Origin of the sequence: Stenotrophomonas sp. ZAC14D2_NAIMI4_7 (assembly GCF_003086675.1) — a bacterium.
Classification (GTDB): Bacteria; Pseudomonadota; Gammaproteobacteria; order Xanthomonadales; family Xanthomonadaceae; genus Stenotrophomonas.
Genome location: NZ_CP025995.1, coordinates 936,642 through 1,050,056 on the forward strand (window position 1 = coordinate 936,642; position 113,415 = coordinate 1,050,056).

General features: G+C 66.0%; 103 protein-coding genes and 10 tRNA genes (2 of these 113 running past the window's edge). 84 read left to right on the plus strand and 29 right to left on the minus strand.

From position 1 onward, the window contains the following. The 5 genes from C1922_RS04180 to C1922_RS04200 form a co-directional block, all read right to left on the minus strand. Nucleotides 1-128, minus strand: partial view of a response regulator transcription factor gene (locus C1922_RS04180; protein ID WP_108748640.1) — the 5' portion only. It extends 514 nt beyond the left edge of the window; the window shows 128 of its 642 coding nt (coding positions 1-128); it begins with the start codon at nt 126-128; its stop codon lies off the left edge, out of view. After that, nucleotides 125-3,352 carry an ATP-binding protein gene (locus tag C1922_RS04185; RefSeq protein WP_108748641.1) on the minus strand — a complete coding sequence of 1,076 codons (3,228 nt, stop codon included), beginning with the start codon at nt 3,350-3,352 and terminating at the stop codon, nt 125-127. The genes C1922_RS04180 and C1922_RS04185 overlap by 4 nt, the downstream gene beginning before the upstream one ends. A gap of 110 nt (nt 3,353-3,462) precedes the next feature. Beyond that, on the minus strand, nt 3,463-4,710 hold the full coding sequence (locus C1922_RS04190; protein ID WP_108748642.1) for an EAL domain-containing response regulator: 1,248 nt from the start codon (nt 4,708-4,710) through the stop codon (nt 3,463-3,465). Further along, on the minus strand, nt 4,707-7,490 hold the full coding sequence (locus C1922_RS04195) for a response regulator (RefSeq protein WP_108748643.1): 2,784 nt from the start codon (nt 7,488-7,490) through the stop codon (nt 4,707-4,709). Before C1922_RS04195 ends, C1922_RS04190 begins: the two co-directional genes overlap by 4 nt. 158 nt (nt 7,491-7,648) lie before the next feature. Continuing rightward, nucleotides 7,649-10,387: a TonB-dependent receptor gene (locus tag C1922_RS04200; protein WP_108748644.1), complete on the minus strand. Its 2,739-nt coding sequence runs from the start codon at nt 10,385-10,387 to the stop codon at nt 7,649-7,651. A 221-nt stretch (nt 10,388-10,608) separates the two neighbouring features. Here C1922_RS04200 and C1922_RS04205 point away from each other — a divergent pair, with 221 nt between their 5' ends. The 47 genes from C1922_RS04205 to C1922_RS04445 all read left to right on the plus strand — a co-directional run bounded on the left by C1922_RS04205 (nt 10,609) and on the right by C1922_RS04445 (nt 47,076). Continuing rightward, nucleotides 10,609-11,577, plus strand: coding sequence for a cyanophycinase (locus C1922_RS04205; protein ID WP_234413504.1), 969 nt, complete (start codon nt 10,609-10,611; stop codon nt 11,575-11,577). A 41-nt stretch (nt 11,578-11,618) separates the two neighbouring features. Then, complete coding sequence (locus C1922_RS04210; RefSeq protein ID WP_108748646.1) at nt 11,619-12,632, plus strand: isoaspartyl peptidase/L-asparaginase; 1,014 nt, start codon at nt 11,619-11,621, stop codon at nt 12,630-12,632. 136 nt (nt 12,633-12,768) lie between these two features. Next, nucleotides 12,769-12,854, plus strand: a tRNA-Tyr gene (locus C1922_RS04215). Nucleotides 12,855-12,878: 24 nt separating this feature from the next. Further along, nucleotides 12,879-12,952: transfer RNA gene (locus tag C1922_RS04220), tRNA-Gly, on the plus strand. Nucleotides 12,953-13,001: 49 nt separating this feature from the next. Beyond that, nucleotides 13,002-13,077, plus strand: a tRNA-Thr gene (locus tag C1922_RS04225). 41 nt (nt 13,078-13,118) lie between these two features. Further along, nucleotides 13,119-14,309: an elongation factor Tu gene (gene tuf / locus C1922_RS04230; RefSeq protein ID WP_108748647.1), complete on the plus strand. Its 1,191-nt coding sequence runs from the start codon at nt 13,119-13,121 to the stop codon at nt 14,307-14,309. 103 nt (nt 14,310-14,412) lie between these two features. Then, nucleotides 14,413-14,488: transfer RNA gene (locus C1922_RS04235), tRNA-Trp, on the plus strand. Between the two features lie 50 nt (nt 14,489-14,538). Continuing rightward, nucleotides 14,539-14,952, plus strand: a complete 414-nt coding sequence (gene secE, locus C1922_RS04240) for a preprotein translocase subunit SecE (RefSeq protein ID WP_108748648.1) — start codon at nt 14,539-14,541, stop codon at nt 14,950-14,952. A gap of 10 nt (nt 14,953-14,962) precedes the next feature. Further along, nucleotides 14,963-15,523: a transcription termination/antitermination protein NusG gene (gene nusG / locus C1922_RS04245; protein WP_108748649.1), complete on the plus strand. Its 561-nt coding sequence runs from the start codon at nt 14,963-14,965 to the stop codon at nt 15,521-15,523. Between the two features lie 295 nt (nt 15,524-15,818). Continuing rightward, nucleotides 15,819-16,247 (plus strand): 50S ribosomal protein L11, encoded by a 429-nt coding sequence (rplK, locus tag C1922_RS04250; RefSeq protein WP_004145248.1) that lies wholly within the window; start codon nt 15,819-15,821, stop codon nt 16,245-16,247. A 4-nt stretch (nt 16,248-16,251) separates the two neighbouring features. Further along, complete coding sequence (rplA, locus tag C1922_RS04255) at nt 16,252-16,950, plus strand: 50S ribosomal protein L1 (RefSeq protein ID WP_108748650.1); 699 nt, start codon at nt 16,252-16,254, stop codon at nt 16,948-16,950. Nucleotides 16,951-17,336: 386 nt separating this feature from the next. After that, on the plus strand, nt 17,337-17,873 hold the full coding sequence (rplJ, locus tag C1922_RS04265; RefSeq protein ID WP_108748651.1) for a 50S ribosomal protein L10: 537 nt from the start codon (nt 17,337-17,339) through the stop codon (nt 17,871-17,873). Nucleotides 17,874-17,936: 63 nt separating this feature from the next. Next, nucleotides 17,937-18,305, plus strand: a complete 369-nt coding sequence (gene rplL / locus C1922_RS04270) for a 50S ribosomal protein L7/L12 (RefSeq protein ID WP_108748652.1) — start codon at nt 17,937-17,939, stop codon at nt 18,303-18,305. Between the two features lie 329 nt (nt 18,306-18,634). Then, on the plus strand, nt 18,635-22,789 hold the full coding sequence (gene rpoB, locus C1922_RS04275; RefSeq protein ID WP_108751480.1) for a DNA-directed RNA polymerase subunit beta: 4,155 nt from the start codon (nt 18,635-18,637) through the stop codon (nt 22,787-22,789). Nucleotides 22,790-22,878: 89 nt separating this feature from the next. Then, nucleotides 22,879-27,099, plus strand: coding sequence for a DNA-directed RNA polymerase subunit beta' (gene rpoC / locus C1922_RS04280; protein ID WP_108748653.1), 4,221 nt, complete (start codon nt 22,879-22,881; stop codon nt 27,097-27,099). A gap of 305 nt (nt 27,100-27,404) precedes the next feature. After that, nucleotides 27,405-27,779 (plus strand): 30S ribosomal protein S12, encoded by a 375-nt coding sequence (gene rpsL, locus C1922_RS04285; protein ID WP_004145320.1) that lies wholly within the window; start codon nt 27,405-27,407, stop codon nt 27,777-27,779. 12 nt (nt 27,780-27,791) lie between these two features. After that, nucleotides 27,792-28,259, plus strand: a complete 468-nt coding sequence (gene rpsG / locus C1922_RS04290; protein ID WP_108748654.1) for a 30S ribosomal protein S7 — start codon at nt 27,792-27,794, stop codon at nt 28,257-28,259. Nucleotides 28,260-28,397: 138 nt separating this feature from the next. Further along, a complete protein-coding gene (gene fusA, locus C1922_RS04295; RefSeq protein ID WP_108748655.1) occupies nt 28,398-30,539 on the plus strand; it encodes an elongation factor G in 2,142 nt (713 codons plus the stop codon). Between the two features lie 51 nt (nt 30,540-30,590). After that, nucleotides 30,591-31,781, plus strand: coding sequence for an elongation factor Tu (gene tuf, locus C1922_RS04300; RefSeq protein ID WP_108748656.1), 1,191 nt, complete (start codon nt 30,591-30,593; stop codon nt 31,779-31,781). Nucleotides 31,782-32,113: 332 nt separating this feature from the next. Then, nucleotides 32,114-32,425: a 30S ribosomal protein S10 gene (gene rpsJ / locus C1922_RS04305; RefSeq protein ID WP_005408208.1), complete on the plus strand. Its 312-nt coding sequence runs from the start codon at nt 32,114-32,116 to the stop codon at nt 32,423-32,425. An 11-nt stretch (nt 32,426-32,436) separates the two neighbouring features. Beyond that, complete coding sequence (gene rplC / locus C1922_RS04310; protein WP_004145336.1) at nt 32,437-33,087, plus strand: 50S ribosomal protein L3; 651 nt, start codon at nt 32,437-32,439, stop codon at nt 33,085-33,087. A 12-nt stretch (nt 33,088-33,099) separates the two neighbouring features. Next, nucleotides 33,100-33,705 (plus strand): 50S ribosomal protein L4, encoded by a 606-nt coding sequence (gene rplD / locus C1922_RS04315; RefSeq protein WP_102944279.1) that lies wholly within the window; start codon nt 33,100-33,102, stop codon nt 33,703-33,705. Then, a complete protein-coding gene (gene rplW / locus C1922_RS04320) occupies nt 33,702-34,001 on the plus strand; it encodes a 50S ribosomal protein L23 (protein WP_049470489.1) in 300 nt (99 codons plus the stop codon). Before rplD ends, rplW begins: the two co-directional genes overlap by 4 nt. A 10-nt stretch (nt 34,002-34,011) precedes the next feature. Then, on the plus strand, nt 34,012-34,839 hold the full coding sequence (gene rplB / locus C1922_RS04325) for a 50S ribosomal protein L2 (RefSeq protein WP_108748657.1): 828 nt from the start codon (nt 34,012-34,014) through the stop codon (nt 34,837-34,839). A gap of 6 nt (nt 34,840-34,845) precedes the next feature. Beyond that, a complete protein-coding gene (gene rpsS, locus C1922_RS04330; RefSeq protein ID WP_005415413.1) occupies nt 34,846-35,115 on the plus strand; it encodes a 30S ribosomal protein S19 in 270 nt (89 codons plus the stop codon). A 12-nt stretch (nt 35,116-35,127) separates the two neighbouring features. Continuing rightward, on the plus strand, nt 35,128-35,463 hold the full coding sequence (gene rplV, locus C1922_RS04335) for a 50S ribosomal protein L22 (protein ID WP_080375339.1): 336 nt from the start codon (nt 35,128-35,130) through the stop codon (nt 35,461-35,463). An 18-nt stretch (nt 35,464-35,481) separates the two neighbouring features. Then, nucleotides 35,482-36,216, plus strand: a complete 735-nt coding sequence (gene rpsC / locus C1922_RS04340; RefSeq protein WP_005415414.1) for a 30S ribosomal protein S3 — start codon at nt 35,482-35,484, stop codon at nt 36,214-36,216. A gap of 5 nt (nt 36,217-36,221) precedes the next feature. After that, the gene (gene rplP / locus C1922_RS04345) at nt 36,222-36,635 is read left to right on the plus strand and encodes a 50S ribosomal protein L16 (RefSeq protein WP_025879305.1); all 414 of its coding nucleotides are present in this window, start codon (nt 36,222-36,224) and stop codon (nt 36,633-36,635) included. Continuing rightward, nucleotides 36,635-36,820: a 50S ribosomal protein L29 gene (gene rpmC, locus C1922_RS04350; protein ID WP_004154487.1), complete on the plus strand. Its 186-nt coding sequence runs from the start codon at nt 36,635-36,637 to the stop codon at nt 36,818-36,820. Before rplP ends, rpmC begins: the two co-directional genes overlap by 1 nt. A gap of 11 nt (nt 36,821-36,831) precedes the next feature. Further along, nucleotides 36,832-37,101 carry a 30S ribosomal protein S17 gene (rpsQ, locus tag C1922_RS04355; RefSeq protein WP_004145355.1) on the plus strand — a complete coding sequence of 90 codons (270 nt, stop codon included), beginning with the start codon at nt 36,832-36,834 and terminating at the stop codon, nt 37,099-37,101. Nucleotides 37,102-37,113: 12 nt separating this feature from the next. Beyond that, the gene (rplN, locus tag C1922_RS04360; protein ID WP_010483978.1) at nt 37,114-37,482 is read left to right on the plus strand and encodes a 50S ribosomal protein L14; all 369 of its coding nucleotides are present in this window, start codon (nt 37,114-37,116) and stop codon (nt 37,480-37,482) included. Nucleotides 37,483-37,498: 16 nt separating this feature from the next. Further along, entirely contained in the window at nt 37,499-37,816 is a 318-nt protein-coding gene (gene rplX / locus C1922_RS04365) for a 50S ribosomal protein L24 (RefSeq protein ID WP_108748658.1), read from the plus strand. 11 nt (nt 37,817-37,827) lie between these two features. Beyond that, a complete protein-coding gene (gene rplE, locus C1922_RS04370) occupies nt 37,828-38,370 on the plus strand; it encodes a 50S ribosomal protein L5 (RefSeq protein WP_004145361.1) in 543 nt (180 codons plus the stop codon). 18 nt (nt 38,371-38,388) lie between these two features. Next, the gene (rpsN, locus tag C1922_RS04375; protein WP_108748659.1) at nt 38,389-38,694 is read left to right on the plus strand and encodes a 30S ribosomal protein S14; all 306 of its coding nucleotides are present in this window, start codon (nt 38,389-38,391) and stop codon (nt 38,692-38,694) included. A 259-nt stretch (nt 38,695-38,953) separates the two neighbouring features. Then, a complete protein-coding gene (gene rpsH, locus C1922_RS04385) occupies nt 38,954-39,352 on the plus strand; it encodes a 30S ribosomal protein S8 (protein ID WP_005408210.1) in 399 nt (132 codons plus the stop codon). Between the two features lie 18 nt (nt 39,353-39,370). Further along, nucleotides 39,371-39,895, plus strand: coding sequence for a 50S ribosomal protein L6 (rplF, locus tag C1922_RS04390; RefSeq protein ID WP_108748661.1), 525 nt, complete (start codon nt 39,371-39,373; stop codon nt 39,893-39,895). Between the two features lie 56 nt (nt 39,896-39,951). Further along, nucleotides 39,952-40,305, plus strand: a complete 354-nt coding sequence (rplR, locus tag C1922_RS04395; RefSeq protein ID WP_108748662.1) for a 50S ribosomal protein L18 — start codon at nt 39,952-39,954, stop codon at nt 40,303-40,305. Between the two features lie 160 nt (nt 40,306-40,465). Continuing rightward, nucleotides 40,466-41,008: a 30S ribosomal protein S5 gene (rpsE, locus tag C1922_RS04400; RefSeq protein WP_053448882.1), complete on the plus strand. Its 543-nt coding sequence runs from the start codon at nt 40,466-40,468 to the stop codon at nt 41,006-41,008. After that, complete coding sequence (gene rpmD, locus C1922_RS04405) at nt 41,001-41,192, plus strand: 50S ribosomal protein L30 (RefSeq protein ID WP_004145412.1); 192 nt, start codon at nt 41,001-41,003, stop codon at nt 41,190-41,192. Before rpsE ends, rpmD begins: the two co-directional genes overlap by 8 nt. Before the next feature lie 6 nt (nt 41,193-41,198). Beyond that, the gene (gene rplO / locus C1922_RS04410; RefSeq protein WP_004154498.1) at nt 41,199-41,642 is read left to right on the plus strand and encodes a 50S ribosomal protein L15; all 444 of its coding nucleotides are present in this window, start codon (nt 41,199-41,201) and stop codon (nt 41,640-41,642) included. Between the two features lie 7 nt (nt 41,643-41,649). Then, complete coding sequence (gene secY, locus C1922_RS04415; RefSeq protein ID WP_108748663.1) at nt 41,650-43,017, plus strand: preprotein translocase subunit SecY; 1,368 nt, start codon at nt 41,650-41,652, stop codon at nt 43,015-43,017. A gap of 347 nt (nt 43,018-43,364) precedes the next feature. Next, nucleotides 43,365-43,721, plus strand: coding sequence for a 30S ribosomal protein S13 (gene rpsM, locus C1922_RS04420; protein ID WP_004145437.1), 357 nt, complete (start codon nt 43,365-43,367; stop codon nt 43,719-43,721). Between the two features lie 11 nt (nt 43,722-43,732). Beyond that, nucleotides 43,733-44,122, plus strand: coding sequence for a 30S ribosomal protein S11 (gene rpsK, locus C1922_RS04425; RefSeq protein WP_042614211.1), 390 nt, complete (start codon nt 43,733-43,735; stop codon nt 44,120-44,122). 15 nt (nt 44,123-44,137) lie between these two features. Further along, nucleotides 44,138-44,767, plus strand: coding sequence for a 30S ribosomal protein S4 (rpsD, locus tag C1922_RS04430; protein ID WP_004145446.1), 630 nt, complete (start codon nt 44,138-44,140; stop codon nt 44,765-44,767). 55 nt (nt 44,768-44,822) lie between these two features. Beyond that, on the plus strand, nt 44,823-45,821 hold the full coding sequence (gene rpoA, locus C1922_RS04435) for a DNA-directed RNA polymerase subunit alpha (protein WP_010483975.1): 999 nt from the start codon (nt 44,823-44,825) through the stop codon (nt 45,819-45,821). A gap of 199 nt (nt 45,822-46,020) precedes the next feature. After that, nucleotides 46,021-46,404 carry a 50S ribosomal protein L17 gene (gene rplQ, locus C1922_RS04440; RefSeq protein WP_108748664.1) on the plus strand — a complete coding sequence of 128 codons (384 nt, stop codon included), beginning with the start codon at nt 46,021-46,023 and terminating at the stop codon, nt 46,402-46,404. A 165-nt stretch (nt 46,405-46,569) separates the two neighbouring features. Then, nucleotides 46,570-47,076, plus strand: coding sequence for a disulfide bond formation protein B (locus tag C1922_RS04445; protein ID WP_108751481.1), 507 nt, complete (start codon nt 46,570-46,572; stop codon nt 47,074-47,076). A 55-nt stretch (nt 47,077-47,131) separates the two neighbouring features. On the opposite strand, the gene C1922_RS04450 is transcribed toward C1922_RS04445, so the two are convergent. After that, on the minus strand, nt 47,132-49,258 hold the full coding sequence (locus C1922_RS04450) for a TonB-dependent receptor (RefSeq protein ID WP_108748665.1): 2,127 nt from the start codon (nt 49,256-49,258) through the stop codon (nt 47,132-47,134). Between the two features lie 232 nt (nt 49,259-49,490). Here C1922_RS04450 and C1922_RS04455 point away from each other — a divergent pair, with 232 nt between their 5' ends. Continuing rightward, nucleotides 49,491-50,882, plus strand: a complete 1,392-nt coding sequence (locus tag C1922_RS04455) for a 3-deoxy-7-phosphoheptulonate synthase class II (RefSeq protein ID WP_108748666.1) — start codon at nt 49,491-49,493, stop codon at nt 50,880-50,882. A gap of 572 nt (nt 50,883-51,454) precedes the next feature. Next, a complete protein-coding gene (locus C1922_RS04465; RefSeq protein ID WP_108748667.1) occupies nt 51,455-52,597 on the plus strand; it encodes a mechanosensitive ion channel family protein in 1,143 nt (380 codons plus the stop codon). A 39-nt stretch (nt 52,598-52,636) separates the two neighbouring features. On the opposite strand, the gene C1922_RS04470 is transcribed toward C1922_RS04465, so the two are convergent. From C1922_RS04470 to typA, 3 genes are read right to left on the minus strand one after another with little or no spacing between them, the layout of a single operon-like run. Beyond that, the gene (locus C1922_RS04470) at nt 52,637-54,259 is read right to left on the minus strand and encodes an amidase (RefSeq protein WP_108748668.1); all 1,623 of its coding nucleotides are present in this window, start codon (nt 54,257-54,259) and stop codon (nt 52,637-52,639) included. A gap of 41 nt (nt 54,260-54,300) precedes the next feature. Next, nucleotides 54,301-54,768 (minus strand): DUF2127 domain-containing protein, encoded by a 468-nt coding sequence (locus C1922_RS04475; protein ID WP_108748669.1) that lies wholly within the window; start codon nt 54,766-54,768, stop codon nt 54,301-54,303. An 11-nt stretch (nt 54,769-54,779) separates the two neighbouring features. Beyond that, the gene (typA, locus tag C1922_RS04480) at nt 54,780-56,627 is read right to left on the minus strand and encodes a translational GTPase TypA (protein ID WP_108748670.1); all 1,848 of its coding nucleotides are present in this window, start codon (nt 56,625-56,627) and stop codon (nt 54,780-54,782) included. 221 nt (nt 56,628-56,848) lie between these two features. Here typA and C1922_RS04485 point away from each other — a divergent pair, with 221 nt between their 5' ends. The 6 genes from C1922_RS04485 (at nt 56,849) to C1922_RS04510 (ending at nt 63,261) form a co-directional block, all read left to right on the plus strand. Beyond that, nucleotides 56,849-57,343, plus strand: coding sequence for a peptidylprolyl isomerase (locus C1922_RS04485; protein ID WP_108748671.1), 495 nt, complete (start codon nt 56,849-56,851; stop codon nt 57,341-57,343). Between the two features lie 118 nt (nt 57,344-57,461). Beyond that, complete coding sequence (locus C1922_RS04490) at nt 57,462-58,448, plus strand: malate dehydrogenase (RefSeq protein WP_108748672.1); 987 nt, start codon at nt 57,462-57,464, stop codon at nt 58,446-58,448. 76 nt (nt 58,449-58,524) lie between these two features. Continuing rightward, nucleotides 58,525-59,139, plus strand: a complete 615-nt coding sequence (locus C1922_RS04495) for an RluA family pseudouridine synthase (protein WP_108748673.1) — start codon at nt 58,525-58,527, stop codon at nt 59,137-59,139. A 474-nt stretch (nt 59,140-59,613) separates the two neighbouring features. Further along, nucleotides 59,614-61,494 (plus strand): propionate--CoA ligase, encoded by a 1,881-nt coding sequence (prpE, locus tag C1922_RS04500; RefSeq protein ID WP_108748674.1) that lies wholly within the window; start codon nt 59,614-59,616, stop codon nt 61,492-61,494. Nucleotides 61,495-61,658: 164 nt separating this feature from the next. Continuing rightward, entirely contained in the window at nt 61,659-62,162 is a 504-nt protein-coding gene (locus tag C1922_RS04505; protein ID WP_108748675.1) for a hypothetical protein, read from the plus strand. Nucleotides 62,163-62,205: 43 nt separating this feature from the next. After that, on the plus strand, nt 62,206-63,261 hold the full coding sequence (locus C1922_RS04510; RefSeq protein ID WP_108748676.1) for a suppressor of fused domain protein: 1,056 nt from the start codon (nt 62,206-62,208) through the stop codon (nt 63,259-63,261). 106 nt (nt 63,262-63,367) lie between these two features. Here C1922_RS04510 and C1922_RS04515 read toward each other — a convergent pair whose 3' ends face one another. From C1922_RS04515 to C1922_RS04535, 5 genes are all read right to left on the minus strand, one after another. After that, nucleotides 63,368-63,979: a glutathione S-transferase N-terminal domain-containing protein gene (locus C1922_RS04515; RefSeq protein WP_108748677.1), complete on the minus strand. Its 612-nt coding sequence runs from the start codon at nt 63,977-63,979 to the stop codon at nt 63,368-63,370. Nucleotides 63,980-64,065: 86 nt separating this feature from the next. Further along, on the minus strand, nt 64,066-64,524 hold the full coding sequence (locus C1922_RS04520; protein ID WP_108748678.1) for a cell wall hydrolase: 459 nt from the start codon (nt 64,522-64,524) through the stop codon (nt 64,066-64,068). A gap of 301 nt (nt 64,525-64,825) precedes the next feature. Continuing rightward, on the minus strand, nt 64,826-66,856 hold the full coding sequence (locus C1922_RS04525) for an NADPH-dependent 2,4-dienoyl-CoA reductase (protein ID WP_108748679.1): 2,031 nt from the start codon (nt 66,854-66,856) through the stop codon (nt 64,826-64,828). 79 nt (nt 66,857-66,935) lie between these two features. After that, nucleotides 66,936-67,577 carry a hypothetical protein gene (locus C1922_RS04530; RefSeq protein WP_108748680.1) on the minus strand — a complete coding sequence of 214 codons (642 nt, stop codon included), beginning with the start codon at nt 67,575-67,577 and terminating at the stop codon, nt 66,936-66,938. Between the two features lie 196 nt (nt 67,578-67,773). After that, nucleotides 67,774-68,790, minus strand: coding sequence for a zinc-binding alcohol dehydrogenase family protein (locus C1922_RS04535; protein ID WP_108751482.1), 1,017 nt, complete (start codon nt 68,788-68,790; stop codon nt 67,774-67,776). Between the two features lie 358 nt (nt 68,791-69,148). Between C1922_RS04535 and C1922_RS04540 the strand changes: the two genes are divergently transcribed. The 4 genes from C1922_RS04540 to C1922_RS04555 all read left to right on the plus strand — a co-directional run bounded on the left by C1922_RS04540 (nt 69,149) and on the right by C1922_RS04555 (nt 72,220). After that, the gene (locus C1922_RS04540; protein ID WP_108748681.1) at nt 69,149-70,240 is read left to right on the plus strand and encodes an OmpA family protein; all 1,092 of its coding nucleotides are present in this window, start codon (nt 69,149-69,151) and stop codon (nt 70,238-70,240) included. 218 nt (nt 70,241-70,458) lie between these two features. After that, a complete protein-coding gene (locus C1922_RS04545; RefSeq protein ID WP_108748682.1) occupies nt 70,459-70,968 on the plus strand; it encodes a hypothetical protein in 510 nt (169 codons plus the stop codon). 20 nt (nt 70,969-70,988) lie between these two features. Continuing rightward, a complete protein-coding gene (locus C1922_RS04550) occupies nt 70,989-71,798 on the plus strand; it encodes a pseudouridine synthase (protein ID WP_199912225.1) in 810 nt (269 codons plus the stop codon). Nucleotides 71,799-71,884: 86 nt separating this feature from the next. Continuing rightward, the gene (locus C1922_RS04555; protein WP_108748683.1) at nt 71,885-72,220 is read left to right on the plus strand and encodes a hypothetical protein; all 336 of its coding nucleotides are present in this window, start codon (nt 71,885-71,887) and stop codon (nt 72,218-72,220) included. 388 nt (nt 72,221-72,608) lie between these two features. Here C1922_RS04555 and kbl read toward each other — a convergent pair whose 3' ends face one another. Then, entirely contained in the window at nt 72,609-73,817 is a 1,209-nt protein-coding gene (kbl, locus tag C1922_RS04560) for a glycine C-acetyltransferase (RefSeq protein ID WP_108748684.1), read from the minus strand. A gap of 198 nt (nt 73,818-74,015) precedes the next feature. Between kbl and C1922_RS04565 the strand changes: the two genes are divergently transcribed. After that, nucleotides 74,016-74,708, plus strand: a complete 693-nt coding sequence (locus C1922_RS04565; RefSeq protein WP_108748685.1) for a TorF family putative porin — start codon at nt 74,016-74,018, stop codon at nt 74,706-74,708. Between the two features lie 133 nt (nt 74,709-74,841). Here C1922_RS04565 and tdh read toward each other — a convergent pair whose 3' ends face one another. After that, nucleotides 74,842-75,864 (minus strand): L-threonine 3-dehydrogenase, encoded by a 1,023-nt coding sequence (gene tdh, locus C1922_RS04570; RefSeq protein ID WP_049404249.1) that lies wholly within the window; start codon nt 75,862-75,864, stop codon nt 74,842-74,844. Between the two features lie 214 nt (nt 75,865-76,078). Between tdh and C1922_RS04575 the strand changes: the two genes are divergently transcribed. The 7 genes from C1922_RS04575 to C1922_RS04605 all read left to right on the plus strand — a co-directional run bounded on the left by C1922_RS04575 (nt 76,079) and on the right by C1922_RS04605 (nt 84,669). Continuing rightward, nucleotides 76,079-78,241 carry a S46 family peptidase gene (locus C1922_RS04575; RefSeq protein ID WP_108748686.1) on the plus strand — a complete coding sequence of 721 codons (2,163 nt, stop codon included), beginning with the start codon at nt 76,079-76,081 and terminating at the stop codon, nt 78,239-78,241. Nucleotides 78,242-78,432: 191 nt separating this feature from the next. After that, a complete protein-coding gene (locus tag C1922_RS04580; RefSeq protein WP_108748687.1) occupies nt 78,433-79,077 on the plus strand; it encodes a histidine phosphatase family protein in 645 nt (214 codons plus the stop codon). Nucleotides 79,078-79,118: 41 nt separating this feature from the next. Beyond that, nucleotides 79,119-80,390: a bifunctional tetrahydrofolate synthase/dihydrofolate synthase gene (folC, locus tag C1922_RS04585; protein WP_108748688.1), complete on the plus strand. Its 1,272-nt coding sequence runs from the start codon at nt 79,119-79,121 to the stop codon at nt 80,388-80,390. Between the two features lie 79 nt (nt 80,391-80,469). Further along, a complete protein-coding gene (locus C1922_RS04590) occupies nt 80,470-81,510 on the plus strand; it encodes an SPOR domain-containing protein (protein ID WP_108748689.1) in 1,041 nt (346 codons plus the stop codon). 46 nt (nt 81,511-81,556) lie between these two features. Then, nucleotides 81,557-82,309 carry a CvpA family protein gene (locus C1922_RS04595; protein ID WP_233614963.1) on the plus strand — a complete coding sequence of 251 codons (753 nt, stop codon included), beginning with the start codon at nt 81,557-81,559 and terminating at the stop codon, nt 82,307-82,309. 58 nt (nt 82,310-82,367) lie between these two features. Further along, the gene (purF, locus tag C1922_RS04600; RefSeq protein WP_108748690.1) at nt 82,368-83,834 is read left to right on the plus strand and encodes an amidophosphoribosyltransferase; all 1,467 of its coding nucleotides are present in this window, start codon (nt 82,368-82,370) and stop codon (nt 83,832-83,834) included. 10 nt (nt 83,835-83,844) lie between these two features. Then, a complete protein-coding gene (locus tag C1922_RS04605; protein WP_108748691.1) occupies nt 83,845-84,669 on the plus strand; it encodes a ferritin-like domain-containing protein in 825 nt (274 codons plus the stop codon). Nucleotides 84,670-84,777: 108 nt separating this feature from the next. Here C1922_RS04605 and C1922_RS04610 read toward each other — a convergent pair whose 3' ends face one another. Further along, nucleotides 84,778-86,244 (minus strand): DUF2235 domain-containing protein, encoded by a 1,467-nt coding sequence (locus C1922_RS04610; protein ID WP_108751484.1) that lies wholly within the window; start codon nt 86,242-86,244, stop codon nt 84,778-84,780. Between the two features lie 225 nt (nt 86,245-86,469). Here C1922_RS04610 and C1922_RS04615 point away from each other — a divergent pair, with 225 nt between their 5' ends. Beyond that, complete coding sequence (locus C1922_RS04615; RefSeq protein ID WP_108748692.1) at nt 86,470-87,723, plus strand: M12 family metallo-peptidase; 1,254 nt, start codon at nt 86,470-86,472, stop codon at nt 87,721-87,723. A gap of 94 nt (nt 87,724-87,817) precedes the next feature. Here C1922_RS04615 and lpxH read toward each other — a convergent pair whose 3' ends face one another. The 9 genes from lpxH to C1922_RS04660 form a co-directional block, all read right to left on the minus strand. Then, entirely contained in the window at nt 87,818-88,564 is a 747-nt protein-coding gene (lpxH, locus tag C1922_RS04620) for a UDP-2,3-diacylglucosamine diphosphatase (RefSeq protein ID WP_108748693.1), read from the minus strand. An 81-nt stretch (nt 88,565-88,645) separates the two neighbouring features. Beyond that, nucleotides 88,646-89,185: a phosphatase PAP2 family protein gene (locus tag C1922_RS04625; protein ID WP_108748694.1), complete on the minus strand. Its 540-nt coding sequence runs from the start codon at nt 89,183-89,185 to the stop codon at nt 88,646-88,648. Then, nucleotides 89,166-90,311: a glycosyltransferase family 1 protein gene (locus tag C1922_RS04630; RefSeq protein ID WP_108748695.1), complete on the minus strand. Its 1,146-nt coding sequence runs from the start codon at nt 90,309-90,311 to the stop codon at nt 89,166-89,168. The genes C1922_RS04625 and C1922_RS04630 overlap by 20 nt, the downstream gene beginning before the upstream one ends. A gap of 159 nt (nt 90,312-90,470) precedes the next feature. Beyond that, the gene (locus tag C1922_RS04635) at nt 90,471-93,389 is read right to left on the minus strand and encodes a TonB-dependent receptor (protein ID WP_108748696.1); all 2,919 of its coding nucleotides are present in this window, start codon (nt 93,387-93,389) and stop codon (nt 90,471-90,473) included. A gap of 343 nt (nt 93,390-93,732) precedes the next feature. Then, nucleotides 93,733-95,259, minus strand: a complete 1,527-nt coding sequence (gene ppx / locus C1922_RS04640) for an exopolyphosphatase (RefSeq protein WP_108748697.1) — start codon at nt 95,257-95,259, stop codon at nt 93,733-93,735. 928 nt (nt 95,260-96,187) lie between these two features. Further along, nucleotides 96,188-98,275, minus strand: coding sequence for a polyphosphate kinase 1 (gene ppk1 / locus C1922_RS04645; protein ID WP_108748698.1), 2,088 nt, complete (start codon nt 98,273-98,275; stop codon nt 96,188-96,190). A gap of 4 nt (nt 98,276-98,279) precedes the next feature. Further along, nucleotides 98,280-99,611, minus strand: a complete 1,332-nt coding sequence (phoR, locus tag C1922_RS04650; protein ID WP_108748699.1) for a phosphate regulon sensor histidine kinase PhoR — start codon at nt 99,609-99,611, stop codon at nt 98,280-98,282. A gap of 104 nt (nt 99,612-99,715) precedes the next feature. Continuing rightward, the gene (gene phoB, locus C1922_RS04655; protein ID WP_108748700.1) at nt 99,716-100,405 is read right to left on the minus strand and encodes a phosphate regulon transcriptional regulator PhoB; all 690 of its coding nucleotides are present in this window, start codon (nt 100,403-100,405) and stop codon (nt 99,716-99,718) included. A 116-nt stretch (nt 100,406-100,521) separates the two neighbouring features. After that, entirely contained in the window at nt 100,522-102,177 is a 1,656-nt protein-coding gene (locus tag C1922_RS04660) for a M48 family metalloprotease (RefSeq protein ID WP_199912226.1), read from the minus strand. Nucleotides 102,178-102,311: 134 nt separating this feature from the next. On the opposite strand from C1922_RS04660, the gene grxC reads away from it, so the two are divergent. The 5 genes from grxC to C1922_RS04685 all read left to right on the plus strand — a co-directional run bounded on the left by grxC (nt 102,312) and on the right by C1922_RS04685 (nt 106,288). Then, nucleotides 102,312-102,602, plus strand: coding sequence for a glutaredoxin 3 (grxC, locus tag C1922_RS04665; protein WP_108748702.1), 291 nt, complete (start codon nt 102,312-102,314; stop codon nt 102,600-102,602). Next, the gene (locus tag C1922_RS04670) at nt 102,599-102,991 is read left to right on the plus strand and encodes a carboxymuconolactone decarboxylase family protein (RefSeq protein WP_108748703.1); all 393 of its coding nucleotides are present in this window, start codon (nt 102,599-102,601) and stop codon (nt 102,989-102,991) included. The genes grxC and C1922_RS04670 overlap by 4 nt, the downstream gene beginning before the upstream one ends. A 393-nt stretch (nt 102,992-103,384) precedes the next feature. After that, nucleotides 103,385-104,389 carry an isocitrate dehydrogenase gene (locus C1922_RS04675; protein ID WP_108748704.1) on the plus strand — a complete coding sequence of 335 codons (1,005 nt, stop codon included), beginning with the start codon at nt 103,385-103,387 and terminating at the stop codon, nt 104,387-104,389. Nucleotides 104,390-104,589: 200 nt separating this feature from the next. Continuing rightward, nucleotides 104,590-105,333 carry a cysteine hydrolase gene (locus C1922_RS04680; RefSeq protein ID WP_108748705.1) on the plus strand — a complete coding sequence of 248 codons (744 nt, stop codon included), beginning with the start codon at nt 104,590-104,592 and terminating at the stop codon, nt 105,331-105,333. A 52-nt stretch (nt 105,334-105,385) separates the two neighbouring features. Beyond that, on the plus strand, nt 105,386-106,288 hold the full coding sequence (locus tag C1922_RS04685) for a LysR family transcriptional regulator (protein ID WP_108748706.1): 903 nt from the start codon (nt 105,386-105,388) through the stop codon (nt 106,286-106,288). 3 nt (nt 106,289-106,291) lie between these two features. On the opposite strand, the gene C1922_RS04690 is transcribed toward C1922_RS04685, so the two are convergent. Both C1922_RS04690 and C1922_RS04695 read right to left on the minus strand, forming a co-directional pair. Beyond that, nucleotides 106,292-106,924, minus strand: a complete 633-nt coding sequence (locus C1922_RS04690) for a flavin reductase family protein (RefSeq protein WP_108748707.1) — start codon at nt 106,922-106,924, stop codon at nt 106,292-106,294. A gap of 73 nt (nt 106,925-106,997) precedes the next feature. Further along, complete coding sequence (locus C1922_RS04695) at nt 106,998-107,756, minus strand: Bax inhibitor-1/YccA family protein (RefSeq protein WP_108752312.1); 759 nt, start codon at nt 107,754-107,756, stop codon at nt 106,998-107,000. 192 nt (nt 107,757-107,948) lie between these two features. Between C1922_RS04695 and C1922_RS04700 the strand changes: the two genes are divergently transcribed. Then, nucleotides 107,949-108,025: transfer RNA gene (locus C1922_RS04700), tRNA-Pro, on the plus strand. 39 nt (nt 108,026-108,064) lie between these two features. Next, nucleotides 108,065-108,141 (plus strand) — tRNA-Arg (locus C1922_RS04705). Here C1922_RS04705 and C1922_RS04710 read toward each other — a convergent pair. Continuing rightward, nucleotides 108,112-108,291, minus strand: coding sequence for a hypothetical protein (locus C1922_RS04710; RefSeq protein WP_108748709.1), 180 nt, complete (start codon nt 108,289-108,291; stop codon nt 108,112-108,114). The genes C1922_RS04705 and C1922_RS04710 overlap by 30 nt on opposite strands. A 25-nt stretch (nt 108,292-108,316) precedes the next feature. Between C1922_RS04710 and C1922_RS04715 the strand changes: the two genes are divergently transcribed. From C1922_RS04715 to clpX, 9 genes are all read left to right on the plus strand, one after another. Further along, nucleotides 108,317-108,393, plus strand: a tRNA-His gene (locus C1922_RS04715). 79 nt (nt 108,394-108,472) lie between these two features. Beyond that, nucleotides 108,473-108,548, plus strand: a tRNA-Lys gene (locus C1922_RS04720). A gap of 149 nt (nt 108,549-108,697) precedes the next feature. Continuing rightward, nucleotides 108,698-108,773, plus strand: a tRNA-Lys gene (locus C1922_RS04725). A gap of 201 nt (nt 108,774-108,974) precedes the next feature. Further along, nucleotides 108,975-109,304, plus strand: a complete 330-nt coding sequence (locus C1922_RS04730; RefSeq protein ID WP_108748710.1) for a hypothetical protein — start codon at nt 108,975-108,977, stop codon at nt 109,302-109,304. Nucleotides 109,305-109,369: 65 nt separating this feature from the next. Beyond that, entirely contained in the window at nt 109,370-110,704 is a 1,335-nt protein-coding gene (locus C1922_RS04735; protein ID WP_108748711.1) for a chloride channel protein, read from the plus strand. 75 nt (nt 110,705-110,779) lie between these two features. Beyond that, nucleotides 110,780-110,864, plus strand: a tRNA-Leu gene (locus C1922_RS04740). A 190-nt stretch (nt 110,865-111,054) separates the two neighbouring features. After that, the gene (gene tig, locus C1922_RS04745) at nt 111,055-112,350 is read left to right on the plus strand and encodes a trigger factor (protein WP_108748712.1); all 1,296 of its coding nucleotides are present in this window, start codon (nt 111,055-111,057) and stop codon (nt 112,348-112,350) included. Between the two features lie 75 nt (nt 112,351-112,425). Further along, complete coding sequence (clpP, locus tag C1922_RS04750) at nt 112,426-113,052, plus strand: ATP-dependent Clp endopeptidase proteolytic subunit ClpP (protein WP_079220811.1); 627 nt, start codon at nt 112,426-112,428, stop codon at nt 113,050-113,052. A 127-nt stretch (nt 113,053-113,179) separates the two neighbouring features. After that, nucleotides 113,180-113,415: the 5' end (the start) of an ATP-dependent Clp protease ATP-binding subunit ClpX gene (gene clpX / locus C1922_RS04755; protein WP_108748713.1), read on the plus strand. Its footprint extends 1,054 nt past the window's final position; 236 of the gene's 1,290 nt are visible here — the first part of the coding sequence; it begins with the start codon at nt 113,180-113,182; its stop codon lies off the right edge, out of view.

The window sequence follows — 113,415 nt, forward strand, 5'->3', positions numbered from 1 at the left end:
AGCTCGACCAGGGTGGCCGGGTCCGCGGCTTCGCCCACAACGTCCAGGTCGAGTTCGCCGGCCAGCACCTCGCGAATGCCGGCAAGCACGATCGGGTGGTCGTCGGCGATGAGGATACGTGTGGTCATGGTGGGGTCGTGTCGCGGGAAGAAGGAGGAGAGGGCGGGGGGGCCAAGGGGCGCAACAGGGCCTGCAGGCGCTGCTGGAAACGCTGCACCGGCTCAGCGAGTGTGGAAAGGCTATCGCCCTCGGCGATGCGCTGTTCCAGCTGCAGGCCGGTGTCGACCAGATCCGGTGCGCCCACGATCACCAGCGCTCCACGGATCCGGTGGAGCATCTGCGCAACGCGCGCAGGCTGCGACTGGCCCATCGCTTCGCGCAGGCTGTCCATGTCGGCCTGCATGGTCTGCACGAACAACGCCTGCATCTTTTCCGGCACCTGCAGCGGTGCATCCGCGGCGACACCTGCATCCACCTGCGGCATCGGCGAGGTGTTACCCGCCGTGGCTGGTGTTCCGTCGGCCAGCGAGGCCAGCAGGCGCTGCAGGGCTTCCAGGCTGATCGGCTTGACCAGCACGCCCTGCATGCCGGCTTCGCGGCAGCGCTCGCGTTCGGCCGGATCGGCATTGGCGGTCGCGCCGTGGATGGGCACGCCCACGCCGCGTTCGCGCAGCGCCCGGGCCAGGCCATAGCCATCCAGGCCGGGCATGTTCAGATCGGTCAGCACCAGCGCGAAGGCGCCCTGCTGCCAATAGCCCAGCGCTTCGTTGCCATCGCTGGCGACCACTGCGTGGCAGCCCAGCTGCTCCAGCTGGTCGCGCAGAATCGCCTGGTTGATCGGATTGTCTTCGGCCACCAGCACCTGCAGGCCGAAGCGGCGGGGTACCGGCAGGCGCCCGCCTGCGTCGGCCGGCAGCGGGCGCCCGGCTGCGCTGGCCAGCGCCAGCACGATCGCATCCAGGCGGTGCAGGCCCACCTGCCAACAGCCCTCCACCCATTGCGGCTGCACGCCGCCATCGCGACAGGCCACCACGTGCATGCCGTCCCAGGCGGGCACCGTGTCATCCAGCACCAGGTCCAGCAGCAGAGGCGTGGTTCCGGGCGCCCACACGGCATCCTCGCGAAACGCGCTGGCCTGTGCGCCGCGTTGCTGCAGGCGTTCGCACACCGACTGCACCAGTTCGCGGATGCCGCCCCGTACCTGCACTGGCAGGCCTGCCGGCAGCTGCGGCGGGGCCGACTGCAGTGGGTCGGCGTGCGTGGCCGGCAGTGGCAGTTCTACGCTGAAACTGCTGCCCAGCCCGCTCTCGCTGACCATGCGCAGCTGGCCGTGCATCAGCGCCACCAAGTGCGCGCAGATGGCCAGGCCCAGGCCGGTGCCACGCATGGCATCGGTGCCGGGGTTGGCCTGGAAGAAGGGCTCGAATAGATGCGCCTGATGCTCGCTGGCGATGCCGATGCCGGTATCGGCCACCTGCCATTGCAGAGTACCGCCGTCGCCGTGCGCGGTCACGCCCAGGCGCACCACCACACGGCCGCTGTCGGTGAATTTCAGCGCATTGCTGATCAGGTTGTTGAGGATCTGGCGGATGCGCGCGGCATCACCGCGGACCGTGGCCGGTACATCGGCGTCGATGCAGGCGTAGAACTGCAGGCCCTTGTTCGCCGCCGCCGCGGCGTAGGAATCGAGTGCGTCTTCGGTCAGCCGCGCCGGATCGAACGCACCCGGTTCCAGGCCCAGCTGACCGGCTTCGGCCTTGCTGACATCGAGGATGTCGCTGATCAACTGCATCAACGTCGACGAGGACCGCTGGATGGTGGCCAGATAGTCCTGCTGGCGCGCGTCCAGCGGGGTCAGCCCCAGAAGTTCAAGAGTACCCAGCACGCCGTACAGCGGCGTGCGGATTTCGTGGCTCATGGTGGCCATGAACTGACTCTTGGCCCGGTTGGCCTGGTCGGCAGCGCGGCGCGCCTGCTGCAGCACCTGCTCGGCTTCGTGCTGGCTGCTGAGGTCGATGAACAGGCACAGTACCGCCGGCTCACCGCGGTAGCGCGCAGGCGCGGCGGTAATCAGCAGATGGCGGTCATCCGGGGTGGTGTAAGCCAGACCGTCGCCCAGCGTGGTGCCACCGGCGGCCAGCATGCCGCGCCGCCACGGGCCCTGCCAGCCGCCCTGGTCGTGGTCGTCGCCCAGCCAACGCCGGGCCAGCTCGTTGTCCAGCAGTACGCGGCCATCGCCACGGTGCAGCAGGCACAGCCCGATCGGCGCATTGTCCAGCACGGCGCGGCTGAAGGCCTCGCTTTCCAGCAGGCGTGCCTGGTTGCTGCGAAGCGGCTCGATCACCGAACGCCGGTAGGTGCGCAGCGCCAGGCTGCCGCCCAAGGCCAGCAGCAGGGCCACCACCATGCTACCCAGCAGCGGCCCGCGCGGATGCTGGAAGACCTGCTGCCAGCCCACGTGGTACACCGCCAGCCAGCCCCGTTCGCTGCGCATGCGGAACACCAGACCATCCAGCCCCGCCTTCCATGAGGTTCCCGCGGTGCTGGCATCGGCGGCATCGCCCAGCAGCAGGCGCTGGTTGCCGTCGAACAACGAGAGGCTGTTGAACACCGGCGTTCCCAGCACCTGCTGGTAGTCATTCACACGCGCCGGATCGAGCAGGCAGGCCAGCGCCGCCAGAGAATCGTCGCTGGGCTCGCCCCACAGCCGAGCATCCTGCGGAGCATGGGCCACGGCCAGTAGCCGGGTTTTGTCGTCGCGCCACGGGACGGGTGTCCAGATGATCCCGCCACTTCGCAACGTCGGGCGCTCGCGCAGCACCTGGTGGATGCTGGCCAACGCGGGCTGCAGGTGATGCGGGCTGCTCTGCCCGGCCTCGCCGGCGGCGCCCTGGATCGGCGCCAGCAGACCACGCTGGCCCTGGCCATCGACCAGCAGGCACTGTGGCGGTGGATAGCGCGACGCCGCCCAGAACGTCCCGTAGAAGCGCAGGAAACGATCCCCCAGCTCGGCGGGCGGTGCCAGGTACTCGGCCTGCTGGCCAACCAAGGCGAAGTCGGCGAACAGCGGACCCGGCATCGGCGGCCCGCCGGTCACCGGTACCGGCTGCCCGCGCGCACCCACATCATGCAGGCGCCACTGGCGCAGGAATCGCTCCTGTTCCTGCAGCGTGCCGTCCAGCCGGCGGAAGTGGTAGCGGATCTTGTTCTGCTCTTCCTGGAACAGCTGCGTGCCGGTGGACAGCAGCAGCCCGGCCTGCAGGGTGGCCAGCACCACCACGCCGATCAGCAGGGCATGGACGCGCAGGGAACGGCGTGCGAGTCGGCGGACGGGAGCGGCCTCGGCCGGCATGGCAGGTCTCGGAACGGAGGGTGGTCTGAGGCGTCAGCCTGTGGCTGTGGCGCGCGCCCGGACAGGATCGTCAATACTGCTTGATGGATTCGTGAAGCCTGCACGCGCTGTCAGTGCACGCAGGCCATCGACAACGCGTGAGCGGACGACGGCGTTTCCTCATCCAGCAGCCGGGTGAACTCGTCCGATGGCAGCGCCTGCGAGATCAGGAAACCCTGCACCTGGTTGCAGCCCAACTGGCGCAGCGCGGCCAGGTCGGCATCGCTTTCCACGCCCTCGGCGACGATGGTAAGTCCCAGCTGATTGGCCAACGAGATGACCGTAGACAGGGTCAGGTGCAAGGCCGGATCACGCGCGCAGCCACTCACCAGTGCACGGTCGATCTTGACCTCGGTGAAGGGCGTACTGACAAGGTTATGCACTGAACTCAGTCCCTGGCCGAAGTCGTCCTGGGCCAGGCCAAAGCCCTTCATGCGCAGGCGGCAGGCGCCGGCATAGAAATCGCTGACGTGGCTGGTGGTGCTGTTTTCCATCAGTTCGAAGCACAGCAGGCCCGGCGTGCCGCCGTGGGCCAGGGTCAGCGCCAGCAGTTCGTCGGGCAGGTCAGGCTGTTCCAGCAGGTGCGGCGGCAGGTTGATCGACACCGGTACGCGGAAGCCCTGTTCGCGCCAGCGAGCCTGCGCGCGGACGCTGGCCTTGAGCATCACCCGCAGCAGCTCCCCTTCCAGCCCGTGCCGGCACAGCGCGGGCAGGAAGCTGCCGGGCGCCAGCGTGCCCAATTGCGGGTGGGTCCAGCGCACCAGCGCCTCGGCGGCAACCACGCGCCCGGACTGCAGCGATTTTTTCGGCTGGAACCAGGCGGTCAGGCTGCCATCGGCCAGCGCGGCACGCATCTGCGGCGCGTCCGGTTCGGGCAGGGCCACAGCGGGGCCCCTGGCGGCGGGCGCGCGGGGTTGTGCCAGTGCCTGGAACAGCGCATCGACGTCGGCGGCCGCCACCGGTTTGGGCAGCAGCCCGACCACGTCCAGACCCAGTGATTCGGCCATCAGCCGTGCCGAAGTCATCATCCGCCGCGATGCCGCACTGACCACCGCAAGCCGCGGCGGTCGCGGCTGCACGGCCAATGCCTGGATGAACTGGATGCCGTCCTGGCCGGGCATCAGCAGGTCGCTCACCACCAAGTCGTAGGGCTGGCAGGCGCACAGCGCGATAGCCGCTTCCACGTCCTCACAGGCGTCGACGTGCACACCGGCGCGGGCACTGAACAGATTGAACAGAAAGCCGCGCTGGAACGGTTGGTCTTCCAGGATCAGGATGCGTTGTGCGGTGGCAGACGGATCGAGGGCGCGCGGAATCATGTGGGATCTCCTTGGCGAATGGCGGCCAGCGCCTTGCGCAGGCCGGCGATGTCGATGGGCTTGCTCAGATAGCCCTGCATGCCACTGGCCAGGCACCGGTCGCGTTCTTCAGCGGTGGCATTGGCAGTGGCACCGATCACCGGCACCGGGTTGCCCTCGGCACGAAGGTGGCGGGCAAGGGTGTGGCCATCCATGCGTGGCATGTTGATGTCGGTCACCACCAGGTCGAAGTCCTGCGCGCGGCACAACTGCAGCGCCTCCAGCCCGTCGTGGGCGAGCTCGACCTCGCAGCCCAGTGCCTGCAGCTGCTCGCCCAGAATTACCCGGTTGATCGGGTTGTCTTCCACCGCCAGCACGCGCAGGCCCAGTGCAACCGGCGCGGCGGCCCGCACGGCTTCGGGCTGCGGCGCACGCTGGCCTTGCTGGCGGGCGACGGCTCGGCCGATCGCACCGATGCCATGCAGGGTGACCAGCAGGCTGCCATCGGCACTTTCGGTGGGCTGCTCGCCACCCTCGATCGCCGCGACCACGCGCGGCCCACGCCAGTCCAGCGGAAATTCGGCCTCCCCCTCCATCAGGATCGCGCCATCGCGGTCCAGCAGCGCCGGGTCGCCGTGCAGCGGCTGCGCACTGGCGCCCCAGCGCCGCAGCCAGCCCACCGCGCTGTCGACCAGTTCACTGTCGCGGCCGCGAACGTAGACCGGGGGTTCGGGCAACAGGACCGGGCCATCATCGGCGCCGGCCACAACGGGCAGCGGCAGGCGCACGGTGAAGCTGCTGCCCAGGCCGCGCTCGCTCACCACCCGCAGTTCGCCGCTCATCAGGCGCACCAGGCGGTCACTGATCGAAAGGCCCAGGCCGGTGCCCTGCGCGCTGGCCGTGCCGCGCACCTGGCGGAAGGGTTCGAACAGGCGTGCCTGCTCGTCGGCCGCAATGCCCACCCCGGTGTCGGTCACCTGCCAGGCCAGCACGCTGGATTCACCATCGCGCTGCACCACGCGCACGCGCAGCACCACACGGCCGTGGTCGGTGAACTTGATCGCGTTGTTCAGCAGGTTGCCCAGCACCTGGCGGATGCGGTCGGCATCACCCAGCACGCGCGTCGGCAGCTGCGGATCGGTACACACCAGCATCTGCAGTCCCTTGCGGGTTGCGGCGGCGGCAAAGCTGCGCAGAACGCATTCGGTCAGTTCGCGTGGGGAAAATGCGCTGGTTTCCAGGCTAAGCTGGCCCGATTCGATCTTCGATACGTCCAGCACATCGCTGATCAGCTGCAGCAGCACCGACGAAGAGCTGGCGATGGTGCGCAGGTACTGCGACTGGCGCGCATCCAGGGCGGTGTGGCCCAGTAGTTCTAGCGTGCCCAGCACGCCGTACAGCGGCGTGCGGATCTCGTGGCTCATGGTCGCCAGGAAAGCGCTCTTGGCCTGGTTGGCCGCATCGGCCGCCTGCCGTGCCGAGGACAGCGCAGCCTGCACTTGGCGATGGCGGGAAATATCATGGAACACGCAGAGCAGGACATCGTCGTCCTGGTAGCGGCAGGCGGCGTGCAGCACTTGCAGCTGGCGCCCGTCATGGGTGGTGAATTCCAGGCCGCGGCCGCGTTCGCCAGCGTGGTCGCGCCAGGGCGCCTGCCAGTCACTGTCTTGGCTGTCTTCGCCCAACCAGTCGCGCAGCAGCTGGTTGGACAGCAGCAGATGGCGGTCGCTGCGGCGCAGGACACAGATCCCCACCGGGGCCAGGTCGATCACGGTGGAACTGAAATCCAGGCTTTCCAGCAGGCGGCGGTGCTGCAGCAGCGCAGGCTGCAGCAACTGGCGGTCGATCCGCAGCCGCAGCAGACGCAAGGCAATCCCGGCCAGCACAAGGAAGCCGGCGCAGACCAGCAGCGGCATAGCCAGGTCGCCCAGCAACAGGCGGGGCGGAAGGTGGTAGACCAGCCGCCAGCCGTCATTGCCCACGCTCTTGACCAGGGCCACGCCGCGCGGCACGCCGCCGCTCCAGATCGCGCCAAAGCTGTCGTCCTGGCGTTGCTGAAGGGTCTTCCAACCTGCGCTGTCCAAGCGCGGTGCCACACTGGACAGGGTGGGGTACCCCTGCCGGTCCAGCAGCGCGTAGCCGCCGATGCCTTGGCCGTCGATCATCGCCGACGCGGCGGCGCTGTCCAGCAGCAGCACCAGCCACTGCGCGGGGTGCGCGCCGGGCTGGATGGGCTGGGCCAGGGCCACGCCTTTGTCGCCAGCGCGAAGCCAGTACACCGGGTCGGTGCGGGCCAGGCTGCCGCTGCGCACCTGCAGGGCGTGCGGTGCAGGCAGCTGCCCTATATCGACATCGACATCGACATCGGCGCGGCCGCCGGCCAGCCAGTGCGTGCCGCGGGCATCGATCAGCAGCAGGTGGGTCTGCAGCAGCTGCAGGGTCTGCTCGGTTCGCTCCGGCAGCAGCAGGCGCTGGCCGGGACGGCCGCCGGGCCCGTTCAGCGGCAGCTGGCGCACGCCTTCGTTGTCGGCCGGCGCTGCCGCCGGGTCGGTGGTCACCACCGCATCGTTCAGGAAGCGCAGCAGGGCCTCGCGCTGGTCGAAGTAGATCTGTGCGCGGTAGGCGGCGGCGTTCATGTCGCGTCGATGGGTGGACACATCCTCGGTCAGCGCACCCACCAGGTAGAAACCGACCGCTGCGGCCAAGCACAGGAACACGCACACGGTCAGCCAGCGCAGCAGCACCGAGGCGGTGGTCGGCAGGGCGACCTGGGGCAGCGAAGGGCGGAGAAAGCGGAACATGCCCTGATGCTAGGCAGGCCCCCAGAGCCCCGGAATCAGCCATGTCCTAAAAGCGGCGGGCGCGCGCTGCCGACGTGGCCGTGCACGGCCACCGTTCAGCTTGAAACGGACAACCCCCGCCGTTGCGGGGGTTGCCGGGGGCCATCGGGGCAGGGCGCTTACAGCGCGCTGCCACCAAACTTGTGGGTGTACTGCAGGTTGATCGTGCGCCCCACCGTGTCGAACCAGGAAACGTCGTAGTAGGGGTACGCCGTGTACGTGGCGTCCTTCGGCGGCATCTTGTTGAACACGTTCACCACCGACAGCGACAGCCGCGCGTGGTCGTCGAAGCGGTACTGCACCGACGCGTTGTAGCGGTAGGTCGCCCTGATGTACGGGCTGTCGCCGCTGTCCCAGTCGAACACCTGGTCATAGCTGTCCGAGGTCGGCAGCTTGCCCAGCCGCGAGCCGTACACCGTGGCCGACCACGCCGCCTTTTCCCAGGTCACGCTCAGGCTGGTCTTGGTGCGCGGAATGTCGAAACCACTGTTCACCGCGAACTGGTCTTCTACCGGGTCGCCCGGGAACTGCTGGAAGTCGTGCTTCTTCACCCAGGTGTGGTTGCCGTTGAAGGAGAACTCGCCGATGCCGGTCTGCACGCGCCAGCGCAGGCCCACGTCCACGCCCTGGGTGCGCTCGCGGGCGATGTTCACCGGGTTCACGTGCACGCCGTACAGGCGGCCGTCGTCGGTGCGGGTCACCCGGGCCAGGGCATCCACGCAGGTGGCCGAGGTGGCGTCCAGCTCGCCCAGGCGGCAGGCCGCCTCGTCGCGCAGGATCGCGTCCACGTTCATGTCCTGCACCTGGTTGCGCATGTCGATGTCGAACCAGTCCGCGCTGATGTCGAAGCCGCCGCCGGGCGACCAGACGAAACCGGCGCTCCACGAGGTGCTGGTTTCCGGGTCCAGGCGGCGGTTGCCTTCGCGGCTGCGCACCAGGTTCTCTTCGTAATCGCTGCAGTCATCGGCGCCGTCGCTCAGGCAGCCGTAGTAGTCGTTGCCGGCGGTCTCGTCGTTGCCGGGGCCGGCATACACGTAGTGCAGGTCCGGTGCACGGAACGCGGTGCCGTAGGAACCGCGCACCAGCAGGGTGTCGATCGGGCGCCATTCCAGGCCACCACTCCAGGTGGCCTTGCCGATCGTGTTGCCCGAATAGCGGTACTGATCGTAACGGCCGGCCACGCTCAGGTTCACGCTGTCCAGCAGCGGCATGCGCAGCTCGGCGGCGGTGGCCCAGCGGTTGCGCGAGCCTTCGCCGTTGGAATCCTTCCAGCTGTAGTAGTAGTACTGCGTGGCCAGCGGATCGGGATTCAGCGCGTACGCCTGCTGGCCCACTTCCACGGTGGCGGCAAAACCGGCATCGCCGCCGGGCAGGCCGAACAGCGCGCCGTTGGTCAGGGTGAAGGCGGCCGTTTCCGTGCGCGACTTCGGCGTATAGGTGGTGCGCGCGGCGATCGAATCGTACTCGGCGCGGGTCAGCGGACGGTACAGGCGGTCCGGATCGGCGTTGTAGATCGGGAAACCGTCGTCATCCTCGCCCAGCTGCGGGCCCAAGAACAGATCGTTGGCCTTGGCCGCCACGATCTGCGGCCAGCTGATCCGCGACTGGTACTGCGAATGGCTCAGGGCCGCTTCGTAATCCCAGTTGCCGGTCAGGTTGCCCTTGAAGCCGGTGGTCACGCTGAAGGTCTTCTGCGTGCTGCGCACCATGGCGTTGCGCAGGCCTCCCATTTCCTCCGGCGAGAACTGGCGCTGCCAGAACTCGATTTCACCGGTGGCGGCATTGTTGAAGTAGCCCGACTCGTCACCATCGGGCGCCATGCGGCCCCAGGAGGTGACATCGCGCATCAGCGCCAGACTGTGGTAGCCCAGCTGCACATCGGCGAACCACTGCTGGCCGTTGTCGAAGTCGTAGCTGAGCGAGGCGTAGCCATTGGCGCCGCGGCGCTTGCTGAGGATGGTGCCGTAGCCGATCGACGCATCGCTGCCGCAGTAGTAGCCGTAGCGCGGGCGGAAGGCATGGTAGGTGCTGCCGTTGTTCTGCCCGGCCAGGGCATCGCAGGTGGCCGCACCCGGGTCCAGGTAGTCATCGTTGTAGTCGGTGCGCAGGTAAGCGCGGCGGGCGATGCGCGAGCCCTCGGTGGGGCCGTCCTGGGTCGAATCCTGCTGTTCGCGCTCGTACGCCCACAGCGGGGTCTGCGATTGCAGCTCCACGCTGTACACCGCGTTGAAGTTGCCGCGGCTGAAGCCACTGGCCAGGCTCATGTCGAACGAATCGCCGCCTCCTTCGGTGGTGGTGCCCATGCGCACGTCCACCGTGGTGCCATCGGCCTGCTTCTTCAGGATGAAGTTGACCACGCCGGCGATCGCGTCCGAGCCGTAGATGGCCGAGGCGCTGCCGGTCAGTACTTCAATGCGCTCGATCATGCCCAGCGGAATGTTGGACACGTCGGTGAAGTTGCTGCGGCCCTGGAACGGCATCGGGAAGTCGGCAATGCGGCGGCCGTTGACCAGCACCAGGGTGTGGTTCGGGCCCAGCCCGCGCAGATCGACCTGCTGTGCGCCGGGCGAGAAGTCGGCACCGCTGGACGACTGCTGGCTCTGCGTCTCACCGCCGTTCTGGGTCATCGCGCGCAGCACGTCCGGCACGCTGGTGAAGCCGGACGACTGGATCTGCTCAGCGCTGATCACGGTGATCGGTGCCGGGCCTTCCACCTGCGCACGCGGAATGCGCGAGCCGGTGACCTGCACCGCGTCCAATTGTTGAACCGAAGCGGTCGCCGGGTCCTGGGCTGCGGCCGAAGCAGCCACCCCCATCAACGCCAGCTGGATCGACCACGCCATCGCCTGTCTACGCATGAAGAATTCCCGGAAGTGATGCCGGCCCGCAGAGGAGGGGCCCTGTCCCCCATTCAGTTTTCCCGGATGGGCGCGCGCATTTAACGCCTTTTTTATGTCCTTGACTACTGTCTTCCTATCTGGCAAAGAGTGAAAACGGTTGCAAGTCGATTCTGTTCAGGGAGATCAGCATGCGACAGGCCTTTTCCGGTCTCTGGCTTCGCCTGGCCCTGTACACGGGGATGGCGCTGGCGTGGGCATTCCCGGCCGCTGCACAGACCCTGCAGGATCCCGGCTTTGCCTATTACGAGACCGGCGACCTCGACGCGCCCCGGCCGGGCCCGCGCGCGCCGGCAATGATGCTGATGGGCGGCGGCGAGTGGGTGCCGGCGGCCTTCCAGTGGTGGCTGCGGCAGGCAGGCAACGGCCGTGTGCTGATCCTGCGCGCGTCCGGCGGTGACGACCTGCAACAACGCCTGCACAACGACATCGGCGGCACCACCGCAGTCCAGACCCTGGTCTTCGACAGTCGCCGCGGTGCCGACGATCCCGCCGTGCTGCGGGTGGTAGCGGCCGCCGACGCGATCTTCATCGCCGGTGGCGACCAGGCCCGCTACATCCGCTTCTGGAAGGGCACTGCGCTCAATCGGGCTCTCGACGCCCACGTCCGCGCCGGCAAGCCGATCGCCGGAACCAGTGCCGGGCTGGCGATCCTGGGCGGCTATGCGTACGGCGCGCTGGATGGCGGCAGCATCGATTCGGCCAGTGCGTTGGCCGACCCGCGCGGCGCGGCAGTCACCCTCGACCATGGCTTCCTGAAGATGCCTTACCTGCAGCGCGTGGTCACCGACACCCATTTCGACAAGCGCGACCGCCTGGGCCGTCTGATCGTCTTTGTCGCCCGGGCCGCGCAGGACAGTGGCGATCCGGACATCGTCGGCATCGGCGTGGACGAAGACACCGCGCTGTGCGTGGAGCCCGATGGCCAGGCGCGCGTCTACAGCGCGGACGGGCAGGGCCGGGTCTGGGTGGTGCGCCCCGGGCGTGGTGCCGACCACCTGGTCGAGGGCGAACCGCTGCGCTTCCATGCCGTGCCGGTCACGGTGGTCGCCTCGGGTGGCCGGCTGCGGCTTGATGATTTCCAGGCCGACGTGGACGATCAGATGCTGGCCGACATCGACGACGGCCTGCTCGAGCTCACCCGCCGCTAGCGCCCGGCGCTACCGGACCCCATTCCTTGGAGACGTACCCGATGAAACTGCGCCTGGCGCTGTCTGCTCTGTTGTCCCTGCCCCTGCTCGCGCAGGCGGCTGCGCCCTCACCGCTGCTGGTCATCCATGGCGGCGCCGGCGTGGAACGCAAGGACCTGTCGCCAGCCGAGGAGAAGGCGGCGCGCGAGGCCTTGAAGGCAGCGCTGCTGAAGGGGCATGCCGAGCTGGCCGCGGGCCGCCCGGCGCTGGCCGCAGTGACCGCCGCGATCACCGTGCTGGAGGACGACCCAACCTTCAATGCCGGCAAGGGCGCGGTGTTCACCCATGACGGGCGCAATGAACTGGATGCGGCGGTGATGGACGGCGCCAGCCAGGCGGCCGGTGCGGTCGCGGGCGTGCAGCGGGTGCGCAATCCAATCCTGCTGGCGCAGACGGTCATGCAGAAATCCCGCCACGTGATGATGGTGGGGCAGGGGGCCGAGGCGTTTGCTGCCGAGCAGGGCATTGCCCTGGTCGATCCCTCCTACTTCCGTACCGACAAGCGCTGGCAGCAGCTGCAGCGGGCACTGAAGGAAGAGGCCAGTGGCCAGGCCCATGCCGATCTGGAAACGGCCAGGCACTTCGGCACGGTCGGTGCGGTGGCCCTGGACGCACACGGCCATCTGGCGGCAGGCACCTCCACCGGCGGCATGACCAACAAGCGCTACGGCCGGGTCGGCGATTCGCCGATCATCGGCGCCGGCACTTGGGCTGATCCACAGTGCGCCGTGTCGGGTACCGGCTGGGGCGAGTACTACATCCGTACCGCGGCGGCGCACGAGATCTGCGCGCGCATCCGCTACCAGGCGCAGTCGCCGGAACAGGCGGGGAGGGCGGTGATCAACGAGATGATTCCGAAGATGGGCGGCGACGGTGGTGCGATCGTGCTCGCCGCAGACGGAAAAATGGCCACGCCGTTCAACACCCAGGGCATGTATCGGGGCTGGATTGGCGCCGACGGTGTGCCACATGTCGCTATTTTCGCCAGCGATCCGCTGCCGCTTCCCGGGCAATAACCTTGTGCATCAAGGGGTTTGCAACAACGTGTGAAAAAAGTGGAAAAAAGCGTTGACAGCCCCCCACCTCATCAGCAGAATAAGCGGCTCACCACCACACACCGCACCGCTTCGGCGGCACGGGATGGGGCGGTAAGGAGGGATACCCAAGCGGCCAACGGGGGCAGACTGTAAATCTGCTGGCTTACGCCTTCGGTGGTTCGAATCCACCTCCCTCCACCAGTTTCACGTTGTGACATTCCCGGCGCGGGAGTAGTTCAATGGTAGAACCTCAGCCTTCCAAGCTGATGGTGCGGGTTCGATTCCCGTCTCCCGCTCCATTGAATGAACTTTGAATATTATCGAGTTCGTGTCATAATGCAAAACTCGGCTCACGTAGCTCAGTCGGTAGAGCACTTCCTTGGTAAGGAAGAGGTCGAAGGTTCGATTCCTTTCGTGAGCACCATCTTAAGCATCACCTCTCAGACGAATTCGAGATAAGCAGCCATGGCCAAGGGTAAGTTCGAGCGCACCAAGCCGCACGTCAATGTCGGCACCATCGGTCACGTCGACCACGGCAAGACCACGCTGACCGCCGCACTGACCAAGATCGGTGCCGAGCGCTTCGGTGGTGAATTCAAGGACTACTCGGCGATCGACGCCGCGCCGGAAGAAAAGGCGCGTGGCATCACGATCTCGACCGCGCACGTCGAATACGAATCCACCACCCGTCACTACGCCCACGTCGATTGCCCGGGCCACGCTGACTACGTCAAGAACATGATCACCGGTGCCGCCCAGATGGACGGCGCGATCCTGGTGTGCTCGGCCGCTGACGGCCCGATGCCGCAGACCCGCGAGCACATCCTGCTGTCGCGTCAGGTCGGCGTGCCGTACATCGTCGTGTTCCTGAACAAGGCCGACATGGTTGACGATGCCGAGCTGCTGGAACTGGTCGAAATGGAAGTCCGCGAGCTGCTGAGCAAGTACGACTTCCCGGGCGACGACACCCCGATCATCTCGGGTTCGGCCCGCCTGGCGCTGGAAGGCGACCAGAGCGACATCGGTGTGCCGGCCGTGATCAAGCTGGTCGATGCTCTCGACAGCTGGATCCCGACCCCGGAACGCGACGTCGACAAGCCGTTCCTGATGCCGGTGGAAGACGTGTTCTCGATCTCGGGTCGCGGCACCGTGGTGACCGGTCGTATCGAGCGCGGCGTGATCAAGGTCGGCGAAGAAATCGAAATCGTCGGTATCCGTCCGGTGCAGAAGACCACCGTGACCGGCGTCGAAATGTTCCGCAAGCTGCTGGACCAGGGTCAGGCAGGTGACAACGCCGGTCTGCTGCTGCGCGGCACCAAGCGTGACGACGTTGAGCGTGGCCAGGTTCTGGCCAAGCCGGGTTCGATCAAGCCGCACACCAAGTTCGACGCCGAAGTCTACGTGCTGTCGAAGGATGAAGGTGGCCGTCACACCCCGTTCTTCAAGGGCTACCGTCCGCAGTTCTACTTCCGTACCACCGACATCACCGGTGCGGTCGAGCTGCCGGAAGGCGTCGAGATGGTGATGCCGGGCGACAACATCAAGATGGTTGTCACCCTGATCAACCCGGTCGCCATGGACGCCGGCCTGCGCTTCGCCATCCGCGAAGGTGGTCGTACCGTCGGTGCGGGCGTGGTTGCCAGCATCCTCGAGTAATCCTGCAAGACCGGCGGTTGCTTAGCACTGCCGGTTGCGCGAGTGGCGGGCCGGGAACCTCGGTCCGCCTTCGCCGTCTAAGGGAAGGCAAGTTTCAATCTGTACGCCAGTAGCTCAATTGGCAGAGCAGCGGTCTCCAAAACCGCAGGTTGGGGGTTCGAGTCCCTCCTGGCGTGCCATCTGCCACCCTATCCAGCGGCCCAGCCGTCGCTAAAGCAGATATAGCCCGATGAATAGCAAGATCGAACACTCCAAGGATACTTCCGCCACCGGTGGGGATATCGTCAAGTACGCCCTGGCCTCGCTGCTGGTGCTGGCTGGTCTGTTCGTCTGGTTCTGGTTCTCCGCTGATTCCGGTCGTGCCACCCAGTTGGGGGCGTGGACGGGTCAGCTGCGTGCGTTGGCGGTGGTGGTCGGTCTGGTTGGCGGTGTCGGCGTGTTCATGCTGACCGGCAAGGGGCGCGACACCCGCGAATTCCTCTCCGAGTCGCGCTTCGAACTGCGCAAAGTGGTCTGGCCGACGCGCCAGGAAGCCGTTCGCATGACCTGGGTCGTGATTGTCGTGGTAGTCATCCTCAGCCTGCTGCTGGGTGGCTTCGACTTCCTGATCCAGAAACTGACTCAGTGGTTCCTGAGCCGCTAAGGAGAAATGCATGAAGCGTTGGTACGTCGTTCACGCCTATTCGGGCTTCGAGAAGTCGGTTGCGCAGGCCCTGCGTGATCGCATCGCCCGTGACGGCATGGAAGAGCGCTTCGGCGACGTCCTGGTCCCGACCGAAGAAGTGGTCGAGATGCGTGCCGGCCAGAAGCGTCGTTCCGAGCGCAAGTTCTTCCCGGGTTACGTGCTGGTCCAGATCGAGACCCACGAAGAAGCCGGTATTCCGCGCATCGACAACGAAAGCTGGCACCTGGTGAAGGAAACCCCGCGCGTGATGGGCTTCATCGGCGGGACCGCCGATCGTCCGCTGCCGATCGCCGATTCCGAAGCCGAGGCCATCCTGAATCGCGTTCAGGAAGGCGTGGAAAAGCCGCGCCCGAAGGTGCTGTTCGAGCCGGGCCAGATGGTCCGCGTCACCGACGGCCCGTTCAACGATTTCAATGGCGTCGTCGAAGAAGTCAACTACGAGAAGAGCCGTCTGCGCGTCTCGGTGCTGATCTTCGGTCGTGCCACCCCGGTCGAGCTCGAGTTCGGGCAGGTCGAAAAGGCCGTCTGACTGGCTGTAGAGTCGAGCCATGCTCGACTCCTGGCCTCGGACGGTGGTGCAGTCGAGCATGGCTCGACGCTACAGAAGGAACCGGGCATTGCCCGGTTTCCTTCGTTTACGTGCTGCTTCAGGCACGTGAAGAAAAAACCTGCTATAGTGCGCGGCTCCCGCTGGGATGCCAGCGGAGCCAGGCCGCCGCAAGGTGGCCTTCGGCATGATTTCAAAACGCGATGCCGGGACGCGTGATTCCCGGTCCGATGGGGAGCCTGTTGTCGAAAGGCGCTAGCACCCGGAGAGCACTCAAATGGCAAAGAAAGTTGTCGGTTACATCAAGCTGCAGGTGAAGGCCGGTCAGGCCAACCCCTCGCCGCCGGTCGGTCCTGCGCTGGGTCAGCGCGGCCTGAACATCATGGAATTCTGCAAGGCGTTCAACGCTGCAACGCAGAAGCTCGAGCCGGGTCTGCCGGTTCCGGTGATCATCACGGCCTACTCGGACCGTACGTTCACCTTCATCACCAAGAGCACCCCGGCCACCACCCTGCTGAAGAAGGCCGCTGGCATCTCGTCGGGCTCCAAGCGCCCGAACACCGAGAAGGTCGGCAAGGTCACCCGTAAGCAGCTGGAAGAGATCGCCAAGGCGAAGGAACCGGATCTGACTGCCGCCGACCTGGACGCCGCCGTGCGTACCATCGCTGGCTCTGCCCGTTCCATGGGCCTCGTGGTGGAGGGTTAATAAGATGGCACAGACCAAGCGTGAGAAGGCCATCAAGGCCGCCGTTGTCCCGGGCAAGTCGTACGCCTTCGAGGACGCGATCAACATCCTGAAGAGCGCCACCAAGGCCAAGTTCGTCGAGTCGATCGACGTTGCCGTGCGCCTGGGCGTCGATGCGAAGAAGTCCGACCAGCAGGTCCGTGGCTCCACCGTGCTGCCGGCTGGTACCGGCAAGTCGGTCCGCGTTGCCGTGTTCGCTCCGGCCGGTGCCAAGGCTGACGAAGCCCTGGCCGCTGGCGCCGAAGCCGTCGGTATGGACGACCTGGCCGAGAAGATGCAGGCCGGCGATCTGAACTACGACGTCGTCATCGCGACCCCGGACGCCATGCGCGTCGTCGGTAAGCTGGGCACCGTGCTGGGCCCGCGCGGCCTGATGCCGAACCCGAAGGTCGGCACTGTTTCCCCGAACCCGGGTGAAGCCGTGAAGAACGCCAAGTCGGGCCAGGTCCGTTACCGCACCGACAAGGCCGGTATCATCCACTGCACCATCGGCAAGGCCGACTTCGCCGAAGACGCGCTGAAGTCGAACCTGACCGCGCTGCTGCTGGACCTGATCAAGGCCAAGCCGGCCACCTCGAAGGGCACCTACCTGCAGAAGGTTTCGGTCAGCTCGACGATGGGCCCGGGCGTCACCGTCGACCAGTCGTCGCTGACCCTGAAGTAATTGTTTCAAGCGGTCACGGTACCCTCGGGCACCGTGACCGTGACATTTGAAGGCGTCGCCGGCAGTCCATCGCTGGCGGTAGCCGTCAAAGACCGCAGGCGCGGTCGTGGCAATACCGGCGACGGGCACGGAAGCTCGATATGGCAGGGAGTCGCCGCCGGAGCAGCAATGACCGCTTAATCGATTCTTCGGAATCAACCTGCGTAGATGGTGCCCTTCTGGAGTTTTTCTGGTTCACGCACGTCTGGGATCTTCCCCGATTGCACTCCAGGTCTGGAACGGCCCACCCCCGGAGCATCATTCCGATGTTCCCGGCGTCCAGGACGGATGCCGCACAGGACCGCACACGGCAGGAGCCGTAAGCGGAGTTCAATTGGAGGAGTGCAATGGCTCTCAATCTGTCCCAGAAGCAAGAAGTAGTCGCCGAGCTGGCAGACGTCGCCGCCAAGGCCCACTCCTTGATCGCAGCTGAATACGCTGGCACCACGGTCGCTCAGATGACCGCGATGCGCAAGCAGGCTCGTGAAACCGGTGTTTTCTTGAAGGTTGTCAAGAACACCCTGGCGTCGCGCGCTGTTGAAGGCACCGAGTTCGCAGTCGCACAGGACCAGATGGTTGGTCCGCTGCTGTACGCGTTCTCGCTCGAGGAGCCCGGCGCAGCCGGTCGCCTGATCAAGGAAGCCGCCAAGGGCAACGACAAGCTGAAGGCTAAGGTCGTCGCCATCGGTGGTGAAGTGTTCCCGGCAAGCCACGTCGACGTGCTGGCATCGCTGCCGACCCGCGACCAGGCCCTGGCCATGCTGGCCCGCGTCCTGACCGAGCCGGTCACGATGTTTGCCCGCGCCATCAAGGCAATCGGCGACAAGCAGGGTGGTGGCGACGTCGCCGCCGACGCTGCTGAACCGGCCGCCGAGACCGCCTGAGTTTCGACTAATCGTGGTTCCTGACGGAACCTCAATCCAGAAAAACATCCAAAGGTAATTATCATGTCCCTTACCAACGAACAGATCGTCGACGCCATCGCCGAGAAGTCCCTGATGGAAGTGATGGAGCTGGTCAAGGCCATCGAAGAAAAGTTCGGCGTCTCCGCCGCTGCTCCGGTTGCCGTGGCTGCTGCCGCTGGCCCGGCTGCCGCTGTTGAAGAGCAGACCGAATTCACCGTCACCCTGAAGTCGGCTGGCGACAAGAAGGTCGAAGTCATCAAGGCCGTCCGCGCCATCACCGGCCTGGGCCTGAAGGAAGCGAAGGACCTGGCCGAAGCCGGTGGCGTCCTGAAGGAAGGCGCTTCGAAGGACGAAGCCGAGAAGATGAAGAAGGACCTGGAAGCTGCTGGCGCGACTGTCGAAGTCAAGTAAGCACTTCCCTTGCATCGTCATCGATTCACGGCGATGCAGCCAAGGCTGGGGGCGTAAGCCCCCGGCCTTTGGTCGTTCCTGCGGTACCGGTAGAGTCGACTGTTAGTCGACTGTTTCAAAAGCAGGAAAAAGCCCAACACGGGCTGCAGTCAAACCCCGGCCGGCCAGCGCAGCGCGCGGCAGCAGGGGCGTGGTAGCAGACGAGTTGGCAGTTGGAAGTAGCGGGAGAAGGCGTGCTGGTGCCGGCAATACCAGCGACTTCCAACTGACAATTTCAAGTTCCCTTCGGGTTGTGGACGCACGACCCGCACAACAAGGTGGAAGACCTCATGACGTCCTATTCGTTCACCGAAAAAAAGCGCATCCGCAAGGATTTCGGCAAGCAGCGCTCGATCCTGGAAGTTCCCTTCCTGCTCGCCATCCAGGTGGATTCCTACCGTGATTTCCTCCAGGAAAACGTCGATCCGGCCAAGCGCGCCGACTACGGCCTGCACGCTGCGCTGAAGTCGGTCTTCCCGATCGCCAGCTACAGCGGCAATGCGGCCCTGGAATACGTCGGCTACAAGCTGGGCGACCCGGTCTTCGACGAGCGTGAGTGCCGCCAGCGTGGCATGAGCTACGGCGCGCCGCTGCGCGTGACCGTGCGCCTGGTCATCTACGACCGTGAGTCGTCGACCAAGGCCATCAAGTACGTGAAGGAGCAGGAGGTCTATCTGGGCGAAATCCCGCTGATGACCGAAAACGGCACCTTCATCGTCAACGGCACCGAGCGCGTCATCGTCTCGCAGCTGCACCGTTCGCCGGGTGTGTTCTTCGACCACGACCGTGGCAAGACCCACAGCTCGGGCAAGCTGCTGTACAGCGCCCGCATCATTCCTTACCGCGGCTCCTGGCTGGACTTCGAGTTCGACCCGAAGGACGCGCTGTTCACCCGTATCGACCGCCGCCGCAAGCTGCCGGTGTCGATCCTGCTGCGCGCGCTTGGCTACAGCAACGAAGAGATGCTGGCCGAGTTCTTCGAGATCAACACCTTCCACATCAACCCGGATGAAGGCGTCCAGCTGGAGCTGGTGCCCGAGCGCCTGCGTGGCGAGACCCTGGGCTTTGACCTCGCCGACGGCGACAAGGTCATCGTGGAAGCCGGCAAGCGCATCACCGCGCGCCACATCAAGCAGCTGGAAGCCTCGGGCATTGCCGCCCTGGCCGTGCCGGACGACTACATCGTCGGCCGCATCCTGTCGCACGACGTGGTCGATGCTTCGACCGGTGAACTGCTGGCCCAGGCCAACGACGAAATCAGCGACGAACAGCTGCAGAACTTCCGCAAGGCCGGCGTCGATGCGGTGGGCACCCTGTGGGTGAACGACCTGGATCGTGGCCCGTACCTGTCCAACACCCTGCGCATCGATCCGACCAAGACCCAGCTGGAAGCCCTGGTCGAAATCTACCGCATGATGCGTCCGGGCGAGCCGCCGACCAAGGATGCCGCGCAGAACCTGTTCCACAACCTGTTCTTCACCTTCGAGCGCTACGACCTGTCCGCGGTCGGCCGCATGAAGTTCAACCGTCGCGTGGGCCGCAAGGAAACCACCGGCGAAGCCGTGCTGTACGACCGCAAGTACTACGGCGAGCGTAACGACGAAGAGTCCAAGCGCCTGGTTGCCGCCCACGGCGACAGCTCCGACATCCTGGACGTGATCAAGGTCCTGACCGAGATCCGCAACGGTCGCGGCGTGGTCGATGACATCGATCACCTGGGCAACCGTCGCGTGCGTTCGGTCGGTGAAATGGCCGAGAACGTGTTCCGCGTGGGCCTGGTCCGCGTCGAGCGCGCGGTCAAGGAACGCCTGTCGATGGCCGAATCCGAAGGCCTGACCCCGCAGGAACTGATCAACGCCAAGCCGGTCGCCGCAGCCATCAAGGAGTTCTTCGGCTCCTCGCAGCTGTCGCAGTTCATGGACCAGAACAACCCGCTGTCGGAAGTGACCCACAAGCGTCGCGTCTCGGCCCTGGGCCCGGGCGGTCTGACCCGTGAGCGCGCCGGCTTCGAAGTGCGCGACGTGCACCCGACCCATTACGGCCGCGTCTGCACCATCGAAACCCCGGAAGGCCCGAACATCGGCCTGATCAACTCGCTGGCCGTGTACGCCCGCACCAACCAGTACGGTTTCCTCGAGACCCCGTACCGCAAGGTCGTGGACGGCAAGGTGTACGACGAAGTCGAATTCCTGTCGGCCATCGAAGAAAACGAGTACGTCATTGCGCAGGCCAACGCGCTGACCGACGCCAACAGCGTGCTGACCGAGCAGTTCGTTCCCTGCCGCTTCCAGGGCGAATCGCTGCTGAAGCCGCCGGCAGAAGTCCACTTCATGGACGTCTCGCCGATGCAGACCGTGTCGATCGCAGCCGCGCTGGTTCCGTTCCTGGAGCACGATGACGCCAACCGTGCACTGATGGGCGCCAACATGCAGCGCCAGGCCGTGCCGACCCTGCGTGCGCAGAAGCCGCTGGTGGGTACCGGCATCGAACGCGCCGTGGCCCGTGACTCGGGTGTGACCGTGAATGCCCGTCGTGGTGGCGAGATCGTGCAGATCGACGCCGCGCGCATCGTGGTGAAGGTGGTTGAAGAAGAAATCGTCGGCGCCACCGATGCCGGCGTGGACATCTACAACCTGGTCAAGTACACCCGTTCGAACCAGAACACCTGCATCAACCAGCGTCCGCTGGTCCAGGTGGGCGACATCATCGCCCGCGGCGACGTGCTGGCCGACGGTCCGTCCACCGACATCGGCGAACTGGCCCTGGGCCAGAACATGCTGATCGCGTTCATGCCGTGGAACGGCTACAACTTCGAAGACTCCATCCTGCTCTCCGAGCGCGTGGTGGAAGAGGATCGTTACACCACGATCCACATCGAAGAGCTGACCTGCGTCGCGCGTGACACCAAGCTGGGGCCGGAAGAAATCTCCGCCGACATCCCGAACGTGTCCGAGCAGGCACTGAACCGCCTGGACGAAAGCGGCGTGGTGTACATCGGTGCCGAAGTCCGCGCCGGCGACATCATGGTCGGCAAGGTCACCCCGAAGGGCGAAAGCCAGCTGACCCCGGAAGAGAAGCTGCTGCGCGCGATCTTCGGCGAGAAGGCTTCGGACGTGAAGGACAGCTCGCTGCGCGTTCCGCCGGGCATGGACGGCACCGTCATCGACGTGCAGGTCTTCACCCGTGATGGCATCGAGAAGGACAAGCGCGCCCGTCAGATCGAAGAATCTGAAATCAAGCGCGTCAAGAAGGACTTCGACGACCAGTTCCGCATCCTGGAAGCGGCCATCTACATGCGTCTGCGTTCGCAGATCGTGGGCAAGGTGGTCAACGGTGGCGCCGGCCTGAAGAAGGGCGACGTGATCTCCGACGCCTTCCTGGACGGTCTGAAGAAGGCCGACTGGTTCGCCCTGCGCATGAAGGACGAGGACGCCTCGGAAGCGATCGAGCGCGCACAGAAGCAGATCCAGGCGCACGAGAAGGAATTCGAGCGTCGCTTCGCCGACAAGCGCGGCAAGATCACCGCCGGCGACGACCTCGCCCCGGGCGTGCTGAAGATGGTCAAGGTGTTCCTGGCCGTGAAGCGCCGCATCCAGCCGGGCGACAAGATGGCAGGCCGCCACGGTAACAAGGGTGTGGTGTCCAACGTGGTGCCGGTCGAGGACATGCCGTACATGGCCTCGGGCGAAACCGTGGACATCGTGCTGAACCCGCTGGGCGTGCCGTCGCGTATGAACATCGGGCAGATCCTGGAAGTGCACCTGGGCTGGGCAGCCAAGGGTCTGGGTCGCAAGATCCAGGCGATGATGGAAGCCCAGGCGGCCGTGGCCGACCTGCGCAAGTTCCTGGACGACATCTACAACCACGATGACACCAACGTGGCCAACCGTGTCGACCTGTCGCAGTTCAGCGACGAGGAACTGCTGCGCCTGGCCCGCAACCTGACCGACGGCGTGCCGATGGCCACCCCGGTGTTCGACGGTGCCACCGAAGCGGAAATCAAGCGCATGCTGGAACTGGCCGACCTGCCGAGCAGTGGCCAGACCCAGCTGTACGACGGCCGCACCGGTGAAGCCTTCGATCGCCACACCACCGTTGGCTACATGCACTACCTGAAGCTGAACCACCTGGTCGACGACAAGATGCACGCCCGTTCGACCGGTCCGTACTCGCTCGTCACCCAGCAGCCGCTGGGCGGCAAGGCGCAGTTCGGTGGCCAGCGCTTCGGTGAAATGGAAGTCTGGGCGCTGGAAGCCTACGGCGCGGCCTACACCCTGCAGGAAATGCTGACGGTGAAGTCCGATGACGTGCAGGGCCGCAACCAGATGTACAAGAACATCGTCGACGGTGAGCACGAGATGGTCGCGGGCATGCCGGAATCCTTCAACGTGCTCGTGAAGGAAATCCGCTCGCTGGCCATCAACATGGAACTGGAAGACAACTGATCCATGCCGGCGCGGCGGTAACCGCCGCCGCGCCGCTGGCAGTGAACTGAAAGCCCATCGACACAGCATTCCTCCTTTCGGAGAACACCATGAAAGACCTGCTCAACCTCTTCAACCAGCAGCGCCAGACGCTGGACTTCGACGCGATCAAGATCGCGCTGGCCTCGCCGGACCTGATCCGTTCGTGGTCCTTCGGCGAAGTGAAGAAGCCGGAAACCATCAACTACCGTACCTTCAAGCCGGAACGTGACGGCCTGTTCTGCGCCGCCATCTTCGGCCCGGTGAAGGACTACGAGTGCCTGTGCGGCAAGTACAAGCGCATGAAGCACCGCGGCGTGGTCTGCGAAAAGTGCGGCACCGAAGTGACCCTGGCCAAGGTGCGCCGCGAGCGCATGGGCCACATCGACCTGGCGTCGCCGGTCGCGCACATCTGGTTCCTGAAGTCGCTGCCGTCGCGCATCGGCCTGATGCTGGACATGACCCTGCGCGACATCGAGCGCGTGCTGTACTTCGAAGCCTACGTGGTGACCGAGCCGGGCCTGACCGCCCTGGAGCGCCGCCAGCTGCTGACCGAAGAACAGTACCTGCAGGCCCGCCAGGAGCACGGTGACGACTTCGACGCCGCCATGGGCGCCGAGGCCGTGTACGAACTGCTGCGCACCATCGACCTGCAGTCGGAAATGACCCGCCTGCGCGAAGAAATCGCCAGCACCGGTTCGGAAACCAAGCTGAAGCGACTGACCAAGCGCATCAAGCTGATCGAAGCCTTCCTGGAATCGGGCAACCGTCCCGAATGGATGGTCATGACCGTGCTGCCGGTGCTGCCGCCGGACCTGCGTCCGCTGGTTCCGCTGGACGGCGGCCGCTTCGCGACCTCCGACCTGAACGACCTGTACCGCCGCGTCATCAACCGTAACAACCGCCTGCGCCGCCTGCTCGAACTGAGCGCGCCGGACATCATCGTGCGCAATGAAAAGCGCATGCTGCAGGAATCGGTCGATGCGCTGCTGGACAACGGCCGTCGCGGCCGTGCCATCACCGGCACCAACAAGCGCCCGCTGAAGTCGCTGGCCGACATGATCAAGGGCAAGCAGGGTCGCTTCCGCCAGAACCTGCTGGGCAAGCGCGTGGACTACTCGGGCCGTTCGGTCATCGTGGTCGGTCCGTACCTGCGCCTGCACCAGTGCGGCCTGCCGAAGAAGATGGCGCTGGAACTGTTCAAGCCGTTCGTCTTCGCCAAGCTGCAGCGTCGTGGCCTGGCCACCACCATCAAGGCCGCCAAGAAGCTGGTCGAGCGCGAAGAAGCCGAAGTCTGGGACATCCTGGAAGAGGTCATCCGCGAACACCCGGTGATGCTGAACCGTGCGCCGACCCTGCACCGTCTGGGCATCCAGGCGTTCGAGCCGGTGCTGATCGAAGGCAAGGCCATCCAGCTGCACCCGCTGGTCTGCACCGCGTTCAACGCCGACTTCGACGGTGACCAGATGGCCGTCCACGTGCCGCTCTCGCTGGAAGCCCAGCTGGAAGCGCGTGCGCTGATGATGTCGACCAACAACATCCTGTCGCCGGCCAACGGCGAGCCGATCATCGTGCCGTCGCAGGACGTCGTGCTGGGTCTGTACTACATGACCCGCTCGCTGGAAAACAAGAAGGGCGAGGGCATGGCCTTCGCCAACATCGCCGAAGTGAAGCGTGCCTACGACAACCGCGTGGTGGAACTGCATGCGCGCGTCAAGGTCCGCATCACCGAAGTGGTGACCGACGAGGAAGGCAACAAGCAGAACAAGACCTCGATCGTGGACACCACGATCGGTCGCGCCCTGCTGGCTGAAATCCTGCCGGAAGGCCTGCCGTTCGCGCTGGCCAACACCGAGCTGACCAAGAAGAACATCAGCCGCCTGATCAACTCCAGCTACCGCCAGCTGGGTCTGAAGGACACGGTCGTGTTCGCCGACAAGCTGATGTACACCGGCTTCGCCTACGCGACCCGCGCCGGCGTCTCCATCGGCATCGACGACATGCTGATCCCCGACGAAAAGAAGGGCATCCTCACCGAGGCCGAAGCCGAAGTGCTGGAAATCCAGGAGCAGTACCAGTCGGGCCTGGTCACCGCCGGCGAGCGCTACAACAAGGTGGTCGACATCTGGTCGCGTACCAATGAACGCATCGCCAAGGCGATGATGGACACCATCGGTACCGAGAAGGTGGTCAACGCCAAGGGCGAAACCATCGACCAGAAGTCGATGAACTCGCTGTACATCATGGCCGACTCCGGTGCGCGAGGCAGCCAGGCGCAGATCCGTCAGCTGGCCGGCATGCGCGGCCTGATGGCCCGCCCGGATGGCTCGATCATCGAGACGCCCATCAAGGCGAACTTCCGCGAAGGCCTGAACGTGCAGGAGTACTTCAACTCCACCCACGGTGCCCGTAAGGGTCTGGCCGATACCGCGCTGAAGACCGCGAACTCGGGTTACCTGACCCGTCGTCTGGTCGACGTCGCGCAGGACGTGGTGATCACCGAGGTGGATTGCGGTACCACCGAAGGCCTGATCATGACCCCGATCGTGGAAGGCGGCGACGTGGTCGAGCCGCTGAAGGACCGCGTGCTGGGTCGCGTGGTTGCCGAGGACGTGTTCCTGCCGGGCAACGACGAAGATCCGATCGTGACCCGCAACACCCTGCTGGACGAAGCCTGGGTGGCCAAGCTGGAAGATGCCGGCGTGCAGACCATCAAGGTCCGCTCGACCATCTCCTGCGAATCGGCCTTCGGCGTCTGCGCCCGCTGCTACGGCCGCGATCTGGCCCGTGGCCACCTGGTCAACATCGGTGAAGCGGTCGGCGTCATCGCGGCCCAGTCCATCGGTGAGCCGGGTACTCAGCTGACCATGCGTACGTTCCACATCGGTGGTGCGGCGTCGCGAGCTGCAGCGGTCGACAACATCACCGTCAAGACCACCGGCTCGGTCAAGTTCAGCAACCTCAAGTCGGTCGAGCATGCCAACGGCTCGCTGGTCGCAGTGTCGCGCTCGGGCGAAATCTCGGTGCTCGATGCCCACGGCCGTGAGCGTGAGCGTTACAAGCTGCCGTACGGTGCCACCATCACGTCCAAGGACGGTGATGCGATCAAGGCTGGCCAGACCGTGGCCAACTGGGATCCGCATAACCACCCGATCGTGTCGGAAGTGGCCGGTTTCATCCGCTTCATCGACTTCGTCGACGGCATCACCGTCATCGAAAAGACCGATGAGCTGACCGGTCTGGCGTCGCGCGAAATCACCGATCCGAAGCGTCGTGGTGCACAGGCCAAGGACCTGCGCCCGATCGTGCGCATCGTCGACGCCAAGGGCAACGACCTGTCCATCCCGGGCACCGATCTGCCGGCGCAGTACCTGCTGCCGCCGCGTTCGATCGTCAACCTGCAGGACGGCGCCCCGGTGGGCGTGGGCGACGTGGTCGCCAAGATCCCGCAGGAAGCGTCCAAGACCCGCGACATCACCGGTGGTCTGCCGCGCGTGGCCGATCTGTTCGAAGCACGCAAGCCGAAGGATCCGGCGGTGCTGGCCGAGCGTTCGGGCATCATCAGCTTCGGCAAGGACACCAAGGGCAAGCAGCGTCTGATCATCAAGGACACCGATGGTTCGGAACACGAAGAGCTGATTCCGAAGTACCGCCAGGTGATCGTGTTCGAAGGTGAGCACGTGACCAAGGGCGAAACCATCGTGGACGGCGAACCGAGCCCGCAGGACATCCTGCGTCTGCTGGGCGTCGAACCGCTGGCCGCCTACCTGGTGAAGGAAATCCAGGACGTGTACCGCCTGCAGGGCGTGAAGATCAACGACAAGCACATCGAAGTCATCACCCGCCAGATGCTGCGCAAGGTCGAAATCACCGACCAGGGCAGCAGCAAGTTCCTGAACGGTGAACAGGTGGAGCGTCAGCGCGTGATCGAGGAGAATGCGCGTCTGGCCACCCGCAGCGAACTGCCGGCTCACTTCGATCCGGTGCTGCTGGGTATCACCAAGGCATCGCTGGCCACCGAATCGTTCATCTCGGCGGCGTCGTTCCAGGAAACCACCCGCGTGCTGACCGAAGCTGCCGTCCGCGGCACCAAGGACAACCTGCGCGGCCTGAAGGAAAACGTCATCGTCGGCCGTCTGATTCCGGCCGGTACCGGCCTGTCCTACCACAGCAGCCGCCGTCGTGGCGCTTCGGGTCTCACCGACTCGGAGATGCAGGCCCTGACCGGTACCCCGGCCGCGGCCGAAGCACCGGCTGCCGAAGTGGAAGCTGAACAGGCTTCGGAAGACTGAAACACCGGTCCGGCCGCAACGCCGGACCACCCGCACCGGTAGAGTCGACTGTCAGTCGGCTGCACCGATCGGGCCTGGGATAGGGCAGGGTGGACCGCTCGCGGTTCACCCCGCCAACCTGAACGGGGTACATGGAGGCCCCCCAGTAACGTTCCGGGATCAGGAACGGGCTTGACAGAACGCGTTTGACTGCGTTCCTGACAGGTTGCTACAATCGTCTGTCTCAGCAGGCCAGAATTTTGGCCTGCTTTAACATTTCCGCATCTCTGGCCGGATTTCCGGCCACCAATCAGAAGAACCTACTGATGGCGACGATCAACCAGCTGGTCCGCAAGCCGCGGCAAGCTACTACGTACAAGAGTGCCTCGCCGGCGCTCGACAAGTGCCCGCAGCGCCGTGGCGTCTGCACGCGCGTCTACACCACCACCCCGAAGAAGCCGAACTCGGCTCTGCGCAAGGTTGCGAAGGTCCGCCTGACCAACCAGGAAGAAGTCATTTCCTACATCGGCGGTGAAGGCCACAACCTGCAGGAGCACTCCGTGGTCCTGATCCGTGGCGGTCGCGTCAAGGATCTGCCGGGTGTGCGTTACCACACCGTTCGTGGCTCGCTCGACGCCGCCGGCGTTGCCAAGCGTCGCCAGGCCCGTTCCAAGTACGGCGCCAAGCGTCCGAAGGCCTAAGGGGAGAGCACTATGTCGCGTAAGGGTAATACTCCGCAGCGTTCCGTCCTGCCGGATCCGAAGCACGGAAGCGAAACCATCGCCCGTTTCATCAACATGGTCATGCAGAGCGGCAAGAAGTCCGTCGCTGAAAAGATCGTGTACGGTGCCATGGACGTCATCTCCGAGAAGAACGCCAACTCGATCGAGCTGGTGCAGAAGGCTCTGGACAACGTCGCCCCGGCGGTCGAAGTGAAGTCGCGTCGCGTCGGCGGCGCTACCTACCAGGTGCCGGTCGAAGTGCGCGCCTCGCGCAAGATGGCCCTGGCCATGCGTTGGCTGATCGACTCCGCGCGCAAGCGTGGTGAGAACACCATGCCGAAGAAGCTGGCTGCTGAACTGATCGACGCCGCGGAAAACCGTGGTGGCGCCATCAAGAAGCGCGAAGAAACCCACCGCATGGCCGAAGCCAACAAGGCATTCGCCCACTACCGCTGGTGAGTTTGACGGCCTTGTAAAACAGGCAGGGCAGCACCATCACGGTGCTGCCTCGCGGCCCCAGAAGGGCTGCGCCAATCCGAAGGCCGCCGCAAGGCGGCGTTCGGCCATCCGAAATCCAAGAAATCTGAGAGGCTCCCCGTGGCCCGTTCCACTCCCATCGAGCGTTACCGTAACTTCGGCATCATGGCCCACATCGATGCCGGCAAGACCACCACGTCCGAGCGCATCCTGTTCTACACCGGCAAGAGCCACAAGATCGGTGAAGTGCATGACGGCGCCGCCACCATGGACTGGATGGAGCAGGAACAGGAACGTGGCATCACGATCCAGTCCGCTGCCACCACCGCGTTCTGGAAGGGCATGGACAAGTCCCTGCCGGAGCACCGCTTCAACATCATCGACACCCCCGGGCACGTCGACTTCACCATCGAAGTGGAGCGCTCGCTGCGCGTGCTCGACGGTGCGGTGTTCGTGCTGTGTGCCGTCGGTGGCGTGCAGCCGCAGTCGGAAACCGTGTGGCGCCAGGCCAACCGCTACAAGGTGCCGCGCATTGCGTTCGTCAACAAGATGGACCGCACCGGCGCCAACTTCTACAAGGTCCGTGACCAGCTGAAGGCCAAGCTCGGCGCCGTCGCCGTGCCGATGCAGCTGCCGATCGGCGCTGAAGAAGGCTTCAAGGGCGTTGTCGACCTGCTGAAGATGAAGGCCATCCACTGGGATGAAGCTTCGCAGGGCATGAAGTTCGAGTACGGCGAGATCCCGGCCGAGCTGCAGGAAAAGGCTGAAGAAGCCCGTACCTTCATGATCGAGACCGCGGCTGAAGCCAGCGAAGAGCTGATGGAAAAGTACCTGGGCGGCGAAGAGCTGGCCGAGTCGGAAATCATCAACGCGCTGCGTACCCGCACCCTGGCCACCGAAATCGTCCCGATGTACTGCGGTTCGGCGTTCAAGAACAAGGGCGTGCAGGCCATGCTGGACGGCGTGATCCAGCTGCTGCCGTCGCCGGTTGACGTGCCGGACGTGACCGGTACCGACGTGGACGACGAAAACGTCGCCATGACCCGCAAGTCCGACGACAAGGCTCCGTTCTCGTCGCTGGCCTTCAAGATCATCACCGACCCGTTCGTCGGCGCGCTGACCTTCTTCCGTGTCTACTCGGGCACCCTGAATGGCGGCGACACCGTGCTGAACTCGGTGAAGGGCAAGAAGGAGCGCATCGGCCGCATCCTGCAGATGCACTCGAACAACCGCGAAGAAATCAAGGAAGTTCTGGCCGGTGACATCGCCGCTGCCGTGGGCCTGAAGGACACCACCACCGGTGACACCCTGTGCTCGATCGACCAGCCGATCATCCTGGAGCGCATGACGTTCCCGGAGCCGGTGATCTCGATGGCCGTCGAACCGAAGACCAAGTCGGACCAGGAAAAGATGGGTCTGGCCCTGGGCCGTCTGGCACAGGAAGATCCGTCGTTCCGCGTCAAGACCGACGAAGAATCCGGCCAGACCATCATCTCGGGCATGGGCGAGCTGCACCTGGACATCATCGTCGACCGCCTGAAGCGCGAGTTCAACGTTGAAGCCAACGTCGGCGCGCCGCAGGTGGCCTACCGCGAAACCATCACCCTGGCTGACGTGAAGTCGGACTACAAGCACGCCAAGCAGTCCGGTGGTAAGGGTCAGTACGGTCACGTCGTGATCGAACTGTCGCCGATCACCGCTGAAGACCGTGCCGACGCCAAGATCGCTCCGCTGATCAAGGACGACTTCCTGTTCATCAACGACATCACCGGTGGTGTGATTCCGAAGGAATTCATCCCGTCGATCGAAAAGGGCCTGCGCGAAACCATCACCAGCGGTCCGCTGGCTGGCTTCCCGGTCGTGGACGTCAAGGTGAAGCTGGTGTTCGGCTCGTACCACGACGTCGACTCTTCGGAAATGGCGTTCAAGCTGGCCTCGTCGATGGCCTTCAAGCAGGGCTTCTCCAAGGCCAAGCCGGTTCTGCTGGAGCCGATCATGAAGGTCGAGATCGTGACCCCGGAAGACTACCAGGGTGACGTGATGGGCGACGTCAGCCGTCGTCGCGGCGTGCTGCAGGGTTCCGACACCACTGGTGACGGCTCCGCTTCGATCATCAACGCGATGATCCCGCTGGGTGAAATGTTCGGCTACGCCACTGCGCTGCGTTCGCAGACCCAGGGCCGCGCCACCTTCACCATGGAATTCGACCATTACGAGCCGGCGCCGAACAACATCGCCGAAGCCGTCATGAAGAAGGGCTGAGCCTCGCTCAGCCTCTCCTGAAAACCACTTTCAAAATCAAGGTAAACAACAATGGCAAAGGGTAAGTTCGAGCGCACCAAGCCGCACGTCAACGTCGGCACCATCGGTCACGTCGACCATGGCAAGACCACGCTGACCGCTGCACTGACCAAGATCGGTGCCGAGCGCTTCGGTGGCGAATTCAAGGATTACTCGGCAATCGACGCCGCTCCGGAAGAGAAGGCTCGTGGTATCACGATCTCGACCGCGCACGTCGAATACGAATCCACCACCCGTCACTACGCCCACGTCGATTGCCCGGGCCACGCTGACTACGTCAAGAACATGATCACCGGTGCCGCCCAGATGGACGGCGCGATCCTGGTGTGCTCGGCCGCTGACGGCCCGATGCCGCAGACCCGCGAGCACATCCTGCTGTCGCGTCAGGTCGGCGTGCCGTACATCGTCGTGTTCCTGAACAAGGCCGACATGGTTGACGATGCCGAGCTGCTGGAACTGGTCGAAATGGAAGTCCGCGAACTGCTGAGCAAGTACGAGTTCCCGGGCGACGACACCCCGATCATCTCGGGTTCGGCTCGTTTGGCGCTGGAAGGCGACCAGAGCGACATCGGCGTGCCGGCGATCATCAAGCTGGTCGAAGCGCTGGACACCTGGATTCCGGAGCCGGAGCGTGCAGTCGACAAGCCGTTCCTGATGCCGGTGGAAGACGTGTTCTCGATCTCGGGCCGCGGTACCGTGGTGACCGGTCGTATCGAGCGTGGCGTGATCAAGGTCGGCGAAGAAATCGAAATCGTCGGTATCCGTCCGGTGCAGAAGACCACCGTGACCGGCGTCGAAATGTTCCGCAAGCTGCTGGACCAGGGCCAGGCAGGCGACAACGCCGGTCTGCTGCTGCGCGGCACCAAGCGTGACGACGTCGAGCGCGGCCAGGTTCTGGCCAAGCCGGGCACCATCAAGCCGCACACCACCTTCGAAGGCGAAGTGTACGTGCTGTCGAAGGACGAAGGCGGCCGTCACACCCCGTTCTTCAACGGCTACCGCCCGCAGTTCTACTTCCGTACCACCGACATCACCGGTAAGGCCAACCTGCCGGAAGGCGTCGAGATGGTGATGCCGGGCGACAACGTGAAGATGGTTGTCGAGCTGATCAACCCGGTGGCAATGGACGAAGGCCTGCGCTTCGCCATCCGCGAAGGCGGCCGTACCGTCGGCGCCGGCGTGGTCTCGAAGATCATCGCGTAATCTGGTAGTATCTGCGCCCCGATGTTGCCTGGGTAGGGCATCGGGGCGTATCAAATGGGAAAGCAGGCACAGGATGTGCCTTGTGTTCCCCGGACCAGGAACGGTCAATGCCATTCAGGCGGCGTCAACAGGCAACTGTTGACAGCTGCCTTGCGTGCCATTATGCTTCCACGTCTGGGCAGACCGGGAAACTGGCCTGCCTACGTTTTTGGGGTCTATGGATTGACCTTGTCGGCCTGCAGGAGTGCGGGCCGTCTGTATTCAGGGATTTCACGGGGCAAAGCAACCCAGAGGCTTTGTCTGTCGCTCTTTTAACGAAGGAACCTACCGCCATGGCGGACCAAAAGATCCGGATCCGGCTGAAAGCGTTCGATCATCGTCTGATCGACCGTTCGGCCAGCGAGATCGTTGAAACGGCCAAGCGGACCGGCGCGCAAGTGCGTGGCCCGATCCCGCTGCCGACCAAGATCGAGCGTTACACCGTCCTCGTTTCCCCGCACGTCGACAAGGACGCGCGTGACCAGTACGAGACCCGCACGCACAAGCGCGTGCTCGATATCGTTGACCCGAATGACAAGACCGTGGACGCGCTGATGAAGCTCGAACTGGCTGCCGGCGTCGACGTTCAGATCAAGCTGACCTGAGGACTACGACCATGACGAAGAAGTATTCGTTGGGCTTCGTGGGCCGCAAGGCTGGCATGAGCCGCGTGTTCACTGAAGATGGCCGCTCCATCCCGGTGACCCTGATCGAAGCAACCCCCAACCGCATCGCGCAGATCAAGACCGTCGAAACCGACGGCTACAGCGCCGTGCAGGTGACCGTCGGCGCGCGTCGCGCTGCCCTGGTCAACAAGCCGGAAGCCGGCCACTTCGCCAAGGCGAAGGTGGAAGCGGGTCGTGGCCTGTGGGAATTCCGCGTTGAAGACGCGCAGCTCGGCGATTTCGCCGTTGGCGGCGAAGTCAAGGCGGACATCTTCGAAGTCGGCCAGATCGTCGACGTCCAGGGTGTCACCAAGGGTAAGGGTTTCCAGGGCACCATCAAGCGCCACAACTTCCGTATGGGCGATGCAACCCACGGTAACTCGCTGTCGCATCGCGCGCCGGGTTCGCTGGGTCAGCGCCAGACCCCGGGTCGCGTTTTCCCGGGCAAGAAGATGTCGGGCCACATGGGCGCGGTGCAGCAGAGCACCCAGAACCTGGAAGTGGTCAAGGTCGACGTCGAGCGCGGTCTGATCGCAGTTCGCGGCGCCGTTCCGGGCGCGGCGGGTGGCGACGTGATCGTCCGTCCGGCGAGCAAGGCATAAGGAGAGATGACGATGGAACTCGTTATCACGGGTAGCAACAACAAGGTCTCGGTCTCCGACGCCGTGTTCGGTCGCGATTTCAGCGAAGATCTGGTCCACCAGGTCGTCGTTGCTTACCGCAACGCCGGTCGCGCCGGCACCAAGGCACAGAAGACTCGCTCCGAAGTGGCTGGTACCACCAAGAAGTCGAAGAAGCAGAAGGGCGGCGGCGCGCGTCATGGCGCACTGACGGCTCCGATCTTCGTCGGCGGCGGTGTCACCTTCGCGGCCAAGCCGCGCAGCTTCGAGCAGAAGGTCAATCGTAAGCAGTACCGTGCCGCCATGTGCGCGATCCTGTCCGAGCTGAACCGTCAGGGCCGTCTGACCATCGTGGAGTCCTTCGACGTCGAAGCGACCAGCACGAAGGGTCTGATCGCCAAGCTGGCCGGCCTGGAAGTGGGCAAGCGCCCGCTGATCGTCACCGAGGAAGCCTCCGAGCACCTGTACCTGTCGGCCCGCAACGTTCCCTACGTGGAAGTGCGTGACGTGCAGGGTCTGGACCCGGTGTCCCTGGTTGGTGCCGACACGGTCGTCATCACCGCTGACGCGGTCAAGAAGGTCGAGGAGTGGCTGGCATGAACAGCAACGAAAAAATCTTCAGCGTGCTGCGTGCCCCGCGTGTCTCCGAAAAGACCGCGCGCCTGCAGGAACTCTCCAACCAGTATGTCTTCGAAATTTCGAACGAAGCCACCAAGGCCGATGTAAAGGCCGCGGTTGAGCAGCTGTTCGACGTCAAGGTCGAAGCCGTCAACGTGGTCAACGTCAAGGGCAAGAACAAGTCCTTCCGTAACCGTGCTGGCCGCCGCGGCGATTGGCGCAAGGCGTACGTTCGCCTGGCCGACGGCCAGTCGATCGATGTAACGGCCAAGGCCTGAGGTACATCCCATGCCATTGATGAAATTCAAGCCCACTTCTCCCGGCCGCCGTTCGGCCGTGCGCGTGGTTACTCCCGACCTGCACAAGGGTGCTCCGCACGCCGCACTGGTCGAGTCGCAGAGCCGCTCGGGTGGTCGTAACCACCACGGCCGCATCACCGTGCGTCACGTCGGTGGTGGCCACAAGCAGCACTACCGCATCATCGACTTCAAGCGCAACAAGCTGGGCATCCCGGCGCGCGTGGAACGCATCGAATACGATCCGAACCGCACCGCCCACATCGCCCTGCTGTGCTACGTCGACGGTGAGCGCCGCTACATCATCGCCCCGAAGGGCCTGAAGGCTGGTGATCAGGTGATCGCTGGTTCGGACGCCCCGATCAAGGCTGGCAACACCCTGCCGCTGCGCAACATCCCGGTCGGTACCACCATCCACTGCATCGAACTGAAGCCTGGCAAGGGCGCTCAGATCGCCCGCGCCGCTGGTGCGGCCGTGCAGCTGGTTGCCCGCGAAGGCATCTACGCCACCCTGCGCCTGCGCTCGGGTGAAATGCGTAAGGTTCCGGTCGAGTGCTGCGCCACCATCGGTGAAGTCGGCAACGACGAGCACAGCCTGGAAAAGCTGGGCAAGGCCGGTGCCAAGCGCTGGCGCGGCGTCCGCCCGACCGTTCGTGGTGCTGCCATGAACCCGGTTGACCACCCGCACGGTGGTGGTGAGGCGAAGGCCGGCCAGGGTAACCCGCACCCGGTCACCCCGTGGGGTGTCCCGACCAAGGGTTACAAGACGCGCCATAACAAGCGCACTCAGCAGTTCATCGTCCGCGATCGTAGGGGCTAATCGACCATGGCACGTTCACTCAAGAAGGGCCCGTTCGTCGATCACCACCTCGTCAAGAAGGTGGAGGCCGCTGCGGGCAGCAAGAAGCCGATCAAGACCTGGTCGCGCCGTTCGATGATCCTGCCTGACATGGTAGGCATCACCATTGCCGTGCATAACGGCAAGAACCACATCCCGGTTCTCGTCAACGAGAACATGGTCGGCCACAAGCTCGGCGAATTTGCCATCACCCGGACCTTCAAGGGTCACGGTGGTGACAAGAAGTCGGGCAAGTAAGGAGAGATGACAATGGAAGCGAAAGCCATCCTGCGCACTGCGCGCATCTCCCCGCAGAAGGCTCGTCTGGTCGCTGACCAGGTGCGCGGTCTGCCGGCCGAGCGTGCGGTCAACCTGCTGAAGTTCTCGGACAAGAAGGCTGCCCACCTGATCAAGAAGGTGGTGGAGTCGGCTATTGCAAACGCCGAGAACAACCAGGGCGCCGACGTCGACGAGCTGAAGGTTCAGACCATCATGGTTGATGAAGGTCCGACCCTGAAGCGTTTCATGGCGCGGGCGAAAGGCCGCGGTACCCGCATCCTCAAGCGCACCAGCCACATCACTGTGGTTGTGGGCGCCGGCAAGTAAGCGGATAAGGAAAAGACCATGGGTCATAAAGTTCATCCGATTGGTATCCGCCTGGGTATTTCCAAGGACTGGAACTCCAAGTGGTACGCCAACAAGGCCGAGTTCGCTGGTTACCTGGCAGCCGACCTGAAAGTGCGCGACATGCTGCGCAAGAAGCTGGCTCAGGCCGGCATCAGCAAGATCCTGATCGAGCGTCCGGCCAAGACCGCTCGCGTGACGATCCACACCGCCCGTCCGGGCGTGGTGATCGGCAAGCGCGGTGAGGACATCGAGAAGCTGCGCAAGGAAGTGAGCGAGATGATGGGCGTCCCGGCGCACATCAACGTCACCGAAGTGCGCAAGCCGGAACTGGACGCGCAGCTCGTTGCCGAGTCGATCGCCCAGCAGCTGGAGCGTCGCATCATGTTCCGCCGCGCAATGAAGCGCTCGGTCGGCAACGCGATGCGCCTGGGTGCCCTGGGCATCAAGGTCAACGTCGGTGGCCGCCTCAACGGTGCAGAAATCGCCCGTTCGGAGTGGTACCGCGAAGGCCGCGTGCCGCTGCACACCCTGCGTGCCGACATCGACTATGGCTTCGCTGAAGCCAAGACGACCTACGGCATCATCGGCATCAAGGTCTGGATCTACAAGGGCGAAGTCTTCGATTTCTCCCAGGTTGGCCAGGAAAAGCAGGACGACACCCCGTCGCGCAACGATCGTCATGATCGCGGCGACCGCGGTGACCGTCAGCGCCCGGCTCGTGAAGCGAGGTAACGACAATGTTGCAACCCAAGCGAACCAAGTACCGCAAGGTACACAAGGGCCGTAACGAAGGCCTGAGCTGGAGCGCCAACGCTGTCAGCTTCGGCGAGTACGGTCTGAAAGCAACCGCCCACGGTCAGCTGACCGCGCGCCAGATCGAAGCGGCCCGCCGCTCGATCAGCCGCTACGTCAAGCGCGGCGGCAAGATGTGGATCCGTGTGTTCCCCGACAAGCCCATCACCAAGAAGCCCATCGAAGTTCGAATGGGTTCGGGTAAGGGTAACGTGGAATACTGGGTGGCCCAGATCCAGCCCGGCCGCATGATCTATGAAATCGAGGGTGTTACCGAAGAAGTGGCACGCGAGGCATTCCGCCTGGCCGCCGCCAAGCTCTCGGTCACCACCACTTTCGTGACCCGGACGGTGCGCTGATGGATATCAAAACTCTCCGTGAAAAGTCGGCTGACGAACTCAAGGCCCACCTGATCGACCTGCGTAAGGAACAGTTCTCTGTCCGTATGCAGCAGGTCACCGGCCAGCTGCCGAAGACCCACGACATCCGCCGGGTCCGTCGCGAGATTGCTCGCGTCAAGACCCTGCTCGGCAGCACGAAGTAAGGATGGCCGCTATGAGCGACAATACTGAAAACAAGGCGCTGCGCACGGTCGAAGGCCGTGTCGTCAGCAACAAGATGGACAAGACGGTTACCGTCCTGGTTGAGCGTCAGGTCAAGCACGCGCTGTACGGCAAGTACATCAAGCGCTCGACGAAGCTGCACGCCCACGATGCCGACAACGCCTGCAAGGAAGGCGATGTCGTCCGCGTGACCGAGATTGCTCCGATGTCCAAGACCAAGAACTGGCGCGTGGTGGAAGTCATCACGCGTGCGGCTGAATAAGGAGTCTGAATCATGATCCAGATGCAGAGCTACCTTGACGTCGCGGACAATTCGGGTGCCAAGCAGGTGATGTGCTTCAAGGTGCTGGGTGGTTCCAAGCGCCGTTACGCCGGTATCGGCGACATCATCAAGGTCACCGTGAAGGATGCGATTCCGCGCGGCAAGGTCAAGAAGGGTGAAGTGTATGACGCCGTCGTGGTGCGTACCCGCAAGGGTGTGCGTCGCGCCGACGGCTCGCTGATCCGCTTCGACGGCAACGCTGCCGTTCTGCTGAACAACAAGCAGGAGCCGATCGGTACCCGTATCTTCGGGCCGGTGACCCGTGAACTTCGTTCGGAGAAGTTCATGAAGATCGTCTCGCTCGCTCCCGAAGTGCTGTGAGCGACAGGAGATAATCATGGCTAACCGTATCAAGAAGGGCGACCAGGTTGTCGTCAATGCCGGCAAGGACAAGGGCGAGCGTGGCGAAGTGCTTCGCGTCGACGGCGACCGCGTGGTCGTTGCCAACGTGAACATCGTCAAGCGCCACACCAAGCCGAATCCGCAGGCAGGCGTTGCCGGCGGCGTGGTCGAGCGTGAAGCGTCGATCCATATCTCCAACGTGAATGTGCTGAACCCGGCTTCGGGCAAGGGCGAACGCGTTGGCTTCAAGGTGCTGGAGGATGGACGCAAACTGCGTGTGTTCCGCTCCAGCGGTGAGGCGCTCGACGCCTGAGGAATGTGAAGATGACTTCCCGTCTCGAAAAGTTTTACAAGGAAGAAGTGGTGCCGGCGCTGATGAAGCAGTTCGGCTACACCAATCCGATGGAAGTGCCGAAGCTGGTCAAGGTCACCCTGAACATGGGTGTCGGCGAAGCGGCCACCAACAAGAAGATCCTGGAAAACGCCGTCGGCGACATGACCAAGATTTCCGGCCAGAAGCCGGTTGTCACCAAGTCGCGTATCTCGGTTGCGTCGTTCAAGATCCGTGATGGTTGGCCGATTGGCTGCAAGACCACGCTGCGTCGCCACAAGATGTACGAGTTCCTGGATCGCCTGATCAACATCTCGCTGCCGCGCGTGCGCGACTTCCGAGGTGTTTCCGGTCGTTCCTTCGACGGTCGCGGCAACTTCAACATGGGTGTGAAGGAACAGATCATCTTCCCGGAAATCGACTTCGACGCTGTCGACGCGATCCGCGGCATGGATATCGCCATCACCACCACTGCGAAGACCGACGCGGAAGCGAAGGCGCTGCTGGCAGCGTTCAAGTTCCCGTTCCGTAACTGATTCGTCGAGGATACCGAAATGGCAAAGACCTCCATGGTCAACCGCGACATCAAGCGGGAAAAGCTGGCCAAGAAGTACGCCGACAAGCGTGCCGCTCTGAAGAAGATCGTCTCCTCGCTGGAGTCGAGCTACGAAGAGAAGATCGAAGCCGCAACCAAGCTGGCCAAGCTGCCGCGCGATTCGTCGCCGAGCCGCCAGCGCAACCGTTGCGAGCTGTCGGGCCGTCCGCGTGGCGTCTACAGCAAGTTCGGCCTGGGCCGCAACAAGCTGCGTGAAGCCACCATGCGCGGCGACGTGCCGGGCCTGCGCAAGGCCAGCTGGTAATCCCAGCCGGTCCTGCGACCAGGAACCCCTCCGGGGGTTCCTGAACAGGTCAGGGCAGGCATTCAGGCTTGCCCAAGCAAAAAAACCCGAAGAGCCCGGCGCAAGTCGGGCTCTTTTGGCGTATACTCCCGCGTCTTGCCCTGCGCGAGCGGGGTTGTAGGGGTAGGCCATTGGCCTGCCGCAAGAAGGGACCTGGCCCGTTTCCAGGAGACAACAGATTTTCGCGAAAGCGGATATCGGTGCACTCAAAGGTACTCATATGAGCATGACTGATCCCATCGCCGACCTGCTGGTCCGCATCAAGAATGCGGCCGCGGTTGGCAAGCAGACGGTGAAAGCCCCGTCGTCCAAGATCAAGGTTGCGATCGCCCAGGTCCTGAAGGACGAGGGTTACATCACCGACCTGCGCGTGACCCAGCTGGAAAACAACAAGTCCGAGCTGGAAATCGTGCTGAAGTATTTCGAAGGCAAGCCGGTCATCGCGACCCTGAAGCGCTTCTCGCGTTCGGGCCTGCGCCAGTACCGCGGCAAGAGCGAACTGCCGAAGGTCATGAACGGCCTGGGTATCTCCATCATTTCCACCTCCAAGGGCATCATGACTGATGCGCAGGCGCGCCAGCTGGGCGTCGGCGGCGAAGTCCTGTGCTTCGTGGCCTAAGGCGAGAGGAGTAAGAATATGTCCCGCGTAGCCAAGAAGCCCGTCGACCTGGGTAAGGTTGAACTGAACGTCCAGTCCGAATCCGTCACCGTCAAGGGCCCGAAGGGCACCCTGTCGCTGCCGAAGCCGGCCGGCATTGCCATCAACGTCGAGAACGGCGTTGCCACCCTGAGCACCGAGAATGCGGATCTGATCCCGCTGACCGGTACCGTCCGCGCCATCCTGTCCAACATGGTCAAGGGTGTTTCCGAAGGCTTCGAGCGCAAGCTGGAGCTGGTCGGCGTGGGTTACCGTGCTGCCATGCAGGGCAAGGACCTGAGCCTGTCGCTCGGTTTCTCGCACCCGGTGGTGTTCGTTGCTCCGGAAGGCATCACCATCACCACCCCGACCCAGACCGAGATCCTGGTGCAGGGCGCCGACAAGCAGGTCGTTGGTGAAGTCGCCGCCAAGATCCGTGCGTTCCGCAAGCCGGAACCGTACAAGGGCAAGGGCGTGAAGTACTCCGACGAAGTCATCATCCGTAAGGAAGCCAAGAAGGCCTAAGCGCGAGTCCCTCACCAGGGAAAAGCCTGACCTTCAGCTTTCAAGGAAAACACATCATGAACAAGAACATCGCCCGCCTGCGTCGCGCCAAGTCGACCCGTGCTCACATCCGCGAGCTGGGTGTGGCCCGTCTGTCGGTGCTGCGCACCGGCCAGCACCTGTACGCACAGGTCTTCACCGCCGACGGCTCCAAGGTGCTGGCTGCTGCCAACACCACCCAGGCCGACATCAAGGACGGCCTGAAGAACGGCAAGAACGCCGACGCCGCTGCCAAGGTTGGCCGCATCGTTGCCGAGCGCGCCAAGGCCGCTGGCATCGAGAAGGTTGCCTTCGATCGTTCGGGTTACCGTTACCACGGCCGCATCAAGGCCCTGGCTGACGCCGCCCGCGAAGCCGGCCTGCAGTTCTAAGAGGTCAGGGCAGGGGACAATCGTCTCCTGCCCGCCTGCTCGCCAGCCTGAGCGAGGCTGGACGGCGCCGCTCTTCTGCAGCGGCCCACCGGAACAACGCGGTACTCCACAACCATAAGCGGCCCCGAGCCGTACATACCCAAACAACCAAGGAATCAAGATGGCAGAAGAACGTCAGCAGCGGGGTCGCGATCGCGACCGCAACCGCGAAGAGAAAGTCGACGACGGCATGATCGAAAAGCTGGTCGCGGTCAACCGCGTCAGCAAGACCGTCAAGGGCGGTCGCCAGTTCACCTTCACCGCCCTGACCGTGGTCGGCGACGGCGAAGGCAAGGTCGGTTTCGGTTATGGCAAGGCGCGCGAAGTGCCGGTTGCCATCCAGAAGTCGATGGAACAGGCTCGCAAGAACCTGGTCAGCGTTGACCTGAACAACGGCACCCTGTGGCACACCATCAAGGATGGCCACGGCGCTGCACGCGTGTTCATGCAGCCGGCTTCGGAAGGTACGGGCGTCATCGCCGGCGGTGCCATGCGCGCTGTGCTGGAAGCGGTGGGCGTGAAGAACGTGCTGGCCAAGGCCACCGGTTCGCGCAACCCGATCAACCTGGTGCGTGCCACCGTGAAGGGCCTGACTGCAGCGCAGTCGCCGGCTCGCATCGCGGCCAAGCGCGGCAAGAAGGTGGAGGAACTCAACCATGGCTAATGAGTCCAACAAGACTGTGAAGGTGCGCCTGGTGCGCGGCCTGCGTGGTGCTCAGTCGCGTCACCGCCTGTCGGTGCGTGCTCTGGGTCTGAACAAGCTCAACGATGTGCGTGAACTGAAGGACAGCCCGCAGGTTCGCGGTCTGATCAACACCGTTCACTACCTCGTCAAGGTTGAGGAGTAATCGATCATGACTCTGCGTCTCAATGAACTGAGCCCGGCACCGGGCGCCCGCACCGAGCGCACCCGCGTCGGTCGCGGTATCGGCTCGGGCCTGGGCAAGACTGCCGGCCGCGGCCACAAGGGTTCGTTCGCCCGTAAGGGTGGCGGCAAGATCAAGGCTGGCTTCGAAGGCGGCCAGACCCCCATGCAGCGTCGTCTGCCGAAGATCGGCTTCCGTTCGCCGATCGCCAAGGACACCGCTGAAGTGCTGCTGTACGCGCTGGACAAGCTGCCGGCCGGTGAGATCGACTTCGCCGCCCTGCGTGCTGCCAAGCTGGTCCCGAGCACTGCCAAGAAGGCCAAGGTCGTCGTCAAGGGCGAAGTGACCAAGGCGTTCACCCTGAAGGGTATTGCTGCCACGGCTGGTGCCAAGGCCGCGATCGAAGCTGCCGGCGGCAGCGTAACGGAGTAAGAAAATCATGGCGCAAGCTGGCATCGGTAACCTCGCGGGCGGAATGGGCAAGTTCACTGAACTTCGCCAACGTTTGCTGTTCGTCGTCGGGGCTTTGATCGTCTATCGCATTGGCTGCTACGTGCCGGTGCCGGGCGTCAATCCCGATGCCATGCTTGCCATGATGCAACAGCAGGGCGGCGGCATCGTGGACATGTTCAACATGTTCTCGGGCGGCGCCCTGCACCGTTTCAGCATCTTCGCGCTGAACGTGATGCCGTACATTTCGGCATCCATCGTGATGCAGCTGGCCGTCCACATCTTCCCCGCGCTGAAGGCGATGCAGAAGGAAGGTGAGTCCGGCCGCCGCAAGATCACCCAGTATTCGCGCATCGGCGCCGTGCTGCTGGCAGTGGTGCAGGGCGGTTCGATCGCCCTGGCCCTGCAGGGCCAGGTCTCGCCGTCGGGCGCTCCGGTCGTCTACGCACCGGGCATGGGCTTCGTGCTCACCGCTGTGATCGCGCTGACCGCCGGCACCATGTTCCTGATGTGGGTCGGTGAGCAGGTGACCGAGCGCGGCATCGGCAACGGTGTGTCGCTGATCATCTTCGCCGGCATCGTGGCCGGCCTGCCGGCCGCGGTCATCCATACCTTCGATGCCTACCGCGACGGCAACATCCAGTTCATCCAGCTGCTGCTGATCGCCATCGTGGTGCTGGCCTTCACCTTCTTCGTGGTGTTCGTCGAACGCGGCCAGCGCCGCATCACGGTGAACTACGCACGTCGCCAGGGCGGCCGCAACGCGTACATGAACCAGACCTCGTTCCTGCCGCTGAAGCTGAACATGGCGGGCGTGATCCCGGCCATCTTCGCTTCCAGCCTGCTGGCCTTCCCGGCCACGCTGACCATGTGGGCGGGCCAGGCCGCCAACCAGAGCACCTTTGGCCAGATCCTGCAGAAGGTCGCCAATGCCCTGGGCCCGGGCGAGCCGCTGCACATGATCGTGTTCGCTGCGCTGATCACCGGCTTTGCGTTCTTCTATACCGCGCTGGTGTTCAACTCGCAGGAAACCGCCGACAACCTGAAGAAGTCGGGTGCGCTGATTCCGGGCATCCGTCCGGGCAAGGCCACCGCTGACTACATCGACGGCGTGCTGACCCGACTGACCGCGGCCGGTTCGGCTTACCTGGTGATCGTCTGCCTGCTGCCGGAACTGATGCGCACGCAGCTGAACGCCTCGTTCTACTTCGGTGGTACTTCGCTGCTGATCGTGGTGGTGGTGGTGATGGACTTCATCGCCCAGGTGCAGGCGCACCTGATGTCGCACCAGTACGAGAGCCTGCTGAAGAAGGCCAACCTGAAGGGTGGCAACCGCGGCGGCTTTGCTCGCGGCTGATCAGCCTGTTATACTTTCGTCTTCCTGACGTGATGGTCCCTCCGCTTCGCGGACTCCGGCCACACAAACGAAGGGCGGCCCCCGCAGCGGTTCCGGGTGGGGGTGTGATGAGGTGGTCCCGCGCAGGAGTAGCGCGGGCGGCCCCGGAGGAAACTCCTGGTCCAACCCCATCCGGCGCCGGAGCCTGGGCACACTCCCCAGGCCGGGTTCATGAAACCAATGGTTTCACGGGCTTCCATGTAAACCGGAACCTTGTTAGTATCGCTAGTTCACTTTTTTGATCCATCCTGCCGGATTGGCGCGCCTACGGTGCGCTGTCGGCCATCACTCAGCTGGAGAACCGCGTCATGGCGCGTATTGCAGGCGTCAACCTGCCAGCCCAGAAGCACGTCTGGGTCGGGTTGCAAAGCATTTACGGCATCGGCCGTACCCGTTCGAAGAAGGTCTGCGAAGTCGCAGGCGTTGCTTCGACCACCAAGATCCGCGATCTGTCGGAGCCGGAAATCGAGCGCCTGCGCGCCGAAGTCGGCAAGTACATCGTGGAAGGCGATCTGCGCCGTGAGATCGGTATCGCGATCAAGCGCCTGATGGACCTGGGCTGCTACCGTGGCCTGCGTCACCGTCGTGGCCTCCCGCTGCGTGGCCAGCGCACCCGTACCAACGCCCGCACCCGCAAGGGTCCGCGCAAGGCGATCAGGAAGTAAGGGACTGACATATGGCTAAGCCCGCTGCTAAGACCAAGAAGAAGATCAAGCGCGTCATCACTGATGGCGTCGCCCACGTCCACGCTTCGTTCAACAACACCATCGTGACCATCACCGACCGCCAGGGCAACGCTCTGTCGTGGGCGACCTCCGGTGGCGCTGGCTTCCGCGGTTCGCGCAAGTCGACCCCGTTCGCAGCCCAGGTGGCTGCTGAAAAGGCCGGTCGTGCTGCGCTGGACTACGGCGTGAAGTCGCTGGAAGTCCGCATCAAGGGCCCGGGTCCGGGCCGTGAGTCGGCCGTGCGTTCGTTGAACAACGTCGGCTACAAGATCACCAACATCATCGACGTGACGCCTATCCCGCACAACGGGTGCCGTCCGCCGAAGAAGCGTCGCGTCTAAAGGGAGCGATAAGAAATGGCTCGTTATATCGGTCCTACCTGTAAGCTCGCCCGTCGCGAAGGCGCCGACCTGTCCCTGAAGAGCCCGGCGCGTGCGCTGGACTCCAAGTGCAAGCTGGAGCAGAAGCCCGGCCAGCACGGCGCCACTGCCCGCAAGGGCAAGCTGTCCGACTACGCCACCCAGCTGCGTGAAAAGCAGAAGGTCAAGCGTATCTACGGCCTGCTGGAGCGTCAGTTCCGCAACTACTACAAGAAGGCCTCGACCAAGAAGGGCAACACCGGCGAGAACCTGCTGCAGCTGCTGGAAACCCGCCTGGACAACGTCGTCTACCGCATGGGCTTCGCCGTGACCCGTCCGGCTGCCCGTCAGCTGGTGTCGCACCGCGGCGTCACCGTGAATGGCAAGTCGGTCAACCTGGCTTCGTACCAGGTCAAGGCTGGCGACGCCATCGCTCTGTCGGAAAAGGCTGCCAAGCAGCTGCGCGTCCAGGAAGCCCTGACCGTCGCCGCCCAGCATGACCTGAGCCCGTCGTGGGTCGAAGTGGATTCCGGTAAGTTCACCGGCATCTTCAAGGCTGTTCCGGATCGTTCGGACCTGCCTGCGGACATCAACGAAGCGCTGATCGTCGAGCTGTATTCGAAGTAATTCACATTGGAGAGCCCCCGGCGACGGCCGGGGGTTCACTAGGAGAACCCGCAACATGACGGTTACCGCCAACCAGGTTCTGCGTCCTCGCGGTCCGCAGATCGAACGCCTTACCGACACCCGTGCAAAGGTCGTTATCGAACCTTTGGAGCGGGGTTACGGGCATACGCTGGGCAACGCCCTGCGTCGCGTGCTGCTGTCGTCCATCCCGGGCTTCGCCATCACGGAAGTCGAAATCGACGGCGTGTTGCATGAGTACACCACGGTCGAAGGTCTGCAGGAGGACGTGCTCGAAGTCCTGCTGAACCTGAAGGACGTGGCCATCCGTATGCACTCCGGCGACAGCGCCACCCTGTCCCTGTCCAAGCAGGGCCCGGGCGTTGTCACCGCTGCCGATATCAAGGTCGACCACAATGTGGAGATCCTGAACGGCGAACATGTGATCTGCCACCTGACCAAGGACACGGCAATCAACATGCGTCTGAAGATCGAGCGTGGTTTCGGCTACCAGCCGGCTGCTGCGCGTCGTCGTCCGGACGAAGAAACCCGTGCCATCGGCCGTCTGGTCCTGGATGCCTCGTTCTCGCCGGTCCGCCGTGTCGCCTACGCCGTGGAAGCGGCGCGTGTCGAACAGCGTACCGACCTGGACAAGCTGGTCATCGACATCGAGACCAACGGCACCATCGATGCCGAGGAAGCCGTGCGCACCGCCGCCGACATCCTCAGCGACCAGCTGTCGGTGTTCGGTGACTTCACCCATCGCGACCGCGGTGCGGCCAAGCCGGCCAACAACGGCGTGGATCCGGTGCTGCTGCGCCCGATCGACGACCTGGAACTGACCGTGCGTTCGGCCAACTGCCTGAAGGCGGAAAGCATCTACTACATCGGCGATCTGATCCAGAAGACCGAAGTGGAGCTGCTGAAGACCCCGAACCTGGGCAAGAAGTCGCTCACTGAAATCAAGGAAGTGCTGGCCCAGCGTGGCCTGTCGCTTGGCATGAAGCTGGAAAACTGGCCGCCGGCCGGTGTCGCCAGCCACGGCATGCTGGGCTGATACAGCTCCCTGTTGTACCTGAAGGCTCCACCGTTCGCGGTGGAGCCTTCAACCGGTTTACGAAACACGCCACGACGAACCGAAGGTTCGCGGGCAGGTCGTCCAGGACGGATGACCAGGACCATCCGCAGTCCGTGCAACAACGCCAGGAAGGCGACATCGATCCACAACGTCTCATCATTAACCAAGGAATTCCACCATGCGTCACCAGAAGTCTGGCCGTAAGTTCAGCCGCACCAGCGCCCATCGCGAAGCGATGTTCAAGAACATGGCTGCCTCGCTGTTCAAGCACGAGCTGATCAAGACCACCCTGCCGAAGGCCAAGGAACTGCGCCGCGTTGCCGAGCCGCTGATCACCCTGGCCAAGGTCGACTCCGTCGCCAACCGCCGTCTGGCCTTTGCCCGTCTGCGTGACAACGAAGCCGTGGGCAACCTGTTCACCATCCTGGGCCCGCGCTACGCGAACCGTCCGGGCGGCTACCTGCGTCTGCTGAAGTGCGGCTTCCGCGCCGGCGACAACGCGCCGATGGCCTACGTCGAGCTGGTTGACCGTCCGGCCGTGGCCGAGGCAGTGGCCGAGTAATCGGACCGCTCCAACGCGACACAGCGAAAGCCCGGCGACTGCCGGGCTTTTGCGTTTCCGGGGGGCGGATCCGACCCACACCGTTCCGACAGGCGTGGCCTGCAGCGGTTCGAACGGCGCAGTGTCTCGGTTACGCTTGGCGCCTGATCCATTCGAGCGTTGCTGATGAATCCTCTGCGTTGGCCCTTCCGCGCCCAGTTCCTGCTGGGCTTCCTGATCTGCGCAGGCCTGCTGGGCTATGCCATCTTCCTGCAGCTGAAGATGGGGCTGGAGCCCTGTCCGCTGTGCATCTTCCAGCGCCTGGCCTTTGCTGCCCTTGGGCTGCTGTTCCTGATCGGGGCGCTGCATGGGCCGTCGAACCGACCGGGCCGGGCGACCTACGGGATTCTCGCCTTCATCGCCGCCGCAGTCGGGTTCGGCATTGCCGCACGCCATGTTTACGTGCAGCTGCTGCCGCCGGAGATGGGCGCGACCTGTGGCCCGCCGCTGAGCTTCCTGAGCGAGACGATGGGGCCGTTGGAAGTCTTCCGCACCGTGCTGACCGGCACCGGCAACTGCGGCAACATCGACTGGACGTTCCTGGGCCTGACCATGCCGATGTGGTCGGGCGTGTGGTTCGCACTGCTGGCGCTGTGGGCACTGGCGGTGTCGCTGCGCAAGGTGGTGCGTTGAGAAACAAGCGGGGTCGGAGCCCTTTGCTGCGCAAAGGGATCCGACCCCTGTCTGCTCAGAAGTCCTGCTGCAGGCTGAGGTAGGCGCCGCGGCGCGGGCCCCACTGCGGGGCAAACACGCCCACGCCACCGCCATCACGCAGCTGGTAGCTGCGATCCAGTGCATTGATCACCGCCAGCTGCACGTGCAGCGGATGGCCGCTGTCGGCGTTGAAGTCATGCCCGGCGCTCAGGTTCACCTGCAGGTAGGACGGCAGCTCGCCGCCATTGGGTACGGTGTCGGTGTCGGAGCGCAGGCCACTGCCGAACACATAGTTCGCACCCACCCGGTTGTGCCCGGCAAAGGCGTAGCTCAGGCCGCCGGACGAGGTCAGACGCTGGTCGTGGTCCAGGTGGATCCAGTGCTGGGCCGCATAGGCCAGCGCGCCCGGATCCAGGTTGTACTGGCCGGTGATGACGTCGGTGCCGATCGCCTTGCTCAGTGCCGCGTTGAAGTAGGCGCTGAAGGGCCCGTTGCTGTAGTCGGCGCTGAATTCCAGGCCACGGATATGGCCACGGCGGTAGTTGAAGGTGGAATAGATGTAGGCGGCGCCGAACTGGCCTTCATCCTGCAGACGGTCCACGCGGCGGTCGTAGACATCCAGGCCCAGGGTGAGGTGATCACTGACCTGCTGCGAAACGCCGATGTCGTAGTAATCGCTGCGCTCGGCCAGCGGCGTGGTGGTGCCGCCGCCGGGCTGTGCGTTGGTGGTGCCGTCGTACAGGGCGATGTCGGTGCTGCCGATCAGTTCGCTGGCCGGCGGGGTGAAGTAGCGCGAATAACCAGCGTGGACGGTGATGCTGTCGCTGGCATTCCAGACCACGCCCAGGCGCGGGCTCAACTGGCCTTCGGTATGGCCGAAGGCGGTGTAGCGGTCGCCGCGCAGACCGTAGTTCACGGTCCAGTCGTTACCGATGCGCCATTCGTCCTGCACGTACAGGGCAGCGGTGCGGGCGGTGAATGCGTTGGCATCGGCAATCTGCAGCGGCGTGGTGCTGGCCTGCTGGCCCTGCGCATCCACCGGGAACACCCAGCTGGCGTTGCTGGCGCGCGCATCCTCGTGATTGCCGTACAGGCCATAGCGCAGGGTGTGGTTCATCCCCAACGGGGTGGAGAAATCGGCCTGCACGGTGCTGGCGCGGTTGCTGCGCTGTACCTGCGAGGCGACGCCGCTGAACACCAGGTCGCCGGCGACGTCGGGATTGAAGCCCACATCGCTGTAGCGCTGGCCGGCCGAGAGCTGGTAGGCGGTGTCGCCCAGGTTGCCCTGCAGCACCAGCATGCCGAAGCGGGTGGTTTCGCGCTGGGTTTCGTCCAGCCGGCTGGAGTCGAACGTGGTGGTGTCCAGATAGCCGAACTGCGGTTCCTGGCCGGGGTTCACCGGAATCTGGAAGCGGTTGTTGGCGAAGCCGGCGAACAGGCTCAGGCGCGTGTTGTCGTTGACCAGGTAGGTCAGGTCGGCGAAGGCCTTGCCCTGGTGAGTGTCGTCATGCTGCGGCCGGCGGGCGTTGGTCGGGCTTTCCAGGCCGACCTCGTTCTGGTCGTAGTTGCCGGTCAGGAACCAGCTCCAGCGCCCCTGGCTGCCCCACCACGAGGCGTTGGGGTTCACCTTGCCGTACGAGCCAGTGGTGATGCCGGCGCTGCCGCCATTGCCCAGCTCAGCGCCACTGCGGGTGGTGATGTCGACCACCGCGGCGGTGCGCTCGCCGAACTGGGCCGGCAAGGCGCCGTCCATCAGGCGGATGCTCTTGATCGTGCGCGCATCCAGGGTCTGGCCGAAGCCGGAGATGGATTCGGGCAGCAGCACGCCGTTGATCCGGTACTGCAGGTTGGCGTGGTCGCCGCGCACGTGTACGCCGCCGTAGGAATCCTGGACCACGCCCGGTGCCTGCAGCAGTACCTGGCTGAGCGGCGCTGCGGCGCCCAGCGGCTGTTTCTGGATGTCCTCGGCGGTGATCTGGTACTGGCTGCTGCCGATGTCCGGCGACAGCGCGTTGCGCGCCTGGTCGAGCTGGGCGCTGACGGTGACCACGTCGAGGTCTTTCACGGCCGGGGACGCGCTGTCGGCGGCCAGGGCGACGGTGGGCAGGCTGGCCAGGGCCAGGACGAGGGTGACGGCCGTTGCGAGCGGGGAGGGCTTCATGGTCGGGATGAGGTCGAAGGGAGGGGGAGGCCGGTCCATGACGGGAAGTGTTACTTCCTAACAACTGAGTGCGGATCATGCGCCTGCCCGGGGCGCTGCGGGCATGCCGGTTGTGGCGGATCGGCATGCGCTTTCTGCGCCGTTCAGCTGGTCGGCCCGGGTCTGGCGCTTTGCGTCAGCCGCGCCCTCTGCGACCATGAACGTCCCCCTCCTGTTCCTTCGGATGTCCGCAATGAGCCTGTCCGCCGTTCCGCCTGCCGCTGACCCTGCCACCGCCGCCGTGGGCGCTGCCTGGTCGCCGGAAAGCTGGCGCGGCAAGACCGCGCTGCAGATGCCGACCTACCCGGACCCGGTGGCGCTGGATGCCGCCCTGCACGAACTCAAGCGCTTGCCGCCGCTGGTGACCTCCTGGGAGATCCTGGCGTTGAAGCAGCAGCTGGCCGACGCGCAGGAGGGCAAGCGTTTCCTGCTGCAGGGGGGCGATTGCGCCGAGAACTTCAGCGACTGCGAATCGGGCACGATTTCCAACCGGCTGAAGGTGCTGCTGCAGATGAGCCTGGTGCTGGTGCATGGCCTGCGCCAGCCGGTGATCCGCGTGGGGCGCTTTGCCGGCCAGTACGCCAAGCCGCGTTCGGCCGACACCGAGACCCGCGACGGCGTAACCCTTCCCAGCTACCGCGGCGATGTGATCAACGCGCCGGCGTTCACTGAAGCGGCGCGGCTGCCGGACCCGAAGCGGATGCTGCAGGCCCACGCGCATTCGGCGATGACGATGAACTTCGTGCGTGCGCTGATCGATGGCGGCTTCGCCGATCTGCACCACCCCGAGTACTGGAACCTGGACTGGGTGCGGCATTCGCCGTTGGCTGCCGAGTACCAGAAGATGGTGGCCTCGATCGGCGACGCCGTGCACTTCATGGAAACCCTGGCTGGGGCCCGCGTACACAACCTCAACCGCATTGATTTCTACACCTCGCACGAAGCGCTGCTGCTGCCCTACGAGCAGGCGCTGACCCGGCAGGTGCCGCGCCAGCAGGGCTGGTTGAACCTGAGCACGCACTACCCGTGGATCGGCATGCGTACGGCGGCGCTGGACGGCGCGCACGTGGAATACCTGCGCGGGGTGCGCAATCCGATCGCGATCAAGGTGGGCCCGTCGGTGCAGCCGGACCAGTTGCTGCGCCTGATCGATGTGCTGAACCCCGAGGACGAACCGGGCCGCCTGAGCTTCATCCACCGCATGGGCGCGGCGCAGATTGCGGAAAAGCTGCCGCCGCTGCTGGATGCGGTGAAGCGCGATGGCCGCCGCGTGCTGTGGGTGTGCGATGCCATGCATGGCAATACCGAAAGCACGGCCAATGGCTTCAAGACGCGTCGTTTCGACAATGTGCGCAGCGAAGTGGAGCTGTCCTTCGATCTGCATGCAGCGGCCGGCACGCGGCTGGGCGGCGTGCACCTGGAGCTGACCGGTGAGGATGTGACCGAATGCACCGGCGGTGCGCGTGAACTGACCGAGCGTGATCTGGAGCGCGCCTACCGCTCGACGGTGGACCCGCGCCTGAACTACGAACAATCGCTGGAGATCGCGATGGCGATCGTGCGCAAGCAGGAACAGGCGCGGTAAGGGTTTTTTCGGCAGGGCTTGCAGCCCCTGCACCTGCTTCGGGGCAACATCAAAAGCGGGCTTTCCGCGAGTGGGCGGGGCGGTGTCGCAGTGCGGGGACGCCGCAAGTACGTCCGTGTAGGCTTGGCCGCCGCATCCATGCGGCGGACACCCCGCACTGCGACACCGCCCCGCCTCTGACAGGTTCACGCGATCTGTCGGACCGGCACGGGGTCGGATCCCGTTGCGCAGCAACGGGCTCTGACCTCGGATTATTTCGATTCCGATTGAGATTCATCCACGCATTGCGTGGATCTACCAGACCGCGGGAATCTGTCGAAGGCGGGGTGGGTCCGGTTGCGGGGGTATCCGCGCCATGGATGGCGCGGCTAAGCCCCCATGGAAGGGTTTACGGCGTCCCCCGCAACCGGACCCACCCCGCCATCCCACGGATACCCAGCTTTTGCCGTTGCCGCTGCCGTTGCTCCAGGCAGGTGCAGGGCCGCAGGCCCTGCATCAAACCCCACCCTCTGACGTGATGCTCATGCCGCCTGCGCGACCCTGTGGGTTCATGCAATGAGCGAGGGTCTGCGGTGGGCTGGCAACATGTGCAGGACTATCTGTGGCCGATCGGTGCGGCGCTGCTGCTCGGCGGCCTGGCCGCGTGGGGCGTGCTGGCCCTGTATCGCCGCCTGCGCGGGCGCGACCGGCGGCGCGCGCGCATCGGTCGGGTGATCGGGCCGCCGTTGGCGATGGCCTTGCCGCTGTTGCTCCTGGTGCCCGCGTTGCAGGCCACGCCGCTGCCCGAGCGCATGCTGGACCAGGTCCTGCGTGGCGTGCATATCGGCCTGACTGCCTGCTTCATCTGGTTGCTGGTACGGGGCGTGGCGGCCGGCGAACGCGCGATCCTGCGCAGCCATCCCATTGATGTGTCCGACAACCTGGAAGCGCGCCGCATCCAGACCCAGACGCGCGTGCTCAGCCGCGTGCTGATGGGCGGCATCATCGTGCTCGGTGCGTCGCTGGTCCTGCTCACTTTCCCGATGGTGCAGAAGATCGGTACTGCGCTGCTGGCATCGGCGGGGCTGATCGGTCTGGTTGCCGGTATCGCGGCCAAACCGGTGTTCGGCAACCTGATTGCCGGCCTGCAGATTGCGGTCACCCAGCCGATCCGGCTGGATGACGTGGTCATCGTGGAAGGTGAGTGGGGCCGCATCGAAGAGATCGGCAGCAGCTACGTGGTGGTGCGTATCTGGGACGAGCGGCGCATGGTGGTGCCGTTGACCTGGTTCATCGAGCACCCGTTCCAGAACTGGACGCGACGCAGCGCCGATCTGCTCGGCACGGCGTTCCTGTGGCTGGACTATCGCGCGCCGATCGCGGCGATCCGTACCGAGCTGGAGCGCATCTGTCGCGGCGAGGCGCTGTGGGATGGCCGTGTCTGCGTGACCCAGGTGACCGAAACCAGCGAACGGGCGATCCAGGTGCGTCTGCTGGTCAGTGCGCGCAATTCTGGCGATGCGTTCGATCTGCGCTGCCTGGTGCGTGAGCGCATGCTGGATTTCCTGGCCCGTGAACATCCGCAGGCGCTGCCGCAGGTGCGGGCGCGGCTGCACCAGGATGATGAGATGGACATGCCACGTGGGCCGCGTGCGCGTACCGCCGATGTGCGTTCGCCCGGTGCCGAGGATGGCGAGGCGGCCATCGTGCCGGTGGAATCGCTGCCGGACCGGTAGCGCCAGGCCATGCCCGGTGAGCGCAGCGGCGTCAGGTGATCAGGGATCGCCGGTGTCGATCAGGGCATCGGTATCGAAATGCGGCGGCCTGCGCGCGCGGGTGCGCTGTTCGTAGGCATAGCCCATTTCGATCAGCTTCGGTTCGCTCCATGCGGTGCCGATGAACAGCAGGCCCGCCGGCAGGCCATCGATCTGCCCCATCGGCACGGTCAGGCTGGGGTAGCCGGCCACGGCGGCCACACTGTAGCTCTCGCCGGGGAAGTCGTCGCCACGGCTGCGCAGCGGCGAGGCGGTGCCGGTGGTGGGCGCGACCAAGGCGTCCAACCGTTGTGCCGCCAGTGCCGCATCAATGCCTTCCGGGCCCGCCAGGCGCCGGGCATCGCTGCGTGCGCGGATGTAGGCGGGGTCGGACAGGCCCGGAGTCGCGTTGGCTTCCTCCAGCAGCGATTGGCCGAAACGGCCCAGTTCCTGCCCGCGGTTGGCCTGGTTGAAGGCGATCAGTTCGGACAGGCTGCGCAGCGGGGCGTGGTAGGTGGCGAAGTAGCGCTCCAGCCCCGCCTTGAACTCGTACAGCAGCACCAGGCGCTCGGCGTCGGCCCAGGCGCCGGCGTTGGGCAGTTGCACCGGCACCACCACGGCGCCGGCGCGGCGCAGTTCGGCCGCCGCGTGCTGCATCAGCGGGGCCATGCCGGGGTACTGCGACAGCGGCGTCTGCAGCAGCCCGATGCGCTTGCCGCGCAGGCCGTCCGGGTCCAGCCGGGCGGTGTAGTCGTAGACCGCACGGCCGGGCATGGTGGCGGTGGCTGGATCGGCCGCATCGCGACCGGCAATGGCGGTCAGCACCGCGGCCGCATCGGCCACGCTGCGGGTCATCGGCCCGGCCGTGTCCTGGCTGAAGCTGATCGGGAGGATGCCCTCGCGGCTGACCAGGCCGACGGTGGGCTTCAGCCCGACCACGCCGTTGATCGCGGCCGGGCAGACGATGCTGCCGTCGGTTTCGGTGCCGATGGCAACGCTGCCCAGGTTGGCGGCCACCGCCACCGCACTGCCGCTGCTGGAGCCGCAGGGAGAATGGCTGAGCCGGTAGGGGTTGCGGGTCTGGCCACCGCGTGCGCTCCAGCCGGATACCGAGTTGGCATCGCGGAAGTTCGCCCACTCGCTCAGGTTGGTCTTGCCCAGCACCACGGCGCCGGCTTCGCGCAGGCGCCGCACCAGGTAGGCATCGCCCGGGCGGAAGCCCTGCAGGGCCAGTGAGCCGGCGCTGGTGGCCATGGGCGCGGCGTTGATGTTGTCCTTCAGCAGCACCGGGATGCCGTGCAGGGGGCCGCGCAGGCGGCCGCTGCGGCGTTCGCGGTCACGCTCGCCGGCTTCCTTCAAGGCATCGGGGTTGAGCTCGATGATCGCGCGCAGGCGCGGCCCGGCGCGGTCCAGCGCGGCGATGCGCTGCAGGTAGGCCCCGGTGAGGGTGACGCTGTCCAGCTCGCCGGACACCATGCGCGCCTGCAGGTCGGTCACGTCGGTTTCGGCGTAGGGGAAGGGGGCGCTGCTGGCCGCAGGTTCGGCGGCATGGGCGCTGGGCGCGGGCGAGCTGCAGCCAGCACTGGACAGTGCCGCCAGGGCGAGGATCAGGCAGGTGGGCAGGGTCGGCAGGGACAGGCGCATGGCTGGGCGTGCGAGGCTCCGGCGGCCAGTCTAGCCGCTGCTCAGCGCTTGCGCTTGCGCAGGTCGCGCGCCAGCACGTAGACGACCACCAGGTTGATGGCCAGTACGCTGCCCGAGGCCCAGCCCGGGTGGCGGATGATGGCGTAGATATCGAAGGGCAGGTAGATCGAGGCGGTCAGGCAGCCCAGCCACGAGGCCCAGGCCCTGGCCTTCCACAGGCCCCAGGCTTCGACCAGGTGCAGCAGGCCGTAGCCGATCATCGCCGCCGCGGCCAGGTGCACCGCGTCGGGACTGATCATGTTCAGCAGCGAGGGCAGGGTGCCGTGATCCGGGTCCAGGCTGAAACGCCGGATCAGGGCATTGACCCCGTCGCGAAGCGGCTGCGGACCGAGCATTTCCAGCCCGGTCGCCGCCAACAACGCCAGCATCGCCTTGCTCGCTTCGAGCAGGGCGATGACATGGAGACCCGGATGCCGATGCGGATCCGGGTTGTAGCCGTTCTGGCTCACGGTCTGCTGGCTCAGCCGCCGCGCGAGGCCTTCTTGCGGTCGCTTTCGGTCAGGAACTTCTTGCGCAGACGGATCTCCTTCGGGGTGATCTCGACCAGCTCGTCGTCTTCGATGAAGTCCAGGGCCTGTTCCAGCGAGTACTTGATCGCCGGGGTCAGCTGGATCGCATCGTCCTTGCCCGAAGCGCGCATGTTGGTCAGCGGCTTGGTCTTGATCGCGTTGACGGTCAGGTCGTTGTCCTTGGAGTGGATACCGACCAGCTGACCTTCATACACGTTGTCGCCTTCAGCAGCGAAGAGCTTGCCGCGTTCCTGCAGCGGGCCCAGCGAGTAGGCGGGGGTGACGCCCGGCGCATTGGCGATCATCACGCCGTTGATGCGCTTGGCGATGGCGCCCTGTTCCTTCGGACCGTAGTGGTCGAACACGTGGAACAGCAGGCCCGAACCCTGGGTGAGCGTCTTGAACTCGTTCTGGAAACCGATCAGGCCACGGGCCGGGATCGAGTATTCCAGGCGCACGCGGCCCTTGCCGTCCGGCTCCATGTTCTTCAGCTGGCCCTTGCGGGTACCCAGCTTTTCCATCACGCCGCCCTGGTGCACTTCTTCGATGTCCACCACCAGCTGCTCGATCGGCTCCATCATCTGGCCGTCGATTTCCTTGATGATCACTTCCGGGCGCGACACGGCCAGCTCGTAGCCTTCGCGACGCATGTTCTCGATCAGCACCGACAGGTGCAGTTCGCCACGGCCGGAGACCAGGAACTTGTCGGCGTCTTCCAGCTGTTCGACCTTCAGGGCCACGTTGTGGACCTTTTCACGGTCCAGGCGGTCCTTGATCTGGCGGCTGGTCAGGAACTTGCCACCGGACAGGTCCTTGTTGCCGGCGAACGGCGAGTTGTTCACCTGGAAGGTCATCGAGATGGTCGGCTCGTCGACGGTCAGGGCCGGCAGCGCTTCCGGGGTGTCCGGGTGGCACAGGGTGTCGGAGATGGTCAGCTCCGGAATACCGGAGATGGCGACGATGTCACCGGCTTCGGCGGTGTCCTGCTCGATGCGCTCCAGGCCCAGGAAGCCCAGCACCTGCGCGACCTTGCCGTTGCGCTTCTTGCCTTCACGGTCGATGACCGCGACCTGCATGTTCTTCTTCAGGGTGCCGCGCTGGATGCGGCCGATGCCGATGACGCCCACGAAGTTGTTGTAGTCCAGCTGGCTGATGCGCATCTGGAAGGCGCCTTCCGGGTCGACTTCCGGCTTCGGCGCGTGCTGCATGATCGCTTCGTACAGCGGGGTCATGTCGCCGTCGCGCACGGTGTCTTCCAGGCCGGCATAGCCGTTCAGGGCCGAGGCGTAGACGATCGGGAAGTCCAGCTGCTCGTTGGTGGCACCCAGCTTGTCGAACAGGTCGAAGACCTGGTCGATCACCCACTCCGGACGCGAGCCGGGGCGGTCAACCTTGTTGACCACCACGATCGGCTTGAAGCCCATCGCGAACGCCTTCTGGGTGACGAAGCGGGTCTGCGGCATCGGGCCGTCCATCGCGTCGACCAGGATCAGCACGGTGTCGACCATCGACAGCACGCGCTCGACCTCGCCGCCGAAGTCGGCGTGCCCCGGGGTATCGACGATGTTGATCCGGTTCTTGATACCGGTCTTCTTGTCTTCCCAGGTGATGGCCGTGTTCTTGGCCAGGATGGTGATGCCGCGTTCCTTTTCCTGGTCGTTGCTGTCCATCACGCGCTCGGCGAGGACGGTGCGCTCGGACAGGGTGCCGGACTGCTTCAGCAGCTGGTCGACCAGGGTGGTCTTGCCATGGTCGACGTGGGCGACGATGGCGATGTTGCGAAGATTTTCGATGGACATGCGAAAGGGGGCCAGTCGGCGCCGGATTTGGAAAAAGAAGTCCAACATTATACGTCTAACTTGACGCTTGGCGAAAACCCATGTTGCAGGACCGCCCGAGCCCCATTCAGCTGGGGCCTGAACGGGGGCCGGGGGCTGCGCCGATGGTCGAAGCCGCCAGCGCCACGGGGCGGGTGTAAACTAGGTGGCTAGACGCGTTCCCCTCTGCATCAAGGATCTTCATGTCCCTCATCGCCACTTTCGACACCACCCAGGGCCCGATCAAGGTCGAGCTGTTCGCCGACAAGGCGCCGCTGACCGTGGCCAACTTCGTGAACCTGGTCAAGCAGGGCTTCTATGACGGCCTGATCTTCCACCGCGTGATCGCCGACTTCATGATCCAGGGCGGCTGCCCGCAGGGTCGCGGCACCGGCGGCCCGGGCTACAAGTTCGAAGACGAAACCAACAACGGCGTGAAGCACGAGGTCGGTTCGCTGTCGATGGCCAATGCCGGCCCGAACACCAACGGCAGCCAGTTCTTCATCACCCACATCAAGACCGATTGGCTGGACGGCCGCCACACCGTGTTCGGCAAGGTGCTGGAAGGCCAGGCCATCGTGGATTCGGTCAAGCAGGGCGACGTGATCCATTCGATCACCCTGGAAGGCGATGTCGACGCCGCGCTGGCCGCCAAGGCTGATCGCGTGGCCGAGTGGAACAAGATCCTCGCCGCCTGATTCCCCTTTGAAACGGCCACCCACGGGTGGCCGTTTCCACGTTCCCCGCCGCCCGCCAGGCCTGCGTGGCCACGCCCGCGGCGTCCTATCCAACGCTTGCAAGCAAGAGGAAACCCCCATGAAAGCACCCGTTCGTGTTGCCGTGACCGGCGCTGCCGGCCAGATCGGCTACGCCCTGCTGTTCCGCATCGCCTCCGGCGAAATGCTGGGCAAGGACCAGCCGGTCATCCTGCAGTTGCTGGAACTGCCGGTGGACAAGGCCCAGGCCGCCCTGAAGGGCGTGATGATGGAACTGGAAGACTGCGCCTTCCCGCTGCTGGCCGGCATGGTCGGCACCGACGACGCCGAAGTGGCGTTCAAGGACGCCGACATCGCCCTGCTGGTCGGCGCGCGTCCGCGCGGCCCGGGCATGGAGCGCAAGGACCTGCTGCTGGAAAACGCCAAGATCTTCACCGCCCAGGGCGCGGCGCTGAACAAGGTCGCCAGCCGTGACGTGAAGGTGCTGGTGGTCGGCAACCCGGCCAACACCAACGCCTACATCGCCATGAAGTCGGCCCCGGACCTGAAGCCGGAAAACTTCACCGCCATGCTGCGCCTGGACCACAACCGCGCGCTGAGCCAGCTGTCGAACAAGCTCGGCAAGCCGGTTGGCGGCATGGAAAAGCTGGTGGTGTGGGGCAACCACAGCCCGACCATGTACCCGGACTACCGTTTCGCCACCGCCGATGGTGCGTCCATCGCCGATGCGATCAACGACCAGGAATGGAACGCCAACACCTTCATCCCGACCGTGGGCAAGCGCGGCGCGGCCATCATCGAAGCCCGTGGTTCGTCCTCGGCCGCTTCGGCTGCCAACGCCGCCATCGACCACGTGCGTGACTGGGTGCTGGGCAGCAACGGCAAGTGGGTCACCATGGGCGTGCCGTCCGACGGTTCCTACGGCATTCCGGAAGGCGTGATCTTCGGCTTCGCCGTGACCACCGAAAACGGCAAGTACACCCTGGTGAAGGATCTGCCGATCGACGACTTCAGCCAGAAGTACATCGACAAGACCCTGGCCGAGCTGGAAGAAGAGCGCTCCGGCGTGGCCCACCTGCTGGGCTGATACGGGCCTCGGCCGGTATGCAGAAAACGGGGAAGCTTCGGCTTCCCCGTTTTCGTTTGAACGACGACGGACACCGATGATCCACCTGCATTACATCGATGACGCGCTGCTGCTGGCCGAGAAGCCGGCCGGCCTGCTGTCCGTGCCGGGCCGCAGCGAGGAAAACCAGGACTGCGTGGTCACACGCCTGCAGGCGGTATGCCCGGATGCACTGACGGTGCACCGGCTGGACCAGGTGACGTCCGGCCTGCTGCTGCATGCGCGCGGCAAGGCGATGCAGGCGGCGTTGTCGATGCAGTTCGAGCAACGGCAGGTGGGCAAGCGTTACGAGGCCGTGCTGCAGGGCCTGCTGGCCGACGATGCCGGTGAAGTGGACCTGCCGTTGATCGTGGATTGGCCGAACCGGCCGAAGCAGATGGTCGACCATGCGCGCGGCAAGCCGGCGCTGACGCGTTGGCAGGTCTTGGCGCGCGATGTGGAGGCGGGCACTACGCGCGTGGCGCTGGAGCCGGTGACCGGCCGCAGCCATCAGTTGCGCCTGCACATGGCCAGTCTTGGCCATCCCATCGTCGGTGACGTGCTGTACGGCGCCGCGCCGGCGCAGCGGGTGCATCTGCATGCGTGCGCGTTGGCGTTCACGCATCCGGTAACCGGTGCTGCGCTGGCGTTCGAGTCCGCGGCGCCGTTCTAGGGGGGAGAGGGCGGCAGGGCTTGCAGCCCTGCACCTGCTTTGGGGCAACAGCAACAGCAGCAGCGCGCATTCCGTGGGATGGCGAGGCGGTGTGGGCTTGCAGGACACGCCGCAAGTACGTCCATGTAGGCTCGTAGGCGCCATCCATGGCGCCTGCGGTCCTGCAAGCCCACACCGCCCCGCCTCTGACAGGTTCACGCGGCTGTTGGTAGGTGTCGACCTTGGTCGACACATCGGTCAGATATCGAATGAATTCATTCGTGTCGACCAAGGTCGACACCTACCAGAGCAGAACGCCATTCCGACAGATCGCAGGAAACTGTCGAAGGCGGGGTGCAGGCCTTTGCTCTTGCTTCGGCAGGTGCAGGGCTGCAAGCCCTGCAGACCACACCCACCCCCTACCAAGGTAGGGCGGCCCGGCCGCCAGCCCGGCACTATGCTCGAACCCATGACTTTGTCTGGGAGGGCTGCGTCATGAACTACGAGGAAACCTACCGCCGCTCGATCGACGAGCCGGAGGCGTTCTGGGGCGAGGAAGCCAAGCGCATCTACTGGCATGTGCCGCCGAAGCAGGTGCTGGACTACAGCAACCCGCCGTTCCGCCGCTGGTATGTCGGCGGCGAAACCAACCTCTGCTACAACGCCGTCGACCGCCACCTCGTCGATCGCGCCGACCAGCTCGCGCTGGTGGCGGTCTCCACCGAAACCAACGTCACCCGCGAAATCACCTATCGCCAGCTGTACCGCGAAGTGAATGACTTCGCCGCGGTGCTGCAGCGCCTAGGTGTCGGCCACGGCGATCGCGTGGTCATCTACATGCCCAACATGGCCGAAGCCGTGTTCGCCATGCTGGCCTGCGCGCGCATCGGCGCCGTGCATTCGGTGGTGTTCGGTGGCTTTGCCGCGCACAACCTGGCACTGCGCATCGACGATGCCAGGCCCAGACTGCTGATCGCCGCCGACGCCGGCATGCGCGGTGGCAAAGTCATTCCGTACAAGGGCATGGTCGATGCTGCCTGTGCCGAGGCGGCCAATCCGCCGCCGCATGTGCTGATCGTCTCGCGCGGGCTGGATGCTGCCGGACCGCGCGTGCCGGGGCGCGATGTGGACTACGCCGAACTGCGCGCGCAGGTGGGCGAAGTGGATGTGCCGGTCACCTGGCTTGAGTCCAGTGAACCCAGTTATCTGCTCTACACCTCTGGCACCACCGGCAAGCCCAAGGGCGTGCAGCGCGATGTAGGCGGCTATGCGGTGGCCATGGCGCAGTCGATGGAAACGGTGTTCGACTGCCGTCCGGGCCAGGTGATGTTCTCCACCTCGGACGTGGGCTGGGCCGTGGGCCATTCCTACAACGTGTATGGCCCGCTGATCGGTGGCTGCACATCACTGCTGTACGAAGGGCTGCCGACCAACCCGGACCCGGGCATCTGGTGGGCGCTGTGCGAGCAGTACGGCGTGCGCACGATGTTCTCCTCGCCCACGGCGATCCGCGTATTGAAGAAACACGATGCCGACTTCATCCACCGCCATGACCTGGATGCCCTGAAATATCTGTTCCTGGCCGGCGAGCCGTTGGATGAGCCTACCGCGCACTGGATCAACGATGCGCTGGGCAAGCCGATCATCGACAACTACTGGCAGACCGAAACCGGTTGGCCGGCGCTGACCCTGCTGCCGGGGCTGGACATGAAGCCGGTGCGCTTCGGCTCGCCGGGCTTCCCCAACCTCGGTTACCGCATGAAGGTGATCGACGAGAACACTGGCGAGGAAGTTGCGGCTGGGCAGAAGGGCGTACTGGTCGTTACCCCGCCGCTGCCGCCGGGCTGCATGAGCACGGTGTGGAACGACGATGCACGCTTCATGCAGAGCTACTTCAGCCATTTCAAGGAACTGCTGTACAGCTCGCTGGACTGGGCGATCCGCGATGACGATGGCTACACCTTCATCCTCGGCCGCACCGACGATGTGATCAACGTGGCCGGCCACCGGCTGGGCACGCGTGAGATCGAGGAAGCCATTTCTGGTCACCCGCGCGTGGCCGAGGCGGCGGTGATCGGGGTGAAGGACGAGCTGAAGGGGCAGGTGCCGCTGGTGTTCGTGACCTTGAAGCAGGGCTTGCAGGGCGATGATCCGGCGCCGGTGGTGGCCGAGATGATGGCCGCCGTTACCGCCTCACTGGGTGCGGTGGCGCGGCCGGCGCACATCCACGTGGTCAATGCGCTGCCCAAGACCCGCTCGGGCAAGTTGCTGCGGCGCTCGCTGCAGGCGCTGGCCGAACAGCGCGATCCGGGCGATCTGTCCACCCTGGACGATCCGGGCGCCTTGGAAGAGATCCGCCGCGCGCTGGGGCGCTGACGGCTTCGGTAGCGCCGGGCCATGCCCGGCGTGCGAAGCGGATGGAAAAGCCGCCAGGCATGGCCTGGCGCTACCAGACCTCCGGCGGAACATGCGCTAAGCTCGGCCTTGGGGAGCGCGCCCCGCAGGGCGCGCAGTCACGGCGCACCAGGCAAGGGGGATGCATGGCATTGCTGCATGGCAAGACGGCCGCTGGCCGCCAGGAAATCGAAGACCGCGGCCGGCGCCTGCCGGCGGCGCTGCGTTCGCTTCTGCTGATGGTCGACGGGCAACGCAACGACACTGAACTGCAGGCACTGTTCGACGGCCTGCGTGCGCCAGTGGATGCGCTGCAGCAGCTCAGTGCGATGGGCCTGATCGAGGTGGTCGGCGGTGCCGCCGACGCGGTGCCCGCGCGCGGAATCAGCAGTGGGCGCGAACAGGATCCAGCGCTTTACCAGCAGCTGTATGACGCAATGAGCGAGGCGGTGCGCCGCCATCTGGGCCTGAAGGGCTACTTCCTGCAGCTGAAGATCGAGCGCTGCAAGGATGCGCTGGCACTGGAGCGGCTGTGCCCGGAACTGCTTGCGGCCGTGGGCAGTGCGCGCAGTCCGGCACTGGCCCAGCGCTGGTGGCAGGAAACCCAGGCGCGCCTGGCCACCACCGTCGCCGGGGTCGTGCCCGGCTGACGCAAGGCGTACAGTGGCCTGTTCTTTCCACTGGAAGCGCCACGTGCAGGACGACATCGACGACACCGATACCCCCGGCTGGGATGCGATCAATGCGGCCCTGGCGCCGCTGTATGCCGGGCAGACGCCGCAGCATTACGGCACGGCACTGCCCTATACGCTGGGCGGCCAGGATCCGCTGGATGGCATCAGCGTGTACTGGGCCGATGCGCCGCAACCGCATTGGCACTACGTCACCTACGGCTTTTCCGAGCTGTATGCCAAGGAAAGCAGCGATGCGCAGGTCAGTGGCTATGGGTTCGAGCTGACCTTCCGCCTGGCCGCCAGTGCCGGTGAAAGCGCCGGCAGCACCCCGCCGGTGTGGCCGATGAACCTGCTGCAGAACCTGGCGCGCTATGTGTTCGGCAGCGGCAACGTGTTCGAGGATGGCCACCATCTGAATGCCAACGGCCCGATCGCGCTGGAGACCGACACCCGCCTGTGCCACCTGGCCTTCGTGGCCGACCCGCAGCTGCCGCCGCGCGACACCGCCAACGGTCACCTGCAGTTCCTGCAGCTGGTCGGCTTGACCGACGAGGAAATGGAGGCGATCAAGCGCTGGTCGACCCGCGGCGTGCTGCAGGTGCTGCAGCCGGCGATGCCGCTGTGGATCAGCGATCTGCACCGCGGCAACCTGCTGGATGATCCGGCGCTGGCCGCGCAGGTGCAGGAAGGCAGCCAGCGCGAAGGGTCGACCACCGGCATGCTGTTCGTCGAGACGCTGCACTGGCGCCAGCAGGACGGCGTGACCACGCTGGTACTCGGCGCGGGCCAGGTGCACAGCGTTGCCGAACTGCTGGGTCTTCGCCTGCGCCACGGCAAGCCGCTGGAACTGGTCAGCGGTGAACGGCAGTGGACGTTCGCCCCGGGCGGGGCAGAGGCCGCCAGCGGGGTCGGCGATGACAGCGCGTACTGGGTGCTGGACGAAGCCGGCCTGCAGGCGGCTGCGGCGCTTCCGGCGCAGCGCGGGGTGTACCCACTGGATGCGGCGCTGCAGGTCGAGGTGGTGCCGACCCAGCTGCGCGACGGCAAGGGCAACGTCATCCGCGAGATCGGCTGAGCGTACCGGTGAAGCCCATGGGGTCGGAGCCGTCTGCTGCGCAGGCGGATCCGACCCCGGGGTCAGATCCGTTCGCGCGGCGGACGGCTCTGACCCCGCACTGGCATCAGGCCAGGCCTTCGGCCTTCAGCACGGCCTGCACGCCGGCGTCGGCGTCCATGCGCGCCTTGTAGGCGGCCAGGTTGTCCAGGCCGGACAGGTCCACCTTGGTGCCGGCTGCCCAGCGCAGGGTGATGTAGAAGTAGGGGTCGGCGAAACTGCGGAAACCGGCCAGCCACGGCTTGTCGGCCAGCTGCTTGTCGGCGGTTTCGAACAGCCCGCGCAGGCGCTTGTGGGCCGCGGCACGGACCGCGTCGTACTGGCCTTCGTCGGCAATGAACTTGCCCGGTGCGAACAGCGGCGAGAACGCCGGGTGCACGTCGGAATTGACGAAGGACAGCCAACGGGCCGCTTCAGCGCGCTGGCGCGGGCTGCCATCGCCGCCCAGGCCGGCCTGCGGGAAGCTGTCGGCGATGTAGCCCATGATGGCCGCGTTCTGCACCAGCACGAAGTCGCCATCGACCAGCGCCGGTACGGCGCCCGCCGGATTGATCTTCAGGAATTCCGGACCCTTCAGGGTGTCCTTGTTCAGCAGCTCGACGTCGAACGGCTGGCCGGTCCACTGCAGGGCGATGTGGTCGGCGGTGGAGCAGGCACCGGGCTTGCTGTACAGCTTCATGGGAACTCCAGGGTAGGGCGTGGTGGAAACACCCACTATCCCAGAGCCCCGGCAGCGGCGGCAACGCTGCCGCCGGCAACAGATCGTTACGACTGGCGAGGCTTGAGGTTCTGCACCTTGTAGAAGGTGTGATCGCCGATGGTGGCCACCTGGTAGGCGTTGCGCCAGTTCGGGCTGGCAATGGCCAGTGCGGCGAAATGGCTGGCGCCGGGCACGATCTCGCGGCGTTCGCCGGCCGGCAGCGCCCAGTTGCGCTCGGCATCGAAGGCCACGTTCATGGCTTCGCTCCAGGCGGCGTCATTGCCCAGCTGGGTGCCGGGCGATACCAGGGTGGGCGCGAACTGCTTGCGCGCGGTGACCACCTGACACATCGAATCGCCCCACAGCCCGCTGTCCAGGCGGCGCAGGGCCACTTCGGCCACGGCCTGCTGGCCGCGCAGGGTCTGGTCGCGGGCTTCCAGATAAACGGTGGTGCTCAAACACAGCGAATCAGCCGCAGGCTGCGGCAACAACTGCGACAGCCAGAGAATCCAGGCCAGTTTCATATGACTCCTTGCTCCGTATGGGCCGCACCTCGCGGTTCCGGCTGCGGGGGGCGGCCGGGGGCTGGGTACGACTTGGCGTGATGGGGAGGCGGCCATCGGGGCCGCCCCGTGGGCGGCCTCCAAAACGTTGATCACGAACCGATCAGGGAGGACCGCACCGGCTCACCGGAAACTGGCTGGTGAGCGGAAAGATGGCGCAAGGTAGGGGGCTGTTACCGAACGCTTCCTGAATCGTCCGGCTTGACATTCAGCTTCGGGGGCGGTGACGGAAATCACATTGGCGCCCCCATTCATCTGCAGATCAGAGCGCGGCGGCGACCCGGCTGCCCTGGTTGATTGCACGTTTTGCATCCAGTTCGGCTGCCACATCGGCACCGCCGATCAGCTGCGCGGTGATGCCCGCAGCTTCCAGTTCGGCCTGCAGCGCACGCTGCGGTTCCTGCCCGGCGCAGATCACCACGTGGTCCACCGGCAGCAGTTGTTCGCTGCCGTCCACGCGGATGCGCAGGCCGGCATCGTCCACGCCCAGATACTCCACGCCACCGAGCATGCGCACGCCCTTGGCCTTCAGCGTGGCGCGGTGGATCCAGCCGGTGGTCTTGCCCAGGCGGGCACCGGGCTTGCCGGGGCTGCGCTGCAGCAGCCACAGCCGCCGCGGCGAGGCTTCCACCGCGGGCGTGGCCAAGGCGCCGCGCGCCTCGAAGCGGGCGTCCACGCCCCACTCGGCCATCCAGCGCTGCGGGTCCAGCGCGGGGGAGGGGCCGTCATGGCTGAGGAATTCGCCCACGTCGAAGCCGATACCGCCGGCGCCGATGATCGCCGCACTGGCACCCACCTGCACCCGGCCCAGCAGCACGTCCAGATAGTTCACCACCTTGGGGTGGTCGGCACCGGGGAAATCGACCCGGCGCGGCACGATGCCGGTGGCCAGCACCACGTGGTCGAAACCGGTCAGGGACGTGGCATCGACGTGGGTGCCCAGGCGTACGTCCACTCCTGTTTCGGCCAGCTTGTTGCGGAAGTAGCGCAGGGTCTCGTGGAATTCTTCCTTGCCGGGAATGCGCTTGGCCACGTTGAACTGGCCGCCGATCTCATCGCCGGCATCGAACAGGGTGACCTGGTGCCCACGCTCGGCGGCGACCGTGGCGCAGGCCAGCCCGGCCGGGCCGGCGCCGACCACGGCGATCTTCTTCGGTGCGGTGGTTGGGCGGTAGACCAGCTCGGTTTCGTGCGCGGCGCGCGGGTTCACCAGGCAACTGGCCAGCTTGTTCTCGAACACGTGGTCCAGGCAGGCCTGGTTGCAGGCGATGCAGGTGTTGATGGCCTCGGGGCGGCCGGCACGGGCCTTGTTCGTCCATTGCGGGTCGGCCAGCAGCGGGCGTGCCAGCGACACCATGTCGGCGCCGCCACTGGCCAGGATGCGCTCGGCAACATCGGGCATGTTGATGCGGTTGGTCGCCACCAGCGGCACCTTCACGTGCGGCTTCAGCTTGGCGGTGACCCCGGCGAACGCCGCGCGCGGCACCGACGTGGCGATGGTGGGAATGCGCGCTTCATGCCAGCCGATGCCGGAATTGATGATCGTCGCGCCGGCGGCCTCGATGGCCTGGGCCTGCTGCACGATCTCTTCCCAGTTGCTGCCGTTGTCCACCAGGTCCACCAGCGACAGGCGGTAGATGATGATGAAATCCGGGCCGCACGCCTCGCGGATGCGGCGTACGATCTCGACCGCGAAGCGCATGCGCTGGCGCGCGTCACCGCCCCAGGCATCGGTGCGTTTGTTGGTGCGTGGGGCGATGAATTCGTTGATGAGGTAGCCCTCCGAACCCATCACCTCCACGCCGTCGTAGCCGGCCTCGCGGGCCAGCTTCGCACTGCGCGCGTAGTCGGCGATATGGCGTTCGACGCCGCTGGCCGACAACGCACGCGGGGTGAACGGATTGATCGGCGCCTTCAGCTTCGACGGCGCCACCGACAGCGGGTGGTAGGCATAGCGACCGGCATGCAGCAGCTGCAGGCAGATCTTCGCGCCGTGCTGGTGGGCGGCGGCGGTGAGCTGGCGGTGCGGGCGTACTTCCCAGGGCCAGGACAGCTTGCCGCCGAACGGCTTCAGCCAGCCGACCACGTTGGGTGCGAAACCGCCGGTGACGATCAGGCCCACGCCGCCCTCGGCGCGCTCGGCGAAGTAGGCGGCCAGGCGCGGGAAATCACGGGCGCGGTCTTCCAGGCCGGTGTGCATCGAGCCCATCAGGACCCGGTTGCGCAGCTGGGTGAAGCCCAGGTCCAGCGGGGCGAACAGGTTCGGATAGGCGGTTTCGTTGGCTGGCGACATGTCGATACGCTTGCGTACGGAAGCGCGAAGCGTGCCGTGAAACGGCGGCCGGGGCAAGGGGCGCCCCGGCCGCGACCGATCACCCCACGCCGCGCTGCGCGCTCGCCGGGCGGGGTGCGGCGCCCGCCGCCGGGGCGCGGCCGATGCCGAACCAGCCCAGGGTGATGCCGCACAACGGCCCGATCAACACGGCGAAGGCCAGCGTGCCCAAGCCGACATCGCCGCCCAGCCACCACCCCAGCAGCAGCACGCTGCCTTCGATCAGGCTGCGCACCTTCCAGATCGGCCAACCGGTACGGGCGTGCAGGCCGGTCATCAGGCCGTCGCGTGGGCCGGGGCCCAGGCGCGCGCCGATGTACAGGCCGGTGGCCAGGGCGACCAGCAGCAGGCCGCCGGTAAACAACGCCACCTGCCAGCCCAGCGCGGTGGCCGGTGGCAGCAGCCACAGGCCAATCTGCGCCGAGGGACCGATCAGCAGCACGTTCAGCACGGTGCCGGCGCCGGGCTTCTGCCGCAGCGGCCACCACAGCAGCAGCACCAGCGCGCCGATGGCGTTGGTGGCCAGGCCGAACGACAGCGGCGTCTGCGCGGCGATGCCCTGCGACAGCACATCCCATGGGGCGACGCCGATGCCGGCGCGGATCATCAGGGCCGCACCGAAGCCGTACAGGAACAGGCCGGTGATCAACTGCAGCAGGCGCAGGGGCAGGGCGGTAGGCATGGAGGACTCGGGAATGGGGGAGGACAACTGTTGCCACCGTAATCCCGATTTCCGCGCTGCAATAGATACAGATGCGGGTCAATCCGCGCGCACAGCCGGCAGCAGAGTAAAGCTTGCTCGACTGACAAGGCCGGTAAAGTCGGGCTTGCTCGACTTCGCGAGACAACAGTCGGGCACGCTCGACTCTACCGGGCCGTCATTCCCAGCCGGCCAGCGCCAGCTTGCCGATCGTGCGCCCGCTGGCCAGGCGCTCATGCGCTGCCTGCAGGTTGGCGGCGTTGATGCTGCCCACCACTTCGCTCAGGGTGCCGCGCAGCTGGCCGGCGTCGATCATGCTGGCCGCACGGTTGAGGATGCGGTGCTGTTCAATCTGGTCGGCGGTCTGGAAACGCGCGCGTGCGAACATGAATTCCCAGTGGATGCCGATGCACTTGGCCTTGTAGGGATCGCCGATGCGCAGCGGCCCGCGCGGCTCGACAATCAGCCCGACGTGGCCTTGCGGCGCCACGATCTGTCCCAGTTCGTCCCAGTAGTGGTCGGTGTCGGCCAGGTTCAGGGCCACCTGCACGCTGTCCACGCCCAGCGCCTGCAACTGCGGCAGCAGGGGCTGGTGGTGGTCGATCACATGGGCCGCGCCCATCCGTCGGCACCAGTCCACGGACGCTTCGCGCGAAGCTGTCGCAACAACCTCGAAACCGGCGTGCTGGGCCAACTGGATCGCCATCGAGCCCACACCGCCGGCGCCGCCGATCACCAGCAGGCGTTGCCCGGCATGGCGGCGCCCGTCCAGCTGCAACGGCATGCGCTGGAACAACAGCTCCCACGCAGTAAGCGTGGTCAACGGCAGGGCGGCAGCTTCGGCGAAATCCAGCGTGGTGGGCTTGCGCGCCACCAGCCGTTCATCCACCCATTGATACTGCGCGTTGCAGCCCGGGCGGGTCACGTCGCCGGCGTAATAGACCTCGTCGCCGGAAGCAAACAGGCTGGCCTCTTCACCGATCGCCTCCACCACCCCGGCCGCATCCCAGCCGAGTACGCGGGGCCGGTCGAGCATGGCCTCGGTGGTGGCCGCGCGCTGTTTGCCATCGACGGGGTTGACCGAGATTGCCTGTACCCGCACCAGCAGATCGCGCCCCCGCGGAGGCAGGGGCGGAGGCAACTGCACATCCTGCAGCGCAGGCAGAGATTCACGACACAGGGCGACGGCTTTCATCATGACTCCGGCTCGGTTCGCGCGTTCATCATAAGGTTCCTCACCTCGATGGGCGCGCGCTGAATCGTCGCGAGTTTCCCTTTTCCGCAGTTGTCACATTGTGTCCTTAATGCCCTTCAAACCCTTGTGCCACGGGGGTATTGCGGATTTTCATGATCCTGTATAGGGTTTCAACGTCGGACCGGTGGCTGGTCGGGTACGACGCTTCACATGTTACGGGACTGTTAACATGACCTTCACCCGCCTGAGCATAATGTTCGCGGCGGTGGCGTGCTGAATCGGCTGTCTGAACATCGACGCAGTAGTGCTGGCCCATGCCTCTACCGGTTTCATACCCCCGAAATAGGAGCTGTACTCAATGAACAAGAAGATCCTTACTGCCGCGCTGCTGGGCGGTCTGGCTTTCGCCCAGGCTGCGTCGGCGCAGGAGTTCGATGACCGCTGGTACCTGACCGGTTCGGCTGGCTTCAACTTCCAGGACAGCGACCGTCTGACCAATGACGCCCCGTTCGTCACCCTGGGTCTGGGCAAGTTCATCAGCCCGAACTGGTCGCTGGACGGTGAGCTGAACTACCAGAACCCGAACTTCGACGCCAACCAGGATCTGAACTGGTCGCAGTACGGCGTGTCGTTCGACCTGCGTCGCCACTTCATCCAGGAAGGCCGCGGCTGGAACCCGTACATCGTCGGTGGCCTGGGCTACCAGAAGTCCGAGGAAGAGTACGCTGCCCTGGACAACAACGGTCCGCGTGAGCGCAAGGACGGCAACCTGTCGGCCAAGCTGGGCGTCGGCCTGCAGACCACCTTCGAAAAGCGCGTTGCTGTCCGCGCCGAAGTGGCCTACCGCGCTGATTTCGACGACCAGAGCGTTGCCGCTCGTGACGAAAGCTGGTTCGGCGACGTGCTGGCTTCGGTCGGCGTCGTGATTCCGCTGGGCCCGGCCCCGGTGGCAGCTGCCCCGGCTCCGGCTCCGGTTGCCCCGAGCTGCGCCGACCTGGACGACGACGGTGACGGCGTCAACAACTGCGACGACAAGTGCCCGAACTCGCAGCCGGGTCAGACCATCGGTCCGGACGGTTGCCCGGTGCCGGTCTCGATCGACCTGAAGGGCGTGAACTTCGACTTCGACAAGTCGAACCTGCGTCCGGACGCTGTGGCCATCCTGTCGGAAGCTTCGGAAATCCTGAAGCGTTACCCGGATCTGCGCGTTGAAGTGGCCGGTCACACCGACTCGAAGGGTACCGACGCTTACAACCAGAAGCTGTCCGAGCGTCGCGCCACCGCGGTGTACAACTACCTGACCCAGAACGGTGTGGACGCTTCGCGTCTGCAGGGCCCGATCGGCTACGGCGAGAGCCGTCCGATTGCCCCGAACACCAACCCGGATGGTTCGGACAACCCGGAAGGTCGCGCCAAGAACCGTCGTACCGAGCTGAACGTCCAGAACTAAGTTCTGACGCTCTGCCAGTAAGACACAGCAGGACCCGGCTTCGGCCGGGTCTTGTTGTTTGTGGAGCCAGGGAATGCGCGGGTACCGCGCAAAAGACAACCGTCCATCGGTTTTTTTCCAGAAAACCAACAGGTTGCCGTATTCATTGAAGGTTCCGCTTGAAAGCTGTGCCGGCATTGCTAAACTCGCCGCGTCACTTCCTTTCGTGGATGCCCCTCATGTTGCGCTCTGCATCGGCCGCCGTTCTGGCGCTGGCCCTGGTTCCCGCTGCCCACGCCGCGGTTGATTGCTCGGTCAACACCAGCGCGTCGCCGCTGCCTCTGCCGGCCACCGCCATCGCGCCGGTGGCTGACGAGCTGTACATCCGCGGCAGCCAGCTGGGCATGTCCGCCGGCGTGCTGGGCAGCAGCTACGATCCGTCGCAGTCGCTGGACCAAGTGCTGCAGCGCCTGCGCATCGATGGCTGCCAGAACATCGCCAAGGCCATTCCGAGTGCGCCGGCGGTGAAGCCGAACGACCCGGCCGCGTACAAGCCGCAGACCGAGTTCGACAACACGCCGTGGCGCTTTGACATGAGCCAGAACGGCAAGCGCATGACCGCCGAAGAGTTCGACGCCTGGATGAAGGCGCGCGGCGTGCGCGTGGTGAAGGCACGCCCGGCACCGGCCGCGGCGCCGGCGCCCGCCACCGAAGCACCGGCTGAAACCAAGCCGGGCGAGAAGAAGTAAGCCGCGCGGGGAGCAGAGGCTTGCGCACGCGCCGCCCGCCTGCCACCCCCGCCGCCCGCGCCCACGCACCGCGTGGGCGTGCGAATGCCACTGCGGCATCGGCCGGTGTGCGCCATGGCCTGGCCCGCGTGTTGTCAAAGGCGGGCATCTGCTCGCGTACCGAAGCCGCGCGCTGGATTGCCGAAGGCCGCGTGCGCGTGTCCGGGCGCATCGTGCGTGACCCCGAATTCCCGATTGCCAGCCCGGCACCGCCGATCGAGGTGGATGGCCAGCCGTTGGCGCCGCCGCAGCGCCTGTACCTGATGCTGAACAAGCCGCGCGGGGTGGTGACCACCGCCCAGGACGAGCGTGGGCGCGACACGGTGTACCGCTGTTTCGACGGCGCCGGCCTGCCCTGGGTCGCCCCGGTGGGGCGCCTGGACAAGGCCAGTGAAGGGCTGCTGCTGTTCAGCAACGACCCGCAATGGGCCGCGCGCCTGACCGATCCGCAGACCGGGCCGGACAAGACCTATCACGTGCAGACCGATCGCCTGCCCGACGACGCCACCCTGGCGGCGCTGCAGGCCGGTATTGAAGACGAGGGCGAGTTCCTGGTGGCCCGCGCCGTGCGCGTCCTGCGCAGCGGCGACAAGACCGCGTGGCTGGAGGTGGTGCTCGAGGAGGGCCGCAACCGCCATATCCGTCGCCTGTTGGCGGCCTTCGACCTGCAGGTGCTGCGCCTGGTCCGGGTCGCGATCGGCGGGCTGGTGCTTGGCGATCTCGGCAAGGGGCAATGGCGGGAGCTGCAGGTCAGCGACCAGCAGCAGCTTGTGGCTGCTGCACCGGGCTGAAGTCCGGCCCACGGCTGGCCGCGGCCAGCCACCGTTCCAGGCGTAGGGGGCGCCTGGTTTTCGATTTACTTGAACGGAGTGTGCCCATGTACCCGACCCTCAACCGAACCCTGCGCTGCGCCGGCCTGCTGTTGCCGCTGGCCGTGCTGACCGCCTGCAGCGGCCACAAGAAGGTGGCCAAGGCCGAAACCCCGGCCGAGGCGCCGGTGGTGGAGGTAAAGACCCCGGAACTGGATGGCCGCGGCAGCTACCGCTTCATGATGAGCAACGGCGACCAGAAGATGACCGCCGACCAGTTCGACGCCTGGATGAAGGCCAACGGCATCCGCGTGGCCAAGGGCAACGCGCAGGACGCCGCCGCCAGGCCGGTGGTGGTGGCCAGCAAGGACGAACCGAAGGGCAAGCAGAAAAAGAAGAAGTAAGCCGGTAGGTGCCGGCCTTGGTCGGCACGCCATCAGTCCCGGTAGGTGCCGACCTTGGTCGGCACGCTCTGTCCGGTGGGGTCAGCACGCCATCAGCCCGGTAGGTGCCGACCTTGGTCGGCACGCTCTGTCCGGTGGGGTCAGAGCCCTTTCCTGCGGAGAGGGATCCGACCCCGCGCGGGGTCAGCACGCCATCAGGCCCGGTAGGTGCCGACCTTGGTCGGCACGCTCTGTCCGGTGGGGTCAGAGCCCTTTCCTGCGGAAAGGGATCCGACCCCGCGCGGGGTCGGCACGCCATCAGGCCCGGTAGGTGCCGACCTTGGTCGGCACGCTCTGTCCGGTGGGGGCAGAGCCCTTTCCTGCGGAAAGGGATCCGACCCGGACCTGATCAGCCCTTGATCACGCCCAGTTCCACGCCGATGCGGGTGAACGCATCGATCGCGCGGTCCAGGTGCTCGCGGGTGTGGGCGGCACTGATCTGGGTGCGGATGCGCGCCTGGCCCTTGGGCACCACCGGGAAGAAGAAGCCGATCGCGTAGATGCCTTCTTCCAGCAGGCGCTCGGCGAACTTCTGCGCCAGCGGTGCGTCGTACAGCATCACCGGGCTGATCGGGTGCACGCCCGGCTTCACGTCGAAACCGGCGGCAACCATCTTTTCGCGGAAGTAGGCGGTGTTCTGCACCAGCGTGCTGCGCAGGTCATCGGCGGCGGCCAGCATCTCGAACGCCTTGATGCCGGCGGCCACCACGTGCGGCGGCAGCGAGTTGGAGAACAGGTACGGGCGCGAACGCTGGCGCAGCAGTTCGATCACTTCGGCGCTGGCGCAGGTGAAGCCGCCGAGCGCGCCGCCCATGGCCTTGCCCAGGGTGCCGGTGATGATGTCGATCTTTTCCAGCACGCCCTTCACTTCGGCCGAGCCGCGGCCGCTGGCACCGAGGAAGCCGGTGGCATGGCATTCGTCGATGTGCACCAGCGCGTTGTACTTCTTCGCCAGCGCGGTGATCTCGTCCAGCGGGGCGATGAAGCCGTCCATTGAGAACACGCCGTCGGTGGTGATCAGCTTGGTCTTGCAGCCGGCCGCATCGGCGGCTTGCAGCTGCGCTTCCAGGTCGGCCATGTCGCAGTTGGCGTAGCGGAAGCGCTTGGCCTTGCACAGGCGCACGCCGTCGATGATCGAGGCGTGGTTCAGTGCGTCGGAAATGATCGCGTCGTTCTCGCCGAGCAGCGGCTCGAACAGGCCGCCGTTGGCGTCGAAGCAGGCCGCGTAGAGGATCGTGTCCTGCTTGCCGAAGAAATCGGCAATCTGCTTTTCCAGCTGCTTGTGCAGGTCCTGGGTGCCGCAGATGAAGCGCACCGAGGCCATGCCGAAGCCATGGCTGTCCAGCGCGTCCTTGGCCGCCTGGATCAGGTCCGGGTGGTCGGCCAGGCCCAGGTAGTTGTTGGCGCAGAAGTTCAGCACGGTGCGGCCATCGTCGAGGGTGATCTCGGCCGACTGCGGGCTGGTGATGATCCGCTCGGACTTGAACAGGCCCTGGGCGCGGATGGCGTCCAGTTCGTCGGCGTAATGGCGGGTCAGGGCGGAGGAGGCGTCGGTCATGGCGTGGGCACGGCTCAGCACGGGAAACCACCGATTCTACCGGGCAAGCTGGGCCGTCGACCGGGCAGGGCGCGCCACCGCCATGCCCGGCACATGTTGCATCGCAATAGCAAACGGGTTAAAAATTCGTGAACCGGCCGTGTCTGGCCCGGTTGCCGCTTCCGCCTTCCACGCCACCGCCCCCCACCGGAGACGCCCATGAAGCACGCCCGTGCCTGCCTGTCCCTTGCCGCCGCCCTTGCCCTGGCCCCGTTTGCCGCCAGTGCCCAGGAGGCCGAGTCGCCTTACAGCTGGAATGTCACCGCTGTTTCCGATTACCTGTTCCGTGGCGTCTCGCAGACCGACGAAGATCCGACCCTGCAGGCCGGCTTCACCTACACCAGCCCGGTCGGCCTGTATGCCGGCGTGTGGGGTTCGGGCGTGGATTTCGGCCCGGGCGACCCGAGCGTTGAAGTGGATTACCAGATCGGCTACGGCATTGACGCGACCGAGCGCGTGAACTTCGATGTGCTGCTGAACCGCTACACCTACCCCGGTGCCAGCGAGCTGAACTACAACGAGCTGATTACCACCACCACGCTGGATGACACCTACAAGCTGACGGTGGCCTACAGCAACGATGTGTGGAACAGCAGCACCGATGGCTGGTACTACGCGCTCGGTGGCGAGTGGGGCCTGCCGCAGGACTTCACGCTGAGCGCCAACGTCGGCCGCAGCACCTTCGAAAAGGGCATCGCCAAGGATTACACCGACTGGAACGTCGGCGTCAGCCGCCAGTTCGGCATGTTCAACGTGGGCCTGGGCTACTACGGCACCGACAGCGACGGCCGCTACAACTCGGGCAAGCTGGCGCACAGCCGCGTGATGCTGAGCGTGGCGATCGGCAACTGACGCCGCTGGCGTTGCGGCAGGTGCCAGGCTTGCCTGGCACGCTCTACGAAAAAGGCGCCCGATGGGCGCCTTTTTCAGTTCCGGAGCGTGCCGAGCAAGCTCGGCACCTACCATTCGCGCGCGGAACCGAGGATCAATTCCAGCTGAGGACGACCTTGCCGGCCTTGCCTTCTTCCATCAGGTCGAAGCCCTTCTGGAAATCGTCGATCGGCAGCTGGTGGGTCATCACCTTGCCCAGCGGGAAGCCGGACAGCACCAGCTGGGTCATCTTGTACCAGGTCTCGTACATCTTGCGGCCGTAGATGCCCTGCACGGTCAGGCCCTTGAAGATGATCTTGTCCCAGTCGCAGCCGGCGCCCTTGGGCATGATGCCCAGCATGGCGATCTTGCCGCCGTGGTACATGCAGTCGAGCATGTCGTTGAACGCGCGCGGGTTGCCGCTCATTTCCAGGCCCACGTCGAAGCCCTCCATGTGCAGTTCCTTCATTACGTCCTTCAGCGACTGGTTGGCGACGTTCACCACGCGGGTGGCACCCATGTCGGCGGCCAGCTTCAGGCGGAAGTCGTTGACGTCGGTCACCACCACGTTGCGCGCGCCGATGTGCTTGCAGATGCCGGCGGCGATGATGCCGATCGGGCCGGCACCGGTGATCAGCACGTCTTCGCCGATTACATCGAACTCCAGCGCGCAGTGCGCGGCGTTGCCGTAGGGGTCGAAGAACGCGGCCAGCTCGGACGGAATCTGGTCGGGGATCGGCCACAGGTTGCTGGCCGGCATCACCATGTATTCGGCGAAGGCGCCGTTGACGTTCACGCCGATGCCGACGGTGTTCGGGCACAGGTGCGGGCGGCCGCCGCGGCAGTTGCGGCAGTGGCCGCAGACGATGTGGCCTTCGGCCGACACGCGCTGGCCGATCTCGTAGCCGGTGACGGCCGAGCCGAGCGCGGCGATGCGGCCGACGAACTCATGGCCGATGGTCAGGCCCGGCTTGATGGTGCGCTGGCTCCACTCGTCCCACAGGTAGATATGCAGGTCGGTACCGCAGATGGCGGTCTTTTCCAGCTTGATCAGCACCTCGTTCGGGCCCGGGGTCGGAACCGGAACCTCTTCCAGCCAGATGCCCTTGGCGGCTTCGCGCTTGACCAGGGCCTTCATCGTTTGCTGCGCCATCGGGTGGAACTCGTCAGGGGGAAAACGCGGATTATAGAGCGCTGGGCGCAATTCCCATGTTGCGCTGCGGGTGCGAAGCACCCCCCGGCAGCGCCAGGCCATGCCCCGCGGACCGGCCCGCGCAGCCCATGACTTCCGGGCATCGGGCGGGGCAGGGGGCTGGGCTACACTCGGCGGTTCCATCATCAGGGGCTGCTCGATGCGCTCGAACCTGCTTGCTTTCTCCATCGTTGCCAGCCTTGGGCTGGTCCAGGTCGCCCATGCCGCCGAAGGCATGTGGGTGCCGCAGCAGCTGCCGGAAATCGCCGGCCCGCTGCAGAAGGCCGGCCTGAAGCTGTCCCCTGAACAGCTGGCCGACCTGACCGGCGACCCGATGGGCGCGGTGGTCGCGCTCGGCGGCTGCACCGCCAGCTTCGTGTCCCCGCAGGGCCTGGTGGTCACCAACCACCACTGTGCCTACGGTGCCATCCAGCTCAATTCGACCGCGCAGAAGAACCTGATCAAGGACGGCTTCAATGCGCCCAAGCTCAGCGATGAACTGAGCGCCGGCCCGAACGCGCGCGTGTTCGTGCTTGACCAGATCACCGACGTCACCGCCCAGGCCAAGGCCGCCATCGCCGCCGCCGGCAAGGACCCGCTTGCCCGCAGCCGCGCGCTGGATGCCTTCGACAAGGCCCAGGTGGCCGCCTGTGAAGCCGACGCAGGCTTCCGCTGCCGCCTGTACTCGTTCAGCGGCGGCAATACCTACCGCCTGTTCCGCAACATGGAAATCAAGGACGTGCGCCTGGTCTACGCGCCCCCGGGCAGCGTCGGCAAGTTCGGTGGCGACATCGATAACTGGATGTGGCCGCGCCATACCGGCGATTTCTCGTTCTACCGCGCCTATGTGGGCAAGGACGGCAAGCCGGCGGCGTTCTCGGCCGACAACGTGCCCTACCAGCCCAAGCACTTCCTGAAGTTCGCCGACCAGCCGCTGGGCGCCGACGACTTCGTGATGGTGGCCGGCTACCCGGGCCGCACCAACCGCTACGCCTTGGCCGGTGAGTTCAACGAGACCGCCAGCTTCACCTACCCGACCATCGCCCGCCACTACAACGCGGTCCTGAAGATGATCGACGAGGCCGGCAAGGCCGACCCGGACGTGAAGGTGAAGTACGCCGCCACCGCGGCCAGCATGAACAACGTGGCCAAGAACTACCAGGGCCAGCTGGAAGGGTTCAAGCGCATCGACGCCGCCGGCCAGAAGCAGGCCGAAGAAGCGGCCGTGCTGGCCTGGCTGAAGAAGCAGGGTGCCGCCGGCAAGCCGGCCCTGGCCGCGCACGCGCAGCTGGTCCAGCACCTGGCCACCAGCAAGGCCACCCGTGAACGTGATCTGTTCGTGGGTCAGTTCAACAACACCTCGGCGGTGGGCGCAGCCATCACCCTGTACCGCCTGTCGATCGAACGCAGCAAGCCGGACGCCGAGCGCGAAGCCGGCTTCCAGCAGCGTGACCTGACCACCATCGAAGGTGGCCTGAAGCAGATGGACCGCCGCTACGTGGCGAAGATGGACCAGCAGCTGCAGACCTACTGGCTGGACCAGTACGTGGCGCTGCCGGCCGCGCAGCGCGACAACGAAGTGCTGAACAAGTGGCTGGGTGGCAGCAACGAAGCCGCCGTGAAGTCGCTGGTCGGCAAGCTGTCGGGCACCGAGCTGGGCAGCCTGGACGCGCGCCTGAAGTGGTTCAACGCCGACCGCGCCGCCTTTGAAGCCAGCACCGATCCGGCCATCCAGTACGCCGTGGCGGTGATGCCGGCGCTGCTGAAGCAGGAAGAGCAGAAGAAGATCCGCGAAGGCGAATCGCTGACTGCCCGTCCGCTGTACCTGCAGGCCGTGGCCGACTACAAGAAGAGCCAGGGCGAGTTTGTCTACCCCGATGCCAACCTGTCGCTGCGCATCACCTTCGGCAACGTGATGGGCTACGGCAAGGACGGCGTGCAGTACACCCCGTTCACCACCTTGGAAGGCGTGGCCGCCAAGGAAACCGGCGAAGATCCGTTCGATTCGCCCAAGGCGCTGCTGCAGGCGGTCAAGGCCAAGCGTTACGGTGGCCTGGAAGACAAGCGCATCGGTTCGGTGCCGGTGAACTTCCTGTCCAACCTGGACATCACCGGTGGCAACTCCGGCTCGCCGGTGCTGGATGCGCACGGCAAGCTGGTTGGCCTGGCCTTCGACGGCAACTGGGAATCGGTCAGCTCCAACTGGGTGTTCGACCCGGTGATGACCCGCATGATTGCCGTGGACAGCCGCTACATGCAGTGGATCATGCAGGAAGTGGCGCCGGCGCCGCAGCTGCTGAAGGAACTGAACCTGGCCAAGTAAGGTTCACGGTCGCAGCGCCGGGCCGCGCCCGGCGGAATCCGCCTGCAATGCCCGAAACCCCGCGACCGGTGTCGCGGGGTTTTTTCATGCCCGGTCCGGCCCGGTGCGCCGAACAGGTATCATCCCTGTTCCGCGTACTTCACAGGATGTGAACGAAACGGAACCCTCCTCCCCCAGGACCCCTTGTTCGCATGCGCATCCTGCTTGCCCGTCACGGCGAAACGCCGTGGAACGCCGAAGGCCGCTACCAGGGCCAGATCGACATCCCGCTTTCGCCCATCGGCGAAGCCCAGGCCCAGGCTCTGGGCGCCCGTCTCGCTTCGGTGGACATCACCCGTGCGGTGGCCTCGCCGCTGTCGCGCGCCCAGCTGACCGCCCAGCTCGCCCTGGGTGCCGATCGCGCCGGCATGCTGCAGGCCGAGCCCGATCTGCAGGAAATCGCCCACGGTGAGTGGGAAGGCCTGCTGGCCAGCGAGATCAACGAAAAAGACCCGTCGCGCCTGAAGGCCTGGCGCGAGGAACCCGATACCGTGCTGATGCCGGGCGGCGAGTCGCTGCGCCTGGTGCTGGAGCGCAGCTGGCGTGGCCTGGCCCGTGCCGCTGAAGGCCTCGGCGAGCACGACACGCTGCTGGTGGTCGCCCACGACGCGGTCAACCGGGTGATCCTGTGCAAGGTGCTGGGCCTGCCGATTTCCCGCCTGTGGACCTTCCGCCAGGCACCAACCACCCTGAACCTGCTCGAAGGCGCCGACCTGGACAGCCTGGAAGTGGTGCGCCTGAACGATTGCGCCCACCACACGCCGTTCTTCGGCGAAGCCAAGCACCGCGCGCTGTAAACCCTTCCAACGAACCACCTGCTGCTGCTGGAACCCTTGCCGTGACGAACACCCCGACCACCCTGGCCGATTGGCTGGACTACATTGAACGCCAGCACCCGGCGAGCATCGACATGGGCCTGGAGCGCGTGCGCAGCGTGGCCGCGGCGATGGGGCTGGGCGCACCGGCCGGGCGCACCATCGTGGTCGGTGGCACCAACGGCAAGGGTTCCACCGTCGCCTTCATCGAAGCCATCGCCCGCGCCGCCGGCTGGAAGGTCGGCGCCTACACCTCGCCGCACCTGCTGCGTTACAACGAGCGCGTGCGCATCGATGGCCAGGACGTCGACGATGCCGCGCTGGTGGCGGCGTTCAACGCGGTGGAAGCGGCACGCGGGCGGACCACGTTGACCTATTTCGAGTACGGCACGCTGGCCGCGCTGCACCTGTTCGCGGCGGCCGGGCTGGATCTGGCCGTGCTGGAAGTGGGGCTGGGCGGTCGCCTGGACGCGGTGAACATCGTCGATGCCGATGTGTCGGTGATCACCACTGTGGATATCGACCACGCCGAATGGCTGGGCGAGGACCGCGAAGCCATCGGCGCCGAGAAGGCCGGCATCATCCGTGGCTGGAAGCCGGTGATCCTGGGCGAGACCGATCCGCCGTCCAGCGTGCTGGCCCGTGCCTATCTGCTGGGTGCCAACGCCATCCGCGGTGGCAGCGACTACTTCTACGAACCGATCGATGCGCAGCGCTGGCGCTGGCGCGATGTCGGCACCCGCCTGGAGCTGCCGACGCCGGCGCTGGCCGGCCCGATCCAGCTGGCCAATGCCGGCGCGGCGATCGCCGCCCTGCGCGCGTTGGACAAGCCGGTGCCGCGCGCGGCCTGGGCCGAAGGTGTGGCCGCCGCGCGCATTGCCGGCCGCCTGCAGGCATTCGAGCGCGATGGCATGCAGATCCGGGTGGATGTGGGACACAACCCGCAGGCGGCCGGGCAACTCGCGCGCGCGCTGAAGGCCGAAGTCGTGCCTGGCCGTACCCTGGCGGTGTACGCCGCGCTGCAGGACAAGGACGCGGTGGGCGTGGTGAATGCGCTGCAGGACGTGGTGACGCAGTGGGCCTTGGCCGGCCTGGATGGCGCCCGTGGGCAGAGCGCGCAGCAACTGCAGACGCGCCTGGCCGACACCGGCGCGGCAGCGGCCGCCCTGGCCGACAGCGTCGAACAGGCCCTGCAGCAGGTGCTTGCGCAGGCCCAGCGCGGCGATCGCGTGCTGGTGTTTGGCTCGTTCCACACCGCAGCACAGGCGCTGGCGTGGCTGCAGGCCTCGGCCTGACCTGCGTTCAGCCGACGCCGACGCCGTTTCGCCCGGCACCCGTATAATCGACCCAACTTCCGCCTGTCGCCTGCCTCACGTGGATACACCCCTGAAACAGCGTTTGATTGGCGCCATCGTCCTGGTGGCCTTGGCCGTGATCTTCCTGCCGATGCTGGTCAAGGGGCCGGCCCCGGACAGCGGTGTGGCCAATGTGCCGATCACCGCGCCCGATGCGCCGGGCGATGGCCAGTTCGAAACCCGTGAGCTTCCGCTGGTGGCCCCGGCAGGCGGCGCCACCGGCCTGCAGAGTGGCCAGGCCCGTCCGCTGGACGAAGCGGCCGCACCGGCCACCCCGCCCACCGTGGACACCTCGCCGGCCGTTGCCGCCGGCAACTACGCGGTCACCTTCGGCGCCTACGCCAGCCAGGCCGATGCCGAGGCGGTGATCGCCTACCTGAAGCGCTCGCAGCTGCCGGGCTTCTCGGATACCACCACCATCAACGGCCGCGCGGCATGGCGGGTGCGCGTGGGGCCGTATGCCGATCGTGCCCAGGCCGAGGCGGCCCGGCTGCAGGCGGTGAAGGTGCGGGCCGACGTGAAGGCCGAAGTGATCACCCTGGACGCGGCTCCGGCCGCCGCCGTTGCGGCCAGCCCGGCGGCGACCGCACCCAGCGCCAGTACCCCGGTGGCCGCACCGTCGCCGGCCGCTACGGCCAACCCGGTGCGCAGCGAAGCCCTGCCGGCCAGCACGCCGGTGGCGGCAGCACCGAAGCCCGAAGCGCCCAAGCCGGCACCGAAGCCGGAAGCGCCCAAGCCCGAAGCGGCCAAGCCGCAGCCCAAGCCTGAGGCCACCGCAGCAGCCAAGCCGGCACCGGCCACCCCGGCCGCGCCTGCGGCCAGCAGCGTCGGTTTCGCCGTGCAGCTGGGTGCCTTCGGTCAGGCCAATGACGCAAATGCCTTGCGCGACAAGGTGCGTGCGGCCGGTTTCAGCGCGTTCGTCGAGCAGGTGCGCACCGACAAGGGCACCTTGCACCGGGTGCGGGTGGGGCCCGTGGCCAGCCGCGCCGATGCCGACCAGTTGAAGGCCCAGGTGGCTGCCAAGGTCGGCGTGGCCGGCATGGTGCGCCCGCACCCATGACCTGTACGCCGCCTCGTTGCCAGCGCCGCCGAAGGAGCGGGGCGCCATGATCGACGTGGTGCTGCTGATCGTGATCGCCGCCTCCACCCTGCTGGGGTTGCTGCGCGGCTTTGTGAGCATCGTCATCGGCACGGTGTCGTGGCTGGTGGCGGCCTGGGCGGCCTTCGCCTTCGGCAATGATGCCGCCCGCTGGTGGGCGGCCCCGGCCGCCCCCGGCGGCGAACACTTCGTCGGCGGCTATCTGGGCGTCGGCATCGGCGTGATGATCGTGGTGGCCGTGATCGGCATGGTCATCAAGCACATCGTCCACCGCAACATGCTGGGCAGCCTGGACCGCCTGCTGGGCGGGGTGCTGGGCGCCGTGCGCGGCGGTCTGATCGCCGCCATCCTGCTGCTGCTGGGCAGCTTCACCCCGCTGGCCGCCGAACGGTCGTGGCAGGCCTCGGCCATCCGCCCGGTGCTGAACCCGGCCGTGGCCTGGATGAACAGCAAACTGCCGCACTGGCAGGTGCCCGGTGCCGATCTGCTGCCCAAGGCCTTGCCGATGGACGCTTTGTCCCCATCTGCGTTGATGGAACTGGGCAAGAGCGCTGGCGCCGATTTGGGCAAGCCGGGCGCGACAGGCGATAATGGCATCCTCAACCAGGTAGTGGCGGGCAGCGGATGGCTGCGGCCCGCGAAAGCGGAACAGGGCGAAGCATACGATCCGGCCGAAGTGCGCCCGGATGCCCCTGCACTGCCGGGCAACATCGAGCCGGACGATCCGGCCAACGTCGACCGCAGGCGCGGCGACCACTAAAGGCCAGGCACGGCCACCTTCCTTGTAACTGGGCACTGCCCAGCGGAGACCTCGCACCATGTGTGGCATCGTCGGAATCGTCGGCAACCAGAACGTCGCCGGGCAGTTGTATGACGGCTTGACCGTCCTCCAGCACCGTGGCCAGGACGCGGCAGGCATCGCCACCGCCAGCGGCAGCCGCCTGCGGGTGCAGAAGGCCACCGGCCTGGTCCGCGATGTGTTCGATGCGCGCACCATGTCCACCCTGGAAGGCAGCGTCGGCATTGCCCACGTGCGCTACCCGACCGCCGGTTCGGAAGGCATGGACGAGGCGCAGCCGTTCTACGTCAATTCGCCCTACGGCATCGCGCTGGCCCACAACGGCAACCTGATCAATACCGAAGCCCTGCGCCAGCAGGTGTTCGAGCAGGACCGCCGCAACGTCAACACCGATTCGGACAGCGAAGTGCTGCTGAACGTTTTCGCCTACGAACTGGAGCAGCAGCGCCAGCTGAGCCCGGAAGCGGCGATCCGTGCGGTAGCCGGCGTGCACCGCCGCTGCAAGGGTGGCTATGCGGTGGTCAGCGTGGTGCTGGGCCTGGGCCTGGTCGCCTTCCGCGATCCGCATGGCATCCGCCCGCTGGTGCTGGGCAAGCGCAGCCACGCCGAAGGCGATGAGTACATCGTGGCCTCCGAATCGGCGGCGCTGGACATCCTCGGCTTCCAGCGCGTGCGCGACGTGCAGCCTGGCGAAGCGCTGGTGATCACCGCGCGCGGCGAGCTGTTCTCGGAAATCTGTGCAGAGCCGGCCGAGCACACTCCGTGCATCTTCGAATACGTGTACTTTGCACGCCCCGATTCGATGATCGACAACGTGTCGGTGCACAAGGCGCGCATGCGCATGGGCATCAAGCTGGGCGAGAAGATCCTGCGCCTGCGCCCGGACCACGACATCGACACCATCATTCCGATTCCCGATACCTCGCGTGACGCCGCGCTGGAAATTTCCAACGTGCTGGGCGTGAAGTACCGCGAAGGCTTCATCAAGAACCGTTACGTCGGCCGCACCTTCATCATGCCGGGCCAGGGCGAGCGGGTGAAGTCGGTGCGCCGCAAGCTGAATCCGATCCACCTGGAATTCCGCAACCGCGTGGTGCTGCTGGTGGATGATTCCATCGTGCGCGGCACCACCAGCCAGCAGATCGTGCAGATGGCGCGCGATGCCGGTGCACGCAAGGTCTACCTGGCCAGCGCCGCGCCGCCGGTGCGCTTCCCCAATATCTACGGCATCGACATGCCGGCTGCCGAAGAGCTGGTGGCGCACAACCGCAGCGTGGAAGAAATCGAAGCGCACCTGGGCTGCGACTGGCTGGTCTACCAGGACATCGAAGACATGGAAGCGGCGGTGCGCGAAGGTAACGCCGCATTGCAGAACTTCGATTCGTCGTGCTTCAACGGGCATTACCCCACCGGTATCGAACCGGGCTATTTCGAGCGCATCCAGCAGTTGCGTTCGGACGATGCCAAGCACAAGCGCCGCGCCTGAGGCGCAGCCGGTGGTTGACGTGCCCGATGCCGGCGGTGACCTGCTGCGCGCCGCGCAGCAGTGTCTGGCCGAAGCCGATCCGCTGCGCAAGGTGGCACTGACCCAGGCCTACGCAGCGGCCTTCCGCAGCGGACGCCTGAAGGTGCCGGCCGATGCGCCGCCGCCCGAGCCGATCCGCATGCCCGGGCGGCCGCCGCAACTACGGCTGGTGCATCCGCGCGAAGTGCCGCGGCGCGGGTTGGGTGGCGTGGAAGGGCGGGCTGCCTTCATCCACGCCATCGCCCATATCGAACTGAACGCGATCGACCTGGCCTGGGATGCGGTCTACCGCTTCCGCGGCCTGCCGCCGGCCTTCCACGCCGACTGGGTGAGCTGCGCCGACGACGAATCGCGCCACTTCATGCTGCTGCGCGAACGCCTGTTGGCGCATGGCCACGATTACGCCGATTTCCCCGCCCATAACGGTCTGTGGGAAATGTGCGAGAAGACCGCCCACGACGGCCTGGCACGCATGGCCCTGGTGCCACGCGTGCTGGAAGCGCGTGGCCTGGACGTAACGCCGGGCATGATCGAGAAACTGCGCAACGTCGGCGATGCTGCTACCGCTGATGTGCTGGAAGTCATCCTGCGCGAAGAAGTGGCCCACGTGGCCGCCGGTTCGCGCTGGTACCGCTGGTACTGCGACCGCGCCGGCGTCGAGCCGCGTACGCGCTTCAAGGCATTGCTGCAGGAGTTCGCCGGCGGATACCTGCATGGGCCGTTCAATCTGGAAGCGCGCCTGCTGGCCGGTTTTGACGAAGACGAGCTGGCCAACCTGGTGGAACAGGCCGGCTGAGCCGCAGGGCAGGGCGTCCATCCACGCTGATGCCCTGTGTGCCAAGCAAGCTTGGCACCTACCGGATGCCGGTTTGCGCAGCAAACCCACGCCATGCGTGGATAGACCTCACGCGTTGGGCAACACCATCCGCCGGCCATCCACCGTCGGCCGGTTGATGTAGAACAACCCCGGCCCCGGGCGGTACGGCAGCTCGCTCACCCCCGCATCGGCGGCGAAGGTCAGCGCGGTATCGCCCAGTGCATCGAAGTTCCAGTGCGCCGACTGCATCAGGTAAAGGCGTCGCAGCAGGGCTTCCTGGGTCGGCGTAAGCGCCTGCCCCGCCAGCAGCCGGCGCGCGATCGGCTGCAGCGGCGCTGGCAGCTCCCAGCCCGGCACCTGCGCCGCGTCGGCACTCCAGCGCACCCCGGCTTCAGCGGCGCGCTGCTGCATCACCTGCAGGGCGATCAGCTGGTAGCGCCAGTCGATGCGCCTGCGCAGCACCACCGCAGCGGTCACGTGCAGCACCGGTGCCATCATCACGCTGCGGCTGCCGGCGCGGCGCTGCTGCTGCCACTGGTGCCACACATCCACCCACACTTCCTTTTCCGTCGCTCCCAGCTGCTGGCGCCAGCGCTCGGCATCGGCCTGCGCTTCGGCGTAGACCGTGGTGGCCTGCAGCATCGCCAGCGTGGGGGTCTGGTAATCGTCCACCGGCGCCCGCCGCAGCGGCTGCCGGCGCGGGCGGCCCAGCAGCTTCGGGCCTTCTTCCAGCTGGTCGTAGCCGCCGCCGATGTTGGCGTGCACGCCCGGCAGGGCAATCTCCTCATGGGTCGGTGCAACCGTGGTCAAGGCGTAGTGCTGGCGATGCTCGTCGCGCGCACTCAGCTGCACCACACGCTCGGCAATGCCCGCGGGCAGAACGATGCGCGGCTGCTCGTCGGCGCGCCGGCCGCTGACCGCCACCACGGTGTCGAACAGACCAACGAAGCGCAGTGCAGGGCGCGGCAGGGCGAAGTCGGCGGCGCAGGGCAACCCGGCGCCCTGCAGGCGCAGGCGCCACTGGCCGGCGTCCCAGCCGTGCAGCTGGTTGGCCAGGTCGCGCGCGGCCGCTGCCCCGCGCGAAAAGCCGAAAAGATCGACCTGCACCCCGTGCAGCGGCTGCTGCCAGTGCGCTGCCAACGCCGAAAGCGCGGCTGGCAGCAGCTCGTGCAGTGCACGCTGCACCTTGGCGCGCACGCCGCTGGCGCCAATGCCGAAGGCCAGGCCGATCAGATCATCCTCGGCATCGTCGCGGGTTCCCACCCCTTCCACGTAGATCGCCAGCGACGGCTCGGCCAGCGGCGCGCGACGGCTGTCCGGATACAGCTGGTGCAGGCGCGCGATGTTGGTGGTGCCGTTGTCGTAGCTGCTGGTCAGCCGGCTCTGGTAGGTCGAATCGTCGTCGGCACGCAGCAGGGCAGGACGCGGTTGCGGTGGCTGCGGCCGCCCGCGCGCCAGGTTGTGCGCGTTGTTGCGGGTGCCATCGAAGAACAGGCCCAGGTGCAGCACGGCGCCCTGCGCACTGTCCCCGTTGCGGGTCTGACCTGCAGCCATGTGCATCCCCTGTGGTGGTCATGTCACGGCGGCGCGAAGGCCGTGTATGGGCGCAGTGTACAGCGGCTCTTGACCTGCCTGAACGCTGCCGCCGGCCGTCACAGATCCGCATGCCGGCCGGCGCGAACGCTTGTATTCACGGGCGCTGCGCAGGCCATATGGCCACACCCGGCCCCCGGGTCGTGCTGCATCAACGCTGTCTACTTCACTCCAAGGAGCGACAAGATGATGTCCAGATACATCGGTCAAGCGGCAGGTGGTGTGTTGTTGGGGCTGTGCGTGGTGGCCGCCGCGCAGGCGGCGCCGTTGTTCGAGCCGGTCACCGTGCTCAGCCGCGCTTTGGCCAGCAGTGAACCGCAACTGGGGCGGCTGCTGTCGGCACCGTCCACCGCAACGGTGCAGGAAGTGCGGGTGGATGCGGCGGCCACCACGCAGTCGCAGCTGGAATTCGAGTTGCTGGGGCAGAAGGTGCAGGCCACGCGCAGCCGGGTCGATGCGCTGGCCGACGGTGGCAGCGTCTGGTACGGGCAGATCCGCAGTCCTTCCGAACGGCTGCAGAAGGCGGGCGGCAGCCTGCAGGACGATCCGGCGAACTCGGTCATCCTGGTGCGTTCGGGCAACACGCTTACCGGTTCCATCCGTAAGGACGGCACGTTGTACCGGCTGCGCCCATTGGGCGATCGGCATGTGCTGGTGGAGGTGGATGAATCGCGCATGCCTGCCGATCATCCGGCCGACTACAACCAGCTGCCGAAGATCAGCATGCCGGCCAACGATCGTGTCGGCATCGCGCAGGCGTCATCGGGCAGTCCGGCGACGATCCGCGTGCTGGTGGTAGCCACCAATGCGGCGGTGGCCGCCTATGGCGGCAACATGCAGTCGCTGGTGCAGCTGGCGGTGGCCGAATCCAACCAGGGCTATGCCAACAGCAATGTGGGCATCACCCTGCAGCTGGCCGGGTATGAAACCACCACCTACACCGAGTCCGGCAATTTCAGCACCGACCTGGCGCGCTTCCGCAGCACCAGCGATGGCTACATGGACAGCATCCACACCAGCCGCAACAACACTGCGGCCGATGTCGGCGTGCTGCTGATCAACAACAGCAGCTATTGCGGGCTGGCCTCGGGCATCGGCTCCACCGCATCCACCGCGTTCGCGGCGGTGTATTGGGACTGCGCGACCGGCTACTACTCGTTCGCCCACGAAATCGGCCACCTGCAGAGTGCGCGGCATGACATCGCCACCGATCCCAGCACCTCGCCGTATGCTTACGGCCATGGCTACCGCTATGAGCCGGCCAGCGGATCGCGCTGGCGCACGATCATGGCCTATGCCTGTTCGGCCGGCTGTCCGCGGCTGAACTTCTGGTCCAATCCGAACATCAATTACAACGGTGTGCCGATGGGCATTGCCAGCAGCGCCGACAACCAGCGCGTGCTGGTGAACACCAAGGCCACCATCGCCGGCTTCCGCTGACGCGGTTACCGGATGGCAACCGCCGACCAAGGTCGGCGTCTACCGGCCTACGCGCTCTGGTAGATGCCAACCTTGGTTGGCGCCCGCCAATCCGTCATTCGCGCTGCAGCGATTGCAGCTGCCAGCCGTCGGCATCCACGCGCAGCACCGAACCCTGTTCGTACCAGTCGCCCAGCACGATGCGGGTGCAGCTGCGGCCACCGGCCTGCAGGCTGTGGATGGCCGGGCGATGGGTATGCCCGTGGATCATGGTGTCCACGCCATGGCGTGCGAAGGTGGCTTCCACCTCCGCCGGGGCCACGTCAGTCACCGTCTCAAACTGTGCCCGGTCGCCCTGCTTCATTTCCGACTGTCGGGCCTGGCTGGCATCGCGTGCCTTCTGCGCGAACGCAATGCGCGCCGCCAGCGGCTGCGCCAGGAACTGCGCCTGGAACACCGGATCGCGGGTCTGCGCGCGGAACTGCTGATAGGGAATGTCATCGGTGCACAGCAGGTCGCCGTGCTGCAGCATCACCGCGCGGCCGTACAGGTCGATCACGCAGGGGTCGGGCAGGATGCGCAGGCCGGCGCGGCGCGCATAGTCTTCGCCCAGCAGGAAATCGCGGTTGCCGCGCATGAAGTAGATTGGCACGCCGCCGTCGGCAAGCGTCTTCAGTGCGTCGGCCACGGCGTCGGCCACCGGCGAGGGCGTGTCATCGCCGATCCAGGCTTCGAACAGATCGCCCAGGATGTACAGCGCATCGGCGCCGGGCACATCCTCGCGCAGGAAGCGCAGGAACAGGTCGGTGATGGCTGGACGGCTGGGGTCCAGGTGCAGATCGGAAATGAACAGCGTGGTCATGTGGGCATTCTAGGGCATCGGCCCGCCGCGTCGGGCCGGGGTCAGAGCCCTTTCCGCAGGAAAGGGATCCGACCCCCGGAATTACACTGGCAGCGGCAGCCAGGCCAGGCTGGCCCACGCCAGCAGCGTGGCGATGCCCGTCGCGGCCAGTACATCGCTGGGATAGTGCAGGCCCAGCACCACCCGCGACAGTCCCACGCCCAGGGTGAACGGCACCAGCAGCGGCGCCAGCCACGGGTAGTAGGCCAGCGCCACGATGGTGAACGACACCGCATGCAGGGTGTGTCCCGACGGGAAGCTGAACTCGTCCAGCGGGGCCACCCAGGCGCGGATGCGCAGGTCGGCGGCATACGGGCGCGGGCGCCGGGTCCAGCGCTTCAGTCCCTTGTACAGCAGCAGGGCGGCCAGCCCGGTGGCGGCCATGTGTACCGATGCACGCAGGCCGTCGAAGCCGTCCACGAGCACCAGCGCGCCCATGAGCATGTACCAGAACACGCCGTCGCCCAGGCGGCTGATCACCGCGAACAGGCGCCGCACCCGGCGGCGGCGGCAATAGTGGTTGGCGCGGCGGCACAGCCGTGCTTCGCGCCCGGCCAGCGATTCAAGCGGCGTGGTGCGCATGGCCGTTCCTCCGCGCCTGTGCCAGTTCGGCCAGCAGCGATTCGAACTCGGCCACCACCTGCTGCGGGTGCAGGCGCTTCATCGCGCGGGCGGCATTGCTGCCCAGCTCGCGGCGCAGCGCATCATCGCTGGCCAGCTGCACGGCGGCCTCCACGAACTGCGCATCGTCGTCCACGGCCGCGCCGTTTTCACCGTTGCGCAGGTATTCGCGCGCGGCACCGTAATCGAAGGCCACCGTGGCCAGGCCGCTGGCCATGCTTTCCAGAGTCACGTTGCCGAACGTCTCGCTGCGGCTGGGGAACAGGAACAGATCGCCGCTGGCGAAATGACGGGCCAGCGCGTCGCCGCGCTGGATGCCGCAGAAAATGAAGTCGGGGTTGTCGTGGGCCAGTTTCTCGCGCGCCGGGCCATCGCCCACGAACACGAAGCGCGCCTTCGGTCGCACCTGCTGCAGGCGGCGGAAGGCCTTCACCGCCAACCCCAGGTTCTTCTCGGCAGCGATGCGGCCCACGTACAGGGCCACCAGTCCGTTGCCGTCCACGCCCCATTCCTCGCGCAGCGCAGGATCGCGCCGGGCCGGGTCGAACTGCTGGCTGTCCACCGCGCGCGCCAGCAGGCGCACGCGCTCGAAGCCCTGTTCACCCAGGAACTGCTGCAGCTCGCGGGTCGGCACCAGGGTGGCATCGGCCTGGTTGTGGAAGCGCCGCATCCAGCGCATGGCCGCCGACTGCAGCCACGCCACGCCGTAGTCGGGCAGGTATTCGTCGAAGCGGGTGTGGAAGCCGGTAGCCACCGGAATGCCCAGCCGCCGCGCGGTGCGCAGCGCCGACCAGCCCAGCGGGCCTTCGGTGGCGATGTAGATCGCATCGGGGCGGTGCTGCTGCCAGTGCCGGCCCAGGCGGATGGGGGCGGGCAGGCCGAAGCGCAGGCCGGGGTAGCGGGGCAGGGCCGCCCCCGGCACCAGCAGGGTGCCCGGGGCCGACTCCAGCGCTTCACTGGCCTGGCGTGGGCGGATCAGGTCGACCTCGTGGCCGGCGGCGCGCAATCCCTGCTCCAGGCTCTGCACAGTCAGTGCAACGCCGTTGACCTCCGGCGGATAGGTCTCGGTGACGATGGCATGGCGCATGGCGGGCCTCCGGTTTTCCGGCATGCTCGGCGCTGGCGATGTAGCCGTTGTGACCGTAATGCGACCGCCCGATGACGGTGCCCGGGCCGGCTGCACGCAGAAAAAACCACGGCCCCGAAGGGCCGTGGTCGTGTCAGGTCATGACGGCAGCGCGGTGGATCAGAAGCGCTGCTGGTACTTCAGGTAGACGAAGCGACCGATGTCGTAGCCACCGTAGTAGGAGAACACCGAGTTCGGCTTGGTGTACATGTTCGGGCCGTACTTCTCGAACACGTTGTTGGCACCCACCGACACGGTGGCATCCCACGGCAGGTTGTAGCGGAACTGCACGTCGTGGAAGGTGACCGAACCGCGCTCGTTGTAGTTGCGCGCGCCGGAGTACCACGGTGCACGCACGCCCGGATCGGAGCACTCATCCGGATGCGCGACCACGCTCAGGCACTGCTCCTTCACGCCGGAGTAGTAGCGGGCGGTCCAGCTGACACCGAAGTCACCCTTGTCCCAACCCACGGTCAGGTTGGAGCGCACGCGGAAGCCGCTGGTGGCATTGGTGGAAATGCCGTTGACCGGGGTCGGCACCACGGTGGTGTCGTTGGTGGAACGGAAGATGTTCGAGCTGACGTAGGTGGTCGACCACTGGGTGCTGAAGCTGCCCAGCGCGTCGGTGTCCAGACGGTGGGTCAGTTCCATGTCGTAACCTTCGGTTTCCAGGAAACCGGCGTTACGGTTGCCGTAGGTCAGCTTGTTGACGATGCCCAGCACCGGATCACGGGTGAACTGCGCGCAACGCGAATCGATGCCCTGCTCGTAGCAGTCGATCAGGATCTGGTTCGGGCTGTCGGCAACGATGGTGTTGTCGATGCGGATCTTCCACCAGTCCAGCGACACGTTGAAGTTCTGGATGAAGCTCGGGCTCCAGACCAGACCCAGGGTCTTGCTCTTGGAGGTTTCCGGCTGCAGCAGCGGGTTGGAGCCGTTGGTGAACGGCACCGGGGTCTGGTCGGTGCTGCTGGTGATCGGCACGTTGCCCTGCTTCAGCTGACGGTAGGTGTCAGCGTTGGCGATGTCGCGGGCGCAGCGGGCGCGCACGGCGGCGCTGGTGCGCGACGGACCGTAGACGGTGTCGCAGGGATCGGCGTAACCGGTGGTGAAGGTTTCCGAACCGCCGCCGTACAGGTCGTTGATGGTCGGGGCGCGGAAGCCTTCAGCCCAGGTGCCGCGCACCATCAACTGTTCGATCGGGCGCCACTTGAAGCCGAACTTGCTGTTGAGCGTATTGCCGAAGGTGTCGTAATCCGAGAAGCGGGTGGCCGCGTTCAGGGTCAGCTCCTGCGCGCCCGGCAGACCGGCCAGGATCGGCGCGTTCAATTCCAGGTAGGCTTCCTTCACCTTGTAGCCGCCACCGGTCGGGCCCGCGGCCAGGTTGGTGGTGGCACCGGTCTGGGCCAGCGCATCGGGAATGAATTCACCGGTTTCCTTGCGGTGTTCAACACCGAAGGCGAAGCCCAGGTCGCCGCCCGGCAGGGTCAGGATGCTGCCGGCGATGGTGGCGAAGAAGTTCTTGCCCACGGTCTTGCCGGAGGAATCCTCAGCCGGCATCAGGTAGTCGATCAGGGCCTGGTTGCCGGTCAGGCCGTACGGGTTCACCACGCCGGCAGCGACCAGCGGGTTCCAGACCATGCAGTTGGCGATCGGTGCGGCGGCGCTGCCGCACTCCACCTTGCCGGTGGCGGGGTTGAAGTACGACGGGCCGACCGCGTTCTTCACCCGTTCCTTGTGCAGGTTGCCGGTGGCGTGCTGGCGCAGTTCGTTCTTGTTGTACTGGTAGCCCACTTCCCAATCGAAGTAGCGCTCGCCAATGTTGAAGGTGCCATCGAAGGCGGCCACGGCGCGGTAGGTCTTCAGCTCACTGTCGCTGACGCGCGGCACTTCCCAGGTGCGGTGGTTCCAGGCCACGGCGGTCGGGGTGGCGTAGCCGTTCTTGCGGCCGAACGGGTTGAAGTAGCTGTCGATGGACATCGAACCGATGCCGGCGGTGGACGACTGCAGCGGGTAGCCGGCGATCTGGCGGCTCGATTCGCGCTTGTTGTAGCCCAGCTGGGTGCTGAAGTGCACGTTGTCGGTGATGTTCAGGCGACCATCGACGAACACCGAATCACGCTTCAGCGGATAGTTCAGGTGCATCTGTTCGTTGGTGTTGCTGACATCGCCATCCGGTGCATTGGCATTGGTGATGTGGTAGTTGGCCGGGTTCAGCGGGTCGGCGCCGCGGTTCAGCGAGTAGCTGCAGGTTGCGGTGGCGCAGCCCGGACCCTTCAGGCCGGTGATCTGGCCCCACTGGCTGACCGTGGTCCACGCTTCGGTCGGGTGGCGCGAGGTATTGCCGAAGGCGCTGAAATCGCGGTCCTTGGCCCACACCGCCTTCTCTTCCGAATGCTCGGCCGACAGGGTGATCGAGCCGCGGTCGTTGGCCCAGCCGGCCACCACGTCGAAGCGGTCGCGGGCGCCGTCGCCCTGGCTGTACTGGCCGTGGTAGACGTTGGCGGTCACGCCGGTGGCGTTGTGGCGGGTGATGATGTTGACCACGCCGGCCATGGCGTCCGAACCGTAGATGGCCGAGGCACCGTCCTTCAGCACTTCAATACGCTCCACCGCCGACACCGGCAGGCTCGACACGTCCTGGTAACCGGAGGTGCTGATGCCCAGGCGCTTGCCGTTCACCAGCACCAGGGTGCGCTGCGCGCCCAGGTTGCGCATGTCGATGTAGGTGCCGCCCGCGTTTTCACCGGCGCTGAGCACGTTGGCGCGGCTGATCGCCGGGCTGCCCATGGCGGTGACGTTCTGCAGGATGTCGGCCACCGAGCTGAAGCCCTGGCGTTCGATGTCCTTGCGCGAGATCGCCAGCACTGGGTTGGCGTTTTCCACGTCAACCTGGCGGATGCGCGAACCGGTGATCTCGATGCGGTCGAGGGTGGTGGGGGCGCCGTCCTGGGCCAGGGCAGGCAGCGCGATGGTCGCGGTGCCGACGATCAGGGCATGGCGGATCGCCTGGCCCAGCACGGTGGAGCGTGAAGTCATCGAGTCTCTCTCTCTCGTTGAGTCTGCAGATGCAGGCCAAAAGGGCCTGCGAAAGCCGGATTCGCCTGTTGGGACTGAGCCGGTGACTTCGATTTATTCTCGTTCGTTAACCCCCTGTAAAGAGGGTGTTGCAAATTGTGTCGCAGTTTTTCGCGTTCAGTTCACGCAATTTGAACAAAAGCAAGGGCTTAGCGTCATGACGAAAGTCACGGGTCAGGCTCGAATCAGAAACCTGAATCCGCATTCAGCTAGTGAACTGCGCAAAACGCAACGAACAACGGCCCACTGAGGGGCCGTTGTCGGGGTGCTGCGGGAGGGGCAGGGCTGCCCGCCGGGGCGCCGTTCAGACCACGAACGGGCGGAACTGCAGGCCCAGGCCAGCCAGGCCTTCGGTCTCGCCGATCAGGTCCGCGCGCAGCAGCGGGCGCGCATCGATGAAGGCCTGTGGGACGATCAGCGACAGCCGGCTGTCGTCGGCGGTCAGTTCCAGCGCCGGCGGCGGCACGTCTTCGTGGGCGCGGTTCAGCAGCACCGCCAGGCGCAGCAGCGCGGTCAGGCGCCGTGCGGTCAGCAGCAGGCGTTCGGGCAGGGCATCGAACGCGGACTTGCCGACGCTGCGCCGGTGGCTGCGCACCAGGGCGGCCAGCATCTGCTGCTCCTGGCGTGAGAAACCGGCAATGTCGGAGTTTTCCAGCACGTAGCTGCCATGCACGTGGTAGCCGCTGTGGGCGATCATCAGGCCCAGCTCGTGCAGGCGCGCGGCCCAGCCGAGCATGCGCGCATCATCGGCATCCAGCTTCCAGCGTTCCTGTACCTGTTCCAGCAGGCCCAGCGCGGTGTCCTGCACGCGGTCGGCCTGGGCGGTATCGATGCCATAGCGCTGGGTGAGCGCGGCCACCGATTCATCGCGCGGATCGTTCTCGCCGGCGCGGCCGAGGATGTCGTACAGGATGCCCTCGCGCATGGCCGCCTTGCTGACCAGCAGCTTCTGCAGGCCCAGCGCCTGGAAGGCGGCTTCCAGCACCAGGATGCCGCCGGCGATGATCGGCCGGCGGTCGCTGGACAGGCCGGGCAGCTCGATGTCGTCGATCTTCTTGGCCTTCAGCAGCTCATCGCGCAGCTGCGGCAGGGCTTCGGCGGTGATCGCGCCCTTGCTCAGCTTCATGCTGGCGCAGATCTCGCTGATCGCCTTGTGCGTGCCCGATGAGCCCAGCGCTTCGTGCCAGCCCAGCACGCGGTACTTGCTGGCGAAGGGCTGGAACTCGCGGCCGATCTCGGCCAGCGCATCCTTCCAGCGCTTGCGGCTGAGCTTGCCGCCGGGGAAGAAGCGGCGGGTGCTGGCGATGCAGCCGGCCTGCAGGCTCTCGCGTTCCAGGGTCTGCATGCCCTGGCCGATGATGAATTCGGTGGAACCGCCGCCGATGTCGATCACCAGGCGCCGCTGGTCGGCCTTGGGCGGCTGTGCATGGGCCACGCCCAGGTAGATCAGGCGGGCTTCTTCGCGCCCGCTCACCACTTCGATGGCATGCCCCAGCGCGGTTTCGGCCGGCATCAGGAAGGCCTGCGGCGAGCGCAGCTGGCGCACGGTGTTGGTGGCCAGGGCGCGCACCCGGTGCGGGGGAACGTTGCGGATGCGCTGGCCGAAGCGGGCCAGGCATTCCAGCGCGCGCTGGCGTGCGGCGGCGGACAGGCCGCCCTTGCCATCCAGGCCATCGGCCATGCGCACGGTTTCGCGCAGGCGGTCGATCACCCGCAGCTGGCCGAGCGTGTAGCGCGCGATGACCATGTGGAAGCTGTTGGAGCCAAGGTCGATAGCGGCCAGCAGGTCGCCATCCTGCAATGCGGGCGGAGTCGTGGTGGTATGCGGCATGGGCGAATGTTAGCCGAAGGGGCGGTGTGCTCGTCACCGCGCGGCCTTCACATTTTGTAGGGGGCGTGCGGCAGGGCTGCGCCCTGCACCTGCTCAATGCAACGTCAACGTCAACGTCAACGTCAACGTCAAAAGCGTGCATTCCGTGGGATGGCGGGGTGGGTCCGGTTGCGGGGGACGCCGCAAGTACGTCCTTGTAGGCTTGGCCGCGGCATCCATGCCGCGGACACCCCCGCAACCGGACCCACCCCGCCTTCGACAGTTTCCTGTGAACTGTCGGGCCAGGTGGGGTCGGATCCCGTTGCTGCGCAACGGGCTCTGACCCCGGTGTTATGGGGGCGCCGTCCTGTGCTGCTGTGGGTAGGTGTCGACCTTGGTCGACACGGTAGATCCACGCCATGCGTGGATGGGCTCCAACGTGCCGACCAAGGTCGGCACCTACCGGCTGTCCGGACGGCGCGGGGTGGGCGCCGTCCTGTGCTGCTGTGGGTAGGTGTCGACCTTGGTCGACACGGTAGATCCACGCCATGCGTGGATGGGCTCCAACGTGCCGACCAAGGTCGGCACCTACCGGCTGTCCGGACGGCACGGGGTGGGCGCCGTCCTGTGCTGCTGTGGGTAGGTGTCGACCTTGGTCGACACGTTGCGGCTGTCCGGACGGCGCGGGGTCGGATCCCGATGCTGCGCAACGGGCTCTGACTCCGGTGTTCTGGGGGGACGCCGTCCTGTGCTGCTGTGGGTAGGTGTCGACCTTGGTCGACACGGTAGATCCACGCCATGCGTGGATGGGCTGCAACGTGCCGACCAAGGTCGGCACCTACCGGCTGTCCGGACGACACGGGGTCGGATCCCGTTGCTGCGCAACGGGCTCTGACCCCAGTGTTCTGCATGGAGCGCGTTGTGCCGACCAAGGTCGGCACCTACCGGTTCACAGCCCCTGCATCAGCGCCATCTGCGCCGAATGCGGTGCTTCGTCGTGGGCCGGGGCGCGCTTGTGGTACACGCCCTCGGCATCCAGCTGCCACGCGTTGAGGTTGTCGTCCAGGTAGTTCTGCAGCACTTCGCGGTAGACCCGCTTGGCCAGTTCCGGGTCCAGGATCGGGAAGCCGGTTTCGACCCGGCGCAGCAGGTTGCGTTCCAGCCAGTCGGCGCTGGCGCAGTACATTTCCGGTGCGCCGTCATTGCCGAACCAGTACACCCGGCTGTGTTCCAGGAAACGGCCGACGATGGAGCGCACGCGGATGTTGTCCGACACCCCCGGCACGCCCGGGCGCAACGTGCAGGCGCCGCGGATGATCAGGTCGATCTGCACCCCGGCCTGCGAGGCGGCGTACAGCGCGCGCACCACCTGCGGTTCGTTCAATGCGTTCATCTTGGCGATGATGCGCGCCGGGCGACCGGCCGCGGCGACGCGGGTTTCGCGCTCGATCCTGGCCAGGATGCCGGTGTGCAGGGTGAAGGGCGACTGCAGCAGGCGCTTGAGCTTCATCTTCGAGGCCAGCCCCGACAGCTGCTGGAACAGCAGGTGCACATCGTTGCCGATGTCCGCGTCTGCAGTGATCAGGCTGATGTCGGTGTACGCGCGGGCGGTACCGCTGTGGTAATTGCCGGTGCCCAGGTGTACGTAGCGACGCAGCTTGCGGCCCTCGCGGCGCACGATCAGCAGCATCTTGGCGTGGGTCTTGTAGCCCACCACGCCGTACACCACCTGCACGCCGGCTTCCTGCAGGCGGTCGGCCAGGCCCAGGTTGGCCTCTTCGTCGAAGCGCGCGCGCAGTTCCACCACCACGGTCACGTCCTTGCCGTTGCGGGCGGCCTGGATCAGCGCCTCCACGATCTGCGAGTCCTTGCCGGTGCGGTAGAGAGTCTGCTTGATCGCCAGCACGTTCGGGTCGATCGCGGCCTGCTTGATCAGGTCCAGCACTGCGCTGAACGCATCGAAGGGGTGGTGCAGCAACAGGTCCTGGCGGGCCACGGTGTCGAAGATGCCGTCGCTGTCGCGCAGCGTGCGCGGTGTCATCGGCGGGTACTTCAGGTCCGGCTGCGCGATCAGGTCATACAGCTGGATGATGCGGTTGAGGTTCACCGGACCGTCGATGCGGTACACCGCGTTCTCGGTCAGGCCGAAGTTCTGCAGCAGGGTGCGCACGATCTCGCGCGGCATGTCATGGGCGATCTCCAGCCGCACCGCCGGCCGGTAGCCGCGGTCCACCAGCTCATCGCGCAGGGCCAGCGCCAGGTTCTCCACTTCTTCCTCGTCCACCACCAGTTCCGAATTGCGGGTGACGCGGAACTGGTAGGCACCCTGGACTTCCATGCCCGGGAACAGTTCATCCACGAAGGTGGACAGGACCGAGGACAGGAACACGAAGTTCTGCGGGCCCCCCAGCTTTTCCGGCAGCTGGATGATGCGCGGCAGCGAGCGCGGTGCGCGCACGATGGCCAGGTGGCCGGCGCGGCCGAACGCGTCGGTGCCCTTCAGCACCACCACGATGTTCAGCGACTTGTTGAGGATCTTCGGGAACGGATGCGCCGGGTCCAGGCCCAGCGGCGACAGCACCGGCATGATCTCGTTGCGGAAGTACGCGCGCAGCCAGCGGCGCTGGCGGTCGCTCCAGGAATGGCGGCCAAGTACGCCGATGCCCGCTTCCATCAGCGCCGGGCGCAGGGTCTCGTTCCAGCAGCGGTACTGCTGGTCCACCAGTTCGGCGGCGCGCTCGTGGATGGCATTGAGGATGGTCTGAGGGCTCATGCCATCGGGGGCCGGCGGCAGGCCGAATTCCTGCGCGTGGCGCACGGCCGCGGCACGGATCTCGAAGAACTCATCCAGGTTGGTGCAGGAAATGCACATGAAGCGCAGGCGCTCCAGCAGCGGCACCTGCGTGTCCATGGCCTGGGCCAGCACGCGGAAGTTGAAATCCAGCTGCGACAGCTCGCGGTTGATGTACAGCGCCGGGTCGCGCAACGGATCGCTGTCCGGGCTCACGGGGAGGGGGAGGGATCCGAGGCTGCTCATGGCGTCATTCTTCGATGGAAGTCAGGGGGGCGGTGTCGCGCGTTCGTACGTGGTCGGCATCGAAATGGCAGGCAAACACCGAGCCCTTGCCGACTTCGCTGTCGATCTCCAGCCGGGCGTGGTGCAGGCCGAGGATGTGCTTGACGATGGACAGACCCAGGCCGGTGCCGCCGCTCTCGCGCGAGCGGCTGCTGGACACCCGGTAGAACCGTTCGGTCAGGCGCGGCAGGTGGCTGGCCGGAATGCCGTAACCGGTATCGCGCACGGCCAGCACCACGCCGTCGCCTTCGCGGCGGAACTGCACGTCGATGCGGCCACCGGCCGGGGTGTAGCGCACGGCGTTGGTCACCAGGTTGGAGAAGGCGCTGTGCAGCTCCTTGGTCGAGCCCTGCAGGTCCACCCCGGCCAGGTCGTCCACGTTGATCTGGTGGCGGCCCTGGCTGTGTGCCTCCGCTTCGCGGCGCAGGGTGGCCAGCATCGGCTGCATGGCCACGGTCTCTTCCTCGCTGTGTTCCTGCGATTCCAGCCGCGACAGGGTCAGCAGGTCTTCCACCAGCTGGGCCATGCGCTGGCTCTGCTTGCGCATTTCTTCCAGCATCGGGCCGGTGCCGGGGAAATCCTCCGGGTCCATCATGTCCAGGTAGCCATGCACCACGGTCAGCGGCGTGCGCAGTTCGTGCGACACGTTGGCGACGAAATCGCGGCGCACCTGTTCCAGCCGCAGCAGCTTGCTGACATCGCGCGCGATCAGCAGCCAGTAGTCCTGCGAGTAGGGAATCAGCCGCAGGTTCAGGCGGATGGCCGGGTCGACCGGCGAGGGCACGTCCAGGATCGGTTCGGCATTGCGCCCGCCGGCCAGCCAGTGGGCCAGCGGCATCGGTTGCAGGCGGTCCACCAGCGCTTCGCCCAGATCGCCGGGGTGGTGCAGGCCGAGCAGGGCGGTGGCCGCTTCGTTGAACCACTGCACGCGCTGGCTGTTGCGGTCCAGCACCACCACCGCATCGGGCAGCGCGGCGGCGGCGGCACGGTAGCTGCGCAGCATGTCCAGCAGGCGGCGCTTGCGCACGCGCATTTCCACCTGGTTGCGGTACAGCAGACGGTCCAGTTCGTTCCACACGCCGGAGCCTTCCTCGGCGGTTTCCCAGCGCTGGCGTGCGGTCAGCCGGCGCAGCACGCTGCGCAGGCGCCAGTAGTGCCAGGTCAGCGTGGCCAGCGCGGCCAGCGCGATGCACAGCCACAGATGCCCACTGAACCACCCGACCACGCCGGCCAGCACCAACACCGCTGCCACGGAGGCCAGCGTCTTCAACCAGGCGGAGCGGATGTGGCGGGGCATTGCGGTCTCGTCGTTGGAGGCGGCGGTTCACGCGGTGAACCGAGGGTTATAGCAGAGTTGCCGACACCGGCACCGGCAGGTGCGCGGTGCCGGCACGACGAGGCTCAGGTCGCGGTGGAGAAGCGGTAACCGGCGCCGCGCACGGTCTGCACCATGTTCTCGGCGTTGAACGGTTCCAGCGTCTTGCGCAGGCGGCGGATGTGCACGTCGATGGTGCGCTCCTCCACGTACACGCTGCCGCCCCACACATGGTCCAGCAGCTGCGCGCGGGTGTACACGCGTTCGGGGTGGGTCATGAAGAAGTGCAGCAGGCGGTATTCGGTCGGGCCGATCGGCACCGGCTGGTCGTTGGCGAACACGCGGTGGGCGGCGCCGTCGATGCGGATCGGGCCGACCGACACGCTGCCGTCCTCGTCGTCATCGCGGGCGCGGCGCATGACCGCGCGGATGCGCGCCAGCAGTTCGCGCGCGGAGAAGGGCTTGACCACGTAGTCGTCCACGCCGGCTTCCAGGCCGCCCACGCGATCATTCTCTTCGCCGCGTGCGGTCAGCATGATGATCGGCACTTCGCGGGTCAGCGTTTCCTTGCGCCAGCGACGGGCCAGATCCAGGCCGCTGGTGCCCGGCAGCATCCAGTCCAGCAGGATCAGGTCCGGCACGCGGTCGGCGATGGCGGTCTGGGCTTCACGGGCATCGCCCGCGTGCACCGGCTCGTAATCGCCCTTGCGCAGGGCGAAGGCGACCATTTCTCGGATCGCGGGCTCGTCATCGACGATCAGGATGCGTTTCTGCACGAGGACACCGTAGGGCTCGGTTACTGGAGTGGTGCCAGTAGACTACGGTTTGATGACATGTTTGTGACGACCCGGCCGGATAAATCTCCTGCTGCCACACACCGGTCATCCGCGCTTCAACGGCGGTCCAGCTCCGGGTCCTGCACGCCCTGGCGGCGCAGCTCCAGCACGGTGGGGGTGATCGCCTCGATGCGCGCATCCACGCGGGCGCGGCCCACGTAGTCCAGCTCCGGATTGCGCTTCAGCGCCTGCAGCTGCATCAGCGCCTGTTCCGGGCGGCCTCCCAGGAAGGCGGCCTCGGCATAGGCTTCGCTTGCGCGCACGCTGTCCCCGGCCAGTTCGCTGGCACGGGCGTAACGCTGCTGGAAGACCGGATCGTTACCACTTTGCGACAGCAGCGGGCGCAGCATGGTCTGGGCGCGCTGGCCGGCCTCGCGGCCGCCCTGTTCGTTCAGGATCTCGGCATAGGTCAGCGCCACCGGTCGGCTGTTGGGGTGCTGGCGCAGCAGCTGTTCGAAGCGTGCGTTGGCCTGGGCGGGCTGGCCCGAGCGCGATTCGGCTTCGGCCAGGGCCAGTGCCAGCCACAGGTTGTCCGGATGGGTCTGGACCAGGGCGGCCAGTGCCTGGCGCGACTGCGCCGCACCGCTGCGGCCGCCGCGCATGCCGGCCAGGGCCTGGCCATAGCGCTGCGCATCGGTCAGCCCGTTCTTCTGCCGCTTGGCCAGATCGGCGTACTCGCGGTCCACCTCGCCGCTGTTGTCGCCACTGAGCACGCGCAGGCGCTCGCGGGCCCAGTCGAAATCGCCGCTGGGGCCGCGGTTGAGCTGGCCGATCGGCAGGCGCAGCACGCTGCCGGGCAACAATGGGTTGTTGCCGCGCAACAGCGGCTCGGACAGGCTGGGGTCGGCCGGGTTGACCCGCTCCTTGCGCTCACCGCCGGGGGTGGTGGTGGTCAGCACCACCGTGTCCTTCTTCATCTGCTCGGCGCGCGCCTTGGCTTCGCTGATGCGCGTGGTGTTGACCGGGTGGGTGCGCAGGAAGTCGGGAATGCTGTAGCCGCCGTCGTTGCCGCGCATGGCCGCGGACATGCGCTCGAAGAAGCCGGCCATCGCGTCTACGTCGTAACCGCTGCGCGACAGGGTGCGGATGCCCAGGCGGTCGGCTTCGGATTCGTTGGAGCGGGTGTAGTTGATCTGCCGCTGCTGCATCAGCCCCATGCCGGAACTGATCGCGGCCATGGTGGCGTCGCCGGACGAATTGCCGCCGCTGGCCTGGGCGGCCACCACCGCCGCCAGCATGCCCAGCAGGATCGGAATCTGGTCGCGCTGGGCCCGTTCCACCCCGCGCAGCACGTGCTGCTGGGTGACGTGGGCGATTTCATGGGACAGCACCGCGGCCACTTCATCTTCGCGCTCGGCGGTCAGCACCAGGCCTGCGTTGACCCCGATATAGCCGCCCAGGGTGGCGAAGGCGTTGATCTGCCGGTCCTTCATCATGAAGAAGGTGTAGGACTGGCGGGGCTGGTCGCTGTTGGAGCCCAGCCGGGTGCCCATGGTCTGCAGCCAGTCGTTCACCAGGGGGTCGTCCAGCAGGTAACCGTAGTTGCGCAGCTCGCGCAGCATCATGGCGCCGTACTCGGCCTGGCGGGCCGGGGTCAGCAGCTCGCCGGCCGACGAGCCGATGTCGGGCAGCTTTTCCTGGGCGCGGGCCGGCGGCATGGCCAGGGCCAGGGTAACGGCGGTGGTCAGCAGCAGGGCTCGCAAGCGGGACATCCTCGGGGCAGGGCGGGCACAGCGTGGCAGGGCAGGGGGCAACCCTTCGTTAATCCACAGTGTTGCGGTGGTGGCGTGGAAATTCCAGCGCACCGGTACCATATACAGACCGTCGATCCATCGTGGAGTTTCCCGTGACAGCCCAGCCCACCGGCGCCAGCCCCGCCATCACCATCTATTCCACCGCCGTCTGCCCGTACTGCGTGGCCGCCAAGAACTTCCTCAAGAGCAAGGGCCAGCAGTGGACCGAGGTCCGCATCGACCTGGACCCGGCCGAGCGAGAGAAGATGATGGCCCTGACCCGCCGTACCAGCGTGCCGCAGATCTTCGTGGGTGAAGTCCACGTGGGAGGCTATGACGACATGATGGCCCTGCACCGTGAAGGCAAGCTTGAGCCGCTGCTGGCCGGGCAGGGCCAGGCATGAGCGCCGCCGACGAGGGCAGCAAGGACCGGATCGCCGAGTTCACCGCATTCCGCAAGCGCATGAACGAGCGCATCCTGGGTGAACCCAACCAGGTCGTGCGCCGCTTCTTCGCGCTGGACACGCAGACCTACCAGGCCGGCGCGCTGGATGTGAAGACCAAGGAACTGCTGGGCCTGGTGGCCTCGATGGTGCTGCGCTGCGATGACTGCATCAGCTACCACGTTGCCCAGTGCAAGGAAGCGGGGGTGACCCGCGAAGAGTTCTTCGAGACCTTCTCGGTGGGCCTGGTGGTGGGCGGTTCGATCGTCATTCCGCACCTGCGCCGCGCCGTCGATTTCCTCGACCAGCTCGAAGGCGGCGCCGCCGCCCCCGAAGCGCACGAGCACTGAGACAACGCCGGGCCAATCCCGGCGCGCAGCTGAACGAACAGCCGCCGGGCATGAATCCTGTCCACGGCCCGGCGGCAGGCTTCCCGCGCATGGCGATGCGTTCGTCTCGATGGCGCTCGCCGGGTCATGATGCGCGGCCCGGCGCGACCGGACGCGCCAAGGGTCTTTCCCGCTATCTCTCAGCCGAGGAGCCCCTTCTTGTTGAAGGGGCGCGCCGACAGGCGGGGGTAGAGGAGGAATGCGCGGGCAATTATGTCTTGGCCCGGGCCGGGACCATCGTCTACTTGGGTAGCCGCCCCCGGCTAAGGCATAATTGCGGGTGAAACTTCCTTTGCGCCGGCGTTTCCGGGCACGTCCGGACGGCGTACTTCCCCCTGTTCGGAACATCGATCAATGACGCAGAAAATTACGGTCATCCGCGGCGACGGCATCGGCCCGGAAATCATGGACGCCACCCTGTACGTGCTGGACCAGCTGAACGCTGGCCTGGAATACGAAGACGCCGACGCCGGCCTGGTGGCCCTGGAAAAGCACGGCGACCTGATGCCGGCGGTGACCCTGGAATCGATCGCGCGCAACAAGGTGGCGCTGAAGAGCCCGCTGACCACCCCGGTCGGTGGTGGCTTCACCTCGATCAACGTCAGCCTGCGCCGCCATTTCGACCTGTACGCCAACGTACGTCCGGCCCACACCTTCCCGAACACCAAGTCGCGTTTCGACAACGTCGACCTGATCACCGTGCGTGAGAACACCGAAGGCGCGTACCTGGCTGAAGGTCAGGAAGTCTCGGCCGATGGTGAGACTGCGTTCTCGGGCACCCGCATCACCCGCAAGGGCTCCGAGCGCATCGTGCGCTACGCCTTCGAGCTGGCCCGCAGCGTCGGCCGCAAGAAGGTCACCGCCGTGCACAAGGCCAACATCATCAAGTCGACCTCGGGCCTGTTCCTGAACGTCGCCCGTGAAGTGGCCGCGCAGTACCCGGATATCGAGTTCCAGGAAATGATCGTCGACAACTGCTGCATGCAGTTGGTGATGCGTCCGGAACAGTTCGATGTGATCGTCACCACCAACCTGTTCGGCGACATCATCTCCGACCTCTGCGCCGGTCTGGTCGGCGGCCTGGGCCTGGCCCCCGGTGCCAACATCGGCAAGGACGCGGCGATCTTCGAAGCCGTGCACGGCACCGCGCCGGACATCGCCGGCCAGGGCAAGGCCAACCCGTGCGCGCTGCTGCTGGCGGCCGCACAGATGCTGGACCATATCGGCCAGCCGGAAAACGCCGAGCGCCTGCGCAAGGCCATCGTGGCCACCATGGAAGCCAAGGATTCGCTGACCGGCGACCTGGGCGGCACCGGCACCACCATGGGCTTCGCCAAGGCCATCGCCACCCGCCTGTAAGCGGACGGTCGATCGCGGTTGGATACCCAGCGGGGCGCCTTCGGGCGCCCCGTTGCGTTTGCGGGTGGATCCACGCACGCGTGGATGGCGGAACGCCCATCTGTGCGTTTCCCGCACAGATCATGTGCCGGAACACGGCTGGTCCGTGCGCTGTCGGCTGCGCATCCTGTGCCGACTTTCCCATGCACACGAGCTGCCCCATGAACCTTTCCGCGTTTGGCCTGGCCAGCCTGATCGGCATCGCCGCCACCACCCCCGTCGCTGCGGCCGAGCCTTCCCATCCCACCATCCGCCACATGGCCGGTGCGCCTTCGGTCACTGCACTGGATGCAGCGAAAACCGCGGTGCTGGTCATCGACTTCCAGAACGAATACTTCGATGCCAGTGCCGCGCCGGGCTTCAGCGGCGGGCGCATGGTCATTCCCGATGGCAAGGCGGCGCTGCGCCAGGCCAAGCGCGTGGTCGATTTCGCCGATGCCAATGGCATCCGCGTCATCCACGTGCAGCACGTGTTGCCGGCCGCTGCCCCCCTGTTCGCACAGGGCAGCGTCTACGCCGCGTTCCACCGTGACCTGCAGCCGCGCCCGGGCGACACCGTGGTGCAGAAGGACAACGTGAGCGTGTTCGCCGGTGCCTCGGCCGCCGTGCTGGACCAGGCGCTGAAGGATGCCGGCATCGACACCCTGATCGTGACCGGCCTGCAGACCCACGCCTGCGTGGTCGGTGCTGCCCGTGACGCCGCCGCCGCCCCGCGCGGCTACCGCGTGCTCGTGGCCAGCGATGCCACCGCCAGCCGCGACCTGGACCTGGTTGGTGGCCAGCGTATCGGTCACCGCGCGCTGCACGAGGCATCGTTGGCGCAGATCGAAGATGCCTTCGGCCAGGTGCTGAGCACCGATGCGGTTCTGGCACTGCCGGTGCGCAAGGCTGGCGACGGCGCTTGATAAGCTGGCGGGGCCCGCAGATCGCGGGCTCCGCTTCCGGGAGCTGTCTTCGATGGATCACTTCGCCGCCCTGCGCGCGCTGCGCGCCATCGTCGAAGCAGGCAGTTTCAGCGCCGCCGCCGAGCGCCAGGGCACCACCCATTCGGCAATGTCGCGGCAACTACGGCAACTGGAAGAGCACCTGCAGGTGCGCCTGCTCGACCGCAACAGCCGCCGCCTGTCGCTCACCGAGGCAGGCCGCGAGTACTACGGCGAAGCAGTCGGCCTGCTGGATCGCCTGGAAGCGGCCGACGACCGCGCCCGCGCCGGCCAGGCGCAGCCCAGTGGGCGCCTGCGCATCAGCGTGCCCCAGGTGGTGGCCAGCCAGGAACTGCCGCATTGGCTGCCGGCTTTCCTCGCCCGCTACCCGCAGGTCTCGCTCGATCTGTCGGCCGACGATCAACTGGTCGACATCGTGGGCGGCGGTTTCGATCTCGCGCTGCGCATTGCGCCATCGCTGCCGGACAGCCAGCTGGTAGCGCGCGAGCTGGCCCGTTGCCCACGCATCCTGGTGGCGGCACCGGCGTATCTGGCCCGGCATGGCTTGCCGCGGCAGGTGGCGGATCTGCAGCAGCATGCGCTGCTGGGCTTCAGCCCCACCGCTGCCAGTGCGCCGTGGCACTTGCACGGCCCGCGTGCCGCGACCGCCACGATCGACGCCGGCCAGCGCCTGCGCGTGGATGCCACGCCGGCCCTGTATGCGGCGGTGCTGGCGGGCATGGGCATCAGTCTGTTCACCGCATTGACCGTTCAGGAGGACCTGCGTGCCGGTCGCCTGGTGCGCGTGCTGCCGGCCTGGCATGGCGGCCAGCGCTGCTACTTCGCGCTGTATCCGCACGCACGTGCGCTGGCGCCCAAGGTGCGGGCGCTGATCGACCATCTGGCCACGCACTATGCGGCGTGGCGCAGTGGCTGATGCTCAGGCCGGGCGGAACATGCGGAAGCGTTGTTCGGCACTGACCCGGAAGTAGTCGGCCGGGCCGCCACCGCGCAGGATGGGATCGCCAGCCGCGGTGTCGTAGATGCCATCCACCAGCAGTCGCTGGTCGATATGCACGGCCACTACTTCGCCCAGCACCAGCCAGCCGTTGGTGTCCTGCCCGGCGGCATCGCGCAGGCGCACGATCTGCGTGCAGCGGCACTCCATGCTGACCGGGCTCTGCGCGACGCGCGGCGGGCGCACCTGGGCGGACGCCAGCGGGGTCAGCCCGGCCAGGGCGAACTCGTCCACCTCCGGCGGCACCGCGCGGCAGCTCTCGTTCATCGCCTCGGCCAGCTCGAACGTGGCGAGGTTCCAGACGAACTCGCCGGTGGCCTCGATGTTGTGCAGCGAATCCTTGCGGCCCTGGCTGGAGAAGCCGATGATCGGCGGGATGTAGTTGAACGCGTTGAAGAAGCTGTAGGGCGCCAGGTTCAGCGCGCCCTCGGCGTTGCAGCTGGAGATCCAGCCGATCGGGCGCGGACCGATGATGGCGTTGAACGGATCGTGCGGCAGGCCATGGCCTTCGGCCGGGCGGTAGCTGTGGAAGCGGGGGAGGGACGTGTTCTGCATGGCGTGGGGTTCCAGATGAAAAAAACCGCGACCCTTGCGGATCGCGGTTTGTCGTTTACGGCAGTGTCTGCGATCAGCGCTGCTGGATCTTCGACAGCAGGCGCAGGAATTCGACGTACAGCCAGACCAGGGTCACCATCAGGCCGAATGCGCCATACCACTCCATGTACTTCGGTGCACGCTGGGCCACGCCGCTTTCGATGAAGTCGAAATCCAGCACCAGGTTCAGTGCGGCCACCACCACTACGAACAGGCTGAAGGCAATGCCCAGCCAGCTGGCGTCATGGATCACCGGTACGTTGATGTTGAAGAAGCCCAGCACGAAGGAGGCCAGGTAAAGCAGGGCGATGCCGCCGGTGGCCGCGACCACACCAAGCTTGAAGTTCTCGGTCGCCTTGATCAGGCCGCTGCGGTAGGCCATCAACAGGGCGAACAGGGTACCGAAGGTGAGCAGCACGGCCTGGAACACGATGCCCGGGAAGCGCAGCTCGAACACCGCGGAAATGGCACCCAGGAACAGGCCTTCCACCAGCGCGTACAGCGGCGCGGTCACCGGCGACCATTCCTTCTTGAACACGGTGATCAGCGCCAGCACCAGGCCGCCGATCGCGCCGCCCATGGCGTACAGCTTCGCCCCGGCCATCACCTGGCCGTAGTCGTCCACGGTCTGGTTCCAGGCAAAGGCAGCGGTCAGCACGGTCAACAGCAGCAGGATGCCGGTCTTGTTGACGGTGCCATTGAGGGTCATGGCCTGGTCGGGGTGGGTGACCACCGAGCCGCTGGCCAGGTCCAGGAAGGTCGACTCGGAAAGAGCCGGGTTGCCGCTGCGCATGCGAAGTCTCCGTGCGAAAAGGGATCGATACGGCCATCCGGCCGCTGGCTGCGAGCATAGCCGATGGCTGCTTACGCTGCTGTGGTGGTCGCGCCGGGGCGCCCCAGTTCCTGCCGGCCGCGTTGACAGGCTGCGCCGCGCTTGGCCACAATGGCCAGCTCGCCGGGCCTGTGCCTGGTGGGGAAGCATCACCGGGGTATAGCGCAGTCTGGTAGCGCGCCTGCTTTGGGAGCAGGATGTCGGGGGTTCGAATCCCTCTACCCCGACCAATCCCACGCCATGTCGGATTGGACGCCGTTCCGGTTCGGGCGCCCGTAGCTCAACTGGATAGAGCACCGGCCTTCTAAGCCGGCGGTTACAGGTTCGATTCCTGTCGGGCGCGCCATTGGCGCGACAGTCCAGGGTATCGCCGGCCCGATGTGAAGAAGTGCTTGCAAAAGCGCGGCGGCTGCACCAGAATGTCGGACTCGCTTCGGCGGATCGGAACTTCGGTCACGGCCCCGGGCAACGTTTCAAGCTTCAGCGCCAGCAGCATCGGCGGTGCAGCGAAAGTTTCAGTGGTGGCTGTAGCTCAGTTGGTTAGAGTACCGGATTGTGATTCCGGTGGTCGGGGGTTCGAATCCCCTCAGCCACCCCACTGATTCAACCGCATCGGCAGCGCCGACACGGTATTGCAATAAACAGAATGCACGTTACAATGTGCGTCTGAGTTTCACGGGCTGTTAGCTCAGTTGGTAGAGCAGTTGACTCTTAATCAATAGGTCCAAGGTTCGAATCCTTGACAGCCCACCAAGACGGAAGCCACCTGGTTCGCCAGGTGGCTTTTTTCTTCAGATGTAACCCCCGCGATGGATCGCCGGTTGCAGTACTTGTTTCAACGCTGTTGAAGAAAGTGCTTGCAACGCCCTCGCGGATCGGGTCATAATTCGCGCCCCGATTTCGGGCTGTTAGCTCAGTTGGTAGAGCAGTTGACTCTTAATCAATAGGTCCAAGGTTCGAATCCTTGACAGCCCACCAAGACGAAAGCCACCTGGTCCGCCAGGTGGCTTTTTTCTTTTCTGCGCTATTCGCGACAGGGGCGCGGCGCCTCAAGGTCGCATCCGTGCCACATGCGTCAGCGATGTTCTGCAGGATGTGCGCTGCATCCCAGCGCGCCCTGGGCGAGTGCTTCCCAATGAAGATTCCGCGCCGCCGTGCGCATCTTCCAGGAATGTTTTGATGGCCCCGATCAATCGTCATGCCGTCGCCGTGGCAATGCTTGTCGCGATCGCCACTGCGGGATGTGTCGCAGTTGACCCTCCGACGCAGGCGGAGGCCGCCGTGGCAGCGCCCGATCCCGCGCACACTGTCGAACGCCCGGAGGGCAGTGCGTTCCAGCCCGCGCAGCCGCTGGATCCCGCCGAAGGGCAGCTGTCCGCCCCCGCAGGTATCGCCGTGCAGCGTTCGGCCGATGGGCAGGCGATGCAACTCCGCACCCTGGACGAAGCCGAGGCGGCTGCGGCGGGCGACGATGCCCAGCCCGCCCAGCCGGTCGATCCCGCGCCCTGACCCTGGCAAGGGGGACGGCCAAGCCCTGCACAGTGCCTGCGCAGTGGGGGTGGGAAAATATCGGCATGGATCCCGATACCTCCCATTCCCGCCCGCGCTGGCTGGGTTCGCGCCAGCAATGGCTGGAGCGCCTGGCCCTGTGGGGTGGCGCGGTGGCCGTGGCGCTGGCCGCGATTGTCTTCGCCAAGGCCAGCGACGCGGCGTTCTCGGTGTTCCGCCGCGTGCACGACGCCTCGCCGTGGTGGCCGCTGCTGCTGACCCCGGCGCTGTTCGCCCTGCTGGCCTGGCTGACCCAGGGCATTCTGCGGCCGACCCGGGGCAGTGGCATCCCACAGGTGATCGCCGCGCTGGACACGCCCGACCGTGCCTTCCGCAAGCAGAACCTGTCCCTGCCGGTGTCGCTGGGCAAGCTTGGCCTGACCGTGCTGGCCCTGCTGGGTGGTGCATCGGTCGGGCGCGAAGGCCCGACCGTGCACATCGGCGCCAGCCTGATGTACATGATCGGCCGCGCGTTCGGCTTCCGCGATCCACGCCAGGCGACCCACTTCCTGCTGGCCGGTGGCGCCGCCGGTATCGCCGCTGCCTTCAACACCCCCTTGGCGGGCGTGGTGTTCGCCATTGAAGAGCTGTCCGGCCGCTTCGAACACCGCTTCTCCGGCACCCTGCTGACCGCAGTCATCGTGGCTGGCGTGGTGTCGTTGGGCCTGCTCGGCAACTACACCTATTTCGGCCGGGTCAGCGCCACGCTGCCGCTGGGCATGGGCTGGCTGGCGGTGCTGCTGTGTGGGCTGGTGGGTGGCCTGGCCGGTGGGTTCTTCAGCCGATTGGTGCTGGCGGCGGTGGATGGTAGGCCGCGCTGGCTCGGGCGCAGCCGCAGTGCGCACCCCGTGCTGTTCGCCGGCGCCTGTGGGCTGGCCCTGGCCGTGCTCGGTCTGGTGTTCGGGCTGGGCGCGTTCGGTACCGGCTACGAGCAGGCCCGCGAACTGGTGCAGGGCGGTGGCGGGGTGGGGCACAGCTTCGGGGTGATGAAGTTTGCCGCCAACCTGGTGTCGTATGTGGCCGGTATTCCCGGCGGGCTGTTCTCGCCGGCGCTGGCCGTGGGCGCGGGAATCGGCCACAACCTGGCCGTGCTGCTGCCGGGCGTGGACCCGGCCGCGGTGGTGGTGCTGGGCATGTGCGCCTACCTGACCGGGGTGACCCAGGCGCCGCTCACCTCGGCGGTCATTTCGCTGGAACTGACCGATACCAGCGACATGCTGCTGCCGATCCTGGCGGCGGTGCTGCTGGCGCGGGTGGCCTCGTCGTGGGTCTGCCACGTGCCGATCTACCGCGCGCTGGCCGAACGCCTGACTGCGGCGATGCCGGCCCCGGCACCCACCACGGCCGCGCCTGGCCCCTGAAACCGGCGTGTTCAGCTTTGTCACGCCTTCCGCTTTGCAGCCCCGCCTGCGACAATGAATGCCTGTGCCGGCCACGCGAAAGTGGCGGAATTGGTAGACGCCCTGGATTTAGGTTCCAGTGCCGCAAGGCGTGGGGGTTCGAGTCCCCCCTTTCGCACCAGTGCCGGCCTGTCCCCGCCCTGATCGGGCCCTGCGCGGCCGCTTGACCGCCGCGCGCTGGCAGTGCACGCCGAATTGGGCGAAACTAAAGGGCTGCGGCAATGCAGGCGCGTCCCAGACGCCGTGTCCTTACAACCGATTCATCCATCATCGAGCCGGGGGCCAGGGCGCCACCGGTGGCAGGAGTCAACATGCAAGCTTCTATCGAATCCACCGGCAACCTGGAACGCCGCCTGAGCTTCTCGCTGCCGGAAGACCGTCTGCAGAGCCACATCAACGGCCGCCTGGGCGAAATCGCCCGTACCACCCGCATCAAGGGTTTCCGTCCGGGCAAGGTGCCGGCCAAGGTGATCGAGCAGCGTTTCGGCGCGCAGGTCCGTGGCGAGGCGCTGGACGGCCTGCTGCGCGAAACCTTCGACGCGGCCGTGCGTGAGCACGACCTGCGCATCGTCGGCAGCCCGCGCATCGACAAGGGCGAGGAAGGCGAATTCTCCTTCGTGGCCACCGTGGAAGTGGTACCGGACTTCGGCGACCTGGACGTCAGCAAGCTGACCGTGGTCCGCCACTCGGCCGAGATCACCGATGCCGACATCGACCAGATGATCGAAAACCTGCAGAACCAGCGCCGTACCTGGGCCCCGGTCAGCCGTGGCGCGCAGGACGGTGATCTGGTCGCGGTGGAAACCTGGTCGCAGGCTGGCGAAGAGCGCCTGCCGGCCGAGGGCACCGAGAAGGGTTCGATCGTGCTCGGCCAGGGCATGATGTTCGACACCATCGAGAAGGGCCTGGTCGGCCTGGCCAAGGGTGAAGAAAAGACCCTGGACGTGGACTTCCCGGCTGACTGGCGCGTGCCGGTGCTGGCCGGCAAGACCGTGCAGGTCACCGTGAAGGTGGCTGAAGTGTCCGAGCCGGTCGTGCCGGCGGTGGACGAAGCCTTCATCAAGAGCTTCGGCGTGAAGGGCGGCGACGTCGAGCAGTTCCGCAGCGACATCCGCGCCAACCTGGAGCGTGAGCTGAAGGGCGCGCTGATGAACCGCCTGCGCCGCGAGGTGGGTGAGCAGCTGATCGCCGCCTACGCCTCGGTGGAAATGCCGCCGCGCCTGGTCGAGAACGAAGCCCGCGCCATGCTGGCCCAGCAGGTCGAGCAGGCCCGCCGCAACGGCCAGAACGTCGGCCAGGTGCCGGCCGATGCCCATGAAGGCTTCAAGGACGCCGCTGCCAAGCGCGTGCTGGTCGGCCTGGTGGTGGGCGAAGTGGCCCGCGGCAACGATCTGCGCCTGGACCCCAAGCGCCTGAACGAAACGATGCGCCTGATTGCCTCGACCTACGAAGAGCCGGAGCAGGTCATTGAGATGTACCGCAACGACCCCCAGCTCATGTCGGGTCTGCAGAACCGTGTGATGGAAGAGCAGGTGATCGACTGGATCGCCGAGCGCGCCCAGCACACCGAAGAAAAGCTGTCGTTCCAGGACGCGATCCGCCAGTAAGATCGGGCCGATCGTCCCAAACCCCGCGCCATACCTGGCGCGGGGGTGTTTCCCCCAAGATAGGTACCTCACGAAATGGACAACCGGACCAAAGCCCTGAACATGGTGCCCATGGTGGTCGAGCAGACCAGCCGCGGCGAGCGTGCCTACGACATCTATTCGCGCCTGTTGAAGGAGCGCCTGATCTTCCTGGTGGGCCCGATCGACGATCACATGGCCAACGTGGTGGTGGCGCAGCTGCTGTTCCTGGAAGCGGAAAACCCGGAAAAGGACATCAGCATCTACATCAACTCGCCCGGTGGCGTGGTCACCGCCGGTATGGCGATCTACGACACCATGCAGTACATCAAGCCGGACGTCAGCACCATCTGCGTCGGCCAGGCCGCCTCGATGGGCGCGCTGCTGCTGGCCTCGGGCGCTGCCGGCAAGCGTTATGCGCTGCCGAACTCGCGCGTGATGATCCACCAGCCGCTGGGCGGCTTCCAGGGCCAGGCGACCGATATCGACATCCACGCCCGCGAGATCCTGACCCTGCGTTCGCGCCTGAACGAAGTGCTGGCCAAGCACACCGGCCAGTCGCTGGAAACGATCGCCCGCGACACCGAGCGCGACAACTTCAAGAGCGCGGTCGACTCGGTGGCGTACGGCCTGGTCGACCAGGTGCTGGAGCGTCGTCCGGAAGAGTCGATCCAGGCCGGCTGACCGGCCTTCACGGGGCCAGGGAGGCCTCGTTCCTGCAGGGTCGGACCGGGACTGGTGTCCCTCCGGCCCTGTGCTATTCTCGAATCGAACCCCCGTTCAGCGGGTGGGGTAACTGGGTAAGCGAAGCATGAGCGAAGACCGCCAAGGTCGTTCCACGGACACCGGCAAGATCCTCTACTGCTCTTTCTGCGGCAAGAGCCAGCATGAAGTGCGCAAGCTGATTGCGGGTCCGAGCGTGTTCATCTGCGATGAATGCGTAGAGCTGTGCAACGACATCATCCGTGAGGAACTTGAGGAAAAGGCGCAGTCGGCGCGCAGTTCGCTGCCCAAGCCGCGCGAGATCCTCGAGGTGCTCGATCAGTA

What these genes read in the sequence shown, in the direction of transcription:
- rpsK (WP_042614211.1), top strand. Translation starts at nt 43,733, where the DNA reads ATGGCTAAGCCCGCTGCTAAGACCAAGAAGAAGATCAAGCGCGTCATC.
- C1922_RS04730 (WP_108748710.1), top strand. Translation starts at nt 108,975, where the DNA reads ATGGCCCCGATCAATCGTCATGCCGTCGCCGTGGCAATGCTTGTCGCG.
- C1922_RS04540 (WP_108748681.1), top strand. Translation starts at nt 69,149, where the DNA reads ATGAACAAGAAGATCCTTACTGCCGCGCTGCTGGGCGGTCTGGCTTTC.
- rplW (WP_049470489.1), top strand. Translation starts at nt 33,702, where the DNA reads ATGAACAGCAACGAAAAAATCTTCAGCGTGCTGCGTGCCCCGCGTGTC.
- C1922_RS04490 (WP_108748672.1), top strand. Translation starts at nt 57,462, where the DNA reads ATGAAAGCACCCGTTCGTGTTGCCGTGACCGGCGCTGCCGGCCAGATC.
- C1922_RS04545 (WP_108748682.1), top strand. Translation starts at nt 70,459, where the DNA reads ATGTTGCGCTCTGCATCGGCCGCCGTTCTGGCGCTGGCCCTGGTTCCC.
- rplK (WP_004145248.1), top strand. Translation starts at nt 15,819, where the DNA reads ATGGCAAAGAAAGTTGTCGGTTACATCAAGCTGCAGGTGAAGGCCGGT.
- rpsC (WP_005415414.1), top strand. Translation starts at nt 35,482, where the DNA reads ATGGGTCATAAAGTTCATCCGATTGGTATCCGCCTGGGTATTTCCAAG.
- rpsJ (WP_005408208.1), top strand. Translation starts at nt 32,114, where the DNA reads ATGGCGGACCAAAAGATCCGGATCCGGCTGAAAGCGTTCGATCATCGT.
- C1922_RS04530 (WP_108748680.1), bottom strand. Translation starts at nt 67,577, where the DNA reads ATGCCTACCGCCCTGCCCCTGCGCCTGCTGCAGTTGATCACCGGCCTG.
- C1922_RS04485 (WP_108748671.1), top strand. Translation starts at nt 56,849, where the DNA reads ATGTCCCTCATCGCCACTTTCGACACCACCCAGGGCCCGATCAAGGTC.
- rplN (WP_010483978.1), top strand. Translation starts at nt 37,114, where the DNA reads ATGATCCAGATGCAGAGCTACCTTGACGTCGCGGACAATTCGGGTGCC.
- clpP (WP_079220811.1), top strand. Translation starts at nt 112,426, where the DNA reads ATGGACAACCGGACCAAAGCCCTGAACATGGTGCCCATGGTGGTCGAG.
- rpsG (WP_108748654.1), top strand. Translation starts at nt 27,792, where the DNA reads ATGTCGCGTAAGGGTAATACTCCGCAGCGTTCCGTCCTGCCGGATCCG.
- tig (WP_108748712.1), top strand. Translation starts at nt 111,055, where the DNA reads ATGCAAGCTTCTATCGAATCCACCGGCAACCTGGAACGCCGCCTGAGC.
- prpE (WP_108748674.1), top strand. Translation starts at nt 59,614, where the DNA reads ATGAACTACGAGGAAACCTACCGCCGCTCGATCGACGAGCCGGAGGCG.
- ppx (WP_108748697.1), bottom strand. Translation starts at nt 95,259, where the DNA reads ATGCCGCATACCACCACGACTCCGCCCGCATTGCAGGATGGCGACCTG.
- C1922_RS04635 (WP_108748696.1), bottom strand. Translation starts at nt 93,389, where the DNA reads ATGACTTCACGCTCCACCGTGCTGGGCCAGGCGATCCGCCATGCCCTG.
- rplA (WP_108748650.1), top strand. Translation starts at nt 16,252, where the DNA reads ATGGCACAGACCAAGCGTGAGAAGGCCATCAAGGCCGCCGTTGTCCCG.
- rplX (WP_108748658.1), top strand. Translation starts at nt 37,499, where the DNA reads ATGGCTAACCGTATCAAGAAGGGCGACCAGGTTGTCGTCAATGCCGGC.
- rpsH (WP_005408210.1), top strand. Translation starts at nt 38,954, where the DNA reads ATGAGCATGACTGATCCCATCGCCGACCTGCTGGTCCGCATCAAGAAT.
- rplC (WP_004145336.1), top strand. Translation starts at nt 32,437, where the DNA reads ATGACGAAGAAGTATTCGTTGGGCTTCGTGGGCCGCAAGGCTGGCATG.
- rpsE (WP_053448882.1), top strand. Translation starts at nt 40,466, where the DNA reads ATGGCAGAAGAACGTCAGCAGCGGGGTCGCGATCGCGACCGCAACCGC.
- rplO (WP_004154498.1), top strand. Translation starts at nt 41,199, where the DNA reads ATGACTCTGCGTCTCAATGAACTGAGCCCGGCACCGGGCGCCCGCACC.
- kbl (WP_108748684.1), bottom strand. Translation starts at nt 73,817, where the DNA reads ATGACCGACGCCTCCTCCGCCCTGACCCGCCATTACGCCGACGAACTG.
- C1922_RS04675 (WP_108748704.1), top strand. Translation starts at nt 103,385, where the DNA reads ATGACGCAGAAAATTACGGTCATCCGCGGCGACGGCATCGGCCCGGAA.
- C1922_RS04445 (WP_108751481.1), top strand. Translation starts at nt 46,570, where the DNA reads ATGAATCCTCTGCGTTGGCCCTTCCGCGCCCAGTTCCTGCTGGGCTTC.
- C1922_RS04695 (WP_108752312.1), bottom strand. Translation starts at nt 107,756, where the DNA reads ATGCGCAGCGGCAACCCGGCTCTTTCCGAGTCGACCTTCCTGGACCTG.
- rpsN (WP_108748659.1), top strand. Translation starts at nt 38,389, where the DNA reads ATGGCAAAGACCTCCATGGTCAACCGCGACATCAAGCGGGAAAAGCTG.
- C1922_RS04685 (WP_108748706.1), top strand. Translation starts at nt 105,386, where the DNA reads ATGGATCACTTCGCCGCCCTGCGCGCGCTGCGCGCCATCGTCGAAGCA.
- C1922_RS04470 (WP_108748668.1), bottom strand. Translation starts at nt 54,259, where the DNA reads ATGCGCCTGTCCCTGCCGACCCTGCCCACCTGCCTGATCCTCGCCCTG.
- C1922_RS04190 (WP_108748642.1), bottom strand. Translation starts at nt 4,710, where the DNA reads ATGATTCCGCGCGCCCTCGATCCGTCTGCCACCGCACAACGCATCCTG.
- C1922_RS04575 (WP_108748686.1), top strand. Translation starts at nt 76,079, where the DNA reads ATGCGCTCGAACCTGCTTGCTTTCTCCATCGTTGCCAGCCTTGGGCTG.
- C1922_RS04610 (WP_108751484.1), bottom strand. Translation starts at nt 86,244, where the DNA reads ATGGCTGCAGGTCAGACCCGCAACGGGGACAGTGCGCAGGGCGCCGTG.
- phoR (WP_108748699.1), bottom strand. Translation starts at nt 99,611, where the DNA reads ATGCCCCGCCACATCCGCTCCGCCTGGTTGAAGACGCTGGCCTCCGTG.
- tuf (WP_108748647.1), top strand. Translation starts at nt 13,119, where the DNA reads ATGGCCAAGGGTAAGTTCGAGCGCACCAAGCCGCACGTCAATGTCGGC.
- C1922_RS04185 (WP_108748641.1), bottom strand. Translation starts at nt 3,352, where the DNA reads ATGCCGGCCGAGGCCGCTCCCGTCCGCCGACTCGCACGCCGTTCCCTG.
- C1922_RS04615 (WP_108748692.1), top strand. Translation starts at nt 86,470, where the DNA reads ATGATGTCCAGATACATCGGTCAAGCGGCAGGTGGTGTGTTGTTGGGG.
- rplL (WP_108748652.1), top strand. Translation starts at nt 17,937, where the DNA reads ATGTCCCTTACCAACGAACAGATCGTCGACGCCATCGCCGAGAAGTCC.
- C1922_RS04195 (WP_108748643.1), bottom strand. Translation starts at nt 7,490, where the DNA reads ATGTTCCGCTTTCTCCGCCCTTCGCTGCCCCAGGTCGCCCTGCCGACC.
- C1922_RS04200 (WP_108748644.1), bottom strand. Translation starts at nt 10,387, where the DNA reads ATGCGTAGACAGGCGATGGCGTGGTCGATCCAGCTGGCGTTGATGGGG.
- rpsD (WP_004145446.1), top strand. Translation starts at nt 44,138, where the DNA reads ATGGCTCGTTATATCGGTCCTACCTGTAAGCTCGCCCGTCGCGAAGGC.
- rplQ (WP_108748664.1), top strand. Translation starts at nt 46,021, where the DNA reads ATGCGTCACCAGAAGTCTGGCCGTAAGTTCAGCCGCACCAGCGCCCAT.
- tdh (WP_049404249.1), bottom strand. Translation starts at nt 75,864, where the DNA reads ATGAAGGCCCTGGTCAAGCGCGAAGCCGCCAAGGGCATCTGGCTGGAA.
- C1922_RS04515 (WP_108748677.1), bottom strand. Translation starts at nt 63,979, where the DNA reads ATGAAGCTGTACAGCAAGCCCGGTGCCTGCTCCACCGCCGACCACATC.
- C1922_RS04680 (WP_108748705.1), top strand. Translation starts at nt 104,590, where the DNA reads ATGAACCTTTCCGCGTTTGGCCTGGCCAGCCTGATCGGCATCGCCGCC.
- rpsL (WP_004145320.1), top strand. Translation starts at nt 27,405, where the DNA reads ATGGCGACGATCAACCAGCTGGTCCGCAAGCCGCGGCAAGCTACTACG.
- rpmD (WP_004145412.1), top strand. Translation starts at nt 41,001, where the DNA reads ATGGCTAATGAGTCCAACAAGACTGTGAAGGTGCGCCTGGTGCGCGGC.
- rpmC (WP_004154487.1), top strand. Translation starts at nt 36,635, where the DNA reads ATGGATATCAAAACTCTCCGTGAAAAGTCGGCTGACGAACTCAAGGCC.
- rplB (WP_108748657.1), top strand. Translation starts at nt 34,012, where the DNA reads ATGCCATTGATGAAATTCAAGCCCACTTCTCCCGGCCGCCGTTCGGCC.
- C1922_RS04455 (WP_108748666.1), top strand. Translation starts at nt 49,491, where the DNA reads ATGAGCCTGTCCGCCGTTCCGCCTGCCGCTGACCCTGCCACCGCCGCC.
- C1922_RS04735 (WP_108748711.1), top strand. Translation starts at nt 109,370, where the DNA reads ATGGATCCCGATACCTCCCATTCCCGCCCGCGCTGGCTGGGTTCGCGC.
- ppk1 (WP_108748698.1), bottom strand. Translation starts at nt 98,275, where the DNA reads ATGAGCAGCCTCGGATCCCTCCCCCTCCCCGTGAGCCCGGACAGCGAT.
- rplP (WP_025879305.1), top strand. Translation starts at nt 36,222, where the DNA reads ATGTTGCAACCCAAGCGAACCAAGTACCGCAAGGTACACAAGGGCCGT.
- C1922_RS04595 (WP_233614963.1), top strand. Translation starts at nt 81,557, where the DNA reads ATGATCGACGTGGTGCTGCTGATCGTGATCGCCGCCTCCACCCTGCTG.
- lpxH (WP_108748693.1), bottom strand. Translation starts at nt 88,564, where the DNA reads ATGACCACGCTGTTCATTTCCGATCTGCACCTGGACCCCAGCCGTCCA.
- C1922_RS04555 (WP_108748683.1), top strand. Translation starts at nt 71,885, where the DNA reads ATGTACCCGACCCTCAACCGAACCCTGCGCTGCGCCGGCCTGCTGTTG.
- C1922_RS04670 (WP_108748703.1), top strand. Translation starts at nt 102,599, where the DNA reads ATGAGCGCCGCCGACGAGGGCAGCAAGGACCGGATCGCCGAGTTCACC.
- rplE (WP_004145361.1), top strand. Translation starts at nt 37,828, where the DNA reads ATGACTTCCCGTCTCGAAAAGTTTTACAAGGAAGAAGTGGTGCCGGCG.
- rplV (WP_080375339.1), top strand. Translation starts at nt 35,128, where the DNA reads ATGGAAGCGAAAGCCATCCTGCGCACTGCGCGCATCTCCCCGCAGAAG.
- rpsQ (WP_004145355.1), top strand. Translation starts at nt 36,832, where the DNA reads ATGAGCGACAATACTGAAAACAAGGCGCTGCGCACGGTCGAAGGCCGT.
- secE (WP_108748648.1), top strand. Translation starts at nt 14,539, where the DNA reads ATGAATAGCAAGATCGAACACTCCAAGGATACTTCCGCCACCGGTGGG.
- tuf (WP_108748656.1), top strand. Translation starts at nt 30,591, where the DNA reads ATGGCAAAGGGTAAGTTCGAGCGCACCAAGCCGCACGTCAACGTCGGC.
- C1922_RS04580 (WP_108748687.1), top strand. Translation starts at nt 78,433, where the DNA reads ATGCGCATCCTGCTTGCCCGTCACGGCGAAACGCCGTGGAACGCCGAA.
- C1922_RS04625 (WP_108748694.1), bottom strand. Translation starts at nt 89,185, where the DNA reads ATGCGCACCACGCCGCTTGAATCGCTGGCCGGGCGCGAAGCACGGCTG.
- C1922_RS04450 (WP_108748665.1), bottom strand. Translation starts at nt 49,258, where the DNA reads ATGAAGCCCTCCCCGCTCGCAACGGCCGTCACCCTCGTCCTGGCCCTG.
- typA (WP_108748670.1), bottom strand. Translation starts at nt 56,627, where the DNA reads ATGTCCATCGAAAATCTTCGCAACATCGCCATCGTCGCCCACGTCGAC.
- rpoA (WP_010483975.1), top strand. Translation starts at nt 44,823, where the DNA reads ATGACGGTTACCGCCAACCAGGTTCTGCGTCCTCGCGGTCCGCAGATC.
- rplD (WP_102944279.1), top strand. Translation starts at nt 33,100, where the DNA reads ATGGAACTCGTTATCACGGGTAGCAACAACAAGGTCTCGGTCTCCGAC.
- rpsM (WP_004145437.1), top strand. Translation starts at nt 43,365, where the DNA reads ATGGCGCGTATTGCAGGCGTCAACCTGCCAGCCCAGAAGCACGTCTGG.
- C1922_RS04205 (WP_234413504.1), top strand. Translation starts at nt 10,609, where the DNA reads ATGGCGCTGGCGTGGGCATTCCCGGCCGCTGCACAGACCCTGCAGGAT.
- C1922_RS04710 (WP_108748709.1), bottom strand. Translation starts at nt 108,291, where the DNA reads ATGCTGCTGGCGCTGAAGCTTGAAACGTTGCCCGGGGCCGTGACCGAA.
- C1922_RS04505 (WP_108748675.1), top strand. Translation starts at nt 61,659, where the DNA reads ATGGCATTGCTGCATGGCAAGACGGCCGCTGGCCGCCAGGAAATCGAA.
- C1922_RS04565 (WP_108748685.1), top strand. Translation starts at nt 74,016, where the DNA reads ATGAAGCACGCCCGTGCCTGCCTGTCCCTTGCCGCCGCCCTTGCCCTG.
- C1922_RS04690 (WP_108748707.1), bottom strand. Translation starts at nt 106,924, where the DNA reads ATGCAGAACACGTCCCTCCCCCGCTTCCACAGCTACCGCCCGGCCGAA.
- rpsS (WP_005415413.1), top strand. Translation starts at nt 34,846, where the DNA reads ATGGCACGTTCACTCAAGAAGGGCCCGTTCGTCGATCACCACCTCGTC.
- C1922_RS04535 (WP_108751482.1), bottom strand. Translation starts at nt 68,790, where the DNA reads ATGAAAGCCGTCGCCCTGTGTCGTGAATCTCTGCCTGCGCTGCAGGAT.
- C1922_RS04520 (WP_108748678.1), bottom strand. Translation starts at nt 64,524, where the DNA reads ATGAAACTGGCCTGGATTCTCTGGCTGTCGCAGTTGTTGCCGCAGCCT.
- rpoC (WP_108748653.1), top strand. Translation starts at nt 22,879, where the DNA reads ATGAAAGACCTGCTCAACCTCTTCAACCAGCAGCGCCAGACGCTGGAC.
- C1922_RS04210 (WP_108748646.1), top strand. Translation starts at nt 11,619, where the DNA reads ATGAAACTGCGCCTGGCGCTGTCTGCTCTGTTGTCCCTGCCCCTGCTC.
- C1922_RS04495 (WP_108748673.1), top strand. Translation starts at nt 58,525, where the DNA reads ATGATCCACCTGCATTACATCGATGACGCGCTGCTGCTGGCCGAGAAG.
- nusG (WP_108748649.1), top strand. Translation starts at nt 14,963, where the DNA reads ATGAAGCGTTGGTACGTCGTTCACGCCTATTCGGGCTTCGAGAAGTCG.
- rplJ (WP_108748651.1), top strand. Translation starts at nt 17,337, where the DNA reads ATGGCTCTCAATCTGTCCCAGAAGCAAGAAGTAGTCGCCGAGCTGGCA.
- C1922_RS04630 (WP_108748695.1), bottom strand. Translation starts at nt 90,311, where the DNA reads ATGCGCCATGCCATCGTCACCGAGACCTATCCGCCGGAGGTCAACGGC.
- rplR (WP_108748662.1), top strand. Translation starts at nt 39,952, where the DNA reads ATGAACAAGAACATCGCCCGCCTGCGTCGCGCCAAGTCGACCCGTGCT.
- purF (WP_108748690.1), top strand. Translation starts at nt 82,368, where the DNA reads ATGTGTGGCATCGTCGGAATCGTCGGCAACCAGAACGTCGCCGGGCAG.
- C1922_RS04660 (WP_199912226.1), bottom strand. Translation starts at nt 102,177, where the DNA reads ATGTCCCGCTTGCGAGCCCTGCTGCTGACCACCGCCGTTACCCTGGCC.
- secY (WP_108748663.1), top strand. Translation starts at nt 41,650, where the DNA reads ATGGCGCAAGCTGGCATCGGTAACCTCGCGGGCGGAATGGGCAAGTTC.
- rplF (WP_108748661.1), top strand. Translation starts at nt 39,371, where the DNA reads ATGTCCCGCGTAGCCAAGAAGCCCGTCGACCTGGGTAAGGTTGAACTG.
- C1922_RS04525 (WP_108748679.1), bottom strand. Translation starts at nt 66,856, where the DNA reads ATGTCGCCAGCCAACGAAACCGCCTATCCGAACCTGTTCGCCCCGCTG.
- rpoB (WP_108751480.1), top strand. Translation starts at nt 18,635, where the DNA reads ATGACGTCCTATTCGTTCACCGAAAAAAAGCGCATCCGCAAGGATTTC.